Here is a 115,343-nt window from a genome sequence, read left to right as displayed (position 1 = left end):
AGCCTAGATTAGTTATGATTTGGAGAGGGAAAGAAATCGTGAACATTTCCAGAGCATTTTTGGATACGAATGGAGCTCATCAAGAAACATCTGTTAATGTAGATATTCCAAGAAAAGAAAATACTTATTTTAAATCAAAAAATATAGCAGATGTTAAGACCGCATGGTTACAAACGCTAGAAGATTTGAATGTATGTTCTCAAAAAGGGTTAGTGGAAATGTTTGACGGCTCTATCGGTGCAGGAAGTGTATATATGCCGTTCGGCGGAAAATATCAATTGACTGAAACCCAGAGTATGATAGCAAAACTGCCTGTCCTAAAGGGAAAGACAGATACCGTAACCATGATGAGTTATGGATTTGATCCATATCTCTCCAGCTGGAGCCCGTTTCATGGAGCCGTCTATGCAGTATTAGAGTCGGTAGCTAGAATTGTGGCAGCAGGTGGAGATTATAGAAAAATACGTTTTACGTTCCAAGAATATTTTAGACGTATGACAGAAGACCCATCACGCTGGAGCCAGCCATTTGCAGCGCTGCTCGGCGCTTATTCAGCTCAAATGGGATTTTGTCTTCCGTCTATTGGTGGAAAGGATAGTATGTCGGGTACCTTCCATGAAATAGACGTACCACCTACATTAGTTTCATTTGCTGTTGATATTGCGAAGCATCAGGACATTATTTCACCTGAATTGAAACAAGCTGGAAATAAAATAGTAAGATTTACAATTGAAAAGGATGAGTTTGATTTACCGGATTACAAACAAGTCATGAAGTTATATGAGTCCATTTTTGAACTGATTCAAAAAAAAGTTATTGTTTCTGCATATGCATTAGATGGAAAAGGGATAGTCGCTGCAATTAGTAAAATGTCATTTGGTAATAAAATGGGAATCCAAGTTATAGATTCAGTTGAGAAGGAATCCTTATTTGCACCAGCCATTGGAGATATTGTAGTGGAAGTGTCAGCAGACAAATTTGATGAATTGCAAATACCATACGAATTCATTGGTGAAGTGACTAATAATGCTAAATTTCTATATCAAAATGTAAGTATTACGATGGATGAAGCATTAAATGCATGGACAAACAAACTAGAAAAAATATTTCCTACCAGATCAAATGTAGAAGACGTAGAAATAAAAACAGATATTTATCGTACGGATAAAGTTTACGTTTGTAAAAATAAAGTTGCGAAACCAACCGTATTTATCCCTGTATTTCCGGGAACTAATTGTGAGTATGATAGTGCCAAAGCTTTTGAGCGGGCTGGTGCAGATGTTATAGTTAAGGTATTCAAGAATCTTAATCCTCAAGATATTCGTGATTCGGTAGGTGAATTTGAGAAGAGCATCAGACAGGCTCAGATATTAATGTTTCCTGGTGGATTTAGTGCTGGTGATGAGCCAGAAGGTTCTGCTAAATTTTTTGCAACAGCGTTTCGAAATCAAAAACTGAAAGAAACAGTGACAGATCTATTGGAAAAACGGGATGGATTGGCGTTGGGGATTTGTAATGGATTCCAGGCATTGATTAAGCTGGGCTTGGTACCTTTCGGTGAAATTACAGAACAAAAAGCAGATTCTCCAACTTTGACTTATAATACCATTGGACGCCATATATCTAAGATGGTCTATACCAAAGTCATAACGAATAAATCACCATGGCTGCAACAGGCAGAGTTAGGAAAAACCTATGTAAATCCGGCTTCTCATGGAGAAGGAAGATTTGTAGCTTCAAAAGAATGGTTGGACCAATTGTTTGCAAATGGACAAGTTGCTACTCAATATGTGGATGAAACGGGCAGCCCAACGATGGATGAAGAATGGAATGTCAATGGTTCTTATTGTGCGATCGAAGGTATTACAAGTCCAGATGGTAGGATTCTTGGAAAAATGGCACATTCCGAACGTACAGACATTGCAGTAGCAATTAATATTCATGGTCAACAGGATATGAAAATATTTGAATCAGGTGTTTCATATTTCAAGTAAATATGGGAAAAATGGAACGTTAAAGAATAAAGTAATATAATATAAAAAAAAGTAAAAAAAGGGTTGACAGTTTGTTAAAAATAATAGTATAATAGCTAAGCGGGTCAGCGGTAGATGACCCGCAAAACCCAGGGATCATAGCTCAGCTGGGAGAGCACCTGCCTTACAAGCAGGGGGTCACAGGTTCGAGCCCTGTTGGTCCCATATGGCGGAATAGCTCAGTTGGCGAGAGCACACGGTTCATACCCGTGGTGTCGGGGGTTCAAATCCCTCTTCCGCTATTATTATTTATATATAAGATTTAAGTGCCTATTACGACAGTACAGGAAACGTCGTGATAGGTATTGTTTTTTGCTATGAAAGTTTTAATATTCTGTATCAATGTATACAATAGAAACTTTTTTCTTTTTTAGGTTCAAGTATATACAAGTTTGACTTTGTACGAACCCCCCTTTCATATTTGGTTAATAAAAGGGGGTTTTTCATTTATATTTTTTTGATCGTCATATAAGAAGAATATCTGGCAATAATTACCCAACCGTTAGGAACAGGCGAAGATAAATCAACATTAATCGTGGTACCATAAGAAGCCCCATTTACATATTTAATAGTCATATAAGAAGAATATTTCGCAATAATCACCCAATCAGTAGGAATAGGAGAACTTAGATCGACATTAATCGTGGTACCATAAGAGGCTCCATTCGTATATTTAATCGTCATATAAGAAGTATATCTGGCAATGATTACCCAACCAGTAGGAATGGGAGAAGATAAATCAACATTAATCGTGGTACCATAAGAAGCCCCATTTACATTTTTAATTGTCATGTATGAAGAGTATTTCGCAATAATTACCCAGCCGTTAGGAACTGGAGAAGATAAGTCAACGTTAATCGTGGTACCATAAGAAGCCCCGTTTACATATTTTATCGTCATATAAGAAGAATATTTCGCAATAATTACCCAATCAGTAGGAATAGGAGAACTTAGATCAACATTTATTGTAGCGCCATAAGGTGCCCCATTTGCATTTTTAATCGTCATGTAAGAGGAGTATTTCGCAATAATTACCCAGCCAGTAGGAACAGGAGAATCTAAATCAATATTCATTGTAGCACCATAGGGTGCTCTAATGGTAAAAGAATTATTTCTTGTTAAATTATGATGGTTTTTCTCAGAATTGTAGGTATTTTTCATGGGTGCATCATTGGCAAATACCATACTTGAGGTCATCATAAAGATTAACGTAAATGTAGTTAAGAATTTAAAAATATTTTTCATTATTTCTCTCTCCTTTTTATATAATCACTTTACAAAAATTATTATATGATGTATAAAACATATGTAGACGAATAATTTACAGTAACATTTTTTTGAAAATTACAAAAGATAATAAAAATTAAAACACAAAGGACAAACTTGTTAAAAATTTAAACGCAATAGACAAAAGTGTCGAAATATGGTATGTTATCAAAGGAATTTTTGAAAAAAGGTGAAAATAAATTATGATAAAAATAAAACGATTAGATTTTTTAGATGTAGCTAAAGGGATAGGGATTTTAGTGGTAGTATACGCACATGTAATGCAACAGTATATACCGCCACATAATATACTTAATGTTTTTATTTATTCTTTTCATATGCCATTGTTTTTTGTATTGTCAGGTATTGTATCCCAAATAAAAGAGAATTCAGGAAAAACAAAGATTGACTCTCAATATATAAAGAAAAAATTCTTCCAGTTAATGATCCCATACTTTGTATTTAGTTTGATTTATATTATATTAAATATAATTCAAGTGAAATTAGGGGTCATACATTTTATGTTTCCGGATAAAAAAATACTTTTTGATATAGTAAAGGTATTTACGCTTCGGGGATTAGCACCATTATGGTTTTTGGCAAGTTTATTTGTAGCAGATATAATTTGGAAATGTTTTATAAATAAATTCGAATCTTTAAAGAGTCGATTTATTATTGTAATTATAATATTTTTTATTAATTATTGGGTAAATACATTACATTATTCTAAATTACCTAATACTGATTTAATCGAGTTTATGATTTATGTGTTCTTATTTCGTACCTCACTTGCGTTTGCATTTATGGTTATTGGTTCTATGTTGTCAAGATATTTTGTAAATACTATAAATCAAAATATCATCAATTACAAATTTAAATATATAGCAATATTTACAGGTTTTTTTATTTCCCTTAGTTTGATTAATTTAATTTTTAGAAATGGAGTGAATATGCATTTGTATGTTCTTGGAAACCCCATAATCTTTTATCTTACTTCAATACTGGGAAGTTTGACAGTAATAATGCTGTCAATAATTATATCAAATAATAAAATTTTACAAAGTTTAGGTAAAAATAGTTTATCGATTATGGTACTTCATTATCCGCCAATGCCATTTATTCAAATTTTGACATATGTAATTTTAGGGATACCTTTATTTTTAAATCATAGACAAATAAGAACGTTGTTTGTTACAGTATTAACTATAACTTTAACATATTTTTCAGGGATATTTCTTGTAAAATACTGTCCTATATTCTTTGGGAAAAAAAGGAAATAATTTCTGAACACGAATCTAAAATATTTTCATAATATAGAGCATAAATGATTTAGAAAGGAATTCATTATGCTTTCTTATTCGGAATTTGTTAAAATGTCATTAGAGATACATTTGTTTTTTGCCAGAATAATGAAGGAGCATTTAATTTTTCTGGAAATAAGTTTTACACCAAAAGATTATGGATTTAAACAAAAAGCAGCTGAGTTAAGAAAAGAATTTGATATATTATTAAATCAAGTAGTATCATTATCAAATGGGGTTATTAGTGAGAGCGCCTTACGATCTGAAGAAATTATTACTCCATATACGTTGAATGCTGAAATGGTTACTTCCTATTATACAGGAGTAAATATACCAACAGATATAACACGTACAGAGGAAAGACTAACCAGTGGAGAAAATACAACGCTCGGATATTGGTATGAGCAACAAATAAAACAAATAAATCAAAAAGCTATTCAATTAATCCGTTTAATAATTCAACTTAAATCTTCTATTTTATCTAATGTATTAGAATGTAAGATGTTCACAAATAATTATCCCTTATTAATCGATCATATTACAAGAGAAGCTGAATTCTATTTATTAACGACTCAAAAACTGCAAAATAGAGATAATTTCAAAAATCAGTATGATTTATTAAGTCAAGAAATATTTTGGAATCAAATTATGGCAGAACATTCAAAATTTATTCGTGGTTTACTTGACCCTACAGAAGAAGAATTGATTCAAATAGCAAATGATTTTGGAAAAGAGTTTGATAAATTGACGGAAGAGGCAAAAACTGCTATGGATTATTCTTTATATTTTAATAATGTAACTGATGAAAGTATACATGCAACAAAATCAATACGTGATTTTAAAGCTCAAGGTACTCAAGGTCTGATTGAATGTAAGATTAAATCTATTATTGTTCCATTATTAGCAGATCATACATTGCGTGAAGCAAATCATTATTTAAGGGTACTTAAAGACATGCGAAGTTAATATGGATTACTTGATAGTAGATATACATGGCCGACGTATAATAAGCGTTGGCTTTAAGTTTGAAAAAATTAAATTAGCAGATGTTTCAATTTTCAGGGAAATCTGTTATAATATTTTGAAATATGAATGGGAGAAAAGAGATGGAAGAAAGAAATAAAATAGATGCTGAGGATATTAAGACGAATCATCATGCTCATTATCATACACAATCAAAAGAGGTCATTAATAGATTAGCAAGGGCTATAGGGCATTTGCAGAAAGTAAAAGCTATGGTGGAAGAGGGAGAAGACTGCAGTGAAGTGTTAATACAACTAGCAGCAGTAAAATCTGCATTGAACGGAACAGGCAAGGTAATATTAAAAGATCATATAGAACATTGCATTGTACATGCAATAAAAGAGGGTGATCAAAAAGAACTCGAAGAATTAAATAAAGCAATTGATCTTTTTATTAAGTAGAATAGAATTTGAAAACAAAGGTTCAACAATTCTGATTATCGAATGTTGAACCTTTGGTTTTAGAGATTCTTTTAGCAGGCAGTGAAACAGCAAGTGAGAACAATGGTATAGAGATTATTAAAACTTAAATATAAAAAAGAAAATATTAAAAACGCAATCAAAAAAAGACATACAGTAAACTCCTTTTCTTTTAGTAATATGTTATATCCTATAAAAATGTGAAATTAAATAAAAAATAGACCTTATAAAATTTATAAAATAAAAAATATTTTTCCTTGATATTTAAAATCGAATTTGATAATATTATAACGATGATACCTAAAATCCATAATTATACAAAAGGAAACTAATTAATTAAGAAATTCAAAAGAAAGTAGGAATAGTATGAGCAGAAATGTTACATTTGACTATAAGAAGGCATTAGGATTTATTAAGGAAGAAGAATTAAAATTGATGGAGACTGCGGCTTTATCGGCGAAAAAGGAATTAATGGATAAAACCGGAGCAGGTAATGATTTTCTGGGATGGGTGGATTTGCCTGCAGAATATGATAAAGAAGAATTAAATAAAATCAGGGCAGCAGCAGACAGAATTAAAAGTGATTCAGAGGTTTTACTAGTTATAGGTATCGGTGGTTCTTATCTTGGAGCTAGAGCGACAATAGAGTTTCTAGGACATAATTTCTATAATGTTGTATCTAAAGATACTAGAAAGACACCTGAAATTTATTTTGTTGGCCATAATATCAGTAGTACTTATATACAACAACTAAAAGATGTATTAGAAGGAAAAGATTTTTCAATTAATGTAATCAGTAAATCAGGAACAACTACTGAACCTGCTATAGCTTTCCGTATTTTCAAGAAAATGATAGAAGAAAAATATGGAAAAGAAGAGGCGGCAAAAAGAATATATGTGACAACAGATAAAGAACGTGGGGCTTTAAAAGGTCTTGCGACACAGGAAGGCTATGAGACTTTTGTGGTGCCGGATGATATCGGTGGTCGCTTTTCTGTTTTGACACCAGTAGGTTTATTACCAATTGCAGTAAGCGGTATTGATATTCAACAGCTTATGGAAGGAGCGGCTTACGCAAGGGATTTGGCTGTTAAAAATGATTTGGAACAAAATCATGCTCTTCAATATGCAGTAGTTCGTAATATTATGTATAGAAAAGGTAAAAATGTTGAAGTATTAGCAAATTATGAACCTTGTTTACATTATATCGGTGAATGGTGGAAACAGCTATATGGAGAAAGTGAAGGGAAAGATCAAAAAGGAATTTTCCCTGCAGCAGTAGATTTTACTACAGATTTACATTCAATGGGACAGTATATTCAAGATGGCGGACGTATGTTATTTGAAACAGTACTGAATATAGAAGAAGACCCGGTTAGTCTTGTTATTGAAGAAGAGGAAGAAGATTTAGACGGTTTAAATTATCTGGCTGGTAAAACAGTGGACTATGTAAATAAAAATGCTATGTATGGAACTATGTTAGCTCATACCGATGGAAATGTACCTAATTTTATGATAACAATTCCAAAGCGTGATGCATTCAGTTTGGGCCAATTGTTCTATTTCTTTGAATTTGCTTGTGGAATCAGTGGATATCTGTTAGGTGTAAATCCGTTTGATCAACCAGGTGTAGAAAGTTATAAACGAAATATGTTTGCACTTCTTGGAAAACCCGGATTCGAAAAAGAAAGAGAATTGTTACTAAAAAGATTAAAGTAAGATTGATTTCATGAGATACAGCTCATATTTTATATTATTGTTTGCTAATAGAAGAAACTACTACTAAGATTTTTGCTTGGTTGTAGTTTCTTCTTATTTGTTCATACTATTATTCACTAGGAATTGTAGTAGAACCATGATGTCTGCGCCAATCACGTGGAGAAACGTTATAAGTATTTTTAAAAGCACGAGAAAAGTGAAGAGGGTTATCATATCCAACAATTTGAGCGATTGTATTAATTGGATAATTAGTATTGCATAAATAGTCGCAAGCTCGATTCATTCGGTACTTAATTAAAAAGTCTTGTGGAGTGACATGCATGGTATCTTTAAAAATTTTTCCAAAATAACTTCGATTAAGATTACAAAAATTCGCAATATCAGTAATTGAAATATTTTTGTTATAGTTTTGTTCTATAAAATTAATGGCTTCTCTTGTATAAAATTCCCGCAAATTGCCAACAGTAGTAACATTTCTTGAAGCAGAAGTCCGAATCAGAGCATCCATTATATGGTATAAAGTTCCTATTATTTGAACAGGAGATGCTTCAGGATGTTCGACCAGATAGGTGATATGGTTTTTCAAATCATTTGATTCTAATCCTTTTATGGGTTTGTAGATGGGAGAGTCCTCTGTTAAACCTGCATCATTAAGATATTCTTGAGCTTTTAGACCATCAAATTCAATCCACATATAACACCAAGGATGTTTTTCATCTGCATAATAAGTATTTACTGTATTTGGAGTAATTAGAAATGCTTGTCCTGGTTCAAGATAATAATGCTTATCTTTGAAACTATGGAATTTCCCGGAACCGGATAAAATGTAATGAAGTAAATAGTGATTTCGTATTGCTGGTCCAAAAGATTGCATGGAGCGGCACGATTCCATTCCATATTGATATAAAGTCAGATCAATATAATTAGTATTAGGAAAAATGTAATTCACATGATTAGGCATAGGAAATCCTTTCTTTTATAAATAAAATTAATAGGTTAATAATTATATACCATAATGCTATATTTTAATCAAGAAAATTTTGAGAAATATAGAATTATGGTATATTATGACGTCATAAATATATTACAGTTTTTGTATAAAAATGATAATATAATATATACAACCAAGGATAATATGTGCATTATTACAAAAATCTTATGGCTGCAGACAGAAGATTTTGGGAATAAATACATGAAATTATTTTAGTGTTGTATGAAAATAAAATAGGGTGTTTGGTAGAGTAGCATATCAAAAAGCAAGATGTAAAATTTAGGAGGATTTGTATGAAAAAGAAATGGGTAAGAATGATTGCAATTGCATTGGTTGGAGCAATCTCAATGTCACTTTCTGCTTGTGGAAATAGTACAACTAAGAATAATGGAACTTCCGCAGATGGTTCAAAAAAGGCAAAATTAACGTTTCAAATCTGGGATACTTTTCAACAAAAAGGAATGGAAGATTTAGCGAAAGCTTATAATGAAAAGCATCCGAATGTTACGATAGATGTACAGACTGTCAATTGGGATGAATATTGGACGAAGTTAGAAGCATCTGCCAATAGTAATTCACTTCCTGACATATTTTGGATGCATACCAATGAATTTTCCAGATATGCTGATGCAGGATTATTAGCTGACATGACAGATTTATATAAAGAAGACGAGGTAGATTATTACAATAAGCATTTTGCAAAAGGCTTAGTAGATAACGTGACTTATGATGGTAAACTATATGGTGTTCCTAAAGATTATGATACCATCGCTCTAATGTATAACAAAGATATTTTTGATCAAGCTGGCGTGAAATATCCTGATTCTACATGGACTTGGGAAACTTTAAAGACGGCAGCAGATACGATTCATAAAAAGACCGGCAATTTTGGATTTTTGGCTCCATTAGATGATCAACAAGGTTATTACAATTTGATTTATCAAGCAGGTGGTCATTTGATCAATGAGGATAAGACTGCATCAGGATTTAATGAGGAAGGTACCAAAAAAGGGCTTTCTGAGTGGATCAGCTGGCAGTTAGACCATGACTTTAGTCCAAAACAGGCAGCATTTGCTGAAAATGATTTTACAGAAATATTCATGTCAGGGAAAGCAGGAATGTGTTTTATCGGAAGCTGGATGATGTCTAACTTTTATAACAATTATAAAGACATAAATTGGGATTTTGCAATATTACCAAAATGTGATAATCCTGTAAAAGGAGAAGGCAGAGCAACCATATATAATGGTTTGAGTTATGCCACACCTGCAAAAGGTAAAAATGTAGAGGCTGCTAAAGACTTTATTAAATTTATGGGTTCAGAAGAAGGAATGAAAATTGCATCAAAATCCGGATGTGCTATTCCTGCATATGAAGGAACCGAAAATGCATGGTTTGAACAATACGCAGGAAAAAATGTTAAAGTTTTTGTTGAAATGATGGAGTATGGAGTGCAATTTCCTTATACCAAATCAAAAGCTGAATGGGGAGACAAAGTAACGGCATCTATTCTGGAAATTTATAAAGGAAACAAAACAGTAGAAGAAGTAAGTAAAGAATTGCAGACCCTTGTAGATGGTTGTATAGCAGAAGAGTAATATTGTGAATAAGAGGGTGTCTTGAACCCTAATAGGTAAACAAGGCACTCTCATTTTATAGGTAAAATTGCTCTGCAATTTTATTTAGGAGGTGATTCGGTGAATACAAAATTGAAAAAAAAGAAACAAAAGAAAAATTTAATTGCTTATATTATGATAGCACCGACAATGATAGGGCTGGTTATTTTAAATATCATACCGTTTTTTGAAACGATACGAATGAGTTTTTATAAATCAGGTTCGTTTGGGAAGTGGACGTTTTGCGGAATCGATAATTATATAAAAATGTTCTCGAGTTCAGGTTTTTGGAGATCTACTTGGAATACCACTTATTTTGTAATCCTTACTGTACCGATAGGAGTGTTTATTTCCTTAGTACTTGCAGTTTTTTTAAATGCAAAGATTAAAGGACGGACTATATTTAGAGCGATTTACTTTTTGCCAATGGTAGTTGCTCCTACAGCTGTAGCAATGGTTTGGAAGTGGATGTATAACTCAGAATATGGAATTATAAATAATTTTTTAAGAAGTATAGGTATTTCCAATACAATCAACTGGATTACCAACAGTAAAACAGCATTATTAGCATGTGCGATTGTAGCTATATGGAGTGCGATAGGATATGATGCTATTTTATTACTTTCCGGGATTCAAAGTATTTCTAAATCTTATTATGAAGCAGCTAAAATAGATGGAGCTTCCGGTATCAAACAATTTTTCCATATTACAATACCAATGGTGTCACCTACCTTGTTTTTTGTAATTATAATGCGTGCTATGACGTCTCTAAAAATGTTTGATATTATCTATATGATGATCGAGGAAAGGAATCCGGCGATACGAAGTACAGAGACAATATTAATGCTCTTTTATAAAGAATCGTTTGTCAATAATAACCAAGGATATGGTTCTGCAATTGTAATATGGGCATTTTTAATTATAGGTGTTGTAACTCTTGTTCAATTTATTGGACAAAAGAAATGGGTAAACTATGAAACGTAATAGGGGGCAGTCATGGATAAAAAAGCAAATTATAAAAGATATATAAATGCAAAAGTTCTAATATATTTGGTTTTAGGTCTTGGAAGTATCTTAATGATTTTTCCGTTTATATGGATGCTTATTACCAGTGTAAAGACGATAGCAGAAACGACTCGAATTCCTCCAACATTTTGGCCGGATGATATAAAAAATACTGCTGCTTATAGGAGTGTAACGAATAGTCTTCCATTCTTTAAGTTGTATTTAAATACTATTTTAATGATAATATTTAGAATCATTTGTGCATTAGTATTTTCTTCAACTGCTGCGTATGCATTAGCAAAATTAAACTTTAGAGGGAAGACACTCTTTTTTACAATTATTATAACGCAATTGATGTTACCCTCACAGATTTTTATTATTCCGCAGTTCAAAATGATTTCACAAATGGGAATGACAAATACCGTTTTTGCAATGGTATTCCCAGGAATTGTCAGTGCTTTTGGGACATTTTTTCTGCGTCAGGCTTATATGGGAATTCCAGATGATATTATGGAAGCAGCCCGAATTGATGGTTGCAATGAGTTTCAAATATTTTATAAAATTACTATGCCATTAACGAAAACAGCAATGTCGGCATTAGCAGTATTTACAGCATTAATTGCTTATAGTGATTTGATGTGGCCGTTAATTGTTAATACAAACTTAAATAAATTAACTCTTTCAGCGGGATTATCAACGTTGCGTGGACAATACGTTACTAATTATCCGGTTTTAATGGCGGGTTCTGTATTGGCTATGTTACCAATGATTGTATTGTATCTTATATTCCAAAAGCAATTTGTAGAAGGAATTGCGCTGACAGGGACAAAAGCATAAAGGAGTAGAAAAAGTGTCAATTATTTATAAGCCAGAATCAAAAGTTTTTACTTTACAGACAAAATCGACAATGTACCAGATGTGTGTAGATAAATTAGGTTATTTATTACATTTATATTATGGTTCAACTATAGAAAATGAAGATTTAGATTATTTAATTAGATATATAGACAGGGCATGTTCAGGACAGCCATATGATGCATTAGATGATAGAACTTATTCTTTAGATATTTTGCCTCAAGAATACTCTACTTTTGGTTCAGGTGATTATAGAACCAGTAGTATTTTAGTAGAAAATAGTGATGGAAGTCAGACAGTAGACTTACGATTTAAAGAATTTACTATTTATGAGGGAAAATATAAACTACAAGGCTTACCGTCAGTTTATGCAAAAGAAGAAGCTGATACATTAGAAATTATATTAGAAGACAAACATACGAATATGGAAGTAGTTTTATTATATGGAGTATTCAAAAATCTAGATGTTATAACGAGAGCAGTTCGAGTGAAAAACAATGGAGCTGAGTCTGTTTATTTGAATCGTGTATTATCTACGTGTCTTGATTTTTATGAGAATAAATATGATTTTATAAGCTTTTATGGAAAACATATGTTAGAAAGACAATTGGAGCGAAGACATTTAACGCATGGAAAAACTTCAGTGGAAAGTGTCAGAGGCGTATCGAGTCATCATCAGAATCCATTTGTAATTTTGTGTGATCGTAAGGCGGACGAAGATATTGGAGATTGTTATGGATTTTCATTTGTATACAGCGGTAATTTCTTAGCTGAAACAGAGGTTGATCAAATCAATCAGACCAGATTTGTCATGGGGATTAATCCGACAGGTTTCCGCTATTGTTTGAAATCGCAAGAGGAATTTATTGCACCAGAAGTAGTTATGGTATTTAGTCAGAATGGGTTAGGAGAACTTTCTAGAATATATCATGACGTATATCGTGATCATTTGTGCAGAGGAAACTATGCGAAAAAACAACGCCCTGTTCTAATCAATAATTGGGAAGCAACTTATTTTGATTTTGATGAACAAAAAATCTTAGATATTGCCAGTATGGCAGCCGACGTAGGGATAGAGATGCTGGTAATGGATGATGGATGGTTTGGCAAAAGAAACAACGATTTGGCAGGACTTGGTGATTGGGTAGTCAATCATGATAAAATACCATCGGGTATTAACGGCTTGTGTCAGAAAATCAATGATTTAGGTATAAAAATGGGCCTTTGGTTTGAGCCGGAAATGGTTAATGAGGATAGTGATTTGTATCGGGCACATCCAGACTGGTGCATCAAGGTGCCAGAACGTTCACCAGTAAGAGCCCGTTATCAACTTGTTCTTGATGTGTCAAGGAAAGAAGTAAGAGATTATATTTTTGATTTAATCACAAAAGTGCTGGATGGTACAAATATAGAGTACATAAAGTGGGATATGAATCGGAATCTTACGGATCTTTACTCTGCTGGTCTTTCAAAAGAATCTCAAGGTGAATTATTTCATCGCTATGTTTTAGGTGTATATGATTTAATGGAACGGTTAATTCAAAGATATCCTAATATCTTATTAGAGAACTGCTCTGGTGGAGGGGGCCGGTTTGATCCTGGAATGTTATATTATTCTCCACAGATTTGGTGCAGTGATAATACGGATGCGATAGATAGAATAAAAATTCAGTATGGAACATCATTCGGTTATCCTATCAGTTCTATGGGGGCTCATGTTTCAGTAACACCAAATCATGGTAATGGCAGATGCACAGATTTTAAGACGCGGGGAATTGTTGCCATGGCGGGTACTTTTGGTTATGAACTAGACATTACAAAGTTATCAGATGAAGAAAAAGATATGATTCAATCACAGATTGAAGAGTTTAAAAGAAATTATGATGTCATACAGTATGGTGATTATTATAGATTGACAGATGTCATGAATAATCATGATTTTGCAGCATGGCAGTTTGTAGATAAACAGAAAACAAAATCATTATGCAGCTATGTAAGTCTCACAGCAAAAGCAAATGCACCGACAGTACGACTCCGTCTGAAAGGATTGGATGCTTCTAAGAAGTATAGGATTAATAAGGAAGATAAAATTTATTCAGGAGATTTGTTAATGAAAGCTGGATTTGTTGTACCGGAAACATTTGGTGATTATAAGGCAATCAATTTTGAGATTTTAGAAGTTCAGTATTAAAAAATAAATAGAGATTATAAAAAACAAGGATGGAATGTCCTTGTTTTTTGTATGAAAGCAAGATAAAATATAAGGCAGATAAAAAATGACGAGGGGTGAAACTGGTGAAAATTGCAGTATGTGAAGATGAAAAGCTATTTCAAAATCAGATTATAAAATTAATAGACAAATATTATCATAATTTAGATACTCTGATTGATACCTTTGATTCTGGAGAAGAGTTCCTCAAAAGATATCAGTCGGGATATACATATGATCTTATATTATTGGATATTGAAATGAAAAAGCTGGATGGAATTACGACAGCGAAGAAATTACGAGCATTTGGTGGAAATGAATTCATTGTTTTTCTAACAAGTCATACAGAATTTGCAATGGAGGGGTATGAGGTCGAGGCAGTTCGTTTTTTGGCAAAACCAGTCAAGGAAGAAAAAATGTTTGAGACATTGAAAGAAATAGATAGAAGAATGGAACAAAGGGAAACGATGCTTCTTCATACTCAGAAAGAAGAGGTCATTGTTGAAATTAGAGATATTGTTTATATAGAATCTGTTCGGAATGATGTTTTCGTTTTTGTACGGAATAATAGTGAAGGGGATAAAGGGAAGTATTTTCTGAGTGAATATCGGGTCCGCAAGAGGATCAAAGATTTTGAGATGGAATTATCTAAGAAACAATTTTTTAGATGTCATCGGAGTTATATCATTAACCTGGATTATTTGACCTCTTATCATGCGCGAGAGGTTACGATTTTTTCTGATATATGTCTTCCTATTAGTCGTGGAAGGGATAAGGAGTTGAAAGAGAAGATCATTCATTGTATCAAAACCCAGTGAAATAGCAATTAAAAAGAGGTAAACATGGAATTACAATTATTATATTACCGAGTATCTACTTGTACTTTAATTTTTATTTTGTTCTTTGTTTATAGATATGTATATGGATTTTCGATTCAAAGAATTAAAAAGTGGATTATTGTGGCAGGTTTATTAGGGTTCGTCTTATCTTTTTTAGGAAAGACCGGTGAATCGTATGATGAATTACTTATTTTATATGCTGTAATAGTTAGTCATTTGCTATTGTTTCTGGTTGTTCCAAAAAAACGTTTTCGGCATATATTTTGGTTTTGGCCCCTTGTTTTTACGGTATTATTACCTTATGGTCTATTATCTATGCTTGTACAAGTGATTTTTGGTAATTTAGAGAATGATCTATATGAAAGTATAAAATCCTTTGTTGGTGATATTACTACGCTTGTAATCATGTTACTAGTATGGAAGTTAGATGGAAAGTATCATTTTACAAAGAGAATAAAAAAAATAGAACGGTATATTATTGGGATTACCTCGACGTTCTTGGGAATATTGACATTTGGGATAACGGATAATGGATTTTTATTACATATAGATATATATCCTAAAATTATATTATGGATTTTGATTGCTGCTTACATATTAATAGTATATATTATGATACGAATGCTGATTCAGGGAAACACGGCACAGTTTTATTTGGAAATAAGCAGATTAAATGAAAAATATATAGAGGAAGAGGTAAGGCATTTTGAGGCATATAAAAAAATGCAGGAAGAAACCAGAAAATTGCGGCATGATATGAAGAATCATTTGGCTTGTATTAAGATTTTAATGGATCAAGAAAAAAGTGAAGAACTTAAAAATTATATAGAGGAACTTAATCTGGAAGTGGCAAAACTTGATGTTGATGTACAGACGAATAACAGTATGGTAGATGCGATTATTAGTTCAAAAAAAGAACGGGCAAAGGAAAAAGGCATCATGTTCGCAATGGAGGGAAATTTATTAAATGCAGCTGATATCAAAGCAATTGATTGGTGTAAAATATTTGCAAATGCTTTAGATAATGCTATAGAAGCATTAGAAGAATTGCATGATAAATATGATAGGACGGTCTATATTTCTATAAAACAAAATACAAATTTTCTGCTTATCAGTTTTGAAAACGCTTGTAAATACGGAGTAATTCAAAAGAACGGAAAAATTGTCAGTCGCAAAATAGATCAGGATAATCATGGTTTTGGAATAGACAATATAAAATCTGCTGTTGGAAATTATGGTGGCGATGTTCATATTAACTGGATACAGAAAGAGGATATTTGGCAATTTACTTTAGAAATTCTTCTGCCTTTAAATTTAAATAAAATGTAAACAATTTCGCTTTAGGTTTGGTGCAATATTTAAATTATAAAAAAATTAGTTGAGAATAACTTACCATTTGTCACATAAATATTGCAATTGGTCACAAAAATCGTAATTTTTCTTCTCATTTGCTATATGATATAAAGGAACTAAATTGTGATAAAGGAGTAGTGTTAGTATGTATTCAGAAGAAAAAACATTAAAAAAGTTATTTAAAAAGGATATTAATAAAATTGCTATAACTTTAATTTTATATGATATTTTGTTGATGTCAGTCTATACGTTATATGTAATAGTCGAAGCAGCTTTTCAAATGATAAAGAATCCTAAATTTGATGTAGAAGCATTTACAGATTCTATTTCCAGAAATGGTAAAGATGGTGTGGCTTATCTCGTAGGGATAGGATTAGGTTTGTTTTTAATTTATGCGTTAAGAAAAAAAGAGCTATTTACCTATGATTTAAAAGTATCAAGACGTAAAATGCATTTAAAAGAATTCGTTATTTTTCTTTCCTGTTTTATGGCTCCACAAATTTTGTTCTTACTTTTGGGGAATGGATTAGAAAGTGTATTTAATCATTTTGGTTATACCATTATGAATGATATGAAAAATGCTTCTGCCGGAAGTAACGGTATTTTAATGTTTCTTTATGCTTCGTTTTTTGGACCTATTTCTGAGGAAATCATTTTTAGAGGGGCAATACTTAGAAAATTAGAGAAACATGGAAGAGTTTTTGCAATTATAGTTTCAGCAGCTTTATTTGGATTGTTTCATGGTAACTTGGTACAAGGAATTTTTGCAGCTTCTGTTGGACTTGTGTTAGGATATGTTGCAATGGAATATTCTATTAAATGGTCAATGGTATTACATATCATAAATAATTTCATATTTGGAGACTTATTTTTGTTTTTGACTAAGGGTATGAATGAAACGGTTACTAATGTAATATTTTATGCAATGCTTGTTGTGTTTACTCTAATTGCTATCTTTTTTATATTTAAATATCGAAAGCAAATAGCTCACTACTTAAACGTATATGCTACGAGAAATAAGAAGAAGTATAAATACATTTTTACTTCTGTATGGATGATTATTTTTATTTTAATTTGTTTATTCATGGCAATGGAAGGAATTGAAAAATTGACTTAATTTAATACCCCGTTTTTGGGGTATTTTTTTTTGTTTAGGAAATACTAAACAGGATAATTTATGAAAGAAACGAGGTATTGCTATGGAACAATCTATTTTAGAAAAAACAAAAGGACGTGTAAGCTATCATGATTCTGTAGAAGAAATGTTAAAGAGAATAAAAGAAGATGGACTTTCGAGTGTGTTTTCCAGATGGGAAGTACAGGAAAAAATACGTTGTAAGTTCTGTTTGCAGGGAGTCAGTTGCCAGTTGTGTACGCATGGTCCATGCAGGATCAGCAATGATCTGGAAGGAGCAGATAAGGGAGTGTGTGGTATTGATGCGGATGCAATGGCTATGAGAAATCTGCTTATGAGAAATATTATGGGAGCTGCGACTTATGGTCATCATGCATATGAAGCTTTTCGGACACTTAAAGCGACAGGAGAAGGGAAAACAACGTTTGAAATCAAGGACGTTGAAAAATTGAAGTGGATGTGTGAGAAAGTCGGTATTGATACCAATCAAGAAACAAATCAATTAGCAATAAAACTGGCTGAATTACTAGACGATGAATTGAAAGTTAACCCAGATCGGGAAAGTATTATGGTGGAAGCATTTGCGCCTAAGAAAAGAAAACCGCTATGGAGAGACCTTCATCTTTACCCTTCAGGTTTACAGCATGAGGTTGAAAATGCAATTGCCAGTTGTTTGACAAATGTAGATGGAGATTATGTTTCATTAGCCAAAAAAGCCCTCAGACTTGGCTTGTCTACAATTTATACGGCACAAATTGGATTAGAAATGACGCAGGATATTTTGTTCGGAACACCGATGCCTCATGAAGTAGATGTAGACTTGGGAATTATGGATCCAGACTATGTAAATATTGCGTTTAATGGACATCAACCTTGGATAGGTGTAGCTACACTTCAAAAAGCAAAACAGCAGGAATACCAGGAAAAAGCAAAAAAAGCAGGTGCAAAGGGAATCCGGATCGTCGGATCTATTGAGACAGGACAGGAGTTGCTTCAAAGATTTGAAGTGGATGATGTTTTTGTTGGACTTATGGGGAATTGGCTTTCGCTTGAACCATTTCTTGCGACAGGTACGGTAGATGCGCTTGTTATGGAAGAAAATTGTTCTCCTCCGGCAATGGATCAATATGCTGAAAAATATCAGGTAACACTAATTAGCGTCAGCACTATCATTGGTGTTCCGGGAACGCAGCATGAAATGCCTTATTACCCTTCCAAAGCAGATGAAATGGCAGAAAACTGTATTGATATTGCAATTGAGAATTTTAAGAAAAGGCATAATAATATAAAACCTATGGTTCCTAAAAATAAGACGAAGGCAATTGCAGGATTTTCCACAGAGGCTGTTTTAAAAGCAATAGGAAATGATTTAAATGCCTTAGTAGATGTGATTGCAAAAGGTCAAATAAAAGGAATCGTAGCTTTGGCCAATTGTTCAACGTTAAGAAACGGACCACAGGATTGGAATACAGTAAATCTAACAAAAGAATTGATTAAGAAAGATATTCTGGTTGTGGCAGCAGGATGTGGAAATCATGGTCTTGAAGTGGCAGGTATGTGTAATCTTGAAGCTGTAGAACAAGCGGGAGAAGGATTAAAGGCAGTCTGTAAGTCTTTAGGCATACCTCCGGTCTTAAGCTTTGGTACATGTACAGATACAGGAAGAATATCAATGCTTGTGACTGCGTTAGCAGATCATTTAGATGCAGATATATCAGAGCTTCCGATTGCGGTGACTGCACCAGAATGGATGGAGCAAAAAGCAACTATAGATGGTATTTTTGCGGTAGCATATGGAGCTTATACGCATCTTTCACCAACACCATTTATAACAGGTGCACCTAATCTGGTAAAGTTAGTAACGGAAGATGTAGAAGCATTGACTGGCGGTAAAATAGCCTTGGGAGATGATCCTGTACAAGTAGCAGATGATATAGAGGCTCACATTAACAGTAAAAGAAAAGCCATGGGGCTCAGTTAGGTATAACAAATCTATATATTTTGGTTATATTTTGATAAAAACAAATAAAAAATTATGGTTTTTTATTAGATTAAGTATTTACTCTTGGCTAATAATAATATATGATGTGATAAGGAAATATTATAGATAAAACAATTAAAGATTGTAAACCAACAGGGGGAAAAAATGGAAAAGAGTAAAATTACAAATCAAAACGAACATTATAGTTTAATTACGGCCACTACTATGATAATTGGTATTGTTATTGGTTCCGGTATATTTTTCAAATGTGATGATGTATTGAAATTTACAGGAGGAGATATTGGTCTTGGTGTGTTGGTATTTTGTATTGGTGCATTTGGTATTATCTTTGGTAGCTTGACATTAACAGAACTTTCCTTACGCTCGAAGAAAAGTGGTGGTGTTGTTGGATATTTTGAAGATTTTATTTCAAAAAAAGCAGCTTCCGGGTTTGGCTGGTTTCAGACTTTTGTGTACTTTCCGACATTAACAGCTATTGTTTCATGGGTTGCAGGAATTTATACTTGTATACTTTTTGGATTAGAGAACACATTGGAGCAACAAGTATTCATAGGTTTTGGATATATGATATTACTTTATTTAGTTAATATTTTGTCATTTAAATTAGGTGGTTATTTTCAAAATATTTCTACCGTAGTAAAGTTGATCCCTTTATTGGGAGTTGCATTATTAAGTATAATCTGGGGTGCTCAAAACCCTGCTTTACCAGAAGGAGTTGAATTGGTCTCTAAAAGCAACGTCGGATGGAGATGGCTTGCTGCATTGGCACCTATCGCATTTTCATTTGATGGGTGGGTTGTGTCAACTAGTATTACGAATGAAGTTAAGAATCCAAAAAGGAATATGCCACTTGCTCTTATCATAGGTCCAATAATAGTTTTAGGTGTATATCTTTTATATTTTCTTGGATTAAATAAAATGCTGGGTGCAGAATATATACTATCCACCGGGGATTCTGCTATAAATAAAGTAGGAGAATTATTATTAGGTACTCATGGAAGCAGGATTATTTTAACTATTATTCTGATATCAGTTTTAGGTGTAGTGAATGGAGTTATTTTGGGAGGGCTCAGAATGCCTCAAGCATTGGCAAGTAAGAATATGATTCCCAATTCTTCTAACATTGCAAAAATAAATCCTAAATTTAAGTTATCAATTTCTTCATGTATTATTTATTTTATCATTTCAACAATATGGATGATTGTTCATTATATTGTACAAAAGTATAAGCTGCTGGCCGGTGGTGATATTAGTGAAATATCCATAGTTTTTAGTTATGCTAGTTATATTATCCTTTATATAAAAGTATTGAAGATGAAAAAAGAGGATACGATTAAGAGTAATTTTAAAGGAATTATATGCCCAATATTTGGGATTATCGGAGCTTTAATTATATTTGTAGGCGGTTTTATATCAAATCCTTTATATGTAACATTTTTTATTCTATTTTGTACGCTGGTTTGTTTAATTGGGTATACTTATTATAAGAATAGTGAGTCTTGTTAAAATCTATAATTTATAAAGCAGTTCATCCATTATGATAAAACATATGGATGGACTGCTTTTTTATAAAAAAAATCCTAATTTGAACCGATCAAAATCAGGATTTTTTGTATTTAGATTAAGTGTTTTTCATTATAATAGATTCCATGACATCAGCTACGTTTTCACAAGCATCACAGCATTTTTCCAGATAATCAAACGTCTTTGTCCAAGCCATGATTTCAACAGGATCTTTGGAAGTAGTGTATAAATCTCTCATTCCTCTTGTATAGAGTCTGTCACCTTCTTCTTCCAGATTGTTAACGTTAATAATGTGTTTCATTACATTAGCAGATTTTTTGAAATGATGGAAATCTTCTGTTACTTTTCTTAAAGCATTACAGCAAGTCACAATTGTTTTGCTGAATTCTAAAGCTTCTTTACGAACGGATTGAATATTGTACATATAAAGCTGCATCAATACATCTTCTATCGCATCAGTAACATTGTCAATTTCTTGAGCTATTGTGGAGATATCTTCTCTATCGATTGGGGTAATGAATTCTTTTACAAGATAGCTCATCATTTCATGTTTTGCTAAATCGGCAGCATGTTCAATTGCATGCATTTCTTTCATTTGTGCTTCTAATTTAGCCGGTTCAAAGTTCGAAAGAATTGAGTTAAGTAACTCGGCTGCTTGACAAGAATAATCTGCAAAAGTAATGATAGCATCAAAATAATTGTAATTTTTTGCTTTCTTTTGTGATTTTTTCTTTTTATTATCATGCTTTGAGTCTTTACTACCTTTTACATTTTTCTTATCTTTTTCGTCTTTCATTTTTTCCTCCTAATTTTTGAGCAATTAAAATATACCTATAAAGAGTTTTGCCATTAAAAAACCTATCAAACCACAACCTGGAAAAGTTAAAATCCAAGTCAAGACCATTTCTTTAACAACTCCCCAATTAACATTGGAAAGACGTTTTGCGGAACCAACGCCCATGATTGCAGTTGTTTTCGTATGGGTTGTACTAACTGGAATTCCTGTTAACGATGAAATTAAAATACATCCGGCTCCGGCCAGGTCTGCCGAAAATCCTTGATAAGTTTCTAATTTTACCATGTCCATGCCTACAGCTTTAATGATTCTATAACCTCCGATTGAGGTACCCAGAGCCATTACTAATGAACATAAAAACATAAGCCAAACAGGAATACTGAATTCCTGAATAGTTGAGTTACCTTGGGATAGAAAAATACCAAGCATAAATACGCCCATAAATTTCTGTCCGTCCTGAGCACCATGCATAAATGCCATAGCAGCAGCTCCACCTATCTGTGCATTTTTAAAGAAAGGTCCTGTTTTTTGTCTGTCCATTTTCTTGCAAAGTAATTCGGTCAGTTTAACTGCAACCCATCCCATGGAAAAGCCAAGGAATGTAGATAGAGCCAAACCAATAAGTACTTTGACCCATTCGGAAGCATTTATTCCCGAAATACTATTTTGCAATGCAATAGCAGCACCAGAGATTCCTGCAATAAGTGCATGACTTTCACTTGTCGGAATACCAAATATCCAGGCAGCAGTAGCCCAGAGTACAATTGCTACCATAGCTGCACAAAGTGCAACTAATGCATTTCTGGAATCTCCTTCAAAGTTGACCATTTTATAAATGGTCTGTGCAACAGTTGCATTTACTATGGTCATGAAGAAAACACCAGCAAAGTTAAATACTGCTGCCATTATAATAGCAGGTTTAGGTGCAATCGCGCGTGTGGAAACGCAGGTTGCAATTGCATTTGGAGCATCTGTCCAGCCATTAACTAAGATAACGGCCATAGTTAAGATGACAGTAATACATAATGCAGGATTCGTTGTTAGTTCTGAAATAAACTGTGAAATCGTTATTGTCATTGTGCCTCCAATCCCTTTTCATTAGGAAATTATATTTTTCTCCGCATTTTTTTCAAAAGTTACTACATTTAGCATAATACTACAAAATCTTCAAACATGCAATAAGAATTATATGTTATTTTAAGCCTGTTTGACAAGCAAAATAACTACATTTATAATAAAATTTGTCTTAGAAAATATACAAATCTGATATGAATAATTTGACTGACTTTTTGTATAAATATTCTAATGAGTTTTTGTAGTTGCTTAAGAAAGGAGATACAAATATATGATACACACTTTTGAACCGATTTACAATCAAGAGTCTAAAATATTAATATTAGGAACCTTTCCTTCTGTAAAATCAAGAGAAGGAAATTTTTATTATCACCATCCCAGAAATCGATTTTGGAGAGTTCTTAGTTCTATTATTGGTGTTAAACAGCCGGAAACGATAGAGGATAAAAAGAATATGTTATTACAAAATTGTATTGCTATTTGGGATGTAATTTATTCCTGTGACATCAAAGCTTCCAGTGATAGTTCTATTCAAAATGTAGTTCCAAATGATATCGCTAATTTATTAAATAATTCTAATATAGAAACTATATATGCAAATGGGGGTAAATCATATGAATTATATAATCGATATTGTTATAAAAACACAAAAAAAGATATTATTAAATTACCCTCAACAAGTCCTGCTAATGCTTCGTATTCATTAGACAAATTAATAGAATCCTGGTCATCTGCAATACAATTGGAATTATTATAATAGAATTTTGCATAGAATGTAAAAACAAACCGTTATAAGAAGGGAAATCTAGATTGGAAAGTTGTCAAAAGCAATTTACCAAAGAAGAGTTGGCACAATATAATGGAAAGAATGGGAATCCACCTTATATAGCAGTTAATGGAATCGTTTATGATTTAAGTTCTATACCTATTTGGGAAGGTGGCTCACATTTTGGTCTGGAAGCCGGAAAAGATCTAACGGATGAATTCAATCAATGTCATTACGGCAGGCAGGATATTTTACAAAAGTTACCTCAAGTAGGAGTGCTTTCAAATTAATACAAGGAGGTAAACAAGTAGATGAATTGCCCAATGATACAATCAAAATCAAATACTGCCAAAAAATTGATTGATATAGCAATAAAAGAAGTAAAAGAAGATGAACGAAAAAAAATAAACTTAATTTGGTTAGAAGCAACCGGTTGTGCAGGGAATATTATATCGCTATTGAATGCAGAAAGACCAGATGTAACTTATCTATTAAAAGAAATGGTATCATTAAAGTATGATAATAGTATTATGGTATTAGAAGGTCAGGCTGCTTTTCAACAGTTTATAGATACGTTAGAAACGGAATATATTTTGGTCGTAGAAGGAGCTGTATCTATAAAAGATAATGGCAAATATAGTGTTATAGCCTATTATAATGGAAAGCCTGTAACAGCGATGGAAGCAGTGAGAATGGCAGGGGAAAAAGCGAAATATGTTATTGCTGTAGGGACTTGTGCTTCTTTCGGAGGTATATCAAGTGCTTACCCCAATCCTTCTCAAAGCATTTCGGTCGTAGATTTTTTAAATCGTGAAGTCATAAGAGTACCCGGCTGTCCCGGTCATCCGGATTGGGTTATTGGTACGATAGCACATCTATTAGCGTTTGGAAAACCTGTGTTAGATGAGAAAAACAGACCGGTTATGTTTTATGGAATTACAGTTCATGACAGATGTACTAGAAGGTCATATTTTGATCAGGGTATTTTTGCTAATAAATTAGGTGATCCGCAATGTATGTTTTTGCTGGGCTGTGATGGTCCTGTAACAAAAGCTGACTGTCCGGTAAGACAATGGAATGGTTATGTGAATTGGCCTATCGAAGATAATACTCCATGTATAGGATGTGCACAGGAAAACTTTCCTGATGGAATGGAACCTTTTGTAAAGTATTAGATTCACATTAAGGGGGAATCTATGGGCAATAAAATTATAATGAATCCTGTCACCAGAATTAGCGGTTTTCTTGAAATCCAAGTTGAAGTAGAAGAAAATAAGATTATTGATGCTAAATGTGGTGGAATGCTTTTTCGTGGATTTGAAAAAATGTTAAAGGGAAGACCTCCTTTAGATGCCGTTTATTTTACTCAAAGAATATGTGGAATCTGTTCTACAGCACACTCCATAGGTTCTACATCAGCATTAGAAGATGTACTTGATATAATACCAAATGATAATGATAAAATGATCCGGGATTTCATACATGGATGTGAAATAATTCAAAATCATTTACGGCATTATTATCAATATTCACTTCCTGATTATGTGAAAGGAGTTGAATTACAGCTTACTCAAATAGAGATGCATAATGATTATCGTTTGCCGGAAAATTTAAATAAGGAGTTGGCAAATCATTATCTGGATTCATTCAGATATGGTCGTTTAGCCCATGAAATGTTAACTGTATTAGGAGGGAAAGCACCTCACAATCATGGTGTTTTTGTAGGTGGAGTAACTGTAAATCTGGATGCATCCAAATGGATTAAGGTAAAATCAACTTTGGCAGAAATTAAGGACTTTGTTGAGAATGTAATGATTCCAGATGTATATGTAATTTCAGAATATTATTCGGACTATTTTGAAAATGGAGTGGGATATAGAAACCTCATGACGTATGGTTTATTTGATAATTATAAGGAAAAACAATTATTCTTTGTAGAACCGCAGGTTTTTATTGATGGAGAAGTATATGTCTTAGATTCTGATAAAATCACAGAAAATATTCAAAAAGCATGGTTTGAGGCTAATCAAATCGTACAAAAACCTACGGAGTTGACCGTAGAGGAGAATGCAAATAAAGAAGGTGCTTATAGTTGGATTAAAGCTCCGCGTTATGATGGATATGTAATGGAAGTTGGTCCGCTTGCTCGTATGATTTTAAGTGGAAATTATAAAAGAGGAATTTCAACAATGGATCGTCTAATTGCCAGAGTTTTGGAAACTAAAAAGATAATAGAAATTATGGAACAGTTTTTAGAAAGAATGAAGTTCGAGCCTGCAAATCAGAGAATATATGAATTTCCTTATAGTGTAAAAGGAAAAGGTCTGGCTGATACAAGCAGAGGAGCGTTGGGGCATTGGATTTATGTACAGGATCAGGAAATCTATAATTATGAGATTATTACTCCTTCAGCTTGGAATTTATCACCGGAAGATTCAAAAGGGTTAAAAGGAGCGGCCGAAAAAGCTCTAATTGGTACAACAATTAAAGATATGGCATATCCAGTAGAAATAGGACGTATTATCAGATCTTTTGATCCTTGTATCTCCTGTGCAACGCATGTAGAGAGTGATCGATTTGCCCCAATGGACATAAGGATTGTATAATGGCTGTTAAGTGTATTGCTATAGGAAATCGTATTATGGGCGACGATGGTATTGGAATTATAATTGTGGAGAATCTTTATGATAGATTAAGAAGAAAAAAGATAGAAATCATCTATGGAGAATCAGATATTGAGTATGTTTTGGATTTCATTGAAGATGGTGATTTTATATTTATATTAGATGCAGCTTATTATGGAAAAAGTCCGGGAACAGTAACTTTTGTTTCTATTAATGATAGGCCAATTTTTTATCAAGAAATTTTTTCTCAACACCAACCCAATTTACTTAGTTATCTAAGAAATCTAGGAAAGTACTATAATAAAGAAGTAGAAGGATATTTTATTGGAATTGAGATAGAGAAAATTGATTTTGGTTTTGATATAAGTAATAATTTAAATAAGCAGTTAATACATATATGTGAAAAAATATATCAATTTATTTGTGAAAAAGTAGAGCACTTAAATAGATAAGATTGAGAAATCTTTTATTCACTGTACATTCTGAATAGAAGGTTTCTTTTTTATAAATATTTGTAGGATGTTATTTTAAAGTATGGTAAAATTAGTTAATGTAGCAATACAAAAAATAAAAAACAAATAGTTCTATTCTAAAAACAGAGGGGTAAGGAGGTATTATGTGAATCACAAAGTATATTTTATTGCAGATACTCATTTTGGAGATCAAAAAATCATGAGATACGAAAACCGACCATTTGCTGATGTTGCTCAAATGGATGAAGTCATAATAGAAAATTGGAATAAAGAAGTAAGAGTAGAAGATGAAGTATTTGTTTTAGGAGATTTTTCATTTTATGAAATTGATAAAACAACAGAAATTTGTACAAAGCTGAATGGACGTAAGACATTAATCCTTGGAAATCATGATGAGAAAGATTCAGATTATTATAGAGTTTGTGGTTTTGAAGAGGTATATAAATATCCAGTTATTTTTGAAGGCTATTGGATTTTATCTCATGAACCGCTTTATGTAAGTCAAAATATGCCTTATGCGAATATCTTTGGACATGTTCATCAAAATAAAACATTTGTAGATTACTCAGAGCAGTCTTTTTGTGTCTGCATAGAACGGTTGGATTATAAACCGATTGAATTTAGTGAAATTAAGAAAAGAATGGAGTCAATAAGTGAAAAATACAAGCCATTGCGTGATACGTAAGATAGAGTTACAGGAAATAAATATATTAGAAGAGATGTTATATCAGGCTATTTTTCTGCCAGAGGGAGAAGTTCTACCTAGAGATGTGATATACAGACCTGAAATATATGTGTATATAAAGGACTGGGGAAAAGAAGATGATTTATGCCTTGTAGCAGAGATAGATCATAAAATTGTTGGTGCTGTATGGACAAGGATTCTAGACGGAAAAATCAAAGGATATGGGAATATTGATAGTGAAACTCCAGAGTTTGCAATTTCATTATTAGAAGAATATAGAAATCTTGGAATTGGTACACGATTAATGAACGAAATGATTGAACAATTAAAAAGGAGAGGGTATAAAAAAACATCTTTAAGTGTTGCAAAAGAGAACTATGCGTTGAAATTATATCAGAATGTAGGTTTTGAAGTAATAGATGAAAATGAAGAGGATTATTTAATGCTTCTTGTATTGAACGAATAAGGAGGAATTGAATTGGGAGATTTAGCAAAATTACATAATATCGGAAAAGTTATTGAAGAACAGTTGAATCAAGTTGGAGTAGAAACATATGAACAATTGAAGAACATAGGAAGTCAGCAGGCATGGTTAAAGATAAAAGCAATCGATGATTCTGCATGTTATAACAGACTATGTGCATTAGAAGGAGCAATACAGCAGATTAATAAAGCCAATTTATCAGAAAATAAGAAAAAGGAATTAAAAGAATTTTATAATAATTGGAAGTAATGAAAGAATAGTATAGTATGTATATTTTTATTTGTTATGAAACATAATAATTCCTATGATTCTTTTGGTGAGTACTTTATAATAACTCAAAAAGATATGAAGAACTAGGAGTTAATTATATGTTAAAAGAAGTAAATGATAAGCAAATAATGAAATTATTCCATTCAATAAATGGACATTTATTACAGGATGATAAACCTTCTGAATATTTAACAAAGTTAAGTAAAGATCCGGAATTTAATAAGTATCCTTACAATATGCTTTTAAAACTTAAGACTACAGAACAATCAAAAGTACATCATCCGGAAGGGAATGTTTGGAATCATACGTTAATGGTCGTAGATGAAGCCGCAAAACGTAAAACAGAAAGTAAAGATGAAGAAGTATTTATGTGGACAGCTTTGCTTCATGATATTGGAAAACCAGAAACTACCAAAATAAGAAAGGGTAGAATAACAGCTTATGATCATGATAAAGTAGGTGCCAAACGAACAAAAGAATTTTTATCTGCAATTTTGGAAGACAGAGATTTTATACAACGTGTATCAAATCTAGTAAAATATCACATGCAAGTATTATATGTTTTAAAGGATTTACCTTATAAGAATGTACAGGGAATGCAAAAAGATACAGATATTTCTGAAGTTGCTTTAATTGGTCTGTGTGACCGTTTGGGAAGAACAGGTTCTTCTGAAAAAGAAGAAGAGGAAAATATCAAATTATTTATAGAAAAGTGTAAAAAATATCAGATAGAAAGGGAATAATATGGCAAAAGCAGGTATGAGAAGGCCGGATCCAAAAGAACCTCATGGAACAGAGAGCAATCATAAAATGCACGTGGCTAAAAATAGTGTTGCTCCGGTACCCGAAATCCAAGGAAAGGCCAAAAGTGGAAAGAAGAAAGCAAACCCTATTTCACAAAAGGGGAATATTATTAGATAACTTATGGAAAGACTGACTAAAATTAGACAGTCTTTTTCTTTTTCACTTGACATTTAAGAAAAAATTAGTTAGAATTCTAACTAAGTAGGAGGAGTGATACATATGGAAAAAAATCAGAAAATATTAGATGCAATTACAAATTTTATGCCAAATTATTATGTCTATATTAATACAGCATTGCATAAATGTGAATATAATGGAGAACGGCTTCATGAAAATCAGATTAAAGTAATGATGACAATAAGTTTATTTGAAAAAATTTCACCAACAGAATTAAGTAATGGATTAAACATACAAAAAGGAAGTTTGACAACAATAATAAAATCGTTAGTTGATATGGGTTTTATCGAAAAAAATATGAGTCAAAAAGATGAACGAAAGTATTACCTTACACTTACTGTGAAAGGAGAGCAGTTCGTAGAGTTTAAAAATAAGGATAATCAAATGAAATTTAAAAAGCTGTTTGAGGATATTTCAGAGGAAGAATGTGAAAAAATTGTAGAGGGATTTATAACATTAAACAATTATTTGGATAAGAAAGGAAGGGGAGATCAGCATGGGTAAGTTTCAAATGACAGAAGAATATGCGTTTGGACCATGGATTCTTAAGATATCAGAAAAATATCCGATTCCAAAACTTTTTCAGCCTTATTTTCAAAATTCTCCAAGCCCATTGATATTTGTAAAAATTCCAAGAGATATTGATCGTCAGCAGATAAAAGGTGTTGTAGATTTATATGATTATGTGATTGCAATGTATCAAGATTTCATTCATATAGCGAAAAGGGAAGAAGAAAAAGAAGTAAGCGAGTTGAAAATATTATATTCGGATATAGAATGTGTTGAAAATTACATAGATCTTCTTGATGGAAGATTGAAGATATATCTTCATAATAGTCTGTTTGAAATTAAGTATAATGCAGTATCAGAAGATATCATTCAAGAAATGATCCAATTAATTAGAAGTAAATATACCCAAAGCACGTATCAATTATTTGAAAAATCCTATTGTTTAAATGAGAGCATGGATAATATTTATTTTACATTACTAAAACAGTTAAAAAGTGACGGGAGTAATGAAAAAATTTTTGCAATGCAGCCTGTCATTAGAACAAAGGAAATTGAGAATAGTAAAATAAAGAAATTATATCGTACTTTTTTTTATAAGAAATTATTATCATCTGTTTTTTTAAGTAATGAGCAAGAGCTTATTATTTTGAGTCGGGGGAAAACCTTTAAGCAATTTAGAGAAGTCATTTATAGTTATTCTTTTAAATTTATTCCTTTAGAGAATATCATAAATATTGAACAGGAAATTCTTTCTGAATATCAAAATATTGTCCGAATAGGAGTCAGAACACAGAACTATTTATTTCATAATCTTTTAGACAGTAAAAACACATATACAAAAAATTTTTTTGATATTCATAAGAGACCAGTTATTTAAAACTGGTCTCAAGATTTGTACTATGTTTCGTTATTATTTTTAAGCAAATCACGTATTTCTGTCAATAACTTTTCCTCGTTACTAGGTGTTGATACAGGGGGTTCTTCTATTTTAGGCTTTTTTATAGATGTAATCACTTTTACAAAAATAAATATGGAGAATGCAATAATGAAGAAATCTATCATTGATTGCAGAAAAGCGCCATATTTTAATGCGACTTCTGCTACACTACCATTGGCTGGAGTGATTACATATTTTAGATTTGTGAAATTAAGGCCGCCTAACAGAATACTTAATAATGGCATAATGATGTCATTTACTAAGGAAGTGACTATTTTACCAAAAGCCCCGCCTATAATAACACCTACTGCCAAATCGATTACGTTTCCTTTCAGTGCGAATTCTTTAAATTCTTTTAACATAAAAACCTCCTTTAGATGTCAGCTATTGTAATTTCAATCATTATACTTAACATAAATTATTTTAGCAAGTTTCAGTAAATGAAAGAAGATGCTTGATTTTATAATTTGATAATAGTATGATATAAATTGATAGAAAATAATGTACTAAATAAAAATAGGAGTGAAAATATGAGCCTGGCAAGTAATATTATTATTAATATTTATTCCATTATAATTTTAGGTATCATCTATTTTCAGTCCTCTAAGCAAGATGAAAAAGGAACACTTCAATATAATCTTTATATGAAAATGCTGCAGGTGACTGTTTTATTGCTAATACTTGACATACTTAGTAGATTTGATGGGAAGCCTGATACTATATATCCATTTATCAACCAAACAGGAAATTTCTTGATATTTTTATTCAATTTGATGTTACCGTCACTTTGGATATTATATGTTCATAATCAAGTGATACAAAAAGAAGAACAGACAAAGAAGTTGATGTGTTTTCTCGTAATATTAAATATATTAAATGCAATAATGCTAATTATATCTCAATTTTTTGGTTGGTTATATTATATTGATTCTAATAACATCTATCATAGAGGACCTTTCTTTACAGTTCCCGCAATTGTTATTATTAGTTTAATTGGTTTTGCTAGTATTATTTGTATTTGCAATATTAAAAGGCTTACCAAGTCCCATATTTTTGCATTGGTATTTTTTGCAGTTCCGCCTTTATGCGGTATGGCTATACAGGTTTTATTTTATGGAAATTCAATGATGCTTATTGGAGTTGTGATTTCATTATTAATTGTATTTTTAAATATTCAGAACCATACAATATATATTGATTACCTTACTAAGGTTAATAATAGAAAAAAATTGGATCTTTATTTGAAAGAGAAAATCAACATGAGTACTCCGAATAAGACATTTTCTGCTATTATGATCGATCTTGATAATTTTAAATTTATAAATGATACATACGGTCACGATAAGGGAGATAGAGCACTGCAGAATTTAGTTATATTGCTTGAACGGGTTTTAAAATCTAAAGATTTTATTGCTAGGTTTGGTGGAGATGAATTTTTTGTTGTATTAGATGTTATGGATTTAGAACAATTAAAAAGAATTGTATTTCGCATAAACCAAGCAGTAGAGAAGCAGAATGAATATAATAATGAGCCTTTTAAACTTTCTTTAAGCATGGGGTATATTGTTTATGACTATAATTCGCATATGGAATTGGAAGAATTTTTTAGAAAAATTGATGCACTTATGTATGAAAACAAACAGAAAAAGAAACATAAATGAATTTATTGTAAAAGATAAAAAGAAAGGAGTTTGGTCATGAAAGTAGGGATTATTGTATATTCAAAAACAGGAAATACTTTAAGCGTTGCAGAGAGATTGAAAGAAAAGCTTATAAAAAAGGGGTGTTCGGTAAATTTAGAACAAATCGAGACTGTTAATGAAAATCCGTCAGAAAGTAAAAACTTTGAGTTAAAGAACATTCCGAATATAAAAGATTACGATATTTTGTTTTTCGGTGCACCGGTATGGGCCTTTTCTTTATCAGGAGTCATGAATGCATATCTATCCCAGATTCCTTCACTAATGGGGAAAAAAGCTGGTGTATTTGTTACACAGCATTTTCCATATTCCTGGATGGGAGGCAATCATTCGGTTAAAAAGATGAAAACGACCTGTCAGCAGAAAGGCGCCGTTATTGTAGATACAGGTGTAATTAATTGGTCTCATAAAAAAAGAGAAGATCAGATTATAGAATTAATAAATAATTTCTCTAACGTCTGTTAGAAAACCAGATTAAAATTTAAAGGTAGCGTGTGAAAATTCACACGCTATTTTTGCTACTTTGTAAAAGTGTTATGTTTATATTTTTAAACTTTTTTGGGGATAATTAGGTTAAGATAGTTAAGAAAGGATTTATTATGTTTATTCCTAAGAGAATTATATTTGAGAAAGATGTATTTCAATATAGTATTGCTAATGAAATCAGAAAAATGTTTGAAACTAGAAATGATATAGAAATAATTTATTTATCATCAAACAGATACAAGCAGCATATACCTGGTGAAGATTTGTATACTCAATTTAGGGAAGGGAAAAGGACACTAGTAGTAGATACCAAAAAAAGTTTGAAATTTCAATCATGTAAACCTTCTGCTCATTATCAACTGCCTTTAGTGACCGGATGTATGGGGCAATGTGAATATTGCTATTTAAATACGAATTTGGGAGACAAACCGTTTGTTAGGGTTCATGTGAATTTAGAAGACATTTTAAATCAGACCCAAAAGTATATTTCAGAAAAGATTCCTGAGATTACAATATTTGAAGGTGCTGCCACATCAGACCCAGTACCGGTGGAACCATATACAAATCTCTTAAAAAGAACGATTGAATTTTTTGGGGAGCAAGAGTATGGCAGATTTCGATTTGTAACAAAATATAATGATGTAGATAATTTACTAAACATTCCGCATAATGAACATACTGAAGTTAGATTTAGTATAAATACTCCAAATATTATTCAACAATATGAAAAAGGAACTGCCTCATTTGAGAAGAGAATAGAAGCCAGTATAAAGATGATGGAAGCAGGCTATCCAATCGGTTATCTGATTGCTCCTGTTTTTATTTATCAAAATTGGAAAGACGAGTATCGCCAATTGCTACATTTGATGAGTGAAAAATTATCAACTTCTGTCAAATTTCCGATTACATTCGAAATTATTTCTCATCGTTATACGAGTATAGCAAAATCTAGAATATTGGAGGTGTTTCCGGAGAGTACACTTCCTATGGAAAATGAGGAACGTATGTACAAATATGGACAATTTGGATATGGAAAATATGTATACAAAAAGGAAGATATCAGTGAGATAAAGAGTTTTTTTACAGAAGAAATTGAAAAAATGCAGATTCATAGTGAGATTAAGTATATTATTTAAAATAAGATATCCACAAAGTTTAAGAAACAAAAGTAAGGAGATGGGGACGATTGGGTTAATACATTACTTATATTTGCTCTTGATTGGGATTATTATTCTATTTATGATTTTGAAAAAAGACATTGTTCTAATTTGTATAATTGGGTTGTTTTTGATGGGAGTTTGCTATAGTGGAAATTTATTAGATGGTATTCAGACAATTTATAAGGGGATCATTGTGTCAGGAAATGAGTTTTGGAGTATTATTGTAACAATATCTCTAATTGTTACAATGTCGAATGCTTTAAATGATATTGGGGCAGATGTGTTTATGGTAAAGCCTTTTAAACGGTTGGTAAAAAATCCTTCTATCGCTTTTTGGCTTATTGGGATTTTAATGATGTTATTTTCCTTTGTATTGTGGCCCTCCCCTGCTGTTGCATTGATTGGTGCTATTATATTACCGGTAGCTGTCAAAGCAGGACTTCCTCCAATATGGGCTGCAGCAGCAATGAATCTTTTTGGACATGGAGCAGCTTTGTCTGGGGACTTTTTTATACAAGGAGCACCAGCTATTACAGCAAAAGCAGCAAATATAGAAAATTCTTCTTTACTTATGAAAGCAGGATTACCTTTATGGTTCACTATGAGTGTTGTTACAGTAACTACGTCTTATCTCATGATGTTGAAAGATTTGAAAAAGTATGAGTCAACTTCCAATGATGTTTTTGAGGAAAAAGAATTAGAAAAAGATGATATTCGGGTAAAAATAATTGCTATTTTAACTCCTATCACATTTATTGTAGATATTTTTATTATGTATAGTTACAAATTAAAAGGTGGAGACGCTGCGGCACTTTTGACCGGAACGGCTATTTTTATAACTACTATATGTGTGATTATAAAAGATAATATAAAAAATGTATTAAGTGAGCTTGGGATATATATGAAGAATGGGTTTATTTTTGGAATTGAAACTTTTGCTCCAATATTAATAGTAGGAGCCTTCTTTTTTCTTGGCAGTCAAGAAACAGCAAGTCAAATATTAGGAGAAGGTGCCAGTGGCTATTTAGCAGATTTAGGAATGTATCTTTCTACAAAAATTACATTATCAAAGCCATTGGCCATAATTGTCCAAACAATTACCGCTGGAATTTCCGGGTTAGGAGGAGCAGGTTTTTCTGCATTACCATTAGTAGGGACAATTGCAGGTACACTTTCCAAGGTTGTAAAAATTGATACAGCAAGTCTAGCTTCACTCGGACAAATTTCTGCTATGTGGATTGGAGGAGGAACTTTGATACCATGGGGGGTAATTGCAGTAGCCGCGATATGTAAGGTAAACCCTATTGAATTAGTCAGAAAAAACTTTATTCCGGTTATAGCAGGTCTGTTTGTTACTATGGTGGTTGCCAATTTTCTCATGTAGTGCTAATTTATAGAGAAAATGGTAACAAATGTTACTGAAAATGTAAATATGTTATGTTACAATTTAAACATGAAAGAGATACCAGAACAATTTACCAATTTTATGTGTATAGGATTGAACTTAAGGGAACACTGATGTTAGAAAAATGAAAAGGAGGTTTTTAAAATGAAAGGATATGTTGATAAAGATACCTGTATTGGATGTGGACTATGTCCAAGTATCTGCCCGGAAGTTTTTGATATGGATGATGATGGGAAAGCAGTTGCAACAGAAGATGATGTTCCGGATGATGCAGAAGATTCTGCAAAAGATGCAGAGGAACAATGTCCGGTTGATGCTATTAAAGTAGAGTAAAATTATGTGACAATAGCTAAATAAGTAGAAAGACTGTTAAATCGGATGTATTTGACAGTTTTTTTCTGCTATACATAGAAATATGAGGATGATAAAAATGTATGAAAAGTGGATAGATCAATTATCAGAAGTAGAGTTGTTTCAAGATATGGAAAAAGAGGAGTTAAAGGACATCTTAGGTTGTCTACAGCCGAATATCAAAACATACAAGAAGAAAGATATTATTACGTTAGAGAAAGAGAAGATGAAAGCTTTTGGAATTGTTTTGGAGGGTGAGGTATTAGTCGGAAAAGAAACATTAGCAGGGGATAGGGTAATTATGTCTAGGCTGGAAGCTGGTGATTTATTTGGTGAAGTTGCGGCGTTTTCTTCAGATTACTGGTTAGCCACAGTGATTGCAGAAACGGATTGTACAATATTGTTTTTTCCTACCAATCAAATTATTGGAGTCTGTAGTAATGCGTGTGGCGGTCATAGAAAATTAATACAGAATATGTTACAAATTGTGGCCAAGAAAGCACTTGTTCTTAATCGAAAAGTAGAAATGCTTTCTTTAAAAAGTATCCGGAAAAAGATTGCGACATATCTTCTTCAACAGTATAAAATCAAACAAAATGCTACATTTGATATTCCGTTAAAACGTAATGAACTTGCGGAATTTCTACTAGTGTCCAGACCTTCCTTATCCAGAGAATTAATTAATATGCAAAAAGAAGGTCTTATAGATTTCTATCGAAATACTTTTAAAATTTTAGATTTAGAAAGATTAGAAGATTGTTTATAAATGGTAACATGGGATACCGATATATCATTAATTTTCCTATATGATAAGTGCATAAAGAATTTAAAAGTTATCAGATTAAAGGAGGATTTTTGTATGAGTATGTTTTGTTATCAATGTCAGGAAACTGCCCAAGGAAAGGGCTGTACTATGAGAGGGGTCTGTGGAAAGACGGATAAGGTTTCTAACTTACAAGATTTAATGATTTATACATTAAAGGGGATTGCATTGTTAGAAAAGAAAGGTTTGGAAGCCGGAATCAGGTTTCCAAAAACAAATCACTTTATTTTAAACGGTTTATTTATGACGATTACCAATGCTAATTTTGATGATACTGCTTTTATTGTGAAAATAAAAGAAGCAATTTCTTTGAGAGAAGAAATGAAAAAAGAGTTAGTTGAAAAGGGAATTAATTTGGGACAGTTGCATGATGCTGCAACTTTTACGGTTGATAATGAGAAAGATATTTTAGCAAAATCAAATGCGGTTGAAGTAGGAATTTTAGCAACTCAAAATGAAGATATACGTTCATTGAGAGAATTGATTACTTATGGTTTAAAAGGTATGGCAGCGTATGCAGAACATGCACTTGCATTAGGCAAAGAGGCGGATGATATTTATGATTTTATGGTAAAAGCATTAGCAGCAACGCTAGATGATAGTTTGAGCGCAGATGATTTAGTCGCACTTACGCTGGAAACCGGAAAATTTGGTGTAGATACAATGGCAATGCTTGACGCAGCCAATACAGGAGCTTATGGAAATCCGGAAGTAACAGAAGTAAATATTGGAGTAAGAAACAATCCTGCTATCTTAATATCAGGTCATGATTTGAAAGATTTAGAAGAACTACTAGAACAGACAAAGGATACCGGAGTGGATGTTTATACGCATGGAGAAATGTTACCGGCACATTACTATCCATTTTTCAAAAAGTATACAAACTTCATAGGAAACTATGGTAATGCATGGTGGAAACAGAACGAAGAGTTTGAATCTTTCCAAGGTCCAATTCTATTTACTACAAATTGTATTATACCACCTAAGGATAGTTACAAAGATAGAGTATATACGACAGGTGTTACCGGGTATCCTGGTTTTAAACATATTAAAAATCGTACAGACAATGGCACAAAAGACTTTAGTGAAATAATTGCACATGCAAAGAAATTACCTGCTCCAAAAGAGATTGAAACAGGAAAAATTGTTGGTGGTTTTGCACATGCTCAGGTTATGGCTTTGGCAGACAAAGTGGTAGATGCAGTGAAAACCGGTGCAATCAAGAAATTCTTTGTAATGGCAGGTTGTGATGGCAGAATGAAATCCAGAGATTATTATGCAGAATTTGCAGAGAAGTTACCAAAAGACACGGTTATATTAACAGCTGGCTGTGCGAAGTATCGTTATAATAAATTAAACTTAGGTGATATTGGAGGAATTCCAAGAGTGCTAGATGCTGGTCAATGTAATGATTCATACTCCTTGGCGGTTATCGCACTCAAATTGAAAGAGGTATTTGAACTCAATGATGTGAATGATCTTCCAATTGCTTATAATATTGCATGGTATGAACAAAAAGCAGTTATTGTTCTGTTAGCTTTATTATACTTAGGAGTAAAAAATATTCATTTAGGACCAACATTACCTGGATTTTTATCTCCGAATGTTGCAAAAGTATTAGTAGAGAACTTTGGTATTGCAGGTATTGGTTCAGTAGATGAAGATTTAAAAATGTTCTTAGGATAATAAAATACTTCCATTTGGAGAGTTCACTTAGGGATATTCAGAAAACTAATAAATTTTGAGTGACACCTTCGAACAGGTAGACAGAAAAACGACTATTAAAGAGTAGAAATGCTCCTGAGTGGTCGTTTTTGCAGTTGAATTCTGTCGTTTTGCGAATTGTTGCATAAGTTAATCTTAATCTTATATTAATTTGAAAGTATTATTTAATTCTGTAATATTTAGATAGCGGTTTGATTTGTCAGAACTAAGTCCTTTTTCTACAAAGGTTTTTAATTTTGTATCTTTTATTACAGATGTATTTGTTTTTCCTGTCATTACAAAGTATATTAGCCTAGTCAATGCATATGTTTCATGTAAAATTCCGTAACTATTAAATCCTTCAACTACAAGCTCCGGGTCATTAAAATAACCTTTAAATTCTGTATTAATGCTTGTAAGCTGACTATCAGGAAGTTTTACTAAACCAAAATCAGCAATTTTTACAACCACTACATCTTCATTTGAATACCTGTGCATATGAGCCTTCACCTATTAGTTTTAAACCCTCATATTTTTTTAAAGTATCTGACTTAATAGATATTGTGTTTTGTTGAAAAAAAATAGGAAGAGTGTAGTATATTTCAACTTTTTCCATATGCGATGGTATTTCACTACCAAAGTTGCCAGATAAAAATTTTTGAGATTTTTTAATTATTTCAGAGTAGTATTCATCTATATGAAAAGCATAACTACTATTTTTAAGAACACGTTGCAATCCTATAAATCAAGATATTCGATGTTTATGTCATTTGATAACTCTCGGTATTGAGATTCTATATAATTATTAATATTCATATGTAGTTCTCCAAATTGCAATGTCATTCTTTTGATTTTTTCTTTGCTTCCTTTTCAAGTGACTTTATTGTGTCATGATACGCTTCTTCAACAGGTGTAATTGAGAGTATCTGAAATTTTCGATATTCCTCGTTGCTTTCTCTATAGCTTTTACATGACTAATTGTTCCTGAACCCTCCAATACTTTTTCACCTGTGGAAGATAAAATTGAATCTAGATGTTTAATATAATCACTCATGTACATTGGATTGTGACGTATTGCCTGAATTTCTGCAAAGTCGAAATATCCAGATACGAGATTATTTAAGACTTTTAATTCTTCTTCGTTTAAATAATTTTTGGCAATACCGATATCCTTTCGTGTAGGCATATCACCAGGAAATGAGGTTAGTCCCATAAAAGGTTTCGTGGAATCTGCTCGTTCATAGATTACCTCTGCAGCGGTGTGTCCGTGTGCTGTATAATGCAATTTATTTTGAACAATTTTGAAAAATCGTACAGATTCCTCACTGTGTGGATTATAATCAATACTTGTTGCATATAGGTTTAGAACTTGTCTGTAAAGAACTTTTTCTGATGAACGGATATCTCTGATACGGTCTAAGAGTTCATGCCAGTAACTGCCACCGCCTAGATTTTTCAGACGTTCGTCATCCATTGTAAAACCTTTAATCATATATTCCTTTAAACGTTCTGTTGCCCATTTACGGAAATTTGTAGCAATCAATGATTTGACACGATATCCGAGTGAAATAATCATATCCAAATTGTAATGGATAGTATTATAGTTTTTTCCGTCAGCGGCAGTTGTTCGGAATTTCCGAACAACTGAATTCTTATTTAATTCGCCCTCTTCAAAGATATGTTTTATGTGTTCACTGATATTTGATTTGCTTGTCTGATACAGTTCACACAGTTGTGCCTGTGTCAACCATACAGTTTCATCCTCCATTCTGACATCAATATGGGTTTGTCCATCATCTGTTTGGTAGATGATTACTTCACCCTTAGCATCTGAAGGGGGTAAATTATTTTGATTTGTCATCTCATACCTCCATTATGTTTCTTAGTAATTATTTATCGTAATACTTTAGCATATCTAAAATCACTTTTAAATTACATGTATTTTGTAATGATTAATTGGCTGTAAATTCATTTCCTTTTTATCACGATTGAAGAAGTGGAATCACCAAATGTGATAATGATTGTCATCTACAAATGTTTTGAAGGGAATAGCATTTTCTTTTAACTGCAGCAAGAAATCTTCCTTCCATTTATTCATACATCATTATCATATTTTTTTTGATTGAGATAGTCAAGCAAAATTGTAACACCAATATTGACAATGTCATAGCCGGAATTTATCAAACATGCGGATTTTTTCAAGGGATAAAATTCACTTAGAAAACTGCCCATTATTAGTTATTTTTTTAAGAAAAATATACCAAAGATTGAATAATATGATAAAATAAAACCAGAGTAAAAAGACAGGAGGAATGAGTAGTATGACAAAAGAATTATTTGGGAAATTAAATGATGGTACGGAAACTTTTTTATACACCATCGAAAACAGCAAAAACATGAAGGCAGCGATTACAGATTATGGTGCAGCATTAGTTTCACTATGGGTACCGGATAAGAATGGGACGTTTCAAGATGTAGTGTTGGGGTATGATGATCCTATTTCTTACGAAGAAAATTCTGGATGTCTGGGTGGAACGATTGGAAGAAACAGTAATCGTATTAAGGATGCCAAGCTTACAATAGAAGGGATAGAATATCAACTGGATGCCAATGATAATGGTAACAACCTGCATTCTGGACTTAAGTATTATCATAAAAGAAAGTGGGAAGTAACTGCCTTTTTAGAAAATAAAATAACACTGACATATAACAGTCCTCATATGGATCAAGGTTATCCGGGAAATCTAATTGTCGATGTAACCTATGAGATTACAGAGAATAATGGATTATCCATTACATATGAAGGAATTTCTGACCGAACTACCATTTTTAATATGACAAATCATAGTTATTTTAATTTGTCAGGCCATGCTTCTGGAAGTATATTGGAACAAGAGCTTTGGGTAGATGCAGATATGTTTACAATTGCGGATGCTGAATCTATTCCGACCGGAGAGTTTGTACCGGTGAAAGGGACTCCGATGGACTTCACGCGAAAAAAGGCATTATCTGAGGAAATTGAATCAGATTATGAACCATTGAAAATGGCAGGAGGTTATGATCATAATTGGATTTTAAATACGGATGAGCTGTTCGGTGAGGCAGCACAGTTAGAGGATAAAAAGACAGGAATACAAATGGTAGTTTTCACAGATTGTCCAGGTGTGCAGATTTATACTGGTAATTACCTTGTTGAAGGTCTGAAAGGCAAAGAAGGAGTTGTTTACGGGCCGCGTCATGGAATCTGTCTTGAAACACAGTATTATCCGGATGCGATGAATCATGAGAATTTTCCGCAGCCAATCTTGCATGCTGGTGAGAAAAGACAGTCTAAGACGATTTACCAGTTTGAAGTTATTAAATAAATGCCTAATTAATATATTATTTGGAGGAAACTAATGAGAGTAGGAATAGGATATGATGTCCATAAATTGACAGAAGGCAGAGACTTAATCCTGGGAGGAGTGCTAATTCCTTATGAGAAAGGACTTTTAGGACATTCTGATGCAGATGTATTGGTCCATGCAATAATGGATGCACTGTTGGGAGCTGCAGCTATGGGAGATATCGGCCGGCATTTTCCGGATACGGACCCAAAATATGAAGGTGTATCCAGTATAGTTTTGCTTAGGAATGTTGGTAAATTATTAGAAGAAAATTATTATTTAATTGAAAATATTGATGCAACGATTATTGCTCAAAGACCAAAACTTTTGCCATTTATCAATGATATGATTCAGAATGTTACAGAAACTTTAAAGTTGTCTCCAAAACAGGTCAATATAAAAGCGACTACGGAAGAAGGGCTGGGTTTTACCGGAAGTGGAGAAGGAATTTCTGCACAAGCAATATGTTCTCTCGGAACCGTTGCAAATTATATATATGATGATAGCAGTCAAGCAGGAAGTGGTTGTTCCGGATGCCAAGGCTGTCACGAGAAGAGATAGGGAAGATTTATAGTAAAAATGACGAAAATATTGGATGCTATTGACAAAGTAGATATTTTTGAATAGTATAAATTAGTAAGTATTAAGAATTTTATAAAAAAGGCTTTGAACGGAAAGAGTAGAGATACTGAAATATCAGAGATAGACTGTCGGTGGCTGTGAGCAGTCTTTAGGGAAGTATTTTGAAAGTGCGTCCGGGAGCTGACTAGGTGAAAGAAGTAGCTTAGTACGAATTACACACGTTACGTGTATTGAGTGAAAGATAATTTTTCTTTTAATAGAGTGGAACCGCGGATATACTTCGTCTCTTAGTGTGTAGTACAATAAGAGACGAAGTTTTTATTTTGTAGGAATGCTTTACAGTTTCTAAGAATAAACCGCTCGGTCGCGTAAAAGTAATAATTGGAGGGAAAGATGGGAATTTTTTCTTATATTATGAATGAATTTAAAGTGATTCAAGAGAGAGATGCAGCGATTAAATCCCCATGGGAAGTATTGTTGTATCCAAGTTTCCGTGTAATGTTAAGTTATAGAAGAGCGCATAAACATTATAAGAAGGGGCATTATTTTAGAGCAAGGTGGATTTCGCAAAGAGCTGCACGGAAAACCGGAATTGAAATCCATCCCGGAGCTGTGATTGGTGAAGGTTTTTTTATAGACCATGGAAGTGGAGTAATTATTGGAGAAACTACTGTTATAGGGGATAATGTTACCTTATATCAAGGAGTTACACTGGGGGGGACAGGTAAAGAAAAAGGGAAACGACATCCTACTTTGGGGGATAATGTCATGGTAAGTGCAGGAGCCAAAATTTTAGGTTCCTTTACCATTGGAGAAAATTCAAAGATAGGAGCAGGTTCTGTAGTTTTAGAAGAAGTTCCGCCAAATTGTACCGTTGTAGGAGTACCTGGTAGAATTGTAAAACGAAATAATCAAAAGATACCAAGAAGCGATATGGATCAAATTGATTTACCTGATCCGGTCAAAAATGATATGCAGACGTTGCAGAAGGAAAATTCAGCATTTTGTAATAAATTAATTGATTTAGAGAATGAACTAAAAGAAATAAGAAAAGAACTTGAACGAAGTGGAAAGTGTGGAGAAAAATGAAAGTTTATAATACGCTAACGAAAGCAAAAGAAGAGTTTAAATCAATAGAACCAGGAAAAGTTCGGATGTATGTGTGTGGTCCGACTGTTTACAATTTAATTCATATTGGAAATGCCAGGCCAATGATTGTCTTCGATACTGTTCGCCGATATATGGAATATAAAGGATATGAAGTGAATTTTGTATCTAATTTTACGGATATTGATGACAAGATTATCAAAAAAGCAATTGAAGAAGGCGTAGAGGCATCAGAGATATCAGAACGTTATATTGCTGAGTGTAAAAAAGACATGGAAGCAATGAATGTAAGACCGGCAACGAAGCATCCATTAGCTACGGAAGAAATTAGTGATATGTTAGAAATGATTCAAACACTAATAGAAAAAGGATATGCTTATGCAGTTGAAGATGGGACAGTATATTTTAGAACCAAAAAGTTCGCTGAATATGGTAAATTATCTCATAAGAATCTAGAAGATCTACAAGCAGGACATAGAGAAATAAAAGTGACTGGTAATGAAAAGGAAGACGCTTTAGACTTTGTGCTTTGGAAACCCAAAAAAGATGGAGAACCTTATTGGGATTCTCCATGGTGCAAAGGACGTCCTGGATGGCATATTGAATGTTCGGTCATGTCTAAAAAATATTTAGGTGATGAAATTGATATACACGCCGGTGGTGAAGATTTGGTTTTTCCACATCATGAAAATGAAATAGCGCAAAGTGAAGCTGCGAATGGGAAAGAGTTTGCAAAATATTGGCTACACAATGCATTTTTAAACATTGATAATAGAAAAATGTCAAAATCATCAGGAAATTTCTTTACTGTGCGGGATATCAGTGAAAAGTATGATTTGCAAGTGCTTCGTTTCTTTATGTTGAGTGCACATTATAGAAGTCCTTTAAATTTTAGCGAAGAGCTTATGGAAGCATCCAAAAATGGATTAGAGAGAATTTTAACAGCGGTTGAGAACTTAAAACATTTAATAAGTGTAACGAAAGCGGAAGAATTAAGTGAAAAGGAACGAAATCAACTGGAAGAGAGTAAGGGATTTGTTCAGAAATTTGAAGCTTCTATGGAAGATGACTTTAATACAGCAGATGCTGTTTCAGCAGTTTTTGAACTTGTTAAGTATGCGAATACTACAGCTTCAGCAGAAAGTTCAAAGAAGTATTTAGAGGAATTACGTTCAACCATTCATATATTATGTGATATTTTGGGAATCATGGTAGAAAAGGAAGAAGAAATACTCGATACCGAAATAGAGAAATTAATCGAAGAGAGACAAAATGCAAGAAAAGAAAAAAATTTTGGCAGGGCAGACGAAATTCGTGATACACTATTAGAAAAGGGAATTATTTTAGAAGATACTCGAGAGGGCGTAAAATGGAAAAGGGCTTAAATCAGTACATTGTTGATTCCTTTGGCCTTGGACATGAAGACCCCAAAAATTATTCTCCATTAGTATTAGCTTATATAGGAGATGGGATTTATGATTTGGTCATTCGTTCGATTGTCGTGGCGAACGGAAATACTAGTGCCAATCGTTTACATCAAAAAACTAGTAAGATGGTAAAAGCGGCGGCACAGTCTGCTTTGATAGAGGCTGTTAAAGAGGAATTGACACAAGAGGAAACGATCATATTTAAAAGAGGTAGAAATGCAAAGTCTTCAACTATGGCAAAGAATGCCAGCATGTCTGATTATCGAAGGGCTACAGGGTTTGAAGCATTAGTAGGTTTCTTATATTTAAATAATCGGTTAGATAGAATTGTACAGTTGGTTAAGATAGGTTTGGAAAGAACGGGGCTGATACCCCAAGAATAGGAGTAGTGTATGAGATACGAAGAACTTACGATTGAAGGAAGAAATGCAATAATAGAGGCATTCCGAGCTGGAAAACCCATTGATAAGCTGTTTGTTTTAGATGGTTGTCACGATGGACCTGTACAATCAATTGTCCGGGCAGCCAAAAAAGGAGATACTATTATACAATATGTTTCCAAAGAACGTTTGGATCAAATTTCTGAGACGAAAAAACATCAAGGTGTTATAGCCTATGCAGCAGCTTATGAATATGCAGAGGTAGAAGATATACTTAAAATTGCCGAAGAGAAAGAAGAACCACCCTTTGTTTTCTTACTAGATAATATAGAGGATCCGCATAATCTGGGTGCTATCATTCGTACTGCCAACTTGGCAGGTGCTCATGGAGTCATTATTCCAAAAAGAAGGGCTGCAGGTCTGACCGCTACCGTTGCCAAGGCATCAGCAGGTGCTATCAATTATACACCTGTAGCCAAAGTTACGAATATATCCAAGACGATTAAAGAACTTAAAGAAAAAGGATTATGGTTTGTATGTGCAGATATGGATGGGGACGTCATGTACAAATTAAATTTAAAAGGTCCCATTGGTTTAGTTATTGGAAATGAAGGCAGTGGAGTAAGCCATTTGGTGAAAGAAAATTGTGATTATTCAGCCTCTATTCCAATGAAAGGGGATATTGAGTCCTTAAATGCATCCGTAGCAGCAGGTGTTCTCGCTTTCGAAATTGTCCGTCAGAGAATGCAATAATCATATATGTATAGGGGTAAGGTATGAATAGATATGAAAATATGACCGATGAACAGTTAATTGATATGCTTCGAGCAGGGCAAGAAGAAATTACAGATTATATTATGAATAAATATAAAAATCTGGTGCGTAAAAAAGCGAAAGCTATGTATCTGATCGGTGGAGAAAGTGATGATTTGATTCAAGAAGGAATGATAGGCTTATTTAAAGCCATCAGAGATTATAAGATTGAAAAAGAGGCATCTTTTTTCAGCTTCGCAGAGCTTTGTATTTCCAGACAATTATACAGTGCAGTCCAGGCCTCGAACCGATTGAAGCATATTCCATTAAACAGCTATGTATCTTTATATTTAGACGTCAATCATTCTACGGAAGAAGAAACTCCTTTATTAGAAGTGTTACAAAGTTTAACGGAGAAAAGTCCCGAAGAGAAATTTATTGACCAGGAGAATGTATCTAATATCGAGAAACAATTGGAAAAGAATTTAAGTAAATTTGAAAATGAAGTATTGAAATTATATATTACAGGATTAGGATACATTCAAATTGCAGAAATATTGGATAAGCCTGCCAAGTCAGTAGACAATGCATTACAGAGGATTAAAAATAAATTAAGTTCAATTTTATTATAGTTAGATAAATAGGGAGAGAAATGTAAGTTATGAGAACATGTATTGACTATACAATTAGTCCGACAACGTTAACCATAGTAAGAGGTTGTCTGGATACGGCACTTGAGTTGGACAAGGATGGATTCGGCCCTCATCAGGGAGAATCTATTGTAGAAATATTGCAGAGAGATATTATCACTTTTTGTGCATATCTGGCTAAGTGTGACGGAGAGGTCGATACGGAGGAAATTGACTTTATTAATAAATTTTTTCTCCAGGAGTTGGAGAAAGCACAAATAGAAGCCTTGGTAAGGAATCGTGAAATAGAAGATGAATCCTGGTTATTAAGGCCTGCAAAGTCTTTTGATTATTTTCTGAAACCTAAATTGCTCAATACTCCGGAAGCGAAAGGCAAATATTATAATATTATAAATGTATATTATAAAGCATTTGATAAAGTAGGACATGAAGTGATCTCCTGTAATCGGGATTTGAATGAAGTTCAACTAGTCAGAATCACAGATTATTTATGTATGCTACGAGAATTTATTAAAAATGGACAATTTGTTTATCAAGAAGAGAAAAAAGAAAGAATAGAAGAGAAGGTATCTATCAATACAGACACAGAAGTTGTTCAGCTTGAAAAAGGATCGTTAGATAAACTTTTAGAAGAAATGAATGGATTTATTGGAATGGATACTGTAAAGCAAGAAGTCCACAAGTTAATTTCATTTATAAAAATCAATAAGCTAAGAAAAGAAAATGGATTAAAAGTGCAGGAATTTTCTAACCACATGGTGTTTCTTGGCAACCCGGGTACCGGAAAAACTACATTTGCCAGGCTTTTGGCAAAGATTTATTATGCATTGGATATTGCTGAGACAGACAAATTTATTGAAATTGACCGCTCTGGGTTGATAGCAGGTTATGTAGGACAGACCAGTCAGAAGGTACAAGAAGTAATTGAAAATGCAAAGGGCGGTGTTCTCTTTATTGATGAAGCATATGCACTTTCAAACAATGGAGGAGAAGCTGATTTTGGCCGGGAGGCATTGATTTGCTTACAAAGGCGATGGAGGATTATAGAGACCAGCTTATTGTAATTGTCGCTGGCTATCCGGAACCAATGAATCAATTTTTAAATGTTAATCCCGGGTTCCGTTCACGGTTTAACAGAATTTTGACGTTTGAAGATTATACAGTGGATGAACTGATGCAGATTCTAGAAGGCATGGAAAAGAAACTTGATTATTATACTGACAGCGATGCAAGACATTTTGTAGAAAAAAAGGTTGAGGTAAAGCTGTGCTATAAAACGAAGGACTTTGCGAATGCAAGAGCAATGAGAAACTATTTGGAAGCAGCTATTTTAAAACAATCACAGCGTTTGATACAGCAGGAACAGATAAGAAAAGAAGATTTAACGACTTTAAAAATAGAAGATTTTGAAGGAATTACGTTTGCATAAAATGTAATCAAAAATAAAATACGTTATTGACAATTTATGTTCTCTATAGTATAGTATTACAGTCGAGATACAAGCTGGCGTGGCACAGTTGGTAGCGCGAAACATTGGTAGTTTAAATACTAATGGACTAAAACATTTAATACTAAGCTGATATGGCACAGTTGGTAGCGCGTCGCATTGGTAGTGCGGAGGTCACGGGTTCGACTCCCGTTATCAGCTCTCAAATATTGATTTTAAAGGCTTTCTAGAGAATAACTTTAGAGAGCCTTTATTTTAGGCTCTGTGTTCTCTTTTTCTTAATTAATTAGTACAATGTAATATTCTTGTTCTAAATCTTTCAAAATTCTTAATTCCATAAGATGTACGTTTCATTACTTTGATTTTATTATTAAAATTTTATTATTCGATCAATAGCCCAAGTGATTTGCTTAATAAAATGGTATTCATCTATTACAATTTTTGCATTAGGAAAATAGACTTGTCCAAACTCTATATATTGTTTTCACATATCACAACAAAGAATTCTACTTGATTACGTTCTTTCTTGGGAATCGTTCTAAAATATATTTTTTATAAAAATACCTTCAATATTTAATAATTTATTGATATAATTGGATATCATCTATACATTACCTCTGGTCTAAGTGGTTGGCGAACTAACAAAGAGGAAGTAATTGTATAGATGATATTTTATTACAAAAATAAAAATGTTGGAAGTGTAAGTTTATGATGTGCCCCCAATAAGTTAGACTTGCAGAAATTAAAAAAATACTATATAATAGTTGTACAAAATGAACAACTAGTGATGAGAGGAATTAAGATATAATGAGAATTCAAGAGAATTTAGAAAAGTTAAATTTTTCAAAGTTAGAAACACAGATATATTTAGCTTTATTAGGAACAGAACCTTTATCGGCATATCAATTAGCTAAAAAGATAGATATATCGAGAACATCAATATACAATGCTTTAGAACATATGTTAGAAAAGGGTATGGTTGAAATGGTACCTAATGATACTGCATTGTATATAGCACAAGAACCAGGAGTGATTTTAGGTAAAATGCGCTTTGAAATGATAAATGCTATGGAGGAATCAGAAAAACAATTAAAAAATTATCAAGAGTTACGACGAAAAAATATTAATCTTGTTTTCAGAGGGTTTGAAACTACTATCTTTAAAGCAAAGGCTATTTTGAAAAATGCTAAAAATGAGGTTTATATAAATGCAGATTTTGATTTGTCATGTTTTAAAGAAGAATTCCAGACATTAAAAGAAAACAAAGTTAGGGTAGTGGTGTTCTCATTTTATGATTTGGATTTAGAGTGTGGTGTGGAATTTTATTCTCACTATAGAAATATGAATAAAGGGCATTTGGCATCTAGATTTATGTTAGTTGTGGACAATGAAATATCATTAATAGCTGATAGGGGGACAGAGCTGAAGGAATGGAATGGAACAGTAAGCAATAATGTTCTGTTTACAAAGATACTATCTGAGCATATCCATAATGATATATATTTGTTGAAATTGAGAGATAGATATGGAAAAGAGATATATGATAATAATTTGTATTTAAAAACAGATTTTGAAACAAGGCAGAAAGATGAGGTAGAAAATGAGAGTAATAGTATCAGGCTTAATTAATATTGAAACAACACTAAAGGTTAGAGAATTTCCAATTAATTATTATCCTATTGATTATCCTTTTTTTGGTATAAAATCAGATGTTTCAGGTGTGGCTTATAATGTTGGAAAAGCTCTTTTGGCATTGGAAAATGATATACAAATAACATCTTTTATTGGTGAGGATGAAGAAGGAAAGAGAATTTTATCAAAGTTAGAAAACGAAAAAATAGGAAACCAGTTTATTTACCATGAATTAGAAGAGACGCCCGTTACAGTTGCATTGTATGATGAGGAAGGTAGAAGACAAATATATTGTGATTTGAAAGACATTCAGGAAAAAAATATGGATTTCACCAGATTAGAAGCAGCGATAAAAGATAGTGATTTGGTTGTTTTATGCAATATTAATTTCAATCGCTCATTATTAAAAAAAGTAAAAAAGATTGGAAAATTAATTGCTAGTGATGTTCACGTATTAAGTGATATTGATGATGAATATAATAAGGAATTTTTGGAATATGCAGATATTTTATTTTTGAGTGATGAGCAATTACCATGTAGTGCAGAACAATTTATTTTTGAAATGAAAGAAAAGTATTTATCAAAGATTATAGTAATCGGACTTGGTAAGAAGGGGGTACTGTTATATGAACGTTCTGATGATACAATATACAGATTGGAAGCTGCTCATGTAGGTGACGTTGTGAATACTATTGGGGCAGGAGACGCATTATTTTCATGCTTTATAAATTATTACATGAAAGGATATTCAGCAGTAGAAGCATTGACTCGGGCGGAGATATTTGCAGCGTTAAAAATTCGTTGTAATGGTGCAGCCAATGGATTTAGTAGTGAAGATATTGTGGAGAAATATTATAAAAATAGTGAGGTAGTTGTGAGAAAAGTAACCTGTATACATAAGGAAGGGTGAGAGTGTGGTTAGTTACCTATCAAAATATAGTGTTTTTGCTTTGAATGCTTTAAAGCAAAAGTATGCATATAGATTTAAAGCATTAATGTGGTCATTTTCAACTCTTTTTAATATGCTTGTGCAATATTATCTTTGGAAATCAGTATATTTAGAGTTAAATGGAAATTTTATGGGAGTGGCACAAAATAATTATCTTACATATATAAGTTTTGGAGTTGTGTTCTATAATATAACCTCATGTATGGAAAATATGAATATAGCAGAAGATATAAAAACAGGAAGCATATCCATGAATTTGAGTAAACCTTTAAATTATAAAATGATGGTTTTTTTTCGACATATTGGTTCCAAGATGGGTGAAGCCATTGGTTTAGTTCCTCTAATGGTAGTTGCTTTCGTTTTAACAGGTTGTAAGTCAATGTCCTTACTAGGTGTATTATTTTTTGGAGTTTCTACAGTATTGGCAATTATACTATTTTTTTTGTTTTCGTATTTGATGGGGATATTGACTTTCTGGACAACTAATTATTGGGGTCTTCAATTTTTTGCAAATTCTATTATGGGATTGTTTTCAGGTCAGCTAGTGGCAATTAGTTTCTATATAGAACTAGGAAAAGGCACAGAGTTCGTTACAAGTAGTTTATCATTTCTACATCATCCAGGTTTTATGATGTGTTTTAATATTTTGGGAAAGATAGCATATTGTTTACCATTTCAAAGTATGTATTATACTCCAATGTCTATTTTGTCAGGAATTATTGACAAACCATCTGATATATTGTTGCATATTTTTCTACAATTTTTTTGGATAATATGCTTAAATGCGTTGATTCATATTCTGTGGAATAAAGCACAGAAAAAAATAACAATATATGGAGGATAGAAATGCGGTATATACAGTTGTATTTTCAATTTTTAAATTTACAGTTAAAGACAATTTTACAATATAAGTCTGATTTCATAATTGGAGTGTTTTCAGTATTGATAGGACAGATTAATATGTTTTTATTAACTATATTAGTTTTTTCGCAAATGGATGTTCTTGCTGGCTTCAATCTTTATGAGATGTTTTTGATGTATGGTTTTTTTGTTATGGTAAAGGGAATGGATCATTTTTATAATGATAATATATGGAGCTTTGCATGGAATAAAATTAAGGATGGGCGATTTAGCGAAATTTTGTTAAGACCATTAAATCCAATCTTTTACATTGTCATGGAGAGAGTAGAAATCAGTGGATTGAGTGAAGTAATAATTGGTTTAGTTATAATCATATTATCGGGCAATGTTTTGCATTTGTCATTAGGCGTGCTGGATATTTTCTTATTGTGTATATTGTTTATATGTGGTTTGGTAGTTTTTTTTGCTATTAAACTTTTATTTTCTGCACCTGCCTTTTGGACTGTTTGTTGTGGAGAATTTATGACAGCAGGCATTGAAATAAGTAATACTTCAAAATATCCTCTTACAATTTATAAGAATGCCATTATACAAAAAATATTGTTATATTTGTTGCCATTTCCGATTGTGGCATATTTTCCTGCTATTTTTTGCTTAAAAAGAGATACAGGGACAATTCATATTTTAAATGGAAGTATTAGCGGTTATGAGATTGTTCTTTATTCGGTAGTTGTAGCATCTATTTTATTATTTGTTTCTATCAAGGTTTGGTATATAGGATTGAAAAGATTTGAACCAACAGGAACTTGATAGAACAATAAAAGTATTTGGTATCTGAAAGCGAAGTGGAGGAATAGTATATGATAACAGTAGAACATTTATGTAAGGAATTTAAGGTTAATAAAAAGTATGAAGGATTAGGAGGTACATTTAAATCTTTTTTTTCGAGAGAATATACAATAAAAAGAGCAATAGATGATTTGAGTTTTAATGTCGGGAGAGGAGAAATGGCTGGTTATATTGGATTGAATGGTGCAGGTAAATCTACAACGATAAAAATACTCTCTGGATTAATGGAACCTACACAGGGAATATGCACTGTAAATGGAATGATTCCATACAGAGAAAGAAAAAGGTATACTAAAAATATTGGAGTGGTTTTTGGAAATAGGAGTCAATTATGGTGGGACTTGCCAGTATCGGAGTCATTTTCTGTATTACAAAAAATATATGAGGTGCCAAAAGAAGAATTTAGTGAAAGATTAGATTTTTTGATAGAGATACTTGGAATCAAAGAGTTTTACTTAACCCCCGTAAGAAATTTAAGTCTTGGACAAAAAATGAGAGCAGATTTGGCTGCGTCTATGTTACATAATCCAGCAGTGTTATTTTTAGATGAGCCTACAATAGGGTTAGACATAATTGTTAAAGAAAAAATTAGGCAGGCTATAAAGAAAATTAATAAAGAAACAAATACCACAGTATTATTAACAACACATGATTTGGATGATATAGAAGAAATTTGTAATAAAATAATTGTTATAGATAAAGGAAAAAAAATTTTTGATGGCAGCTTAGACGAATTAAAAAATGTATATGCAATTACAAGAACAGTACATTTTGAATTTAAGGAAGAAACTACTTGTTTAATAGATATAAGAGAAAGAAACGGTATATTAAATGTAGAAAATGAAGAGAAAAATAGAATTTCTATTAAGTTTCTAAAAAAAGAGGTAGATTTTCCTGAATTAATGCAAGATATAGTTGGGAAATATGATGTAACGGATTTTATTGTTGAGGAACCAAAACTAGAGGAAATTGTAAAAGGAATTTATACGAAGGATTGTGTATATGAAAGAGGAAATAGTTATAAATAATTTGCCTGAATATTGGAAAAAAATTTTTTGTTGTGCAAAGGAAAAAATCGGATCTGCTTATGAAAAAGAAATGGAACATTCTAATTTGTTTTTCGCTCAATATTTGCTAAGAAGGCATATTTCGGATTATATGTTTCGTGATTTGTTAAAAATTTCAGACTTTGCAATCATTTATTTCTTTGCGAAATTATATGTGAAATATGGTTATAAAGGCGTAAGACCTAAGAGCATAATTTCGGATAAAGAGAATGAGTTGTGGTTACTAGAGAGAGATTTTTGCTTTTTCAATATAAGGGCAATAGGAAACGAAGTAGAGGAAACGGGAAATATTATTGATGCGGTTAAATTATTACCAGCATTAAGGGTTTCTGCAATACATCTTGCCCCCTTTTTTGAGTGTAGTGCAGGAATTATCTATTGTCAAAAATCATTTTTCCATATTAATCACGAAATAGTTAATGTGGAATATATGGACAAAGGTGTTTTGCCTAAAGAGCAGATATTTTTCTTTATTGACTGTTGTCATTTACTGAATATGGCAGTAGGGTTTGATGTCACTCCTCATACAAGTAATGATTCGGTACTCCGATTACAAAAACCGGAATTATTTAGATGGATTAAATTGGCACAAGATAAAACAACATTGTTTGATAATATGGATATTGATGTACAATATTCAGTAGAATTTCAAAATCAATGTCAAAAAGAGGTTGCGCTGGTAGTTGAGGAGGAAATAAAGAAAAATGGCATTGAACAATCTGATATTTGGGATATGGAATGTATTGATAAGATTAATAAAAGGTTGAGTGCGTTAGGATATTATACAGTTCCGCCTCATACATGGAATGGGTTATCTGTTCCAGGTTTTAAAAAATATGCTTATAATATACAAGCTCCTATTTGGGAATATAAAGATAAATATGGTCAAAATCAAGGACAGCATGCTATATGGCTACATGCAAATTTTTATATACATAAAGGGCTTAAAGCTAATAAAATTCCAGTATCATATATGTTAGATGATAAGGAAAAAGGTATAAATGTTGAATTTTTCAATTTTTTTATAGACTATTTAAACGACAAAGTTGAGCAATATTTATTTGATTTTCTTAGAATTGATTATGTGGATCATATCTTTGATAATGTTATGAAAGAAAATGGGATAGAAATACCTTTAAATGAAATGCTTACACCAGTTGAAATCAATGAAATAGTAAAAAAATTAAAGAATAGTTGGAAAGGTATTGGTGTTTTAGCGGACCATGTGGGGTGTGATGCAGATAAATATTATAAAGCCGGCTTTAATTTGATTATTAGTTCTCATGTAGCTTTTGAATACAACAAATGCAATTTAGAAAAAATTTTTTATGATTTATGTTCATCTAATAGTAATAATAGTAATTGTTTTAATACAGTTTGGGCAATAGATACTCATGATATGGCACATCCGCTTTTTTTAGGGAAAGAACTAGCACATAGAGAAGGGAAAGTTGGAATGGGGGTGCGTTTTTTTCTAAGTCGATTTGCAAATGTAGGAAGAAATAGACATCCCAAATACGAAGTGATAGGAAATCAAGATTTATCATCAGGAATACATAGAGCTAACAATAGACCAGAAAGTATTGCTTGGAACAGTGATAAAGAATTATTTGAATTGTATCACCAAATCGAGAATCAATATGAACTAATAAAAAATGATTTACAGCAAAGTAGCCTAATCCAATATATGGTAACTTCAAATATGGCTGTGTTCATTATTAAAAAAGATGATTCTGCAAAATATTGGATTGGCATGGTTCCTGTACCAGTTACTAATGATGTGGAATGGAAGGAGGAAATATTAAAAATTCCATTAGATATGGAGCTAAGTAAGAAAAATATTATTATGCATACTAAAATTAGTTTAGCTGTTTTTAAAATGGAATACTTAAATTTTACAGATATTGATAGGCTGTGTGATATTCAATTTTCTGTTAGGGAAAATGTAATTACAGTTAAGTTGAAGCAGATAGGAATAGCCTTATTAGAATTAGGATTCTAAAAAATAATTATTTGAAAGGAAGATACTATGAACAAATTGGAAATTTTTTTATTACGTGAAACATTAGGAGTTGTTTCAGAGAATTGGAATTTGCATCAATATGTGAATTTTCATTACAGTGATATAATGAAATCATTATATCTAACTGATTTTCCAGAAGCATGGGAGAATAAAGAATTAAGAAAAAGGATTGCAACAATAGGAGCAAATGATTATTTCAATAAATGGAATAGTGAAGAATTTATGATATTAGAAAGTGAAGAATTTGATGAAATATTTCAATTAACGGATAAGCATTTGGCAAACGGATCAATTATAAATGGTAAGAGAACAGGTATTCCTTTAGTGGGGGGGAATCATCAATTATTATTTTATAATAAAAATTATGTGAATGAAAAACCAGAAACAATGGAGGAATTAATATGTACGTCAGAGAAAATTAAGAAAGAATTTAATCTAGAATATGGTTTTGTTTTTCCAACAGGATTGAGTTATTTTATTTTGCCGTTTTTATATGGGTATGGTGCAGATTTATGGAGTAGTAATTCGGAAGCAATTCCAAGGCTGGCATTATATAAAACCATCTGTTTGTTAAAAGAACTTATATATGACAAGTCTATTTTACCAATTAAGTGGGAGCAGACAGAAAGTAATGAATGTTTTATACAGGGGAAAGCAGCATTTTGTATTGGTGGGGACTGGAATATTTCAGGGTTTGACAAAGCAACAGGACACAATTTAGGAATTTGTGAAATACCAAAACTTAACAGAGAATGCCGTTCTACTGCTAACGCTAGTTATTTATTTATATCAAAATTTATAACAAAAGATCTTTATTATAATATAAAAGAGTTCTGTAAGAAGTTTTTATCGGAGGAAATCCAGACGAAAGTTATTAATGAGCTATACAGAATGCCAGCAGCAAGAGAATATGTTTTTAATGAATATGATTTTGATGAATTATTGACTAGTAGCTATAAAGTTTATAAGAAAGCATTCATTTTGCCGCCTAAAAAGGAAATTACGCATATGTATCATGTATTAGCAGATTTATTGGAACCAAATGTCTTAATAAGTGATACGTCTGAAAACTTAACTGATAAAGTTTTATTACATTTAAAAGATGTAGATAGTTATTATACAAACAATTTGTTAAAATTATGAGATAAAAGTTAGAGGGTTGCATAAATGAAAATAGTTATTTTAGGAGGAACGGGATTACTTTCTTCAAGTATTACAAAAATGTGTGTAGCAGAAGGAAAGGAAGTAATTCATTTTAATCGTGGTAATAAGAAGCCAGAATATGAGGTACTGACAATACAAGGAAATCGCTATTGTAAAGAAGATTTAGAAAAGATATTGAATTATAAACCAGATGTTTTGATTGATATGCTTTGTTTTTCTGGAAAGGATGCAGAATTAGCAGTTAATACTTTTGCTGACAAAATTGAACACTATATTTATTGTTCGACATCATGTGTTTATACTCCAAGAATAAGTCAAGATTGGATTACTGAAGAAAGTGAAACAAGACCATTTACTGAGTATGGACAAGGGAAATTGCAGGCGGAAAAAGTGTTTTTAGAAGCTATGGATAAAAAGTTATTTAATGTCACTATATTTAGACCAGGGCATATTTTTGGAAAAGATTTTTTGGTTAATAATTTGTCATTTGAGGGAGGATATGTATTAAAAAGGTTACTAAATAATGAGTCGGTTGTATTAACAGAGGCTGGAAAAAGAAATTTTCAAGCATGTCATGCAGATAATGTAGGGTTAGCATTTGCAAAAGCTAGTGGATTGAAAAATACATATGGAAGGATATACAATCTTTCAGGAGAAGAAGAATATACTTGGAATGATATTTATTTAATAGAAAAAGAACTATTAAATAGCAAAAGTCAAATAATTTACAAAGAAACTAACCAGATAGTAGCTATAGATCCAGTATATTTTGATTTTTTAAAGACATATACTAGATTTGATTGGAAGCAATCTACGAAAAGGTTGAATTCTGAAATAATAGGTTATGTTTATAATACTGATTTTAAAACAGGACTATTAAAATTTATAAATGATAATGATGAAAAAATACATTCGTGCGAGACTGAAAAGTACCTATATGAAAAAATATTAAATCACAAGTAGGAGGAAAGAACATGTATTTATTTAATTCGACAGTGTTGGTAGAACCGACTAATATTTGTAACTTAAAGTGTGTTATGTGCGAGGCTAGATGTACTGTAGAAGCAGGAATAAATGATGCTGAATATATGTTACCAGAGCAATTGGATATTGCACTAAAAAAGCTAAAAACTTACATTAGTAATGTAGTATTTCAAGGCGACTGTGAACCTACGCTTAATCCATATTTACCAGAGATTGTAAAAGTTGCTAAAAAATATACAGAGCAGATTGCAATTGTAACGAATGGAGTAGCATTAACTCGTGAAAAAATTGATAGATTGGTTGAAAATGGAGTATCATGGTTTGCATTATCAATTGATGATTATAGGGAAGAAAAATATAATTCAATTAGAAAATATTCTGATTTTAAAAGAGTGATGGATAATTTGGACTACTTGTTAAAGATAAGGGATACAAAGAAGAAATATATATATGTCGTGACACATAAAATTGTTTTTCAGGAAGATAAAGCAGAAGATTTAGAAGAATATATTAATTATTTCTATTTGAATAAAGGGGTAAATAAAATTACTTTTGCGCCTATAGTAAAAGCGGGAAACATTGAGAATGAAAATTGGCTTCTTATGAGGAATAATCTTGAAAATAAACTAATTTGTCGGGGAATACAGATAAATTTAAAAGATTTTGCTAATTATCCTTATATGTCTAATCATAAATACTGTGGAACTAATTTATTTTTTATTAGTCATGAAGGAAATTTTGCACCTTGTGGTTTACATACAAGAGATAAGAAGATATTTGGTAATTTATTCTCTGATGAGCTGGACGATATAATAAAAAGAAAATCATTTATAGAGTATCATGAATATTGGTATAATCGAAGATTTGATAGTTGTGTACCGGAAATATGTAAAAATTGCTATTTGCTTAGAAGTCCTTATTTTAAGTATTGTTTGGATGACAGCTATAAATCAACAAATACTATATTTGAAAACGAACAAGTAAAATTACATACAAAATAATAAGTATCCTCAAAAACGGAGAGGTTGCAATAGAGAATAGACATGACAAAATTTAATGATGTTCAAAGAATAGTTTTACTGATGGAACTATTGATATTTATAATTTTAATTATTGAAGTTATACTAAAAAAATTATCCCAGCTTTAATTTTTAATCTGTTTAATATCATTAAAGATAATGTTTGAAATGTTCATATTCAGTCTCTTTTTGATGTCTTGCGATTATCTGTATTATTCGATTTATATTTTAATCCCCAATGCCACATTGCATCAAGAACCGGTTTTAAACTCATTCCTGTTTCTGTCAAAGTATATTCGACTTTTGGAGGGACTTGTGCATATACTTTTCGTGAAATCAGACCGCTTTCTTCCATTGCCCTAAGATGTTGAGTTAAAACTTTTTGAGATATACCGGTAATTGATTTTTTCAGCTCTCCAAAGCGCATGGTTCCGTTTAATAAATCACGGATAATTAGAACCTTCCATTTGTCACTTATTAAGAATAAAGTTGTTTCAACAGGACAATCAGGTAAATCTTTTAATTCAATCATTAAAATTCCTCCAATAGTTTCATATAGGTTACTATAGAACAAAAAAGTACCTACTTTACATTATGTGATTACAGTACTATTCTAAAGTCAGGGATGAAAAACGTCAAGCCCTTAAAAATAGGAGGTATGAAACATGATTGATTATGTAAGTATTTTAGAAAAAAATCCAAACGGAGTACTGGCTACTCAGGATGATGACAAATTAAGGACGAGGGTATTCCAATATCTTTTTGCGGATGGGAAAAAGATATATTTCTGCACAAGCAGTGAAAAAGCTGTTTTTGCACAAATAAATAGCAACCCTAATGTTTCATTCTGTACATATCCACAAAACTATACGCCGGTTTTGTCAATAAGTGGTAAAGCTGCATTTGTAGAAGATAAGGAACTTAAAGAACGAGCACTTGATGAAAACCCAAGCATAAAAAGCATGTATGGTTCTACAGAAAATCCTTTATTTAAAATCTTTTATATCAATATAGAAGAAATTAAAACATTTAGTATTGCTGAGGGATTAAAACAATTTAAGTTGTAATGAGAGGAAGCTTTTGCTTCCTTAATTACCGCCAGGCCCATCTCTTCGTTCACGGTCAATACCCGAATGAGTACTTGGCTTATGGGCTTCGCTATTTTGCACGCTGTTGTTGCAACTATTTTGGGTCTTAGTTTTGTTTGTAGATTTTGGTTTATTATTTCTGTTTTTCATGATGTATCACTCCTTTTAATGATAGTGTGTGTAAATAAAGGAAAAATATTCATCATAGTAGACTCTTCAAATAGAAAAAATGATTGACTTAAAGAAACATAATTGGTAACCTGTTATTGGCAGTAGTTTAGAGTTAATCTGTTGATAATCCAAAACAGGAGATACAAAAAATGAGAATATTTAATAAGATGAAAGTTCCAGAAGTATTATTATGGCTTTCGTTAATATTTTTTTATACAGGGATAGCATTAACATTCATATTATATAATTTAGAAAATAATAGTATTTATTGGTTGATTGCAATTGGTGGAGTTCTTCTGGGAATATTATTATCCTTATTTCCAGATTCCTATATTAATGTTGGATATTCATTGAAGATAAATAACGTTAGAGCCATAATTTTAATAAAAGTAATAGAATTACTTATAGTTTATATTTTAACAACATACTTAAATATAAAGATTGTTTTATCATTCTCTATAGCATTAGCTCTATTGGACATAATATTTTCTTATGTTTGTTGGGTAGAAATACATAGGGAAAATATAATATTTCATGAATTTATAAATAGAATAGAACAAAAAAGCAAGGGAAGAAAAGAGATATTTACTGCATTAACAAAAAATATTATATTTATGTATTTACTATCATCAATAAGTGATATGAATTTTATTATTAAATCATTTATTTTAATAGTTTCGTTGGTATTTGAACAGAATTTTTTATATTACCTGGTAAAAAAGATAAAGATATTATATAGAAATACAAATAATACAAAAATGTTATTATTGATGTTATGGGGGCTTTATAGTGTTATATGTTTATGTGTTTTTCTTACTTTAAATAAATTATTTCTTTTGATATTTTTAGGTTTATATTGGATGGTAGTATCAGATACTGTTCTTAAAAAGGATATAAGAAAAACGATTGAATTCTAATTGAATAGTTTAAAAATAGTAACAACGTTTGCGAATGATGTAGTTGTCAGAATAAAATTAATAAGGCAATGAATTTCTAGATTTATTATAGAAATTCATTGCCTGTTTTATAATTAGAAATTTTGATATAATAAGAGATGATAAAATAGGATGAATCTATATGAAAATATTAGTAAAGAATTAGGGGGAAATTATGGATAGATTAACTCAATTGTTACTATTAATACCTGACAATCAGTATGTTACACAGTCTCAATTATCAGAACAGTTAAACGTTACAAATAGAACGATTTACAATGATGTTTTAAAGCTTAATAAATTATTGATAAACTATGGAACTAAGATTATTTCAAAACCTCGTTTGGGTTTGAAATTAGAAATAAGCAACCTAAATAAATACCAAGAATTTGTTGAAAAAATGAAAACGGATGAGCTGTTGACAACTGATAATGCAGAAGTACGGATGTATAAAATTGTAGTATATCTTATTAACTCTTTACATTCCATTAAGATGGATGATTTGTGTGAAGAATTATATGTGAGTAGATCAACGTTAAAAAATGATTTGAAGAAAGTAAGATATTTTATCGGCCACTATGATTTGCATATAGATCATAAACCTTATGAAGGAATGAAAATTAATGGCGAAGAGAAAAATTTAAGGAGATGTTTAGCTAAAGTTGAACGTAGTCAGTTGATGCAAGATGATAATTTAATGAGCTATGATTTAGAAGATATTGGCGGAATCTTGAAGCATGTTTTTAAAAATCATAACTTTAAAATATCGGAATATGCATTTCATAATTTGGTTATACACTTATATATTGCTTTATCAAGAATTCAACTTGGAAATATACTGGAGGATAATTATAACTATATTGAGCATCACAATGAAAAAGACTACATAGTTGCGGAATCTATTATTACAGAATTAGAGGATAAGTATGAAGTTGTATTTCCAAAGAATGAATTGAATTACATTATGATTCATTTAAGCAGTAAAAAGATTATTACCGAGCAAAATAATACGGTTGTCAGTTCAGATATTTATGAAATTGTTATTTCTATGCTTAAAGAAATTAATAATACATTTCATTTTGATTTTAGACATGATTTTGACCTTATTACCTTATTATCATTACATCTAATGTTATTGAAAATCCGATTAATCTATGACTTGAGATTTGAAAATCCACTTAAGGATCAAATTAGAGAGAGTTATCCATTGGCTTATGAAATGGCTAGTATTTCCAGTGAGATTTTATATGAAAAATATAGAAAGAGAGTAACTAGTGATGAAATGGCTTATATAGCTTTACATTTTGGGGTTGCCATTGAAAGACAGAAAAAAACAAATAAAAAGAATGTACTCATTGTTTGTGGGACGGGCAGGGGAACTGCGGAACTGTTAGCTTATCAGCTCCAGGAAAAATATAGTAAATATATTAATGTCATAAAAACGCATGAATCCATTGATTTTTCAGATATAGATTTTAAAAATATTGATTATGTATTGACTACTGTACATATCAGTGAAACAATTCCTGTTCCGATTATTGAAATTAAACCATTTTTAATTGATGAGCAAGATATTATTTTAAAAGATTATTTTAAAGCAGATTATAAAAATCTTATATTGAACTATTTTGCACCAGAATTATTTATTCCTAATATTTCTTTAGATAAAAAAGAAGATATTCTAAATTTTATGTGTGAATTTGTGAAACAGAAAAAAAATATTCCTGATAATTTTCATGAACTTGTTTTAGAAAGAGAACGAATTGGTAGTACTTCATTTGGTAATTATATTGCGATTCCACATCCCTATAAACCAATTGGTGAAGAAAGTTTTGTCGCCATTGGAGTGTTAGAGAATCCCATTCTATGGGATAGTGAAATGGTTCAAATTATCTTTCTTTTATCAATGCAAGAAGGAGGCAATGAACATTTGCAGTTATTTTATAAAATTGTAAGTAGGCTTTTAAAGAATAAAAATCTTATCTCAATGTTGATTCGAAATCAATCATATGAACAATTATTATCTATTATAGAACTATTAAGCAATAATTGATTTCCACATTGATTGAAGAAAATCTTCAACTGGTCAATATATCTCGATCGTGATTAAATTAAGGTGTAAAGGGAAGGAGATGAATCATAATGTTTGAAAAGAATTTGACGATAATAACAGATAAAAAATTCAAAACTAAAAATGAAGTAATTTCATATTTAGCTAATTTGAATAATCAAAATGTTATTGTCCCATCAGATTATGAGAAAGATGTGCTAGAAAGAGAAAGTGTTGTCTCGACATATATTGGTTTTGGAGTAGCTATTCCTCATGCAAAATCATATTCTCTTAAATCACCTTTTGTTATTTATGCTAAATTTACAGAAGGGGTGAAATGGGATGAATCAGATGAAAAAGTGAATCAGGTATTTATGATAGGAGTGCCCAAAAGCGAAAATGGACAAGATGAAAATTCAAGATTACATCTAAAGATTTTATCTGAATTAAGTAAAAGCTTGATGCGTTCAGCATTTAGAGATGATTTAATTCAGGCAAAAAAAGAAGAAGAGGTTTTTAAACTATTAAAAACAATTGAAGAGGGGATGAATTTATGAAAATTGTAGCAGTATGTGCTTGTACAGCAGGAATTGCGCACACTTATATGGCGCAGGAAGTGATTGAACAAGAATGTCAGAGAAGAGGATATGTTATTAAAGTAGAAACCCAGGGCGGTATGGGGATTGATAATGAATTAGAACAGGAAGAAATTGATGAAGCTGACGTTGTTATTTTAGCAATAGCGGTTGGGATTGAAATGCAAGAAAGATTTGATGAAAAAATGGATCAGGGAAAAGTAATTGAAGTTGAACCTGGTGTAGCGATTAAAGATATAGAAGGTCTAATTGATAGAGCGGAGGGATTGGTTAAATGAAAGAATTAGGAAGAAGTTTATTTAAGTCATTTAATACAGGTATTTCTTATTTTTTACCAGTTATTATTGCTAGTGGTATGCTATTTTCCTTTACATTAGTGACAGGAAATATTGTTGATGGACAAATAATTCCAAGTAATCAATTCTTTACAAATTTATATGATTTAGCTATGGCAGGTTTTACAATGATGGTTCCTGTATTATGTGCATATATAGCATATTCAATTGGAAGTAAACCAGCTTTAGCTCCTGCGTTTATTTTAGGATATGTTGCTAATAAACCTATTGGAGAGAGTCAAATAGCAACAGGTTTTATTGGTGCAATTATTCTTGGATTTTTAGTAGGTTATGTAGTGAAATGGGTGAAGAAGTGGAAAGTACCGACCGTGATACAACCACTGATGCCAACTTTTTTAGTTCCATTATTTACGACTCTGATCATTGGTGTAGGATATATTTATTTGTTAGTTTACCCATTAAATGGATTTGTTCAATTGATGGTTCAGACATTAACTGGCTTATCAGGAGTAAATGCAGCATTATTAGGCATTGGAATAGGTATCTTAGCAGCAGCTGATATGGGTGGTCCATGTAGTAAAGCAGCAACAGCTTTTACCTTAGCATTAATGGCTGAAGGAATTTATGGACCTAATGGTGCATTTAGACTTTGCTGCGCTGTTCCTCCTTTAGGACTTGCATTAGCAACATTTATCATAAGAAATCGTTTTACACAAGAGGAGAAACAATTTGGGATTTCGGCTTTATTCTTATCAATGGCAGGAATTACTGAGGGCGCAATTCCTTTTGCTGGAAAAGATTTCAAACGAGTTTTTCCAGCCATCATTATTGGAACTTCGGTTTCTGGTTTATTAGGAATGATTCATGGGGTTGAATCAGTGGTTGCTTTTGGTGGTCTGGTCTCTATCAGTGGTGTGACCAAAGGTGCAGTCTGGTACGCTGTTGATATGTTTATTGGAGCACTAGTTATTGTAGGATATTTGTTTTTAACAAGACCTAAATTAGAAGTTGATGGAATAAAAGAGGAAAAAGGTGAGTAGAGAATTAGATAAATTATCTATTAATGCAATAAGAGTACTTTCAGCAGATGCTATTGAAAAATCAAAATCAGGACATCCTGGTTTACCACTGGGAGCAGCTACAATGGCATTTACATTATGGTCGAAAATGAATCATAATGGAAAAAATCCGAACTGGGAAAACAGAGACAGGTTTATATTATCAGCAGGACATGGTTCCATGCTTGAATATTCATTATTGCATTTATTTGGATATGGTATAACAATAGAAGATATTAAAAATTTCAGACAAGAGGGAAGTTTAACACCAGGCCATCCAGAATACGGTCACACGAAAGGTGTTGAAATTACAACAGGTCCACTTGGACAAGGGTTAAGTAATGCAGTAGGTTTTGCGATAGCAGAAGCTCATCTTGCTGAAAAATTCAATAGACCAGGTTACAATATAGTTGACCATTATACATATGCTATCGTTGGAGATGGATGTCTTATGGAAGGAATTTCAGGGGAAGCATCGTCTCTTGCAGGAACTTTAGGCCTTGGGAAATTAATTGTGTTATATGATTCAAACAATATTTCAATTGAAGGAAGTACGGACATAGCATTTAGAGAAGATGTAGCGAAGAGATATGAAGCTTATGACTGGCAAGTATTAAGAGTTGCGGATGGAAATGATATTGATGCAATTGAAAATGCAATGGAAACAGCGAAAGCAGAAACTTCAAAACCTTCAATTATTATAGTTAAAAATCAAATTGGTTATGGTTGTCCTGCAAAACAAGGAAAAGCTTCCGCTCATGGAGAACCTTTAGGTTCTGAAAATATATTTGCAATGAAAGAAAACTTAGGCTGGAAAACAGAACCTGCTTTCTATATACCAGATGAAGTATATTCAAATATGAATGAATACATAGAGAAGGGTGTTACGAAGGAAAAGTCCTGGAATGAACTGTTTAAAGCTTATAAAACAGCTTATTCAGAATTAGCAAAAGAATATGTCAAATGGATAAATGGTGAAGTTGATAAACAGTCACTATTAAATAATGAACAATTCTGGAGTTTTGATAAAGAAATGGCTACAAGAGAATCTTCTGGAATTGTGATAAATAGATTGACTCAAATTATTCCTAATTTGATGGGAGGTTCTGCAGATTTAGCCCCTTCAAATAAAACTTACATGGCTGGAAAGGGAGATTTCTCAGCAGAAGAAAGAATTGGTCAGAACCTACACTTTGGAGTGAGAGAACATGCTATGGCGGCAATCGTTAATGGGATCTATGCTCATGGCGGACTGAAAGTATTCTGTTCAACATTTTTCGTATTTAGTGATTACATGAAGGGCGCCATGAGATTATCTTCCTTAATGAACATTCCAATTACTTATGTATTAACTCATGATAGTATCGGAGTAGGAGAAGATGGTCCAACTCATCAACCAATAGAACATTTAGCAGCACTTAGAAGTATGCCAAACATGACAGTATTTAGACCTGCCGACTCGAAAGAAACTGCAGCAGCCTGGTACTATGCGGTCACGAATGGAACTACACCAACTTCATTAGTATTAACTAGACAAAAGTTACCACTATATGAGGGATGTGCTAAGAGAGCATTAAAGGGGGGCTATATCATTAAGGATTCTCAAAAGGAAATTCCGGATGTACTTCTTATGGGGTCAGGTTCAGAAGTTGAATTAATATTTAAAGCAGCAGAGCAGTTAGAAGCGAAAGGAATAGATGCAAGAGTCATAAGTTTACCATCTTTTGAGGTATTTGATGCGCAAGATAAGGCCTATAAAGAATTCGTTATGCCAAATAAAGTTCGTGCCAGAGTGGCAGTTGAAGCATTAACATCCTTTGGATGGCACAAATATGTAGGACTGGATGGTGATATTGTTTCATTAGATACTTTTGGAGCATCAGGAAATGCAAAAACATTATTTAAACAATTTGGTTTTACAATAGAAAATGTTATAGACAGAGTTATTAAGCTTGTTAATAAATAAGTAAATCGATACGATATAGATACATGTAAGGTGCAACTGATAAATTGAATGATTTTTACATATAATTAAGGTGTCAAAACAGTTTATTTTTAAGATAAAAGGTTTTGACACCATTATTATATATAAACAAAGGAGGGAAGAACATGGCAGTTGCACATAAAGGTTCCATCAGCATGGGATTAGTATTGATTCCGATTGGATTGTACAAAACAAGTACAGATAATGATATCCATTTCAATCAACTTGATAAAGAGAGCAAAGCCAGAATTAAGTACAAGAAATATTGTAGCCATTGTAATAAAGAGGTAACCAGCAAAGATATCATCAAAGGGTATGAGTATGAGCCTGATAAATACGTTATTATGTCCGATGATGATTTGGAAAAGATTAAAACGAAAAAAGATAAAACCATTCATATCATACAGTTTACGAAAATGGAAGAAGTAGATACCATTTATTATGAAAAAGATTATTATGCGGTTCCGGATGCTGGTGCTGAAAAGGCATATGAATTATTGAGACAGGCAATGTTAGAACAGCAGAAAGTTGCAATAGCAAAAACAGTTATGGGAACTAAGGAGAAATTAATTGTATTATATCCTGCAAAAGATGGGATGATAGTCAAGACATTATTTTACGCAGATGAAATAGTACCAGTTCCCAAGCAGATACCTCAAATGCAGTTGGAACAAAATGAGTTGGATATGGCCAAGATGTTAATTGAGAATATGACAAAATCATTTAATGCAGCTGAGTTTAAGGATGAATATCAAGAACGATTGCGAAATGCTATTATGGCAAAGATACAAGGAAATGAAATTGTTTCTGCTGATAGCGGAGAGCAGAATAATGTAATCAATCTTATGGATGCCTTACAGCGCAGTTTAGAGCTTTCAGGAAATAGCAAGATATCCGGTACTGCATAATGGATTTGTTTGAACAGAAAGATATAAAGCCAATGCTGATTAGCGAGATGATGAAACCGTTTAATTCTCCGGAATGGATTTATGAGCTGAAATTAGATGGACTCAGATGCATTGCGTATTTAGATCATGAAACTACAGAGTTGAGAAATAAAAGAAACATGAGATTGTTACCTAAATTTCCGGAATTACATGAACTTCATAAGCATGCAAAATCAAAGTGTATTTTAGATGGGGAATTAGTTGTAATGAAAGAGGGAGTTCCTGATTTTTATGAATTGCAGAGGAGGACTATGTTGACAGATACTTTTAAAATGCAGCTTTCTTTCAGTAAATATCCAGCAGGTTTTGTAGCATACGATATTCTTTATATGGATAACAGGGAAATTACAGATCTTCCTTTAATAGAAAGGAAATCTTATCTGGAGAGTGTTATTCAAGAGCATAGACAACTAGCTGTTTCCAGATATATAAAAGAAAAAGGAATTGAATTATTTCAATTGGCAGACGAACAAAAATTAGAGGGAGTTGTTGCAAAGCAGGCAAATAGTAAATATTATTTTGATAAACGAACGAAAGACTGGATAAAGTTTAAGAGAATGGCAGATGAAGAATTTGTTATCTGTGGTTATAAACCGGGAAATAATACGCTGGTATTAGGTCAATATAAAGGCGATATGCTGGTGTATAAAGGGAGTGTTTCCTTTGGTGTCAAATCGGACTTTATTAACCAATACAATTGTAAAAGGATCGGTGTATCCCCATTTAATTATGCGCCTGCTGAAAGTGATGAGGTCATATGGTTAGAACCGAACCTAGTATGCATTGTTGAGTATATGCCAAATACAAAAGATGCACTTAGACAGCCTGTTTTTAAAGGAATTAGAACAGATGTCATGCCAAAAGAATGTCAAGTGAGATAAAATGAGAAAAGTGCTATCGCATTTATGGTTGTAAATGCGATAGCACTTTTTTACAGCATACATTTTCTAAAATAAAAATAAGATGCCTTTTTAATGATGTCGATTATATGGTGTTGTAAAATGTCAAAATATGTTTTAGTATAAATATCATATCATTAAATTATTTCTGACAACTAATGTATACAAGAAAGGAGTTGGAGATGATACAATATTCACGCTTTAAGGGATATATTATGGCTTTGAGTGGAGCAGCATTATGGGGGATTTCTGGTAATGTTGCACAAGAACTTTTTCAGAATGAAGGTTTTCGACCAGGATGGTTAGTGACTATAAGAATGCTACTGGCAGGAGTTCTATTATTGTTATTTGCAAGTATTAAATCCAAAGAAAAACATAAGGTTTGGACTATTTGGTCTGACAGAAAAGAGAGAATAAGCTTAATTTTATTTGGAATATTTGGAATGTTAGGAGTTCAATATTCTTATTTTATGTCAATAAATTATGGGAATGCAGCAACCGCTACATTGTTGCAGTATTTAGCACCTATATTTATTATAGTTTATTTAGCAATTAAAATTAGAAAAATTCCAAGTAAAAAGGAGATGATTGCAGTTTTTTTAGCTATTTTGGGGACATTCTTCCTTGTTACAAATGGAACTGTTGATAAATTGACTATTTCATTTTCAGCAATATACTGGGGCTTAGGCTCTGCAATAGCTCTTGCATTTTATACAATATTTCCAAAAAGTTTACTTAAAAGATGGGGGTCTTTCATTGTTGTTGGATGGGGGATGATAATAGGGGGAATTGGATTAAGTTTTATAAATCCTCCATGGAAAATTGATGGGCAAAATTGGTCCTTGATTACTGCATTATATATAGGATTTGTGGTCATATTTGGTACATTAATAGCATTTTATTTATATATAGACAGTTTAAGATATATTTCACCAACTGAGGCAAGCTTATTAGGTAGTGCAGAACCACTATCAGCAACAATTGTAACTATTATTTGGATGCATGTAACACTAGGCAGTTTTGAAATAATTGGAGGAGTATGTATTATAGGAACAGTACTTATTTTGACATTAGGATCAAACAGAGAAAATAAAAAATTAAATTAGAAATTGTATGGAATCCAACAGAAAATATTGGGTTCCTATTTTTAATTATTATGAATCATGAGCAGTAATGAAAAGAGGGAATAAAATAATGAAGATGAAATAGTGTGACAGTGAAAGGGATGATGATAATAAGGGTTAAGGATAATATTGGTTTAAATCATAAGACGACATCAGGTTGTGAATTAAGTACGACAATGGACAAAACAACAACCATTTTAGGAAATTATAATTTAGACACCGGCCCGATAATATCGGAATTAAAATATCCAAAAACATCAGATTTTGGTGCAAGAGCCGGATACTTTAATTTATTAAATACACCCGACAATAGTTTCGAGACTCCCAGGCAATTCTGGGAAGAATATAATAGACCCTGGCTGGATCTGGTGATCCAAAGGAAAGACATAATAAAGCTGGCCACATTTCCAGAAAATAAATATTTAATTAGAATTAATGATTATGGAAAATATGAATTAAGTGGATTTGGAAAAGAGTATACTTATTTACGTAAAAACAATTATTATTATGATATTTCGACCAATAGTATGATTCCGAAGGGAGACGATATGAATGATAAAAGCCTGATCAATAATATTTTCAAAGAATTAGCAAGTGAATACTCATTTGATATTTTACTCGAAAATAATAATGTGTATCTCAAGAAAGATGATTTCAATATTGAACTTCTTGTTTCTATGGAAGATATTGATATCATATATGTAGAAAAAAGGGATAATTGTATTTATAGATATTTTATGACACAATTTATAAAAAGAAAATTTGATATGGAAGACCGAAATTTATTTGGAAAACCATGCAATAACCAAGAAAAACTCATAGCAAGGATGAAAGTGATAGAACATGGATTAAAGACAAAGTGGAAACGATTGCTAGAAGGTGATAAGCGATGGAAAGAATTATATGAGAAGGATGCGTTTGGAGGGGAACCAATTATAACAAACCTAGAAAATGAATAGATAATGTAGAAAGCTGCTCATATGGGGCAGCTTTTTGAATTGAATTTTATACTTGACATAGTGTTATAAATGTATATATAATATATACACAATATTCGTTAAATATTTGTATAGAAAGGTGGTCTTATGTGAATATCAATATCAGCAATTCTAGTGGAAAACCGATTTATGAGCAGATATATTCCCAGATGAAAGCGTTAATCGTTTCGGGAGAATTGAAAGAAGGTGACGCTCTGCCGTCAATGAGACTTCTTGCAAAAGAATTACGCATCAGTGTCATTACGACCAAGAGAGCCTATGAAGAGTTGGAAAGAGATGGGTTTATTGTGTCAGTGACCGGGAAAGGAAGTTTCGTAGCGAGTAAAAACATTGATTTTATCAAAGAAGAACATTTAAGAACCATAGAAAATCACATGCAGGAAATTCTTGAATCAGCAAAATTGTGTGGACTTACTTTGGAAGAATTAATAAAAATGTTAGAATTATTATATAAAGGAGAATGACAATGGATTATGCATTAGAAATCAGGAATTTAACAAAGAAGTATAATGGATTTACGTTAGATCATATCAATTTGGCATTGCCGTCAGGATGTATTATGGGTTTTATAGGAGAAAATGGTGCAGGCAAAACGACAACAATTAAGTTAATTCTGGATTTAATTAAAAAAGATTCAGGAGAGATTTATATATTAGGCGAAGAGATAAGTAAATCCCAGAGAATTCTAAAAGAAAAAATAGGAGTAGTAATGGATGAATGCTGTTTTCCTGAAAATTTAGATATCAAAGAAATCAATTTTATCATGAAAAAAATTTATAAGACATGGGACGAATCCTTATTCAGACAATATTACACACGATTTGGATTAAAAGAGAAACAGCCTGTGAAAGAATATTCAAGAGGTATGAAAATGAAACTTTCAATCACTTGTGCATTATCTCATGGTTCTCAGATTTTAATACTAGATGAAGCGACTAGTGGCTTGGATCCTATTGTAAGAGATGAAATATTAGATGTTTTTTTAGAGTTTATACAGGATGAACGTCATTCTATTTTTATTTCTTCTCATATTATTAGTGATTTAGAAAAAATATGTGATTATATTACATTTCTACATAAAGGAAAAATAATATTTAACGACTCTAAGGACTTACTGCTTGAAAAATATGGTGTATTAAAATGTTCTGAAAGTGAATTAAAAACAGTTGATTCATCAGCGATTATTGGTTATAGAAAAAGTGGTTTTGGAGTGGAAGCATTAGTAGAAAGGGAAAAAATTGCTGGAAGTTTATTAGTAGATCCCGCTTCTATTGAGGACATCATGTTATATTATATTAGGGAGGGAAAAAAATGATTGGATTAATCTTAAAGGATATTATGAACTTAAAAAAGCAAGCAAAAATATATATATTATTACTTGCGTTTTATGGATTTTTAGCATATTCCAATAAAGAAATGTCCATGGTAACTGTTATGATTTGTCTTTTGAATGTAATGCTTTCGGTTACAGCATTAGCTTATGATGAAAAGGCAAATTGGGAAAAATACGCATTGTCGATGCCAATCACTCGAAAGGATTTGATAATGAGTAAATATTGTTTAGGGTTGCTTGGATTAGGTTTTGGAGTATTAGTGTCAATTGCTTTTTCTCTTATTATCCCAGGGGTGAATACGAAAGTAAATAATCTTATGATTTTATATGCGAGTCTGGCAGGTTTGGGGGCGCTATCGATCCTTTTCCCACTTTTGTTTAAGTTTGGTGTTGAAAAAGGGAGACTGATGATGATGTTGATGTTTTTTTTACCGACTGTTGGCATTGTACTTTTTAGTAAGCTGAATTTGCCACCACCTAGTATTGAAACAATTGAAATAATAAAAATAGGAATACCGATTTTTGTAATACTTCTATTCGTAATTTCCATTATAGTTTCAAATATCATTTATAAGAAAAAAGAGTTTTAAATAAGTAAAAAGGCATGTGAAAATATGCCTTTTTTTTAATTGAAAATTACGTTGTTATTAAATGTAAAAGTCTTCAAAGTAGAAAATAGTTGAATTAATGACATAAATAAACATATCAACATTATAGTTTATATAGTTTAAAAAAAATTAAGATATAATTATACAAAAGTATTTGAATTTTATTGTAAAAAAATCTATAATGACTTTTAAATATAAGGGAAACAACAAAGAAAAGAGATGAGGAGTAGATGAAAATAATTACGAAAGATTTGGGGGCAAAGAAATGTTTAAGATAGCTATATGTGATGATGAACAAGGAGTTTGTTCTGAAATTGAAAAAATGGTTCAAGAGTATGGTCATAAGCATTTTCTTAAGATTGAAACAGAATTATTTTTTTCAGGTGATAACTTAAAAAGTCGTCTAGAGAATAATTCATTTGATATCATCTTTCTGGACATTGAATTAAGTGGTGCCAATGGAGTAGAGATTGGGCAATACATACGTCATGAATTAGAAGATGAAATTACAAAGATTGTGTTTGTTTCAGCAAAAGGGAAATATGCAATGGAGTTATTCAAAATACGTCCGTTAGATTTTCTGCTTAAACCAATTCCACAGAAGAGTTTAGAAGAAACATTAGGAGAAGCGATTTATTTAATAAGAAGGGGAAATCGTTTTTTTGAATATAGGATTGGGAAAACAGTATATCGGACACCATACAAAGACATTTTATATTTTAAAAGTGAAGGGAAAAAGATTAAAATTGTCTTTGTAAGAGAAGTAAAAGAATTCTACGGAAAACTTAAACAAGTTATGAAAGAGTTAGGGACTCAAGATTTTATGCAAATACACAAATCCTATTTAGTTAATCCAAATTATGTTGTAGAATATAAATATGAATGGGTTAAGATGACGAATAACGATATTTTGACAATTAGTCAGGCAAACAGAAAAAAGATAAGAGACAGAATAAGAAATAGAGAATGCAGAGGATTTAGTTATTAAATTGAATAAAAGAGTTCCATAGAAATCATCCTATTTTTAGGATGATTTTTTTTGTCCACCTTGAGATAATGTATGAATGAAAATGATAGAAAGGAGTATCCTATAAATGAATACTGGAAATAAAATCATCACTGATGGAGAACGATAGAAAAATAGTATTTTAGGAGGCTTGGATGTCAAAAATAGCAATCATAGATGATGCAATCAAAGAAGATTTTTTGACAAATAAGATTGTGAAGGAGCGCATTGTAATATATGATGATAAGCCGGATGGAAAAGAAATACAAACGATAAATCATTATACCCATGCAACCATATGCGCTATCGTCTTGGAATATTGTACAGAAAATTATGAACTAATCAGTGTTCAAATAATGAAAGATTGTAATACACCTGCAAACATTGATTCTCTTGTCAGAGCTTTGGAAGTATGTCTGGATTTAAAAGTTGATATTATTAGTATGAGTGTAGGAACGGTTCGGTTATCAGAGTCACTAAAACTGAACCGGATTATCCAAGAACTGGCCAATAGAAAGGTAATAATGGTTGCGGCTGGCAGCAACCAACAATTGATAACGTTACCAGCTTCTTATCCTGAAGTAATAGGTGTTCAATCTGATATTAACAGTTTTTTGAAACCTTTAGAAATTGCAGTACATTCAAAATGGTGGCTGGGACTGCAAGTAACTGCTAATTGTGATTTAGATTTTTTTAAGAAATTTTTTATTGATTCTACCAGTAATAGTTTTGCAGTACCTGTAGTGGTATCTTATATTAATTCTTATATTAATAAAAATAAAAATCCAAGTATAGAAACAGTTTTGAAGTATTTAGATAAAATAAGTTCAAAAGAAGTTGTTATTGAATTAGATAAAAAAGTATTAGAATCAAGTAAAATTAAAATTCCACATGTTTGTATGGTGATTCAGGAATTTAAAGATTTTGAACTTGGGAAAGAGATAATAAATTATTTATATAATAATTATAATATTGAGTGTGTTGGTTTTACAAAAAATAGAAGTATGGAAGATATACGTTTTTTAAACATAAAAAAGTGTGGGCTAGAGGCAGAAATTATAGAAATAATGATAGAAAAATTTTGTGAAGCTGAATTAATTTTTTCTATTTTATTAAAAAAGGATTTTATAAATCTGAGTTCCAAATTTAACATTGATTTGGTGATATCTTTAAACGTAGAACAGACAGTATTTGAGGTTGATGGAAGGAAATACGCTTTTTTAATTGGAGAAGAAAGCAGGAATGCCGGATATATAGGAGACTTAATCATAGAAATTCTTTCATAGGAGAGAAGATATTCTAGTAGATTAAAGAATGGAGAAACACTATGAGTGTATGGAGAAGGGCTGTGCTGCATGTAAAAAGAGAATGGAACAAGTCCTTATTTTTATTTTTACTTTTTTTAATATTATCTTCTTTTTTGTTGAGTGGATTAACGATTCGTAATGCAACCGTTTTTATAATAAAAAAACTTCGAGAAAATGTAGGAGCAGAATTTCGGGTGGAAGGGAGTTCTTCTAACAATTTAGGAGATGAACTAATTAAGAAAATTATGTCTGGCGGAGGTATTAGAGATTTCAATGGACAAAATACCTTTTATTTAGCTGCCAAAGATTTAGTGTTGGAACCTGGTCATTATGCAGGGACAGGAGAAATATGGGAGAAGGTACCTAAATTTATCAGTAATACAAAAAGTCAATTGAATCCTTATTTCTCAAACAAACAATTTGTAATGACACAAGGGCGTCATATTATGCCAGATGATGATGGAAAAATTGCTATTTCAGAAAATTTAGCCAATTATAATAATTTGTATATAGGGGATACGATTTCTGTAACAGTAGATGAGGAATTTGGAAAAGATAATAAGGATGCGATAGGTAAAACACTAAAATTAAAGATTACCGGTATTTTTAAAATTGCTGTGACCCAAGATAGGGTAGATGATACTGTTGAAAGTGAACTGCCTGAGAATTTTATCTTTACTGATAATAAGACAGGACATCGTATCTATGAGTTATTGTCGGGTAAGAAATCGATTCATTATCGTTCCGGAGTAAGTTTTTATGTAAAGGATCCTAAAGAACTTGATAAAATAATAAAGAAATTGCAGGCAAGAAAAGATATTAATTTGAATTCTTTTAAAGTGATTAAAAATAATAAGAAATATGAAGAGTTGGCAGCACCTTTGGAAAATTTAAATAATTTGGTTAAAATTATGGTTTCTTTTATTCTTATGATTGGTATTCTTTTATTAACATTTATTTTGACGTTGTGGATCCGTGAGCGGATTTACGAAGTTGGAATTTATCTCTCGATTGGAAGCAGTAAATTAGTTATATTTAGTCAGTTTTTACTAGAATTTTTATTAATTGCTTTGATTTCATTCGTATTCTCTTACACTATTTCTGTAATTATCTCTGAACAATTATGGAATTTTATTTTGAGAAACATTTCAGTTTTGAATCTTGAGAAGATGGCTGAAGAGATATGGTCTCAAAGTAAAGAAATTAATACGACAGTTGGAATTTTAGAGTTTTTAGCAGTTTTGACTATTGAAATTTTGGTTATCCTTCTTACTGTCAGTATTTCATTTTTTTCTGTCATACGCCTAAACCCCAGAGATATTTTAGCCAAAATGAATTGAAGATACATGGAAAGAAGGATTATATGAATTCATTTCAAAGAGCTGTCTTATATAACATAAGAAAAATAAGAAAAAATTTAATATTTTTTTGTATCCTTCTATTTATGACAATTACAGTATTAATCGGGTTATCGATATATCTGGCAACCAACCATGAAATAGAAACTCTGCGGGAAACTATTGGAGGAAGTTTCAAAATAGAAGCAGTTTATAACAAGGAGGATCCTTCCGTATGGGAAATTAGGCAGGAAGATGGAACAATGCAATATACAGGCCCGCAAGTGGATGACGAATTAATTGAAAAAGTAACAAAAATTGAAGGGATTAAATTTTATAATGCCGTTTTTACGTGGGAATTATATACGGATGATCTAGAGTTATTTCATGGTTTGTTTACTTATGTAAATCAAATTGAGGAGGAGAAAGAGCGTGGGGCTGAAATGCTGGAAAAAACTACGAGTTTTATTGGTAATACAAATACAGAAAATAGTAGTTATTTTAGGAATGGTTCTTTTGATTTAGTGGAAGGGACACATATTCGAGAAGGCGATTTATATAAAGTTTTGATCTCCAAAAATCTGGCAGAATATAATAATTTAAAGATAGGTGATGCTTTTACTGTTTCTTTACGTGAGAGTACAGGAAGTAAAGAGGATAACCCATATAAATTAAAATGTCCTCCCTTCGATATGGAAATAGCAGGAATTTTTGAAGTCAAGAGTGGTATTGCAGAATCAGAAATGGTACCGGAGACTAGTATATCTGACAATCTTATATTTACAACCATAGATTTTTCTAAAAAAGTACTTTTTTATTTAAATGAGAAAAAATGTCCCTATGATAACTGCACGTTTTTTGTGAAAGATCCAAAAGAATTAATAACTGTTATAGATGAGGTAAAATTAAAAAATATTGTAAAGATGAATTATTTTACGATTCAAGAGGATGATTCTATGTATAAGGAATCAGTAGCTCCTTTAAAAGTCATGAAAACGCTTCTTGCAATATTTGTAGGGATTATAATGGGAGCTTGCAGTCTATTATTATTTATAATTCTCAATATAAGAGTGAAAGGAAGGACCAGAGAAACAGGAATCATGCTATCGTTAGGAATATCCTTCAAAAGTATTACTTATCAATATATATTTGAATGCATCATAATTGCACTCTTTGCATTTTTATTATCTTTTGCAGTATCAAAAGGTATTGCTTCTCAGATTGGGAATTATGTTTTAGAAAAGGTTACGCCGAAACAAGAAGATACGTTAAAAAAAATCACCAAGGAGGATGCTATCCATAATCAGGCACAAGAGCTTACAGAAGATATGTTGAATGTAAAAGCTTCGGTAAAGACACCGGATTATTTATTGATTAAGGTGGGGGTTGGGGAATTTTTGATTGTAATATTAGTGGAAATAATAATAATCTGTTTAAGTGTAAGTTGGGAAATTCTAAAATTATTTAGAAAGAATCCTAAGGAGATTCTTTTGTATTATTGACAACTCTTATACGTTCATGTAAAGTTAAAATGTCTTTATAAAAAAGGCATACTTTAGAATCGAAAGAGAGCGGATGATATGGAGTTAAATAAAGATAATATGAAGAAGCTGATGGGCCTCATTGTATTTACGATATTAGTATTAGTAGGAATTCAAAGGATGGATATGGTTTTAGAAGGATTCTCCTTTGTCTGGCGGATTATTTTTCCTTTTGTTTTAGGGGGCGCAATCGCATTTGTTTTAAATGTGCCGATGCATTTTATTGAGATGAATCTAAATAAACTTATGAAGAAAAGTGTAATCGGAAAGAAAATATCACGCCCTATCAGTTTGATCCTTTCAATATTAATAGTCATTGGTGTGATTTCACTTGTTGCATTTGTAGTAATACCTGAGCTTAGTGTTACATTAATAGGGCTTGGCACTAATATAGAAAAATTTATACCAAAGGCAGAAGCCTGGGTAGAAGAGATGTTTCGAAATAATACACAGATTTCAAATTGGTTAAATGATGTTGAATTAAATTGGGATAAAATGTTGGAATCAGCAATGGAATTTTTTAGAAGTGGAGCAGGGAATGTATTGTCTTCTACCATGATAGTAGCGAAGACCATTGCTAATGCGGTAACAAATATCTGTATTGGATTTGTATTTGCCTGTTATATTTTATTACAAAAAGAAAAATTGCATGTTCAATCTAAGAAAGTATTATATGCATTGCTGCCGAAAAGAAAAGTACTTTCAGTTTTGTATATCAGCAAACTTAGTTATAAAACCTTTGCCAGTTTTGTGACAGGTCAATGCGTAGAAGCTGTAATTCTAGGTTTTATGTTTTTTATTACGATGTCACTCCTTGGATTTCCTTATGCATTACTTGTTGGTATTTTAATTGCGTTTACTGCATTAATTCCGATTTTTGGAGCGTTTATTGGATGTGCAGTCGGTGTTTTTTTAATACTTATGATAAGTCCTGTGAAAGCTTTGGCATTTATATTTTTATTCTTGATCTTACAACAGATTGAAGGAAATTTAATTTACCCACACGTGGTAGGAAACTCTGTTGGGCTTCCATCTATTTGGGTTTTAGTTGCAGTAACAATTGGTGGAAATTTGATGGGCGTGGTTGGAATGTTGATTTTTATTCCTATCTCGTCGGTTCTTTATACTCTATTTCGTGAATGGGTATATAAGAGATTGAAAAATAAACAAATAAAAGATATTGTTTAACCACTGCAATGATTTAAGGTCTTTCCTATATGTAAAAAAGCGTGATACAAACAATTGTTATCACGCTTTTTTACATATAAAATCAGGAAACTTTAAAATAGAATCGGGGTGACAGGATTCGAACCTGCGACCTCACGGCCCCCAGCCGTGCGCTCTAACCAAACTGAGCCACACCCCGTAAAAGCTATTATAACATAATATTAAAAAAATAAAAGTCAAAATTTGAAAAATTTTATACATAAGGAGAAAAAGTATGTTTCGTCTATTTAAGTATATAAAAAACTATAAAAAAGAAAGTATATTGGCTCCGTTATTTAAATTCCTTGAAGCTAGTTTTGAACTTTTAATTCCATTAGTCATGGTCAGAATTATAGATATTGGAATAAAAAATAGAGATATTGAATATGTGAAGAAAATGAGCATAATTATGGTCATACTTGGAATTATTGGTCTTTTATGCTCTTTGGTTGCACAATTTTTTGCAGCGAAGGCAGCAGTAGGATTTGGTTCTTCCATACGAAGAGATTTATTTCAGCATATTCAATCTTTATCCTATAATGAGATTGATAAGATAGGTAGTTCAACAATGATTACCCGTTTGACAAGTGATGTTAATCAGATTCAAACCGGATTTAATTTATTACTCAGACTTTTTTTGCGTTCACCCTGCATTGTATTTGGGGCCATGGTAATGGCATTTACAATTAATATGAAAGCAGCTTTTGTTTTTGTGGTTACAATTCCGGTCATATCTGTTTTTGTTTTGGCGCTTATGATTATTAGCATTCCAATCTACAAAAAAGTACAAAACAAATTAGATAAAGTCCTTTTACTCACGAAGGAGAATCTTGCGGGAGTCAGAGTGATCCGGGCATTTAACAGACAAAAGGATGAAAGTGAAGCATTTGAAAGTGCAAGTTCTGACTTAGTAAAGACACAATTGATGGGAGGAAATATCTCAGCATTACTGAATCCTTTTACGTATGTCATGATTAATCTGGCAATCGTTACACTTGTTTGGATAGGAGGAAAACAAGTGTACAAAGGAATTATCACTCAGGGTGAAGTGGTAGCTCTTGTGAATTATATGTCACAGATTTTAGTCGAGTTAGTAAAATTAGCATTTTTAATAATTATGCTTACCAAATCATTAGCCTGTGGTAATCGAGTGAATCAACTTTTACAAGAAGAAGCCAGTGTCGTTGATACAGCAGAGACCAAGATCATCCCTAAGGATGGTCCAAGTGTAGAGTTCAAAGATGTTGGATTTTTATATCAAGGGGCTAAGGAAGAGGCACTAAGTAATCTTACATTTGTTGCCAATAAGGGGCAGACGATAGGTGTAATTGGAGGTACTGGTTCTGGAAAGAGCTCTCTGGTAAATCTAATCCCACGATTTTATGACGTGATTTCAGGGGAAGTTTTGGTAAATGGAGTAAATGTAAAAGAATATTCTTTACAACAATTAAGAAGTAAGATAGGTATCGTTCCACAAAAAGCTGTTTTATTTCGTGGGACGATACGAGAGAATATGCGTTGGGGGAAAAAGGATGCAACAGATAAAGAAATTTGGGAAGCATTAGAGATTGCCCAAGCAAAAGAAATCGTTGAATTAAAAGATGGAGGATTAGATGCTTTAGTCTTACAAGAAGGAAAAAATCTTTCAGGAGGGCAAAGGCAGCGTCTGACGATAGCAAGAGCATTGGTTAAGAAACCGGAAATTTTGATTTTGGACGATAGTTCATCTGCTCTTGATTATGCAACGGATGCAAAACTTCGTAGAGCTATTCAGACAATTTCTTCCAATACTACAGTTTTTTTAGTATCTCAAAGAGCTGCTACAATAAAAAATGCAGATAAGATCTTAGTTCTGGATGATGGCAAAATAGTAGGATCGGGAACGCATGAACAGCTGATTTTGAATTGTGAAGTATATCAAGAAATCTGTTTATCTCAGCTTTCAAAAGAGGAGGTACAGTAGATGAGTAAAAATAAGATCATTATAAAACGGGTTATAAAATATATAAAAGGATATAAAATTTTTGTTTTTACATCCTTGTTATTTGCTGCGATCAGCGTAGCATTAACTCTATATGTACCAATATTAATTGGTAATGGAATCGACTATATCATAAAAAAAGACCAGGTGGATTTTGAACAGATATTTTTGATTCTTAGGAACATTGTAATATTAGTTGGATTTACATCAGTAAGTCAATGGATCATGAATCTTTGTAATAATAAAGTGACTTATGGTGTTGCAAAGAATGTAAGAGATGAAGCTTTCTTTCATTTAGAAAAGCTTCCGCTTAAATTTGTAGATTCACATGAGCACGGAGATATTGTAAGCCGTATTGTAGCAGATATCGATCAATTTTCAGATGGACTGCTTATGGGATTTACTCAATTATTTACTGGTGTTCTTACGATTTTGGGTACCTTGATCTTTATGTTATCGATTCAGGCAAATATTGCTTTAGTGGTAGTCTGCATAACGCCGATTTCATTAGTAGTTGCCAGTTTTATTGCCAAACATACATTTTCTATGTTTCAAAAGCAATCGGCAACAAGGGGAGAAATCACGTCACTTATTACAGAAATGATTGGGAATCAAAAAGTAGTACAGGCGTTTGGTTATGAAGAAGAAGTAATGAAACGTTTTGATGATGTTAATGAAAGATTAAAAGAGCATAGTTTAAAAGCTGTTTTTTATTCCTCTACCACAAATCCATCCACTCGTTTTATTAATGGCCTTGTGTATACAGGGGTAGGAATATTTGGAGCTATTTCTGCCATGAATGGAATGATTACAATTGGACAAATTACCAGCTTTTTAAGTTATGCGAATCAGTATACCAAACCATTTAATGAAATCTCAGGAGTAGTCACTGAGCTGCAAAATGCGATTGCCTGTGCAGGAAGAGTTTTTGAGTTTATTGATGAGCAGGAAGAAACAGCGGATTTCGCAGATGCAGTAAATCTGGAACATTCTAATGGAAAAGTGGAATTGAAGCATGTTGATTTTTCGTATAATCAAAAAATAGAGTTGATAAAAGATTTTAATTTAAGTGTTGAACCGGGGCAGAGAATAGCAATTGTAGGACCTACAGGCTGTGGTAAGAGTACAATAATCAATTTATTAATGCGTTTTTATGATGTGGATGAAGGTGAAATAAAAGTAAGTGGAAATGATATAAGAAATATTACTCGAAGGAGTTTGAGAGAAAATTATGGAATGGTGCTACAGGAAACTTGGTTAAAGTCAGGAACAATAGCAGAGAATATCGCATATGGAAATCCGAATGCTTCTATGAATGAAATTGTAGAAGCTGCAAAACAGGCTTACGCACATAATTTTATTAAAAAAATGCCTCAAGGTTATGAAACTGTGATTTCCGAAGACGGAGGTAATCTTTCTCAGGGGCAAAAACAACTTTTGTGTATTGCCAGAGTTATGTTGAGGCTTCCACCAATTTTAATTTTAGATGAAGCTACTTCATCTATTGATACAAGAACAGAAATTAAAATACAAAAAGCATTTCATAAAATGATGAAGGGAAGAACCAGTTTTGTGGTAGCGCATCGCTTATCAACAATTAAAGAAGCAGATATCATTTTGGTTATGAAAGATGGTAAGATTATTGAGCAGGGTAATCATGAATATTTATTGGAAAAGCAAGGGTTCTATTATGAATTGTATCATAGCCAATTTGCAATTTGAATTTTAAGTAATGGAATGGAATTTTCCATTCCCAAGGTTCGATATAAATTTGTAAAAAATGTTTTTATTGCATATAAAGGAGAATTTTAAATAGTGTTGTTATATAATAGCTAATTATTATTTATTGGAGGTTAGAAATGTGTATTTTAAAGGTAGATAATATCGAAAAAACATATGGAGATGGTTATAATGAAGTTAAAGCTTTGAAGGGGCTTAGTTTTGTAGTGGAGAAAGGAGAATTTGTTGCCATTTCAGGTAGTTCCGGAAGTGGAAAATCCACGCTGTTAAATATATTAGGCGGATTGGACAATCCTTCCAAGGGAAAGGTATGGATTGCAGGGAAAAATTTAGAGCGTATATATCGAGAAGAGAAAACCATTTTTAGGAGAAAAAATATTGGGTTTATTTTTCAGCAGTTTAATTTGATTCATATATTAAACGTTTATGAAAATATTGTACTGCCATTACAATTAGACGGTCAGAAGATAGACCATAAATATGTAAAGAATATTATAGAAGTCCTTGGATTACAAGATAAAACAGAAAGCATGCCATATGAGTTATCCGGCGGACAGCAGCAAAGGGTTGCAATAGCAAGAGCTATTGTAAATAAACCAGCAATTATTTTAGCGGATGAACCTACCGGTAATTTAGATTCGGAAAATACGAAAAATGTACTTGAATTATTGAAATTTACAATGAGGGAATTTAAACAGACAATGATTATGATAACACACAATGAAGAAGTAGCGAAAACGGCAGATAGAATATTGCGTATTGAGGATGGTATGATATTGAAATAAGCAGAATGGAAAGGAGGGGAAGGTTTATTTTGTACGAATAAGGGAGAATACAATGAACAAACATAAGGAAATTATACAATATTTAAATAAGCGTATTGCAATTAATGAAAGAAGTAAAAACAGAATGGCATCTGTTCTCATAATATCTACTGTTACTGTTATGATTATGCTAACAATTATGATTACGAGCATTGCAACGAATATAAAAGCATCGTATGCTGCAGAAGGGAAAGAATTGGTAGGTGTTGAGTATCAATTGGTGGGACTTGCACCATGGGTTGCCGTAAGTATTTCAGGGGTTTTGGGATTTCTTATGATATACAGTTATTTTTCCCTGAGCCGAGAAAAGGATACAAGGTTTTATACGAAGCTGCTTATGGTAGGAGCTACGAAAAAACAGTTGGTACATATGGTAATCAGGCAGTTCTTTAAAAAAATATTTTTAAATTTGTTTTTAGGAGTAGTTGCAGGCACCACTCTTTGTTTGGGTTTACGTTTTTTTATGAAAAATTTACTTAGAATGCATTTGGAAATCAGCTGGGATGTAAAATACTACTTGATAATAATCGGTTTTGCATTTGCATTTGTTTTTTTTAACATGATGTTATCGGTACTTACTTTGGATGAAACTACACCAAAAGCTACGATAGGGAGTACGGAGTCTACAAAGTGGTATCAGCGTAAAAGTAAATCAGGTGGGAAAATACCTGTAATGGCATTAAAACAGCTTTTTAGCAGATTACCTCAAACGATATTTTATGCTGTATGCATAGCTTGTTGCTTTGTTGGCATAAATCTTCTTATTAATATCTTTATTGAAATATCACCGGAAAAATGGGCTGAACTCTATATGAAATCAGATGTTATGATTGGAACAGAAGGTTATTTTGATGGAATAGTATATGCTCCTAGTGATATGGAAAAGTATAATCCATATGAAAATTTTGATTGTTCGGTCATCAGGAAAGTAAAAGAGAGTAAGTACTTTCAGGCTGGTGGGGCAGTCTATTTCAATTTTGATTATAATACCGTTTCCGATAAAGATGGTAAAAAAGTAATAAGTGATGCTGCGTTGAAAGAGGATAAAAACACTCTACGGTATACAGAAAAATATGAAGATAATGTGTTTGATTTTGCATTTGCAGAAAAAGATTGCAATGGGAATTATCAGATGGCCTTATATGGGGCGGATGATTATATTCTATCAAAGCTGGAAGTATTAGAAGGGGAAATTGATTTAGATAAGCTGGCAACCGGGAAGTATATCATATATTGTGCACAGTCATCATGGGGTCTGTATGATTTTGTGCCGGAAGATGCCAATACGCTGGATTTTTATCATGTGGGAGATACCGTTACCGTAGCATATGATAACAGTGCCACAGAAAAAGAATATACTGTTCTTGCTGTATGTAAAGCCAATTTAAATACAGAAATACGGTTTAGCGTTAAAAATATGTTTCGAAATGTGATATTTTATTTGCCAGCTTCAGAATATGGTGAACACATAATAAGTAAAAAATGTATTAATTTTTCAGCAGATGCAGTTCCTGGCTATGGGAATCGGTTTTTATCAGAGGTTAAATCCATACTTAAGAATTATAACGCAGGAATAAAAAAAGAAATTATAAAAGCTGAATTAACAACGGAAACAAAGGAATCAGTTAAAAATAAAGTTTACAATGATCAAACTATACAGAGTGTAATATTTTTAGGAATGTTTTTACTTCTGGTATTCGGTGCATTAGGTATTGCTGGAAGGGTTATCGCTAAAGTGTCAGACAGTTTAGTTAATGCACAAGAATATGCCGTACTAGAATGTATAGGGATGACGAGAAAGCAGTTTTATAAGAGGTTTTTAATGGAAGAACTTTATTTTATTTTGATTCTGACTGTTTTGACTTTTGGAGGAATATCTGTGGTGAATAGTATATTCAACCCCTTGTTAGAACAGTCTGGAATGCTAAAATACTGGAGTGGTTTTAAATCAGAAACAGTTGTTTTGATAGTTCTACTTATTGTATTATTTATATCAGAGGTTTTCATATCTATTGTTTTTTTTTAGAAAGTCATGAAAAAAAGTCTAGCTGAGAGGATATATATGGAATAATCTAGAGAATAAATAAAAACATAGCCAATTTGCAATTTGAAGATTTTAAAATTGCATTGGAAATAATTATTTGTTATAATGTAGTGATGTTCAAGGGAAATTAGGAGGGTCGAAATGCAATCATATAAAGAGTTGAGTAAGGAAGAGTTACTCCAGAAGAAAATACAATTAGAAGAAGAATATAAAAAAGTGATGTCAGAGAATATTAGTTTAGACATGTCGCGCGGAAAGCCGGGAGCAGATCAATTAGATATATCTATGGAAATGATGGATGTCTTAAAAAGTACTGACAATCTGGTATGTGAACAGGGTGTAGATTGTAGAAATTATGGTATTTTAGATGGAATAAAGGAAGCCAAAAAACTTTTAGCAGACATGTCGGAAGTACCAGTTGATAATATGATTATTTTCGGAAATTCCAGTTTAAATATTATGTTTGACACTGTTTCCCGATCAGTAACACATGGAGTTATGGGAAGTAAACCATGGTGTAAGCTGGATAAAGTGAAATTTTTATGTCCGGTTCCCGGTTATGACAGACATTTCTCTATTTCTGAATATTTTGGTATAGAAATGGTCAATGTTCCTATGACGGTTACTGGTCCTGATATGGATATGGTTGAAAAACTGGTAAAAGAAGATGATTCAATCAAAGGTATCTGGTGTGTACCCAAATATTCAAATCCTCAAGGTATTACATATTCAGATGAAACTGTTCGTAGGTTTGCCCGCTTACAGCCGGCAGCGAAAGACTTTAGAATATATTGGGATAATGCTTATGGAGTACACCACTTATATGAAGATGATCAGGATTATTTAATAGAAATCTTAGAAGAATGTAAAAAGGCCGGCAATCCGGATATGGTTTATAAATTCTGTTCTACTTCCAAAATCAGTTTTCCGGGTTCAGGTCTTGCTGCTATCGCTACATCCGAACCGAATTTAGAAGAAATTAGAAAGCATATGACGATACAAACAATTGGCCATGATAAATTAAACCAATTGAGACATGTTCTTTTTTATAAAGATTTTGATGGTATGATAGATCATATGAAAAAGCATGCAGAAATTTTAAGACCTAAATTTGAGATGGTTCTTACTATTTTGGAAAGAGAACTTGGAGGTACAGGACTTGGAGAATGGATTTCTCCCAAAGGTGGATATTTTATTTCCTTTGATTCTATGGAAGGGTGTGCAAAAGAGATTATTAAAAAATGTAAGGAAGCAGGAGTAGTAATGACTCCGGCTGGTGCTACTTATCCATATGGAAAAGACCCACATGATTCTAATATTAGAATTGCTCCTACGTTTCCAAATTTATCTGAATTAAAAAAAGCTACAGAATTATTTGCACTTTGTGTGAAACTGGTAGGAGTAAATCAATTACTTGAAAATAAATAACTATGAAAAGCTGATATCAAACGAATGTTTGTATCAGCTTAATTATTTATACAGAAATTTTCACTATTTATAGTTATAACTTTGCAAATATCATTCAAGACTTTATAAATTAGTACTGTTAAAGTATTTATCAATGGATAGGCGGGAGGTAAGTATGGAAGAAATTAGAAAAGTGTGTTATGACAATCAATTAAAAATAGAAGCATATCAATTCCAAGGAATAATGCAGAAGTTTCCCAATCATTTTCATGACTATTATGTTATTGGATTTGTAGAACATGGAAAAAGAAGCTTATCTTGTAAAAATAAAGATTATATTGTTGAAACGGGAGATTTGATATTGTTCAACCCAAGAGATAATCATTCCTGCGAACAGATAGATCAAAGAGCTTTGGATTATCGCTGTTTGAATATAAAAGAAGATATTATGTTTGAGCTTTTAGAATCGTTTATAGGCATGAGAGTTTTGCCTAATTTTTCAGAAGCTGTCATTTTTCATTCTGAATTAATTGCTCAATTACGTGATATGCATGAAATGATTATGCAGAAAAATAACTCATTTTTAAAAGAAGAACTATTTTTGTTTCTTATTGAACAGATAATATCAAAATATGCAAAAATGAAACCGGCTCAAGTAAATATGAATGAAAAACATGTGAAAAAGGTTGTTGAATATGTAGACATGCATTATCAGGAACCTATTACCTTGGGAGATTTATGTGCCGCTGCAGATATCAATAAGTATGCTTTGTTAAGAGCATTTACAAAAATAAAAGGAATTACCCCGTATCAATATCTGCAGAGTATTAGAATCAATAAGGCAAAAAAATTATTGGAACAAGGTATGTTACCTATTGATGCTGCAATGAAGACTGGTTTTTCAGATCAGAGTCATTTTTCAAATTTTTTTAAGAGATTTATTGGATTAACACCAGGACAATACAGAAATATTTTTAAGGAGTGATGTAAAGTGAAAGAGAATAAAAACTTACAAGGGCATTTAATGGCTATAATAACGATTCTTATATGGGGTACGACTTTTATTTCAACGAAGATACTTTTACGTGATTTTACGCCTGTTACGATTTTGTTTATACGTTTTATCATTGGATATATAGCACTCTTTTTGTTTTATCCAAGAGCTTTAAAGCTTAATGATAAAAAGCAGGAAATAATTTTTGCATTGGCTGGGTTATGTGGTGTTACGTTATATTTTTTGTTGGAAAACATAGCTTTAACCTATTCCTTTGCTTCTAATATTGGAGTGATAATTTCAGTTGCACCGTTTTTTACTTATTTATTTGCAAATAAGCTACTTCGCAAGGAAGGACTTCAAAAGAGTTTTTTTATTGGATTTTTACTTGCAATGATAGGAATTGCTTTTATTAGTTTTAATGGAAGTAGTGTATTTAAGTTAAATCCGATGGGAGATTTTTTGGGAATACTAGCTGCCTTGGTATGGGCTGTTTACTCGATACTTACTAAGAAACTTGGAGAATATGGATACAATATTGTTCAGACTACCAGAAGGATTTTTTTCTACGGATTAGTATTTATGATACCGGCAGTTATATTGTTGCCTTTTAACATAGAGGTGGGAACACTTATAAAACCAATTAATTTACTAAACTTATTTTATTTAGGATTTGGGGCGTCCGCAATATGCTTTGTTTCATGGAATTGGTCTATTAAAGTATTGGGAGCAGTGAAAACTAGTGTTTATATTTACTTAGTTCCAGTCATTACAGTGATTACATCCGCATTTATTCTAAAGGAACAGATAACATGGCTGTCTGCGTTAGGGACCTTACTGACATTAATGGGATTGATTTTATCGGAAAGAAAGCAAAAGAAACCAAAAGACGAGACCAATTTAATCCTATTTAAACAGAGTAAGAATTCTGTGAGCTGATACGATTGATTTACAATGATTTGTATGGTAGAATCTGGGTGTAAATAAAATAAAAGGAATAAAATTAAGAATATGAAAAAACCACAAATTCCAAAAGAACTTAATTTAATACAAGACTTTTATACCTATACGAGAGAATATTTGCAGGAAGAGATTCCGATTATAGGGATTAAAAGTTATGACCAGAGATTGGAAGACAAGGATTTATATAAAGTAGAGATACGGAAAAGTATTTTTAAGAATTGTATGTTTTTGAATTGCAACTTTGAAAAAGCCGGTTTTGTCGATGTAGAATTTCAGTCTTGTGATTTGTCAAACTGTATTTTCGCAGGTTCTTATTTTGAACGCTGCCGGTTTATATCCTGTAAATGCTTGGGCATAGATATGAATGAATCATTAATGAAACAAACAGTGTTTGAACAATCAAATTTTAGATATTCAAATTTTAATAAAACGAAAATTTCAGATGTTTTCTTTGACAATGTAGATTTTACAGAAGCTTCATTATCTGAAGCAAAACTGAAAAAATTTTCTGCAATAAATTCTCGTTTTATAAAAAATAACTTTTTCAAAACGATGTTAGCGACGGTTGATTTTACTAAAAATGAGTTTGCCGCTCCTACGGTATCAACTCCGCCTGTAGAACTTAAAGGAGCCATCATCAATATGTTTCAAGCAGCTAATTTAATTGGACTTTGGGGAGTTATTGTTAATTGAACAGATAGTTATTAGGGGTGTTGCACAAAATTATGTGACGCTCTTTTTTTATTATTAAAATTAGTGTGTGGCTAAAAGTTCAAGTGAAATATTTTGTAGAATTAAGTATTGACAAATATATCGGTTTACGATATATTTTATTACGGAAGACGATATAACGGTTTGCGATATGATAAAGAAGGGAGAGATAAAAATGGCCGAAAAAATGGACCGGGGTGCATTAACAGAAGCAGTGTATTACATAATGCTTTCACTTTTTGAACCAATGCATGGTTACGGAATAATGCAGAATGTTACTAATTTAAGTAAGGGAAGAGTAACGTTAGGTCCTGGAACTCTCTATGGTGCAATTAATACTTTGCTTGAAAAGAAATGGATTCAGGCGGTTGAAGGAGAAAAAAAGTCAAGGAAAAAAGAATACATTATTACCCAAGAAGGAGAAAATATGATAGATGCTGAATTAGAGCGTTTACAGGAATTGCTTGATAATGGTCACCGGGTAGTTGGGAGGAAAGAGAAGTGAAAAAAACTGTTTTTAAACCTTTTTATAATTATGAGAAAGAAGAAAAATGGTTGAATCAAATGTCTTTAAATGGACTTCAATTAGTAGGATATTATTGGGCGGTCTATGTTTTTGAAGAAGGAAAACCTGATGAGTATGAATATCGTATAGAATTTATGAGACATTTTGGAAAACATCCTGAAAATCTTGAATACATTGAGTTTTTAAAAGAATTAAAAGTAGAGTGTGTTGGTACATATATGTATTGGTCAATATTACGAAAGAAAAAAGAAGATGGACCATTTGAAATATTTTCAGGTATGGAAGATAAAATGAAACAATACAAAAAGATAAGAAATTGGTGGTTTTCATTGGCAGCTCTAGAATATTTTATTGCACTTTATGAAATGATTTTAGGAATTTACTTAAAAAATTCCAACGAAAGTGTTACATGGTTTCCTTTTTTTTGCGGATTTCTTCTTATTGTTGTTGCAACCTGTTTGTTTAGTGTAGGAATACCATTACATAAAAAGATTAAATGTTTAGAAAAAAACAAAGAATTATTTGATAATTAACAATTATAAAATAAATATTTCCAGAAGGGAGAAACAGATGGTTTTTGAAGTAAAGAATATAAGAAAAAGTTTCGGAGAAACAGAAGTACTGCATGGAATATCTTTTCAAGTAGAAAGTGGAAAAGCGTTAGGATTATTAGGTAGGAATGGTGCAGGAAAAACAACTACCATTCGAATTTTGATGGATGTATTCCGTGCAAATTCAGGAGAAATTTTAATGGATGGGAAGCCTTTTGACAGAAGTAAATATCAAATAGGATATCTGCCTGAAGAAAGAGGACTTTATCCAAAAAAGACAGTGATCGAGCAAATGATTTATCTGGCTTGTTTAAGAGGTATTTCCAAAAAAGAAGCAAGTGATAATTCTAAAAAGTGGCTCAAGCGCTTGGAAGTATCTGAGTATGAAAATAAAAAACTGGAAACTTTATCGAAAGGGAATCAACAGAAAGTGCAGTTGGCTTCTACATTGGTATGTAATCCTGAAATCGTTATTTTAGACGAGCCTTTCAGTGGTTTAGATCCTGTAAATTCTCAGATATTAAAAGATGTAGTAAAAGAATTAATACAGCAGGGTAAACTTGTTATTTTTTCAAGTCATCAGATGGCATATGTGGAAGATTTTTGTGAAAATATAGCAGTAATTAATCGTGGAAATATTGTTTTAAATGGAGAATTAAAGGAAATTAAAAAGGATTTTGGTAAGGGAAGAGTTATTATAAGTTCTGAAAATTATTCTTTAGAAGAGTTAAAACAGAAATGTGAGAGTATTTTTTCCCAAATGGTAATAGTGAAAGATATAAAAAAAGATTATCTTATTTTAGAACTAAAGGAAAATTACAAAAAGAACAATCTTTTAGAAGAAGTTTTAAAAACGGATATTGAATTAGAGCATTTTGGAAATTATGAACCATCATTAAATGATATTTTTGTTGCAAAGGCAGGTGAATAAGAATGAAAAAATTTATTACGGTGTTACAATTTGAATTGACGAATTATTTTAAAAATAAAACATATATAACAACAACGCTTATTATAGCGTTTATTATCGGTATATTTTTTACTCTTCCTCGTTTTATTGATATGTCAGATTTTTTTGGTGTTCCCATGAAATCACTTGAAAAAGAGAAGGAAGAAGTGCCAGAGGAAGAATATCAAAAGTTTGCCTTATTAGATCAGAATGGATATTTTAAAGAACAGACGGTATTGAAAGCCGCATTTCCCGAGACAAAGTGGATTATAGCAAAAAATATTGAAGAAATAAAGTCATTAGTGGAAAAAGAAGACGTTGATTGTGGTTTTGTAGTAAAATCAACAACAGAACTTGAATATTATGTTATAAATAAAGGAATGATGGATAGTAATACGGAAACTTTTAAAGAAGTTCTAAATACGATAGGCCGGCAAATATATTGTCAGAAAAACGGACTTGATTATGAATCCATTCAAAAAGCATTCAATCAACCTGTTAATGTAAAAGAGCAAGTTCTTGGTAAAGATACGATGAAAAACTATTGGTATTGTTATTTTTTAATTATTATTATTTTTATGATGATTATATTTTATTCTAATATGATAGCTACTTCTATTACAGCAGAAAAGAGTAATCGCTCTATAGAGGTTCTTGTAACCAGCGTCAATTCTAATTTTCTGATTTTTGGTAAAGTCATAGCAGGAGCTTTAGCAGGAGTGGTTCAGACTGGAATTATTATATGTGAAATTTTAGTATTATATAAAGTGAATCGGGAATATTGGAATGGTGTATTAGATATGTTCATGAAAATACCTGCAGAGTCTTTAATTACTTTTGCATTTTTCGGGCTTGGTGGTTTCTTGTTCTATGCCTTCTGTTATGGAGCTGTAGGGGCATTGGTTTCAAAGACAGAAGATTTGAATAAGAGTACCGGAGGTATTCAGATGATTATTATGTTTGTTTACTTTGGGGTTTTGATGCAGTTGCAAAATGTAGACGGAATCTTTATAAAAGTTGCTTCCTTTTTACCATTCAGTTCTTATAGTGCAATGTTTGCAAGAGTTGCATTAGGTAAGGTAGAACCTTGGGAAGTAATCGTATCGTTTCTCATTTTATTGATATCAGTAATAGGTGTAGGGATTTTAGGTGCAAAAATTTATCGTATGGGTACATTACGTTATGGAAATCCAATTAAAATTTCTCAGGCTTTAAAGACGTTAAGACAGAAATAAATTAATCTACTTCCATAAGGATAGAAAATATGTTAAAATGTTTGAATATTAAGAGCTACACAGGAGGAACACTATGGAAAATGAAGTGGTATCAAAAAATTTCATTGAGCAAATAATTGAGAAGGATTTGGAAGAAGGATGTTGTGATTCAGTTCATACCCGTTTTCCCCCGGAACCTAATGGTTATCTGCATATAGGACATGCTAAGTCTATTCTTTTAAATTATGGTCTGGCTAAGAAATATAATGGCAAATTTAATATGCGATTTGATGATACAAATCCAACAAAAGAGAAGATTGAATATGTAGAGTCTATTAAGCAGGACATAGAATGGTTAGGAGCTGATTGGGAAGAACGCTTGTTTTTTGCTTCTGATTATTTTCAGCAAATGTATGAAGCGGCAGTTTTACTGATTAAAAAAGGAAAAGCGTATGTTTGTGATTTGACCGCAGAGCAGATACGTGAATATAGAGGCACATTAAAAGAACCCGGGAAAGACAGCCCATATCGTGAACGAAGCATAGATGAAAATCTTATATTGTTTGAGCAGATGAGACAAGGGAAATATCAAGACGGAGAAAAAGTTTTAAGAGCTAAAATTGATATGGCCTCCCCGAATATGAATATGCGCGATCCTGTTATTTATCGTGTCGCACATATGTCACATCATAGAACGAAAGATTTATGGTGTATTTATCCAATGTATGATTTTGCACATCCGATTGAAGATGCGATTGAAGGGATTTCCCACTCAATATGTACCTTAGAGTTTGAGGATCACCGACCATTATATGACTGGGTTGTAAGAGAGTTGGAATATGAACATCCGCCAAAGCAGATAGAATTTGCGAAGCTTTATTTAACAAATGTCGTGACAGGAAAACGATATATTAAGAAACTGGTAGATGACGGAATTGTAGATGGCTGGGATGATCCAAGACTTGTCTCTATTGCAGCATTAAGAAGACGTGGGTTTACTCCGGAGTCTATAAAGACGTTTGTAGAGTTATGTGGCGTTTCAAAGAGTAATAGTTCCGTTGACTATGCTATGTTAGAATATTGTATCCGAGAAGATTTAAAATTGAAGAAATCCAGAGTAATGGCGGTATTAGATCCGATTAAGTTAGTAATTGATAACTATCCGGAAGGTGAAGTGGAATATTTAGATGTTGCTAATAATATGGAAAATGAAAATTTAGGAATGAGGAAAATACCATTTAGCCGTGAACTTTATATTGACAGAGAAGATTTTATGGAAGAACCTCCTAAAAAATATTTCCGTTTATATCCTGGGAATGAAGTCCGGTTAATGCATGCATATTTTGTTAAATGTGAAAGCTTTGTAAAAGATGAAAATGGTAAAGTGATAGAAGTCCATTGTACCTATGATAAAGATACCAAAAGCGGAAGCGGATTTACGGGTAGAAAAGTAAAAGGTACCATTCACTGGGTACCGGCAGCAGAAGCTGTTAAAGCTGAGATTCGGCTATATGAGAATATTATTGATGAAGAAAAAGGTATTTATAATGAAGATGGAAGTCTAAATCTAAATCCGAATTCATTAACTGTTTTAAAAGAATGTTTCGTAGAACCTATTTTGAGGGATGCTAAGGTATATGATAGTTTTCAGTTTGTTAGAAATGGTTACTTCTGTGTAGATGCAAAAGATTCTACAACAGATCATTTAGTATTTAATCGAATTGTACCATTAAAGAGTTCTTTTAAGTTACCACAATAAAAAGTAAACGGAGGTAAAAAAATGAGTAGTTTATTCGATGGATTAGAAAAATTTGGGATGAAAAATGATGGGGCTATAGATTTATTTGAACAAAAAAAAGAGGAAGTAGAGACGAAAGAAGAAGTGTCAAAAGATGCATCTTTACAAGAAGAGGATTTTTTGTTACACAAAAAAGTGATGTGCCCTGTTTGTGATAAAGAAATCGTTATCAAAACTGTAAAAAATTCTAAAATCCGTCGTTTGGAGGCTGACAAAGATTTACGTCCTCGTTTTGAAGTGGTCGATGTGCTGAAATATGATGTAGTCGCATGTCCCCACTGTGGTTTTGCAATTTTAGGAATGTATTTAAAAGATATTACATCAATACAGATCCGGCTGATACGTGAAAATATTTCGAGTAAGTTTAAAGCCAGTGCCCGTGTAAAGGAAGAAATGGAAGATTATACTTATGAGAAAGCTATGGAAAGGTATAAATTAGCTTTACTTAATGCTGTAGTAAGGAAAGCTAGAGATAGCGAAAAAGCATATATTTGTTTAAAGGCTGCGTGGACAATACGTGGACAAATGGAAGAAATGCAAAAAAATCCTCAAGAATGGGAAAAGAATAAAGAACGTCTTCAAAAAGAAGAAGAGGAGTTCATGAAAAATGCTTATGAAGGCTTTTTAATAGCAATAAGTAAAGAACAATTTCCGATGTGTGGGATGCAACAAGATACTGTTGATTATATTTTATCGGTTTTGGCAATGCGTTTTGAAAAGTATGATACTGCATCAAAGCTTATTTCAGGAATTCTATCATCAAAAACAACTTCCAGAAGAATGAAAGATAAAACTTTAGACATAAAAACCGAACTTCTCGAAAAAATCAGAAGCTCAAAATCTTAAAGGATGTTTAGTAATGAATGAATTAACGATTAATTTACAAAACGAATCTAAGAAAAAATTATATGAACAGATTTATGAGTATGTTAAGAGAGAGATTCAGTTAGGTAAAATAAAATATAATGACAAATTACCTTCAACCCGAGTTTTAGCGAAACACCTTCAAGTAAGCAGAAGTACTGTAGATTTGGCATATGAGCAGTTAGTTTCAGAAGGATATATTGAAGCTGTTGCCTGTAAAGGATATTTTGTTTGTCAATTAGAAGGTATTTACCAGTTTAAAGAATCAATAATAAGAAATGAAAAAAACTCCCCAAAGGAAAAGTCAAAATATGATTATGATTTTTCCTTAAAAGGAATTGATTTAGAAAATTTTCCGGATAACATCTGGAGAAAATTAATGCGAAATATTTTATTAGAAGATAAAAAGGAATTATTTCAATTAGGTTCTCCTAAAGGAGAATCTTCTTTGCGTTCAAGTATATGTGATTATTTATATCAGGCACGTGGAGTACAATGTTATAAAGAACAAATTATTGTAGGCGCTGGAAATGATTATCTATTAACAGTTTTAAGTCAGTTATTGGGAAAGAACAGGACAATTGCAATAGAAGATCCAACCTATAAAAAGGCATACCTGACTTTTCGAAATTTAGATTATAAAGTTTTAACAATACCTTTGGATAAAAATGGGATTCAGGTTGATTTTTTGGAAAAGACCCAAGCCGATACAGCATATGTAATGCCGTCTCATCAGTTCCCTTTAGGTATTGTCATGCCTATTAGCAGGCGTTTAGAGTTATTGAATTGGGCTTCTAAGAGCGAAGGAAGATATGTTATAGAAGATGACCATGATAGTGAATTTCGTTATGTAGGAAAGCCTATTCCTGCGTTACAAGGTTATGACCATGAACAAAGAGTGATTTATTTGGGAACTTTTTCTAACTCTATAGCCCCGGCGATTCGTGTTAGTTACATGGTACTGCCCGAAAAATTATTGAAAGTATATGAAGATAGGGAACATTTATATACTTCAACTGTTTCACGTATTGACCAAACAATGATTTTTGAATTTATTAATCAGGGTTACTTTCAACGGCATTTAAATCGAATGAGAGCGGTCTACAAATCGAAACATGATATTATTGTGAATGAATTTAAAAAAATGAAAGATATTTGTATCATAGAGGGCGAGAATGCGGGCCTTCATCTTTTAGTAAGATTTATTAATGGTATGTCAGAAGAAATGATAGTGAATAAATTTAGAGAAGCAAGGATTAAAGTATATCCTTTATCTCAGTATTATATTGAACAAATGAGAAATGATTCCGCTACAATTTTGCTTGGATTTGGTTCTTTATCCGAGGATGAGGTGAAAAATGCTGTTAAATTTATAGGAGATATATTTTCTACTAAAACTATATGAAAAGTATTGTTATTATATATAAAATATACCGTTTGTAACAAAATCATACCGTTCACATCATTTTTCTTGTCAAGTAAACATTTTCTTGGTATTACTTTATAGGAAGGGAAGTGTAAGTATGATTTTTTTTATGTGCAGAGGAGTAGTAGAAATTTTGTGCCATCTATTGCAATCGTTTTTATTTATGAGAATCATATTACAGTGCAGGCTAAGAGAGAAAAGAAAGTATTTTGGTATTATTCTGGCACTAATAATTATTATTTTAATGATTGGAATGCAGACAGAGAATCGAATCCTATATTTAACACTGCTCTTAACAATTAATTTTTTAATCGTAGCATTTTGCTTTCAGGGAAATAATTTAAAAAATGGAATGATTTATCTGAGTTCAGAATTTGCTTGGTTTTTAGTAGATTTATTTTTTTCAGCGCTTTTAATTTTTTTGGAGAAAACAAAGGTAAATCTTGATTGGGAATGGAGCTTAGGAAGTATATGTACTGAGGCATTAAAAGTTTTTTTTATTCTATTTATTGGGTATCATTTAAAGATATCCAAGAAAGAAAAAGTTTGGCCGAGATTCGTAAAAAAGTTACCGATTTATTATTATTTTATTTTTGTCAGCTTCCTTTTCTTTACATATGTAGCAGTTCTTACTGTGAAAATCAGTTATGGATTAAAAGACAATCCTACTCTTAGCCAACTATTGCTTGTTTCTGTGGGAGTATTATGTCTTTTGTTCGTAATAAATGGAGGTGCAATGCTTATGCTTAATTCTTCCAGTAACTTCTTCCAAGCACAAAATCAATTAAAAGATGAGTATATTTATGCGCAAAATCAATTTTATAGTGAAATTTATAAAGGAGATTTGGAGATTCAAAAGTTTCGTCATGATACATATAATCAGATCAACAGTATGAAAGTCTTATTAAGGGATAAGAAGTATAATGAGTTAGAAGAATATATGTTATCTTTTTATAATCGTGTTCAGAAGGCTATGAAACAAAAAATTGAGAGTAATAATGAAATGGTAGATGCGATCCTTAATCATTTGATTCTGGAAGGAAAAGAAGAAGGGGTTCCTATTTATCTTTTGGGGAGCTTTCCAGAAGAGATTTCGGTAAATTCATATGATTTGTGTGCTATTCTATCAAATGCAGTTTCCAATGCTATAAAGTTGTGTAAGGAGATTCCGGAGAGTAATAAACGACATATTGAAATAAGTGTAAAGAATTTTCGTAATACACTTTCTATTTCAGTCGCAAATACAGTAGGAAAAATAATTGATAGTGCCTTCTTTGAAAACAAAGTCTGGAAAGAAGATATTAGTAATTTTGGAATAGGGATTCGTACGATAATAGAAGCCGTGGAGCGTAATGGTGGTGAAATTGAATTTAAAAGTCATGAGAACAGAATTGCAATAGAAATTTTATTTTACGATGTAATTATGGAATAAAGATGGTACAAGTTCTAAGCTGCAAGTAATCCACTCTGGTAAATAAGAAGTTTATAATCAAGAAGAAAGGCGGCGATCTCTATAGATGAATATTCATCTATAGAACATCGCTTCTTTTTGTGTCTTTTAAAACAGAAAAGGAGCATCGCTCTACAACTAAAAATAGTTATTTTGCGACACTCACTTTGTTATTCTTCCAATCCAGTTGCTCCATCTGACTCTTGTGTATCTGCTTCAGATACATTGTTTTCTGGAGCAGAAGTGTCAGTGTTTTCCTTTTTCGGTGCTTCTAAGGTAATGGGGACATATTCTCTGGATTTAATGTTTTCCATTTCTAAATCTTCATCCTCGAAATCATCATCAAAATCATCAAAATCATCATCCCAGGAATCTTTTTCAGTATATTTCTTATAAAGAGCAATGCCAACTGCAACTGCAGCGCTGACCATTGCTGCAAATGCTAAGAATTTTAAAAACTTTTTTGCCATAAAATGACTCCTTTCTATAGCTCGTTGTAAATATTGTAATACTTTTTCTGGAAAAAGAAAAGAGGTCAGGTGTAAAAAATTATATAATTTTTTTAGTTGATTTGCCTAACATTTTTCAGGTTCAGGATAGTCTGCACCCAATGTATCAACTGTAACCTTTTTCATTACTTGAGGGGTATCAGGTCTGTCGTTATAGTCTGTATCAGTTTCAGCTATTTTATTCACGATCTCCATTCCTTCCGTGATTTTGCCAAAAGCAGCGTAGGCGCCATTTAAATGAGGTGAATTCTTATGCATAATAAAAAACTGAGAACCTGCAGAATCAGGATTCATTGCTCTGGCCATTGATAAAACACCAGGTTCATGATTCAATTGATTCGAAAAACCATTTTGAGTGAATTCGCCCTTAATACTGTAGCCGGGACCACCCATTCCGTTTCCGTCAGGGCATCCCCCTTGAATCATAAATCCTTTAATAACTCTGTGAAAAATCAAACCATCGTAATAACCTTTTTTAATAAGTGATATGAAATTATTCACTGTATTTGGAGCGATATCCGGGTAAAGTTCTGCTTTCAGAATATCTCCATTTTCCATTTCAATCGTAACGATTGGATTTTGTGCCATAATAAACTCTTCCTTTCTAGTCTGATTGTTGTATAAGCATTGTATCCTAAAACAAGAAGAGAGTCAATCGCCTATAGACAAAGCGAGAAGCCTTGTGATATAATATGCCACAGTAAAGTAGGAAGTTACATGGAGGAAAACATGGGAAACATAGATCAAAGTAAAATTCGGAATTTTTGTATTATTGCGCATATTGACCATGGAAAATCTACATTGGCAGATCGTATTATAGAAAAAACAGGATTGCTTACAAATAGAGAAATGCAAGAACAAATATTAGATAATATGGATCTTGAAAGAGAACGTGGAATCACCATTAAAGCGCAGGCAGTCCGTATTGTATACAAAGCACAGGATGGAAATGAATATATTTTTAATTTAATAGATACTCCCGGACACGTTGATTTTAATTATGAAGTATCACGCAGCCTTGCAGCATGCGATGGTGCTCTTTTAGTTGTGGATGCTGCTCAAGGTATTGAAGCTCAGACATTGGCGAATGTATACTTGGCATTAGATCATGATTTAGACGTTATGCCGGTTATTAATAAGATAGATTTGCCAAGCGCTGATCCGGACAGAGTCGTTGAAGAAATTGAAGATGTTATTGGTATTGAGGCACAGGATGCGCCAAGGATTTCCGCAAAGACCGGGCTTAACGTTGAAGAAGTATTAGAACAGATCGTGAAAAAAATCCCGGCACCTAAAGGAGATAAGGAAGCTCCTTTAAGAGCTCTTATTTTTGATTCTTTATATGATTCTTATAGGGGAGTCATAGTATTTTGCAGGATCGTGGAGGGGAAAGTGAAACCTGGAACTTCTATCAAAATGATGGCTTCAGGAGCGGTGTCTGAGGTAGTGGAAGTTGGATACTTTGGTGCTGGCAGATTCATTCCATGTGATGAATTAAGTGCCGGAATGGTAGGCTATATTACTGCCAGTCTAAAAAATGTGAAAGATACAACAGTAGGAGATACGATTACTGAAGCTAAGAATCCTTGTGCAGAGCCGTTGCCGGGTTATAAAAAAGTAAATCCTATGGTTTATTGTGGTATGTATCCGGTCGATGGTGCAAAGTATCCTGATTTGAGAGATGCATTAGAAAAACTACAGCTAAATGATGCATCGTTACAATTTGAACCTGAGACTTCCGTTGCATTAGGTTTTGGGTTTCGGTGCGGTTTTTTAGGACTGCTTCATTTAGAGATCATCCAGGAACGTTTAGAACGAGAATATAATTTAGATTTAGTTACTACAGCGCCAAGTGTTATTTATAAAGTACACAAAACAGATGGAGAAGTCATTGAATTGACGAATCCTTCTAATATGCCGGAACCTACTGCAATCGCATATATGGAAGAACCGATAGTGAGTGCAGAGATCATGGTAACAACAGAGTTTATTGGTGCTATTATGGACTTGTGTCAGGAACGTCGTGGAACATATATTAGTATGGAATATATGGAGGAGACGAGAGCTTTATTGAAGTATGACTTACCTTTAAATGAAATAATATATGATTTCTTTGATGCGCTCAAATCACGTTCCCGCGGTTATGCATCCTTTGATTATGAGATGAAAGGGTATGAGCGTTCAGAATTAGTGAAATTAGATATATTAATTAATAAAGAAGAAGTAGATGCACTTTCTTTTATTGTTCACAGCGAAACTTCTTATGAACGTGGAAGAAAAATGTGTGAGAAATTGAAAGATGAAATACCAAGGCATTTATTTGAAGTGCCTATTCAGGCTGCAGTTGGAAGCAAAGTAATAGCAAGAGAAACTGTGAAAGCGATGCGTAAAGATGTATTAGCAAAATGTTACGGTGGAGATATTTCACGTAAACGTAAACTACTCGAGAAGCAAAAAGAAGGGAAAAAGCGTATGCGGCAAATTGGTAATGTAGAGATACCGCAGAAGGCGTTTATGAGTGTGTTGAAACTAGATGATAAATAAAGAATTAGAACTTTATCTTCATATTCCGTTTTGCAAAAGCAAATGTAAGTATTGTGACTTTTTATCTGCACCGGCACAAGAAGACGTCAAAATATTTTATGTAGAAACATTGTTGAAAGAGATCAGGCAAAAATCATATATTTATAAAGATTATAAAGTGACTTCAATTTTCTTTGGTGGTGGGACTCCTTCTATTTTGGAACGAAATGAAATAAAAAAAATAATGAAAGTTATGTATCAAGAATTTACAATTGAAAAAGATGCAGAAATTACAATAGAAGCAAATCCGGGGACACTTACTTATGAAAAATTGAACGAATATGTAATGTCAGGAATTAACCGATTAAGTTTGGGACTCCAATCTACTTATAACGAAGAACTTGTACTTCTGGGTAGAATTCATACGTTTGAAGAGTTTGAAGAGAACTATGATTTAGCAAGAGCATGTGGGTTTCGAAATATAAATATTGATTTAATGAGTGCATTGCCAAGACAGACGCTGGAAACATGGAAGCATACATTAAAACGGATCATAAATTTGAATCCAGAGCATATTTCTGCGTATAGTTTAATAATAGAAGAAGGGACTCCTTTTTTTATACAATATCAAGAAGATTGTAAGCGAAGAGAAAAAGGAGAAAAACCCATAATCTTACCAAGTGAAGAGACAGAAAGAAATATGTATTATTTAACAAAGAAATTATTGAGCCAAGCAGGTTTTCAGCGCTATGAAATTTCAAATTATTCGAAGCCGGGAAAAGAGTGCCGCCATAATATCGGTTACTGGACAGATAAATTTTATCTGGGATTGGGACTGGGGGCTGCTTCTTATATAGAGGGAACACGCTTTTCTAATACTTCTATATTGTCAAATTATTTAGAAACAGATTTTAAAGCATATGATGTGGTTGAATTGACATCAAAGGAATCGATGGAAGAATTTATGTTTTTGGGACTTAGAATGATTTGTGGAGTTTCAATGAATAAATTTTATAATAAGTTTCACAGATCTATGGAGGAGATATACGGAGATGTGATTCAAGAATTGCAAAAAGATGGACTCATTCAATTGCTTTTAAAACAAGGGGAGAAAATAATAAAATTAACCGAAATAGGACTGGATGTAAGTAATTATGTATTATCCAGATTTATAATTGAATAGGGAGATATAATAATGATGAAAAAAGTAGTAGTTGCTTTTTGTATTTTATTAAATTTTTTTTTGATAATTGCATCAATAATAAAATATTGCTTGGATAAAAATATAAGTGTGTCTTTGCCAATTTCTACGGAAGGCGGACCGACTAGTATATTTATTGCAGGGCATATTGGAAATGATAATTGGTTATACTTTATAACGGTCGTATTATTAATTATGTCATTAACGGCTTTTTTGGTGGGCCTAAGAAAAAAATAAACTAAGCGTTAATATTAAATTTTCTGAACGGTAGTATTTGGTAAAGTATCTTTTGATATTTTAAAATACTACCGTTGTTTTAATATTTATCTTAAATATGTTTCTTTGCAAAATAAAATTCTTCAAATAAATATTTAATAAAAGTATCAAAATATAAATTAAGTATAAATTTAAAAAATTCTATTGACAAAGAATATTGGGAGTGATATTTTAGATACATAGATATTAGCACTCTAATAGAGTGAGTGCTAACAACTATTAATCTCACATTCAAAAGAATGAAGGAGTGAGTAGCCATGCAGTCATTAGACGATAGAAAAATGAAAATATTGAAAGCGATTATTCAAACATATTTAGAAACAGGAGAACCGGTAGGTTCGAGAACTATTTCTAAATATACAGATTTAAATTTGAGCTCAGCTACCATTCGAAATGAGATGTCAGATTTAGAAGACTTAGGGTATATTGTTCAGCCACATACTTCTGCAGGGAGAATTCCTTCTGATCAGGGATACCGTTTGTATGTAGATGATCTGATGAAGGAAAAAGAAAAAGAAGTCACAGAAATGAAAGAATTGATGATTGAAAAGGCAGATAAGATGGAGAGGGTGTTGAAACAAGTAGCAAAAGTTTTAGCAAATAATACGAATTATACTACTTTGGTCTCATCTCCACGTGGTAATCAAGGTAAGATAAAGTTCACTCAGCTTTCTCCGGTTGATTCCAGACAGGTTCTTGCAGTTATTGTATTAGAAGGAAACATAGTAAGAAATCGGATCATACAGATTAAGAATGAGTTGGATACAGAAACGATTTTAAAATTAAATATCTTACTTAATACAAATTTGAATGGTTTGACATTAGAACAGATTAATTTAGGTCTAATTGCTAATATAAAAGAACAGGCAGGTATTCATTGTAATGTAATCAATGAAGTGTTAGATGCGGTTGTTGAGGCGGTACAGGAAGATTCTGAATTAGAAATATATACAAGTGGTGCTACAAATATTTTTAAATATCCGGAATTGAGTGACTCTGCAAAGGCGAGTGAATTGATATCAGCGTTTGAAGAAAAACAGCAGTTAATTGATTTGGTCTCTGATACCTTTTCTGAAGAAGAAAATACAGGTATTCAAGTATATATAGGTAGTGAAACACCAGTGCAGACGATGAAAGATTGTAGTGTAGTTACCGCTACTTATGAACTGGGAGAAGGAATGAAAGGTACGATAGGAATCATAGGCCCCAAACGTATGGATTATGAAAATGTAATGAATAATTTAAAAACATTAAAGAATCAATTAGATGAAATATTTAAGAAAGAATAAGTTGGAAGGAAAGAAAGGTGAAGCAAGTGGAAGAACAAAAAAGGGAAACCCTTGAGGATGTAATCAATGAAGTTGTAGCTGATGAATTAAAGAATGATCAAGAGGGAGATACAGAAGAAACAGTAGATCTGAAAGAAGATAATGTTCAAGATGCTTCTCAGGAAGAAACAATTGATGAAGAACCTTCGGAAGAAAATGCGTCAGAAGAAGTTGTAGAAGAGAAAAAAAGTATTTTTAAAAAGAAAGAAAAGAAAAATAAAAAAGATGAGCAAATAGAAGAATTAACGGATCGTCTTAAGCGTCAAATGGCTGAGTTTGATAATTTTAGAAAACGTACTGAAAAAGAAAAAGCTCAAATGTATGAAATTGGTGCCAGAAATGTGGTAGAGAAAATATTACCAATAGTCGACAATTTTGAAAGAGGCTTATCAGCAGTTCCGGAAGAAGAAAAAGAAAATTCTTTTTTCGAAGGAATTGATATGATATATAAACAATTGATAACAACATTAGAGGAACTTGATGTAAAACCGATTGAATCTGTTGGTGTTGAATTTAACCCCAATTATCATAATGCAGTTATGCACATAGAAGATGAAGAGGTTGGAGAAAATATTGTAGTTGAAGAATTTCAAAAAGGATACACATATAGGGATAATGTAGTTAGACATAGCATGGTTAAAGTTGCAAATTAGATGAAACTGAAACAAAGATTATAAATTTTAGAAATTAGGAGGAAATAAAAATGGGAAAAATTATTGGAATCGATTTAGGAACAACAAATAGTTGTGTAGCAGTAATGGAAGGTGGAAAACCTGTAGTTATTGCAAATACAGAAGGTGCCAGAACTACACCATCAGTGGTAGCCTTTACAAAAACAGGTGAAAGATTAGTAGGTGAGCCTGCGAAACGTCAGGCAGTAACCAATGCGGAGAAGACAATATCATCTATTAAAAGAGATATGGGAACAGACAGAAAGAAAACAATTGATGACAAAAAATATTCTCCACAAGAAATCTCAGCTATGATTCTTCAAAAATTAAAATCAGATGCCGAAGGATATTTGGGAGAGAAAGTAACAGAAGCAGTTATTACAGTACCGGCTTACTTTAATGATGCACAAAGACAGGCAACAAAAGACGCAGGTAAGATTGCTGGTTTAGATGTAAAACGTATTATTAATGAACCAACAGCAGCAGCTTTAGCTTATGGTCTTGATAATGAAAAAGAACAAAAAATCATGGTATATGATTTAGGTGGTGGTACTTTTGATGTATCCATTATTGAAATTGGTGAAGGAGTTATTGAAGTATTAGCTACTTCAGGAGACAATAGACTTGGTGGAGATGATTTCGACCAAAAAATTACAGACTATATGTTAGCAGAATTTAAGAAACAAGAAGGTGTTGATTTATCAACCGATAAAATGGCACTTCAAAGATTAAAAGAAGCAGCAGAAAAAGCGAAAAAAGAATTATCCTCAGCTACTACAACAAATATTAACTTACCATTTATTACAGCAACATCAGAAGGACCAAAGCACTTTGACATGAACCTGACAAGAGCAAAATTTGATGAGTTGACACATGATTTGGTTGAAAGAACAGCAGCTCCTGTTCAAAATGCATTGAAAGATGCAGGAATTAGTGCAAGTGAATTAGGTCAGGTATTGTTGGTTGGAGGTTCTACCCGTATTCCAGCAGTACAAGATAAAGTAAAACAGTTAACAGGAAAAGAGCCAAGTAAATCATTAAATCCTGATGAATGTGTAGCTTTAGGTGCTTCTATTCAAGGTGGTAAATTAGCCGGGGATGCTGGAGCTGGTGAAATTTTATTACTTGATGTTACACCATTGTCATTATCTATTGAAACTATGGGTGGAGTTGCAACAAGATTAATTGAAAGAAATACAACAATTCCTACAAAGAAAAGTCAAATCTTTTCAACTGCAGCAGATAATCAGACAGCCGTTGATATTAATGTTGTTCAAGGGGAAAGACAATTTGCGAAAGATAATAAATCACTGGGACAGTTTAGACTTGATGGAATCCCACCAGCAAGACGCGGTGTTCCACAAATTGAAGTAACTTTTGATATTGATGCTAATGGTATCGTAAATGTTTCTGCTAAGGATTTAGGAACAGGGAAAGAACAACATATTACAATTACAGCTGGTTCCAATATGTCAGATGATGATATTGATAAAGCAGTGAAAGAAGCAGCAGAATTTGAATCACAGGATAAAAAACGTAAAGATATGATTGATACACGAAACGATGCAGATTCTTTTGTATTCCAAACAGAAAAAGCATTAGAAGAAGTTGGCGATAAGATCGATGCCAATGACAAAACAGCAGTAGAAGCTGATTTAGCAGCATTGAAAGATATTGTCAGCAAAACAGAAAATATCGAAGAAATGACAGATGCACAATTAGATGAAATGAAGGCAGCAAAAGAAAAGCTAATGGAAAGTGCTCAAAAATTATTTGCAAAAGTATATGAACAAACACAAGCTGCACAAGGTGCTGAACCAGATATGAATGCAAGTCAGGGTGAAACAGTTAATAATGATGATGTTGTAGATGCAGATTATAAAGAAGTGTAAAGAAATATAGATAAGAATTAAGTGTAATAGTGCTAATACTTAAGAGGGGGATTCTAAAACGAATCTCTCTCTATGAGTATTTTATGATACAGTATAATTTGAGAATAATGCCTCTGCTTGTATAGAGGAACTTTATTCGGGCAGAAGCAATGAAATAGAGTAACTGTAACTAAATCAGTAAGCAAGAATGGAAGGATAGTTATGGCAGAAAAAAGAGATTATTACGAAGTCCTGGGCGTCGACAGAGGTGCGGATGACGCAACGATAAAGAAAGCATATAGGCAATTGGCCAAAAAGTATCATCCGGATATGAACCCGGGAAATCAAGAAGCGGAAATAAAATTTAAAGAAGCTTCAGAAGCTTATGCTGTACTAAGTGATCCTGAAAAGAAAAGTCAATATGATCAATTTGGTCATGCTGCTTTTGAAGGTGGTGGTCCTGGTGCAGGTGGATTTGATTTTAGTGGAATGGATATGGGAGACATATTTGGAGATATTTTCGGAGATTTATTTGGTGGGGGTTCAAGAAGAAGAGCAAATAATGGTCCGATGAAAGGTGCTAATTTAAGAACCGGAATCAGAATTACTTTTGAAGAAGCGGTATTCGGCTGCCAAAAAGAAATTGAATTGACCTTAAAAGATGAATGTGCTACTTGTCATGGGACTGGAGCCAAACCCGGAACTACACCGGAGACATGTTCAAAGTGTGGTGGTAAGGGAAAGGTCATGTATACGCAGCAGTCTATTTTTGGTATGGTTCAAAATGTTCAGACTTGTCCTGAATGTAATGGTACAGGAAAAATTATAAGGGATAAATGTTCTGCTTGTTATGGAACCGGGTATATAGCGAATAAGAAAAAAATACAAGTTACAATTCCGGCAGGTATTGAAAATGGCCAGAGTGTTCGTATCAGGGATAAAGGTGAACCGGGTGTTAATGGTGGTCCAAGAGGAGATTTATTGGTTGAAGTGATCGTTTCCAGACATCCTATTTTCCAACGTCAGGATATGAATATTTTTTCGACTGCGCCAATTTCATTTGCGCAAGCAGCTTTAGGTGGAGAAGTAAAGATCAAAACAGTAGATGGAGAAGTTTTGTATGAAGTAAAACCAGGTACTCAGACAGATACTAAAATCCGCCTGAAAGGAAAGGGTGTTCCTTCACTAAGAAATAAAAATATCCGAGGTGACCACTATGTAACTTTAGTTGTTCAAGTTCCAACAAGGCTGAATGAGACTGCTAAAGAAGCATTAAGGCAGTTTGATGCAGAAACTGGTTCAAGTTTGACCCAAGAAGGTGAAGCAACAAAAGGAAAAACAAAGAAAAAAGGTTTTATGGATAAAATAAAAGAATCCTTTGAAGAAATTTAAAAAAATTTGGTCCAAGAAATATTGATTTTAATCCCTAGATATAGTATAATTTTTGGAAAAGGTACCATATATTGTCGAAATGTTATAATATGGTAGCAGTTTATTGGTTTTCTATGGGAGGGAGAAATAGTATGGGCCATTCAAATTATGCAATAGATGAACAACAGACGAAAATAAAACAATGGTTTTTTAAAGAAACTGTTAGAATTGAGCATGAGAAGCAACTGCTAGAAGATGAAAAAGTTAAGGTTGATAGAGAGAAAAGAGAACTGAATAATTTTAAGAGAGAATATGAAAGACAGAAAGCCTTAAATGAATCGCAATTAGAAAGAGAAAAACGTTTATTTGAAACGAAATGGAAAATATTAGAAAATGAACTTCGAGAAGTTGCGAATGAAAAGCAGAAATTAGAAAGAGAGAAAGCATTTTATAAAGAGGTGATTGCTTTTGAGCAAAAATCAGATATTGATGCTGGAATATTCTTTAAAGGTGTAAATAGTAGTATATCATTGAAAAAGCGTTATAAGGAATTAATGAAAATTTTTCATCCGGATAATGTAAATGGTGACACAGATACAATTCAATTAATTAACAGAGAATATGATTCTTTAAGACAAGCGTATGGTGTATAGACAATGAAGAGAAAGTTTTAAGAAATTTATTATTAATTAAAATTAAGGATGTGATTCGTAAGAATTGCATCCTTTTCATGTATTATACGATAAGAGCTATGGTGTTAAAAATCCTATAAAAGAAGAAAAATTTCTTGTAACCCTCATATTTTTATGATATGGTATTTAAGTCAATTAGAGTAAATAAAGAAGAAAAGGTGTTAAAATGAAGTGGGATAAATATACAATTAAAACGACGACTCAAGCCGAAGATTCTGTTTGTGGAATGTTAATGGAGTTAGGAATTAACAGTATTGAAATCGAAGATAATGTGCCTATTTCACAGGAAGATAAAGAGAAAATGTATATTGATATTCTGCCGGAGCTTCCTCCAGACGAAGGAGTTGGATATGTGAGCTTTTATTTAGAAGAAGGACAAGATTCAGCTTTGTTATTGAATCATATTTCTAATGGAATTGAAAGACTTAAAGAGTTTATAGAAATCGGAGAAGGAAGTATTCAATTAAGTCAGACGGAAGATTCTGATTGGATTAATAATTGGAAAGAATTTTTCAAACCTTTTGAGATAGATAATATAATAATTAAACCTACATGGGAAAATATAGAAAACCCTGAAAATAAATTACTGATAGAAATTGATCCTGGTACAGCATTTGGTACCGGAAAACATGAGACTACCCAGTTGTGTATTGAACAATTAAGAAAGTATATGAATGAACAAACCAGATTATTAGATGTGGGATGCGGAAGTGGAATTTTATCAATAATAAGTTTGAAATTAGGAGCTGATTTTGCAGTTGGAATAGATATCGATGAGAATGCTGTGTTAGCTTCTCAGGAAAATATGAAAGTGAATGATATTGAGAGTTCAAAATATTCAATACTATGCGGAGACTTGATAAAAGATGAAAATTTGCAGAAGAAAATAGGATTTGAAGAATTTGATGTCGTTGTCGCAAACATTCTAGCCGATATTATTATTCCTTTGACCCCTATAGTTCCGCGATATTTAAAGAAAAATGGGATTTATATTACCTCTGGTATTATTAAGTCGAAAGAAAACGATGTTGTGAATGCAATACAACAAGCTGGCTTAGAAGTGATAGAAGTTTTAAAACAAGGTGATTGGGTATCCATAGCTGCCCAAAAAAAGTAGTGATATAAAGGAAGAAAGCGTATGTATCATTTTTTTGTTGATAAGAATCAGTTAGAGAAAGAGAACATAATAATTCAAGGAATAGATGTGAATCATATAAAAAATGTACTCCGTATGAAACCAGGTATGTTGATTCGAATTAGTCTGCGTGAAGATACAAGCAGAGACTATATTTGCGAGTTGGAGCAACTACAAGAAGATTATATACGGACAAGGATTATAGAGATAGATGAAGATGGAACAGAACTGCCGTCTAAAATTTATTTGTTCCAGGGACTGCCTAAAGGGGACAAGATGGAATTGATTATTCAAAAAACTGTAGAATTAGGTGTATTTGAGATCATTCCAGTTGCTACAAAACGTTCTGTTATGAAATTAGATCATAAGAAAGAAGAAAATAAATTAAAACGTTGGCAGATGATTGCCGAGAGCGCTGCAAAACAATCTAAAAGGAGAAGAATCCCTTCAATTAAAAAAGTAATGACAATGAAAGAAGCAATAGAATATGCAGAGGATTTTGATGTAAAATTGATACCTTATGAGAATACAAAAGGAATGGACGAGACTAAGAGAATTTTAAATCAATTAAAACCAGAAACTAAAATTGGCATCTTCATTGGTCCGGAAGGCGGTTTTGAAGATACTGAAGTTGAATTAGCGGTTGCTCAAGATTTTATGCCAATTTCATTAGGAAAACGAATTTTACGAACGGAAACAGCTGGATTAGCTCTTATTGCAGCTATGATGTTTGAATTGGAACATTAGATTTAAGATTGTGAGGAAAGTAATGGAAGTATATTTTGATAATTCGGCAACAACAAGATGTTATGAAAGTGTAGCTAAGTTAGTTGTTCAATTAATGACTCAGGATTATGGGAATCCTTCATCAATGCATACAAAGGGCTTTGAAGCTGAAAAATATATTAGAGAAGCAAGAGAAATAATAAGTAAAAATCTTAAAGTAAATGAAAAAGAGATTTTTTTCACATCTGGTGGAACGGAATCCAATAATCTTGCTATTATAGGCACAGCTATGGCAAATCAAAGAAGTGGAAAACATTTGATAACTACTTCTATTGAACACCCATCCGTGCTAAATGCAATGAAGTATCTTGAAGAGCAAGGTTTTGAGGTTACATATCTTCCGGTTGATGAAAAAGGAGTCTTAAAATTAGAAGATTTGAAAGATGCATTGAGAAAAGATACGATTCTTGTATCCATAATGCATGTAAATAATGAAATTGGGTCTTTGCAGCCGATTGAACAAGCTGCTAAAATTGTTAAGGAAAACAATTCTAAGACCTTGATTCATGTAGATGCGATTCAAAGTTTTGGTAAATTCAGAATATTACCTACCAAATTAAAAATAGATCTATTATCTATAAGTGGTCATAAAATTCACGGTCCAAAAGGGATTGGAGTACTTTATGTTCATGCAAAAGTGAAGATAAGACCGATAAATTTTGGAGGAGAACAACAAAAAGGGATACGTTCAGGTACGGAGAATGTACCCGGTATTGCAGGGTTAGGAGTTGCAATAAAAGAGGTTTATACTGATTTTGAAGAAAAGCAGAAAAAAATATATGAGATAAAACAAAGTTTTATAAAACAAATAAAAGAAATAGAAGGAATCGTAATAAATGGAGCTGAAGAAGCCGGTGCGCCACATATTGTGAGTGTAAGTTTTGAAGGCGTAAGAAGTGAAGTTTTATTACATGCATTGGAAGAGAAAAATATTTATGTTTCAGCAGGTTCGGCCTGTGCATCGAATAAACCGGCGATTAGTTCAACTTTAAAAGGAATAAATGTAAAAAAAGAATTATTAGATGCAACAATAAGGTTTAGTTTTTCATTTGATACAACTTTTGAGGAAATCGATTATTGTATACAGTCCTTAAAAGAAATACTTCCAAGACTTCGAAAATATACGAGACATTAAAACGATACTAGGTTCATTTTGACTTGTTAAGATTGAATATAAGAAAGAGGAAAGATAATGTTTAAAGCTTTTTTGATAAAATATGGTGAAATTGGAATTAAAGGAAAAAACAGACATTTATTTGAAAATGCACTTGTAAGACAAATAAAGTACGCACTAAAGTCTGTAGATGGAGAATTTGAAGTAACCAAAGAACAAGGTAGAATTTACATTGAAGTTTTAAGTGAATATGATTATGATGAAGTTATCGAAAGTCTTCAGAGAGTTTTTGGGATTGTCGGTATTTGCCCGGTAGTACATGTGGAAGATAAGGGGTTCGATGAGCTGGCCAAAGATGTAGTGGCATATTTGGATTTAGTTCATCCGGATAAAAAGAAAACGTTTAAAGTCAATACAAGACGTGCGAAAAAAAGTTACCCAATGTCTTCCATGGAAGTAAGTGCAGGGCTGGGTGGAAAAATCTTAGAAGCATTTGAAGAAATGAAGGTTGATGTGCATACTCCTGATATTTTGTTAAATATCGAAATACGAAATAAAATTTATATTTATTCCAAAACGATACCGGGTCCGGGCGGAATGCCGGTAGGGACGAACGGAAAAGCAATGCTTCTTCTTTCAGGAGGAATTGATAGTCCGGTTGCAGGGTATATGATTGCGAAACGAGGAGTGAAAATTGATGCAACCTATTTTCATGCGCCACCTTATACGAGTGAGAGAGCAAAGCAGAAAGTAATTGATTTGGCAAAAAAAGTTGCTCGTTTTACAGGCCCTATTTATTTAAATGTCGTTAATTTTACAGATATTCAGTTGTACATTTATGAAAATTGTCCCCATGATGAGCTTACAATCATTATGCGGCGTTATATGATGAAGATTGCAGAACATTTTGCCAAGGAAAGCGGATCGTTAGGTTTAGTTACCGGGGAGAGTATTGGACAAGTAGCCAGTCAGACAATGCAAAGTTTAGCAGCTACGAATGAAGTATGTTCAATGCCTGTATATCGTCCTTTGATTGGATTTGATAAGCAGGAAATTATAGATGTCTCTAATAAAATTGATACCTTTGAAACATCGATTCTACCTTATGAAGATTGCTGTACCATATTTGTAGCAAAACATCCAGTGACAAAACCGAATATTAATGTTATAAAACGTTCCGAAAGGAAACTAGAACAAAATATAGAAGATATGTTAAGAATAGCGATTGAAAGCACAGAAAAAATAGTAGTAACAGCAGATTAGATAAAAGAAAAACGGGTTGTTGCAATGAAATGAGGCAATAACCCGTTTTAAGATAAAATCAATTGTTTTCAATTAAATATGGTTTTAAGCTTTCAAGAACTGCATCGAGTTCTTTGTCTGCGTGTATATTTAAGTCAATTGGCTTGGATAAATCCAAACTAAAGATTCCCATAATAGATTTTGCATCAATTACGTATCTTCCTGAAACAAGGTCAAAATCATAATCAAATTTTGTAATACAATTAACAAATGATTTGACTTTATCAATAGAATTTAAAGAAATTTGTACTGTTTTCATTTGGAAAACCTCCCTTATTTTGATGATAGAGGAAAAACATTCCTGCTAATATAATTGTGACAATATAATCTTAACTAGAAAAAAAGTAAAAGTCAATGGGGAAATTAGAACATAATACCATTCTTGATAAATATATGAATGAAAAGTGAAGAAGTGAAAATAAATTAGGATAAAGGAGGCCTGGTCCACAATATGAAAAAAGCAGCATTACACAATTTAGGATGTAAAGTTAATGCATATGAAACAGATGCTATGCAAAAATTATTAAAAGAAGGTGGATATGAGATTGTCCCATTTTCAGAGGTAGCAGATGTTTATATTATAAATACATGTTCTGTCACTAACATGGCAGACAGGAAATCCAGACAGATGATTCATAAGGCAAAGAAAAAGAACCCTGAAGGTATCGTAATTGCAACCGGGTGTTATGTCCAGACCTCTTTGGAAGATGCAAAAAAAGATTTGGCTATTGATATAATAATTGGGAATAATAAAAAATGTGAACTAATTTCTATAATTGAAGCTTATGAGAAGTCAAAAGAAGAACAGATAGAGTATATCGATATTAACTCAACAAATGAATATGAAGGGCTAAGTATTTCAAGCACTGCAGAGCATACAAGAGCTTATATCAAAGTTCAGGACGGGTGCAATCAGTTCTGCTCCTATTGTATCATACCATATGCCCGTGGCAGAGTAAGAAGCAGAAATTCTGAAGAAGTTTTAGAAGAAGTCAGAAAGCTTGTGGAGAATGGATATAAAGAAGTAGTCTTAACGGGGATTCATTTGAGTTCTTATGGAATAGATTTAGAAGAAGAAAATCTTTTAAAATTGATTATAAAAGTGAATGAAATAGAAGGTATAGAACGCATTCGTTTAGGTTCTTTAGAACCAAGGATCATAACAGAAGAGTTTGTAGAAAGTATTTCTAGCTTAGAGAAGATTTGTCCACATTTTCATTTGTCTTTACAGAGCGGATGTGATGAAACGCTAAAGAGAATGAATCGTCATTATACAACCGATGAATATTTGGAAGGCTGTAATATACTAAGAAAATATTTTGAGAATCCTGGAATTACTACAGACGTAATTGTTGGCTTTCCTGGAGAAACAGAAGAAGAATTCAACAGTACAAAAGAATTTCTTGAAAAGGTTCATTTTTCAGAAATGCATATTTTTAAATATTCCAAAAGAAAAGGTACGAAGGCAGCAGAAATGGTTAATCATATTGCTGAAGATATAAAAACCAGGAGAAGTAATGAACTAATACGGCTAGAAAAGAAATTAAACAAAGAATATATGGAATCATATATTGGAAAAGAAACCGAGATTCTAATAGAAGAAGAACTGAATCTTAATGGTATCGTTTATCAGACGGGTCATACCAAGGAGTATATTAAAGCAGCTGTAGAAGATTTTGAAAACGAAATGGACTCAAATCAGATTATTAAAGGGAAAATTAAGAAAATTTTAACAGATAAAATGATACTTCTTACAAAAATACATTGAATTTTATTTGTCTTTATATTAGAATGAATGTATTGAGATAGTTAAGGGCGTGATGATATGCAAGATTTAAA

The 115,343-nt window shown here is 32.3% G+C and carries 111 protein-coding genes, 4 tRNA genes, 2 pseudogenes and 1 other annotated feature (2 of these 118 only partly in view); of the genes and pseudogenes, 103 read left to right on the top strand and 14 right to left on the bottom strand.

Annotated features, from left to right (window positions below; translation table 11 throughout):
- From DWV06_RS14850 to DWV06_RS14840, 3 genes are all read left to right on the top strand, one after another.
- A protein-coding gene (locus DWV06_RS14850; RefSeq protein ID WP_115482964.1) for a phosphoribosylformylglycinamidine synthase crosses the window boundary here: on the top strand, positions 1-1,994 show its 3' portion. It extends 1,756 nt beyond the left edge of the window; only the last 1,994 of its 3,750 coding nucleotides appear in the window; the start codon falls outside the window, past its left edge; the stop codon is at positions 1,992-1,994.
- 131 nt (positions 1,995-2,125) lie between these two features.
- Positions 2,126-2,198, top strand: a tRNA-Val gene (locus tag DWV06_RS14845).
- A 3-nt stretch (positions 2,199-2,201) separates the two neighbouring features.
- Positions 2,202-2,275, top strand: a tRNA-Met gene (locus tag DWV06_RS14840).
- 205 nt (positions 2,276-2,480) lie between these two features.
- Here DWV06_RS14840 and DWV06_RS14835 read toward each other — a convergent pair.
- Positions 2,481-3,194 carry a hypothetical protein gene (locus DWV06_RS14835; RefSeq protein WP_147289871.1) on the bottom strand — a complete coding sequence of 238 codons (714 nt, stop codon included), beginning with the start codon at positions 3,192-3,194 and terminating at the stop codon, positions 2,481-2,483.
- 308 nt (positions 3,195-3,502) lie between these two features.
- Here DWV06_RS14835 and DWV06_RS14830 point away from each other — a divergent pair, with 308 nt between their 5' ends.
- The 4 genes from DWV06_RS14830 (at position 3,503) to DWV06_RS14815 (ending at position 7,761) form a co-directional block, all read left to right on the top strand.
- Positions 3,503-4,579, top strand: coding sequence for an acyltransferase family protein (locus DWV06_RS14830; RefSeq protein WP_115482962.1), 1,077 nt, complete (start codon positions 3,503-3,505; stop codon positions 4,577-4,579).
- Positions 4,580-4,672: 93 nt separating this feature from the next.
- A complete protein-coding gene (locus DWV06_RS14825) occupies positions 4,673-5,566 on the top strand; it encodes a DUF2935 domain-containing protein (RefSeq protein ID WP_331463333.1) in 894 nt (297 codons plus the stop codon).
- A 140-nt stretch (positions 5,567-5,706) separates the two neighbouring features.
- Positions 5,707-6,024, top strand: a complete 318-nt coding sequence (locus DWV06_RS14820; RefSeq protein WP_235828978.1) for a metal-sensing transcriptional repressor — start codon at positions 5,707-5,709, stop codon at positions 6,022-6,024.
- 384 nt (positions 6,025-6,408) lie between these two features.
- Positions 6,409-7,761, top strand: coding sequence for a glucose-6-phosphate isomerase (locus DWV06_RS14815; protein WP_115482959.1), 1,353 nt, complete (start codon positions 6,409-6,411; stop codon positions 7,759-7,761).
- A 109-nt stretch (positions 7,762-7,870) separates the two neighbouring features.
- On the opposite strand, the gene DWV06_RS14810 is transcribed toward DWV06_RS14815, so the two are convergent.
- Positions 7,871-8,722: an AraC family transcriptional regulator gene (locus tag DWV06_RS14810; RefSeq protein ID WP_115482958.1), complete on the bottom strand. Its 852-nt coding sequence runs from the start codon at positions 8,720-8,722 to the stop codon at positions 7,871-7,873.
- Positions 8,723-9,045: 323 nt separating this feature from the next.
- Here DWV06_RS14810 and DWV06_RS14805 point away from each other — a divergent pair, with 323 nt between their 5' ends.
- From DWV06_RS14805 to DWV06_RS14765, 9 genes are all read left to right on the top strand, one after another.
- Positions 9,046-10,350 carry an ABC transporter substrate-binding protein gene (locus tag DWV06_RS14805; RefSeq protein ID WP_115482957.1) on the top strand — a complete coding sequence of 435 codons (1,305 nt, stop codon included), beginning with the start codon at positions 9,046-9,048 and terminating at the stop codon, positions 10,348-10,350.
- A 153-nt stretch (positions 10,351-10,503) separates the two neighbouring features.
- Positions 10,504-11,352 carry a carbohydrate ABC transporter permease gene (locus DWV06_RS14800; protein ID WP_115483080.1) on the top strand — a complete coding sequence of 283 codons (849 nt, stop codon included), beginning with the start codon at positions 10,504-10,506 and terminating at the stop codon, positions 11,350-11,352.
- Between the two features lie 12 nt (positions 11,353-11,364).
- Complete coding sequence (locus DWV06_RS14795) at positions 11,365-12,210, top strand: carbohydrate ABC transporter permease (protein WP_115482956.1); 846 nt, start codon at positions 11,365-11,367, stop codon at positions 12,208-12,210.
- Positions 12,211-12,223: 13 nt separating this feature from the next.
- Positions 12,224-14,419, top strand: a complete 2,196-nt coding sequence (locus DWV06_RS14790) for an alpha-galactosidase (protein ID WP_235828977.1) — start codon at positions 12,224-12,226, stop codon at positions 14,417-14,419.
- 104 nt (positions 14,420-14,523) lie between these two features.
- Positions 14,524-15,255 carry a LytR/AlgR family response regulator transcription factor gene (locus tag DWV06_RS14785; RefSeq protein ID WP_162300654.1) on the top strand — a complete coding sequence of 244 codons (732 nt, stop codon included), beginning with the start codon at positions 14,524-14,526 and terminating at the stop codon, positions 15,253-15,255.
- A 24-nt stretch (positions 15,256-15,279) separates the two neighbouring features.
- Positions 15,280-16,605 carry a sensor histidine kinase gene (locus DWV06_RS14780; RefSeq protein WP_115482954.1) on the top strand — a complete coding sequence of 442 codons (1,326 nt, stop codon included), beginning with the start codon at positions 15,280-15,282 and terminating at the stop codon, positions 16,603-16,605.
- A 169-nt stretch (positions 16,606-16,774) separates the two neighbouring features.
- Positions 16,775-17,746 carry a CPBP family intramembrane glutamic endopeptidase gene (locus DWV06_RS14775; RefSeq protein ID WP_115482953.1) on the top strand — a complete coding sequence of 324 codons (972 nt, stop codon included), beginning with the start codon at positions 16,775-16,777 and terminating at the stop codon, positions 17,744-17,746.
- An 82-nt stretch (positions 17,747-17,828) separates the two neighbouring features.
- A complete protein-coding gene (gene cooS, locus DWV06_RS14770) occupies positions 17,829-19,745 on the top strand; it encodes an anaerobic carbon-monoxide dehydrogenase catalytic subunit (RefSeq protein WP_115482952.1) in 1,917 nt (638 codons plus the stop codon).
- A 165-nt stretch (positions 19,746-19,910) separates the two neighbouring features.
- A complete protein-coding gene (locus DWV06_RS14765) occupies positions 19,911-21,272 on the top strand; it encodes an APC family permease (protein WP_115482951.1) in 1,362 nt (453 codons plus the stop codon).
- Between the two features lie 115 nt (positions 21,273-21,387).
- Here the strand turns inward: DWV06_RS14765 and DWV06_RS14760 are convergent, their stop codons facing one another.
- Positions 21,388-22,086, bottom strand: a complete 699-nt coding sequence (locus tag DWV06_RS14760; protein ID WP_115482950.1) for a DUF47 domain-containing protein — start codon at positions 22,084-22,086, stop codon at positions 21,388-21,390.
- Between the two features lie 24 nt (positions 22,087-22,110).
- On the bottom strand, positions 22,111-23,163 hold the full coding sequence (locus DWV06_RS14755; RefSeq protein WP_115482949.1) for an inorganic phosphate transporter: 1,053 nt from the start codon (positions 23,161-23,163) through the stop codon (positions 22,111-22,113).
- Between the two features lie 268 nt (positions 23,164-23,431).
- Here DWV06_RS14755 and DWV06_RS14750 point away from each other — a divergent pair, with 268 nt between their 5' ends.
- The 12 genes from DWV06_RS14750 (at position 23,432) to DWV06_RS14700 (ending at position 30,830) form a co-directional block, all read left to right on the top strand.
- Positions 23,432-23,917: a DNA-deoxyinosine glycosylase gene (locus DWV06_RS14750; RefSeq protein WP_115482948.1), complete on the top strand. Its 486-nt coding sequence runs from the start codon at positions 23,432-23,434 to the stop codon at positions 23,915-23,917.
- A gap of 53 nt (positions 23,918-23,970) precedes the next feature.
- Positions 23,971-24,216, top strand: a complete 246-nt coding sequence (locus DWV06_RS14745) for a cytochrome b5 domain-containing protein (RefSeq protein ID WP_115482947.1) — start codon at positions 23,971-23,973, stop codon at positions 24,214-24,216.
- A gap of 21 nt (positions 24,217-24,237) precedes the next feature.
- Entirely contained in the window at positions 24,238-25,101 is an 864-nt protein-coding gene (locus tag DWV06_RS14740) for a hydrogenase small subunit (protein ID WP_115482946.1), read from the top strand.
- A gap of 21 nt (positions 25,102-25,122) precedes the next feature.
- Positions 25,123-26,532: a nickel-dependent hydrogenase large subunit gene (locus DWV06_RS14735; RefSeq protein WP_115482945.1), complete on the top strand. Its 1,410-nt coding sequence runs from the start codon at positions 25,123-25,125 to the stop codon at positions 26,530-26,532.
- On the top strand, positions 26,532-27,002 hold the full coding sequence (locus tag DWV06_RS14730; protein WP_115482944.1) for a hydrogenase maturation protease: 471 nt from the start codon (positions 26,532-26,534) through the stop codon (positions 27,000-27,002). The genes DWV06_RS14735 and DWV06_RS14730 overlap by 1 nt, the downstream gene beginning before the upstream one ends.
- 166 nt (positions 27,003-27,168) lie before the next feature.
- Positions 27,169-27,708, top strand: coding sequence for a metallophosphoesterase (locus tag DWV06_RS14725; RefSeq protein ID WP_115482943.1), 540 nt, complete (start codon positions 27,169-27,171; stop codon positions 27,706-27,708).
- A gap of 34 nt (positions 27,709-27,742) precedes the next feature.
- Positions 27,743-28,174 (top strand): GNAT family N-acetyltransferase, encoded by a 432-nt coding sequence (locus DWV06_RS14720; RefSeq protein ID WP_115483078.1) that lies wholly within the window; start codon positions 27,743-27,745, stop codon positions 28,172-28,174.
- Positions 28,175-28,186: 12 nt separating this feature from the next.
- The gene (locus DWV06_RS14715; RefSeq protein ID WP_115482942.1) at positions 28,187-28,441 is read left to right on the top strand and encodes a TfoX/Sxy family protein; all 255 of its coding nucleotides are present in this window, start codon (positions 28,187-28,189) and stop codon (positions 28,439-28,441) included.
- Between the two features lie 119 nt (positions 28,442-28,560).
- Positions 28,561-29,205 (top strand): HDIG domain-containing metalloprotein, encoded by a 645-nt coding sequence (locus tag DWV06_RS14710; protein ID WP_115482941.1) that lies wholly within the window; start codon positions 28,561-28,563, stop codon positions 29,203-29,205.
- A 1-nt stretch (position 29,206) separates the two neighbouring features.
- On the top strand, positions 29,207-29,383 hold the full coding sequence (locus DWV06_RS18645) for a hypothetical protein (protein WP_193726030.1): 177 nt from the start codon (positions 29,207-29,209) through the stop codon (positions 29,381-29,383).
- A gap of 102 nt (positions 29,384-29,485) precedes the next feature.
- Complete coding sequence (locus DWV06_RS14705; RefSeq protein ID WP_115482940.1) at positions 29,486-29,947, top strand: MarR family winged helix-turn-helix transcriptional regulator; 462 nt, start codon at positions 29,486-29,488, stop codon at positions 29,945-29,947.
- The gene (locus tag DWV06_RS14700; protein WP_115482939.1) at positions 29,940-30,830 is read left to right on the top strand and encodes a hypothetical protein; all 891 of its coding nucleotides are present in this window, start codon (positions 29,940-29,942) and stop codon (positions 30,828-30,830) included. The genes DWV06_RS14705 and DWV06_RS14700 overlap by 8 nt, the downstream gene beginning before the upstream one ends.
- Positions 30,831-30,850: 20 nt before the next feature.
- Here DWV06_RS14700 and mscL read toward each other — a convergent pair whose 3' ends face one another.
- Positions 30,851-31,252, bottom strand: coding sequence for a large-conductance mechanosensitive channel protein MscL (gene mscL, locus DWV06_RS14695; protein WP_115482938.1), 402 nt, complete (start codon positions 31,250-31,252; stop codon positions 30,851-30,853).
- A 168-nt stretch (positions 31,253-31,420) separates the two neighbouring features.
- Between mscL and DWV06_RS14690 the strand changes: the two genes are divergently transcribed.
- The 7 genes from DWV06_RS14690 to hcp all read left to right on the top strand — a co-directional run bounded on the left by DWV06_RS14690 (position 31,421) and on the right by hcp (position 38,501).
- The gene (locus tag DWV06_RS14690; RefSeq protein WP_115482937.1) at positions 31,421-32,551 is read left to right on the top strand and encodes a GGDEF domain-containing protein; all 1,131 of its coding nucleotides are present in this window, start codon (positions 31,421-31,423) and stop codon (positions 32,549-32,551) included.
- A 36-nt stretch (positions 32,552-32,587) separates the two neighbouring features.
- Positions 32,588-33,055, top strand: a complete 468-nt coding sequence (locus DWV06_RS14685) for a flavodoxin family protein (protein ID WP_115482936.1) — start codon at positions 32,588-32,590, stop codon at positions 33,053-33,055.
- Positions 33,056-33,189: 134 nt separating this feature from the next.
- The gene (gene splB / locus DWV06_RS14680; protein WP_115482935.1) at positions 33,190-34,212 is read left to right on the top strand and encodes a spore photoproduct lyase; all 1,023 of its coding nucleotides are present in this window, start codon (positions 33,190-33,192) and stop codon (positions 34,210-34,212) included.
- Between the two features lie 103 nt (positions 34,213-34,315).
- On the top strand, positions 34,316-35,620 hold the full coding sequence (locus DWV06_RS14675; RefSeq protein WP_235828976.1) for a hypothetical protein: 1,305 nt from the start codon (positions 34,316-34,318) through the stop codon (positions 35,618-35,620).
- Between the two features lie 165 nt (positions 35,621-35,785).
- Positions 35,786-35,974, top strand: a complete 189-nt coding sequence (locus DWV06_RS14670; RefSeq protein ID WP_115482934.1) for a ferredoxin — start codon at positions 35,786-35,788, stop codon at positions 35,972-35,974.
- A gap of 97 nt (positions 35,975-36,071) precedes the next feature.
- Positions 36,072-36,758 carry a Crp/Fnr family transcriptional regulator gene (locus tag DWV06_RS14665; RefSeq protein WP_115482933.1) on the top strand — a complete coding sequence of 229 codons (687 nt, stop codon included), beginning with the start codon at positions 36,072-36,074 and terminating at the stop codon, positions 36,756-36,758.
- A gap of 93 nt (positions 36,759-36,851) precedes the next feature.
- On the top strand, positions 36,852-38,501 hold the full coding sequence (gene hcp, locus DWV06_RS14660) for a hydroxylamine reductase (RefSeq protein ID WP_115482932.1): 1,650 nt from the start codon (positions 36,852-36,854) through the stop codon (positions 38,499-38,501).
- A gap of 180 nt (positions 38,502-38,681) precedes the next feature.
- Here hcp and DWV06_RS18865 read toward each other — a convergent pair whose 3' ends face one another.
- Together DWV06_RS18865 and DWV06_RS14650 are read right to left on the bottom strand one after the other, a co-directional pair.
- A complete protein-coding gene (locus tag DWV06_RS18865) occupies positions 38,682-39,017 on the bottom strand; it encodes a hypothetical protein (protein WP_235828975.1) in 336 nt (111 codons plus the stop codon).
- 341 nt (positions 39,018-39,358) lie between these two features.
- Positions 39,359-40,380 (bottom strand): annotated as a pseudogene (locus DWV06_RS14650) (virulence RhuM family protein).
- Positions 40,381-40,840: 460 nt separating this feature from the next.
- On the opposite strand from DWV06_RS14650, the gene DWV06_RS14645 reads away from it, so the two are divergent.
- The 10 genes from DWV06_RS14645 (at position 40,841) to DWV06_RS14600 (ending at position 48,452) form a co-directional block, all read left to right on the top strand.
- Positions 40,841-41,884 (top strand): aldose epimerase family protein, encoded by a 1,044-nt coding sequence (locus DWV06_RS14645; RefSeq protein ID WP_115482931.1) that lies wholly within the window; start codon positions 40,841-40,843, stop codon positions 41,882-41,884.
- Between the two features lie 33 nt (positions 41,885-41,917).
- The gene (gene ispF / locus DWV06_RS14640; protein ID WP_115482930.1) at positions 41,918-42,466 is read left to right on the top strand and encodes a 2-C-methyl-D-erythritol 2,4-cyclodiphosphate synthase; all 549 of its coding nucleotides are present in this window, start codon (positions 41,918-41,920) and stop codon (positions 42,464-42,466) included.
- Between the two features lie 96 nt (positions 42,467-42,562).
- Positions 42,563-42,778: a binding site (T-box leader), on the top strand.
- Between the two features lie 102 nt (positions 42,779-42,880).
- Complete coding sequence (epsC, locus tag DWV06_RS14635; protein WP_115482929.1) at positions 42,881-43,576, top strand: serine O-acetyltransferase EpsC; 696 nt, start codon at positions 42,881-42,883, stop codon at positions 43,574-43,576.
- Positions 43,573-44,979, top strand: coding sequence for a cysteine--tRNA ligase (gene cysS, locus DWV06_RS14630; protein WP_115482928.1), 1,407 nt, complete (start codon positions 43,573-43,575; stop codon positions 44,977-44,979). The genes epsC and cysS overlap by 4 nt, the downstream gene beginning before the upstream one ends.
- Positions 44,964-45,404, top strand: a complete 441-nt coding sequence (locus DWV06_RS14625) for a Mini-ribonuclease 3 (protein WP_115482927.1) — start codon at positions 44,964-44,966, stop codon at positions 45,402-45,404. The genes cysS and DWV06_RS14625 overlap by 16 nt, the downstream gene beginning before the upstream one ends.
- 9 nt (positions 45,405-45,413) lie before the next feature.
- Positions 45,414-46,154, top strand: a complete 741-nt coding sequence (rlmB, locus tag DWV06_RS14620) for a 23S rRNA (guanosine(2251)-2'-O)-methyltransferase RlmB (protein ID WP_115482926.1) — start codon at positions 45,414-45,416, stop codon at positions 46,152-46,154.
- 23 nt (positions 46,155-46,177) lie between these two features.
- A complete protein-coding gene (gene sigH / locus DWV06_RS14615) occupies positions 46,178-46,786 on the top strand; it encodes an RNA polymerase sporulation sigma factor SigH (protein ID WP_115482925.1) in 609 nt (202 codons plus the stop codon).
- A gap of 29 nt (positions 46,787-46,815) precedes the next feature.
- Positions 46,816-47,868, top strand: a complete 1,053-nt coding sequence (locus tag DWV06_RS14610; protein ID WP_115482924.1) for an AAA family ATPase — start codon at positions 46,816-46,818, stop codon at positions 47,866-47,868.
- Positions 47,823-48,233 (top strand): P-loop NTPase family protein, encoded by a 411-nt coding sequence (locus DWV06_RS14605; protein WP_147289870.1) that lies wholly within the window; start codon positions 47,823-47,825, stop codon positions 48,231-48,233. Before DWV06_RS14610 ends, DWV06_RS14605 begins: the two co-directional genes overlap by 46 nt.
- Positions 48,234-48,379: 146 nt before the next feature.
- Positions 48,380-48,452 (top strand) — tRNA-Thr (locus DWV06_RS14600).
- Positions 48,453-48,533: 81 nt separating this feature from the next.
- Here DWV06_RS14600 and DWV06_RS19120 read toward each other — a convergent pair.
- A pseudogene (locus tag DWV06_RS19120) lies at positions 48,534-48,797 on the bottom strand (transposase); the annotation flags it as partial.
- A gap of 261 nt (positions 48,798-49,058) precedes the next feature.
- On the opposite strand from DWV06_RS19120, the gene DWV06_RS14585 reads away from it, so the two are divergent.
- Genes DWV06_RS14585 through DWV06_RS14545 form a run of 9 tightly spaced genes read left to right on the top strand, consistent with a single transcriptional unit; the run spans position 49,059 to position 58,781 of the window.
- The gene (locus tag DWV06_RS14585) at positions 49,059-49,880 is read left to right on the top strand and encodes a TrmB family transcriptional regulator (RefSeq protein ID WP_115482922.1); all 822 of its coding nucleotides are present in this window, start codon (positions 49,059-49,061) and stop codon (positions 49,878-49,880) included.
- Positions 49,852-50,793, top strand: coding sequence for a carbohydrate kinase family protein (locus DWV06_RS14580; RefSeq protein ID WP_115482921.1), 942 nt, complete (start codon positions 49,852-49,854; stop codon positions 50,791-50,793). Before DWV06_RS14585 ends, DWV06_RS14580 begins: the two co-directional genes overlap by 29 nt.
- A gap of 4 nt (positions 50,794-50,797) precedes the next feature.
- Positions 50,798-51,676: an ABC transporter permease gene (locus DWV06_RS14575; RefSeq protein ID WP_115482920.1), complete on the top strand. Its 879-nt coding sequence runs from the start codon at positions 50,798-50,800 to the stop codon at positions 51,674-51,676.
- A 2-nt stretch (positions 51,677-51,678) separates the two neighbouring features.
- Positions 51,679-52,503, top strand: coding sequence for an ABC transporter permease (locus tag DWV06_RS14570; protein ID WP_115482919.1), 825 nt, complete (start codon positions 51,679-51,681; stop codon positions 52,501-52,503).
- A gap of 50 nt (positions 52,504-52,553) precedes the next feature.
- A complete protein-coding gene (locus DWV06_RS14565) occupies positions 52,554-53,570 on the top strand; it encodes an ABC transporter ATP-binding protein (RefSeq protein WP_115482918.1) in 1,017 nt (338 codons plus the stop codon).
- Positions 53,545-55,611: a hypothetical protein gene (locus tag DWV06_RS14560; protein WP_115482917.1), complete on the top strand. Its 2,067-nt coding sequence runs from the start codon at positions 53,545-53,547 to the stop codon at positions 55,609-55,611. Before DWV06_RS14565 ends, DWV06_RS14560 begins: the two co-directional genes overlap by 26 nt.
- Positions 55,612-55,638: 27 nt before the next feature.
- Positions 55,639-56,775 (top strand): extracellular solute-binding protein, encoded by a 1,137-nt coding sequence (locus DWV06_RS14555; protein WP_115482916.1) that lies wholly within the window; start codon positions 55,639-55,641, stop codon positions 56,773-56,775.
- 24 nt (positions 56,776-56,799) lie between these two features.
- Positions 56,800-57,759, top strand: coding sequence for an NAD-dependent epimerase/dehydratase family protein (locus DWV06_RS14550; RefSeq protein ID WP_115482915.1), 960 nt, complete (start codon positions 56,800-56,802; stop codon positions 57,757-57,759).
- An 11-nt stretch (positions 57,760-57,770) separates the two neighbouring features.
- Positions 57,771-58,781, top strand: coding sequence for a radical SAM protein (locus DWV06_RS14545; RefSeq protein ID WP_115482914.1), 1,011 nt, complete (start codon positions 57,771-57,773; stop codon positions 58,779-58,781).
- A gap of 196 nt (positions 58,782-58,977) precedes the next feature.
- Here DWV06_RS14545 and DWV06_RS14540 read toward each other — a convergent pair whose 3' ends face one another.
- Positions 58,978-59,331 (bottom strand): winged helix-turn-helix transcriptional regulator, encoded by a 354-nt coding sequence (locus DWV06_RS14540; protein ID WP_115482913.1) that lies wholly within the window; start codon positions 59,329-59,331, stop codon positions 58,978-58,980.
- A 133-nt stretch (positions 59,332-59,464) separates the two neighbouring features.
- On the opposite strand from DWV06_RS14540, the gene DWV06_RS14535 reads away from it, so the two are divergent.
- Positions 59,465-59,866, top strand: coding sequence for a pyridoxamine 5'-phosphate oxidase family protein (locus DWV06_RS14535; protein ID WP_115482912.1), 402 nt, complete (start codon positions 59,465-59,467; stop codon positions 59,864-59,866).
- A 21-nt stretch (positions 59,867-59,887) separates the two neighbouring features.
- Here DWV06_RS14535 and DWV06_RS18435 read toward each other — a convergent pair whose 3' ends face one another.
- Positions 59,888-60,037, bottom strand: coding sequence for a hypothetical protein (locus DWV06_RS18435; protein ID WP_155522639.1), 150 nt, complete (start codon positions 60,035-60,037; stop codon positions 59,888-59,890).
- A gap of 170 nt (positions 60,038-60,207) precedes the next feature.
- Between DWV06_RS18435 and DWV06_RS14530 the strand changes: the two genes are divergently transcribed.
- The 18 genes from DWV06_RS14530 to DWV06_RS14445 all read left to right on the top strand — a co-directional run bounded on the left by DWV06_RS14530 (position 60,208) and on the right by DWV06_RS14445 (position 79,265).
- Positions 60,208-60,975 (top strand): hypothetical protein, encoded by a 768-nt coding sequence (locus DWV06_RS14530; RefSeq protein ID WP_115482911.1) that lies wholly within the window; start codon positions 60,208-60,210, stop codon positions 60,973-60,975.
- Positions 60,976-61,168: 193 nt separating this feature from the next.
- Complete coding sequence (locus DWV06_RS14525) at positions 61,169-63,046, top strand: BglG family transcription antiterminator (protein WP_115482910.1); 1,878 nt, start codon at positions 61,169-61,171, stop codon at positions 63,044-63,046.
- An 89-nt stretch (positions 63,047-63,135) separates the two neighbouring features.
- Positions 63,136-63,600 (top strand): PTS sugar transporter subunit IIA, encoded by a 465-nt coding sequence (locus tag DWV06_RS14520; protein ID WP_115482909.1) that lies wholly within the window; start codon positions 63,136-63,138, stop codon positions 63,598-63,600.
- The gene (locus DWV06_RS14515; protein WP_115482908.1) at positions 63,597-63,917 is read left to right on the top strand and encodes a PTS fructose transporter subunit IIB; all 321 of its coding nucleotides are present in this window, start codon (positions 63,597-63,599) and stop codon (positions 63,915-63,917) included. The genes DWV06_RS14520 and DWV06_RS14515 overlap by 4 nt, the downstream gene beginning before the upstream one ends.
- The gene (locus tag DWV06_RS14510) at positions 63,914-64,975 is read left to right on the top strand and encodes a PTS fructose transporter subunit IIC (RefSeq protein ID WP_115482907.1); all 1,062 of its coding nucleotides are present in this window, start codon (positions 63,914-63,916) and stop codon (positions 64,973-64,975) included. Before DWV06_RS14515 ends, DWV06_RS14510 begins: the two co-directional genes overlap by 4 nt.
- The gene (gene tkt, locus DWV06_RS14505; protein ID WP_115482906.1) at positions 64,968-66,959 is read left to right on the top strand and encodes a transketolase; all 1,992 of its coding nucleotides are present in this window, start codon (positions 64,968-64,970) and stop codon (positions 66,957-66,959) included. The genes DWV06_RS14510 and tkt overlap by 8 nt, the downstream gene beginning before the upstream one ends.
- A gap of 143 nt (positions 66,960-67,102) precedes the next feature.
- On the top strand, positions 67,103-67,885 hold the full coding sequence (ku, locus tag DWV06_RS14500) for a non-homologous end joining protein Ku (RefSeq protein ID WP_115482905.1): 783 nt from the start codon (positions 67,103-67,105) through the stop codon (positions 67,883-67,885).
- Positions 67,885-68,805 carry an ATP-dependent DNA ligase gene (locus DWV06_RS14495; protein ID WP_115482904.1) on the top strand — a complete coding sequence of 307 codons (921 nt, stop codon included), beginning with the start codon at positions 67,885-67,887 and terminating at the stop codon, positions 68,803-68,805. Before ku ends, DWV06_RS14495 begins: the two co-directional genes overlap by 1 nt.
- A 200-nt stretch (positions 68,806-69,005) precedes the next feature.
- Complete coding sequence (locus DWV06_RS14490) at positions 69,006-69,929, top strand: DMT family transporter (protein ID WP_115482903.1); 924 nt, start codon at positions 69,006-69,008, stop codon at positions 69,927-69,929.
- Between the two features lie 104 nt (positions 69,930-70,033).
- Positions 70,034-70,906, top strand: a complete 873-nt coding sequence (locus tag DWV06_RS18695; RefSeq protein WP_205027770.1) for a hypothetical protein — start codon at positions 70,034-70,036, stop codon at positions 70,904-70,906.
- 128 nt (positions 70,907-71,034) lie between these two features.
- Positions 71,035-71,409, top strand: coding sequence for a GntR family transcriptional regulator (locus tag DWV06_RS14480; RefSeq protein ID WP_115482902.1), 375 nt, complete (start codon positions 71,035-71,037; stop codon positions 71,407-71,409).
- Between the two features lie 2 nt (positions 71,410-71,411).
- Entirely contained in the window at positions 71,412-72,260 is an 849-nt protein-coding gene (locus tag DWV06_RS14475; protein ID WP_115482901.1) for an ABC transporter ATP-binding protein, read from the top strand.
- Positions 72,257-72,868 (top strand): ABC-2 transporter permease, encoded by a 612-nt coding sequence (locus DWV06_RS14470; RefSeq protein ID WP_115482900.1) that lies wholly within the window; start codon positions 72,257-72,259, stop codon positions 72,866-72,868. Before DWV06_RS14475 ends, DWV06_RS14470 begins: the two co-directional genes overlap by 4 nt.
- 283 nt (positions 72,869-73,151) lie before the next feature.
- Complete coding sequence (locus DWV06_RS14465) at positions 73,152-73,874, top strand: LytR/AlgR family response regulator transcription factor (RefSeq protein ID WP_115482899.1); 723 nt, start codon at positions 73,152-73,154, stop codon at positions 73,872-73,874.
- Between the two features lie 173 nt (positions 73,875-74,047).
- Positions 74,048-75,178 carry a S8 family serine peptidase gene (locus tag DWV06_RS14460; RefSeq protein ID WP_115482898.1) on the top strand — a complete coding sequence of 377 codons (1,131 nt, stop codon included), beginning with the start codon at positions 74,048-74,050 and terminating at the stop codon, positions 75,176-75,178.
- 41 nt (positions 75,179-75,219) lie between these two features.
- Complete coding sequence (locus tag DWV06_RS14455; RefSeq protein ID WP_115482897.1) at positions 75,220-76,539, top strand: ABC transporter permease; 1,320 nt, start codon at positions 75,220-75,222, stop codon at positions 76,537-76,539.
- 23 nt (positions 76,540-76,562) lie between these two features.
- Positions 76,563-78,038 (top strand): ABC transporter permease, encoded by a 1,476-nt coding sequence (locus DWV06_RS14450; RefSeq protein ID WP_115482896.1) that lies wholly within the window; start codon positions 76,563-76,565, stop codon positions 78,036-78,038.
- A gap of 78 nt (positions 78,039-78,116) precedes the next feature.
- The gene (locus DWV06_RS14445; protein ID WP_115482895.1) at positions 78,117-79,265 is read left to right on the top strand and encodes an AI-2E family transporter; all 1,149 of its coding nucleotides are present in this window, start codon (positions 78,117-78,119) and stop codon (positions 79,263-79,265) included.
- A gap of 103 nt (positions 79,266-79,368) precedes the next feature.
- On the opposite strand, the gene DWV06_RS14440 is transcribed toward DWV06_RS14445, so the two are convergent.
- Positions 79,369-79,443 (bottom strand) — tRNA-Pro (locus DWV06_RS14440).
- Positions 79,444-79,518: 75 nt separating this feature from the next.
- Between DWV06_RS14440 and DWV06_RS14435 the strand changes: the two genes are divergently transcribed.
- From DWV06_RS14435 to DWV06_RS14360, 16 genes are all read left to right on the top strand, one after another.
- The gene (locus tag DWV06_RS14435) at positions 79,519-81,246 is read left to right on the top strand and encodes an ABC transporter ATP-binding protein (RefSeq protein ID WP_115482894.1); all 1,728 of its coding nucleotides are present in this window, start codon (positions 79,519-79,521) and stop codon (positions 81,244-81,246) included.
- Entirely contained in the window at positions 81,247-82,986 is a 1,740-nt protein-coding gene (locus DWV06_RS14430) for an ABC transporter ATP-binding protein (protein ID WP_115482893.1), read from the top strand.
- A 137-nt stretch (positions 82,987-83,123) separates the two neighbouring features.
- Positions 83,124-83,789 (top strand): ABC transporter ATP-binding protein, encoded by a 666-nt coding sequence (locus DWV06_RS14425; protein ID WP_115482892.1) that lies wholly within the window; start codon positions 83,124-83,126, stop codon positions 83,787-83,789.
- A 52-nt stretch (positions 83,790-83,841) separates the two neighbouring features.
- Positions 83,842-85,854 carry an ABC transporter permease family protein gene (locus DWV06_RS14420; RefSeq protein WP_115482891.1) on the top strand — a complete coding sequence of 671 codons (2,013 nt, stop codon included), beginning with the start codon at positions 83,842-83,844 and terminating at the stop codon, positions 85,852-85,854.
- A gap of 159 nt (positions 85,855-86,013) precedes the next feature.
- Complete coding sequence (locus DWV06_RS14415) at positions 86,014-87,300, top strand: PLP-dependent aminotransferase family protein (protein WP_115482890.1); 1,287 nt, start codon at positions 86,014-86,016, stop codon at positions 87,298-87,300.
- 154 nt (positions 87,301-87,454) lie between these two features.
- Positions 87,455-88,264, top strand: coding sequence for a helix-turn-helix domain-containing protein (locus DWV06_RS14410; RefSeq protein ID WP_115482889.1), 810 nt, complete (start codon positions 87,455-87,457; stop codon positions 88,262-88,264).
- Positions 88,265-88,270: 6 nt separating this feature from the next.
- Positions 88,271-89,212, top strand: coding sequence for a DMT family transporter (locus DWV06_RS14405; protein ID WP_115482888.1), 942 nt, complete (start codon positions 88,271-88,273; stop codon positions 89,210-89,212).
- A 72-nt stretch (positions 89,213-89,284) separates the two neighbouring features.
- Positions 89,285-89,929: a pentapeptide repeat-containing protein gene (locus DWV06_RS14400; RefSeq protein WP_115482887.1), complete on the top strand. Its 645-nt coding sequence runs from the start codon at positions 89,285-89,287 to the stop codon at positions 89,927-89,929.
- A 193-nt stretch (positions 89,930-90,122) separates the two neighbouring features.
- Complete coding sequence (locus tag DWV06_RS14395; protein WP_115482886.1) at positions 90,123-90,452, top strand: PadR family transcriptional regulator; 330 nt, start codon at positions 90,123-90,125, stop codon at positions 90,450-90,452.
- A complete protein-coding gene (locus DWV06_RS14390; RefSeq protein WP_115482885.1) occupies positions 90,449-91,006 on the top strand; it encodes a DUF2812 domain-containing protein in 558 nt (185 codons plus the stop codon). Before DWV06_RS14395 ends, DWV06_RS14390 begins: the two co-directional genes overlap by 4 nt.
- A 37-nt stretch (positions 91,007-91,043) precedes the next feature.
- Entirely contained in the window at positions 91,044-91,955 is a 912-nt protein-coding gene (locus DWV06_RS14385) for an ABC transporter ATP-binding protein (RefSeq protein WP_115482884.1), read from the top strand.
- Between the two features lie 2 nt (positions 91,956-91,957).
- The gene (locus DWV06_RS14380; protein WP_115482883.1) at positions 91,958-93,208 is read left to right on the top strand and encodes an ABC transporter permease; all 1,251 of its coding nucleotides are present in this window, start codon (positions 91,958-91,960) and stop codon (positions 93,206-93,208) included.
- Between the two features lie 73 nt (positions 93,209-93,281).
- Positions 93,282-94,946: a glutamine--tRNA ligase/YqeY domain fusion protein gene (locus DWV06_RS14375; RefSeq protein ID WP_115482882.1), complete on the top strand. Its 1,665-nt coding sequence runs from the start codon at positions 93,282-93,284 to the stop codon at positions 94,944-94,946.
- Between the two features lie 21 nt (positions 94,947-94,967).
- Positions 94,968-95,831 (top strand): DUF2225 domain-containing protein, encoded by an 864-nt coding sequence (locus tag DWV06_RS14370; RefSeq protein ID WP_115482881.1) that lies wholly within the window; start codon positions 94,968-94,970, stop codon positions 95,829-95,831.
- Positions 95,832-95,844: 13 nt separating this feature from the next.
- Positions 95,845-97,254: a MocR-like pyridoxine biosynthesis transcription factor PdxR gene (gene pdxR, locus DWV06_RS14365; protein WP_115482880.1), complete on the top strand. Its 1,410-nt coding sequence runs from the start codon at positions 95,845-95,847 to the stop codon at positions 97,252-97,254.
- A gap of 118 nt (positions 97,255-97,372) precedes the next feature.
- Positions 97,373-98,707 (top strand): sensor histidine kinase, encoded by a 1,335-nt coding sequence (locus tag DWV06_RS14360; RefSeq protein ID WP_115482879.1) that lies wholly within the window; start codon positions 97,373-97,375, stop codon positions 98,705-98,707.
- Between the two features lie 188 nt (positions 98,708-98,895).
- Here DWV06_RS14360 and DWV06_RS14355 read toward each other — a convergent pair whose 3' ends face one another.
- Both DWV06_RS14355 and DWV06_RS14350 read right to left on the bottom strand, forming a co-directional pair.
- Positions 98,896-99,195: a hypothetical protein gene (locus tag DWV06_RS14355; protein ID WP_115482878.1), complete on the bottom strand. Its 300-nt coding sequence runs from the start codon at positions 99,193-99,195 to the stop codon at positions 98,896-98,898.
- 105 nt (positions 99,196-99,300) lie between these two features.
- Complete coding sequence (locus tag DWV06_RS14350; protein ID WP_115482877.1) at positions 99,301-99,822, bottom strand: peptidylprolyl isomerase; 522 nt, start codon at positions 99,820-99,822, stop codon at positions 99,301-99,303.
- A 141-nt stretch (positions 99,823-99,963) separates the two neighbouring features.
- Between DWV06_RS14350 and lepA the strand changes: the two genes are divergently transcribed.
- The 12 genes from lepA (at position 99,964) to thiI (ending at position 113,465) form a co-directional block, all read left to right on the top strand.
- The gene (lepA, locus tag DWV06_RS14345; protein WP_115482876.1) at positions 99,964-101,778 is read left to right on the top strand and encodes a translation elongation factor 4; all 1,815 of its coding nucleotides are present in this window, start codon (positions 99,964-99,966) and stop codon (positions 101,776-101,778) included.
- A complete protein-coding gene (gene hemW / locus DWV06_RS14340) occupies positions 101,768-102,940 on the top strand; it encodes a radical SAM family heme chaperone HemW (protein ID WP_235828974.1) in 1,173 nt (390 codons plus the stop codon). Before lepA ends, hemW begins: the two co-directional genes overlap by 11 nt.
- A gap of 12 nt (positions 102,941-102,952) precedes the next feature.
- On the top strand, positions 102,953-103,195 hold the full coding sequence (locus tag DWV06_RS14335) for a hypothetical protein (RefSeq protein WP_115482875.1): 243 nt from the start codon (positions 102,953-102,955) through the stop codon (positions 103,193-103,195).
- 296 nt (positions 103,196-103,491) lie between these two features.
- Positions 103,492-104,523, top strand: coding sequence for a heat-inducible transcriptional repressor HrcA (gene hrcA, locus DWV06_RS14330; RefSeq protein ID WP_115482874.1), 1,032 nt, complete (start codon positions 103,492-103,494; stop codon positions 104,521-104,523).
- A 26-nt stretch (positions 104,524-104,549) separates the two neighbouring features.
- Positions 104,550-105,215 carry a nucleotide exchange factor GrpE gene (gene grpE, locus DWV06_RS14325; protein ID WP_408608166.1) on the top strand — a complete coding sequence of 222 codons (666 nt, stop codon included), beginning with the start codon at positions 104,550-104,552 and terminating at the stop codon, positions 105,213-105,215.
- A 50-nt stretch (positions 105,216-105,265) separates the two neighbouring features.
- Positions 105,266-107,125 (top strand): molecular chaperone DnaK, encoded by a 1,860-nt coding sequence (gene dnaK / locus DWV06_RS14320; RefSeq protein WP_115482873.1) that lies wholly within the window; start codon positions 105,266-105,268, stop codon positions 107,123-107,125.
- 201 nt (positions 107,126-107,326) lie between these two features.
- The gene (gene dnaJ / locus DWV06_RS14315; protein WP_115482872.1) at positions 107,327-108,496 is read left to right on the top strand and encodes a molecular chaperone DnaJ; all 1,170 of its coding nucleotides are present in this window, start codon (positions 107,327-107,329) and stop codon (positions 108,494-108,496) included.
- A gap of 131 nt (positions 108,497-108,627) precedes the next feature.
- Positions 108,628-109,128 (top strand): molecular chaperone DnaJ, encoded by a 501-nt coding sequence (locus DWV06_RS14310; protein WP_115482871.1) that lies wholly within the window; start codon positions 108,628-108,630, stop codon positions 109,126-109,128.
- Positions 109,129-109,333: 205 nt separating this feature from the next.
- A complete protein-coding gene (gene prmA / locus DWV06_RS14305; protein ID WP_115482870.1) occupies positions 109,334-110,284 on the top strand; it encodes a 50S ribosomal protein L11 methyltransferase in 951 nt (316 codons plus the stop codon).
- Positions 110,285-110,305: 21 nt separating this feature from the next.
- A complete protein-coding gene (locus tag DWV06_RS14300; RefSeq protein ID WP_115482869.1) occupies positions 110,306-111,049 on the top strand; it encodes a 16S rRNA (uracil(1498)-N(3))-methyltransferase in 744 nt (247 codons plus the stop codon).
- Positions 111,050-111,071: 22 nt separating this feature from the next.
- Entirely contained in the window at positions 111,072-112,223 is a 1,152-nt protein-coding gene (locus DWV06_RS14295) for a cysteine desulfurase family protein (RefSeq protein ID WP_115482868.1), read from the top strand.
- 54 nt (positions 112,224-112,277) lie between these two features.
- Complete coding sequence (thiI, locus tag DWV06_RS14290; RefSeq protein WP_115482867.1) at positions 112,278-113,465, top strand: tRNA uracil 4-sulfurtransferase ThiI; 1,188 nt, start codon at positions 112,278-112,280, stop codon at positions 113,463-113,465.
- A gap of 58 nt (positions 113,466-113,523) precedes the next feature.
- On the opposite strand, the gene DWV06_RS14285 is transcribed toward thiI, so the two are convergent.
- Entirely contained in the window at positions 113,524-113,763 is a 240-nt protein-coding gene (locus DWV06_RS14285; protein ID WP_115482866.1) for an HPr family phosphocarrier protein, read from the bottom strand.
- Between the two features lie 192 nt (positions 113,764-113,955).
- Between DWV06_RS14285 and mtaB the strand changes: the two genes are divergently transcribed.
- Positions 113,956-115,272, top strand: coding sequence for a tRNA (N(6)-L-threonylcarbamoyladenosine(37)-C(2))-methylthiotransferase MtaB (mtaB, locus tag DWV06_RS14280; protein ID WP_115482865.1), 1,317 nt, complete (start codon positions 113,956-113,958; stop codon positions 115,270-115,272).
- Positions 115,273-115,329: 57 nt separating this feature from the next.
- Positions 115,330-115,343, top strand: the 5' end (the start) of a protein-coding gene (locus DWV06_RS14275; protein ID WP_115482864.1) for an IreB family regulatory phosphoprotein. It continues 250 nt past the right edge of the window; the window shows 14 of its 264 coding nt (coding positions 1-14); its start codon is at positions 115,330-115,332; its stop codon lies beyond the right edge, outside the window.

Origin of the sequence: Anaerosacchariphilus polymeriproducens (assembly GCF_003363435.1) — a bacterium.
Classification (GTDB): domain Bacteria; phylum Bacillota; class Clostridia; order Lachnospirales; family Lachnospiraceae; genus Anaerosacchariphilus; species Anaerosacchariphilus polymeriproducens.
The sequence above is the reverse complement of the archived record's forward strand: the minus strand, read 5'-3'. Positions and strand labels throughout refer to the sequence as shown.

Bases quoted from the DNA above. Each gene is read 5' to 3' on its own strand.
- DWV06_RS14835 (WP_147289871.1), bottom strand. From the start codon at position 3,194: ATGAAAAATACCTACAATTCTGAGAAAAACCATCATAATTTAACAAGA.
- DWV06_RS14830 (WP_115482962.1), top strand. From the start codon at position 3,503: ATGATAAAAATAAAACGATTAGATTTTTTAGATGTAGCTAAAGGGATA.
- DWV06_RS14825 (WP_331463333.1), top strand. From the start codon at position 4,673: ATGTCATTAGAGATACATTTGTTTTTTGCCAGAATAATGAAGGAGCAT.
- DWV06_RS14820 (WP_235828978.1), top strand. From the start codon at position 5,707: ATGGAAGAAAGAAATAAAATAGATGCTGAGGATATTAAGACGAATCAT.
- DWV06_RS14815 (WP_115482959.1), top strand. From the start codon at position 6,409: ATGAGCAGAAATGTTACATTTGACTATAAGAAGGCATTAGGATTTATT.
- DWV06_RS14810 (WP_115482958.1), bottom strand. From the start codon at position 8,722: ATGCCTAATCATGTGAATTACATTTTTCCTAATACTAATTATATTGAT.
- DWV06_RS14805 (WP_115482957.1), top strand. From the start codon at position 9,046: ATGAAAAAGAAATGGGTAAGAATGATTGCAATTGCATTGGTTGGAGCA.
- DWV06_RS14800 (WP_115483080.1), top strand. From the start codon at position 10,504: ATGATAGCACCGACAATGATAGGGCTGGTTATTTTAAATATCATACCG.
- DWV06_RS14795 (WP_115482956.1), top strand. From the start codon at position 11,365: ATGGATAAAAAAGCAAATTATAAAAGATATATAAATGCAAAAGTTCTA.
- DWV06_RS14780 (WP_115482954.1), top strand. From the start codon at position 15,280: ATGGAATTACAATTATTATATTACCGAGTATCTACTTGTACTTTAATT.
- DWV06_RS14775 (WP_115482953.1), top strand. From the start codon at position 16,775: ATGTATTCAGAAGAAAAAACATTAAAAAAGTTATTTAAAAAGGATATT.
- cooS (WP_115482952.1), top strand. From the start codon at position 17,829: ATGGAACAATCTATTTTAGAAAAAACAAAAGGACGTGTAAGCTATCAT.
- DWV06_RS14765 (WP_115482951.1), top strand. From the start codon at position 19,911: ATGGAAAAGAGTAAAATTACAAATCAAAACGAACATTATAGTTTAATT.
- DWV06_RS14760 (WP_115482950.1), bottom strand. From the start codon at position 22,086: ATGAAAGACGAAAAAGATAAGAAAAATGTAAAAGGTAGTAAAGACTCA.
- DWV06_RS14755 (WP_115482949.1), bottom strand. From the start codon at position 23,163: ATGACAATAACGATTTCACAGTTTATTTCAGAACTAACAACGAATCCT.
- DWV06_RS14750 (WP_115482948.1), top strand. From the start codon at position 23,432: ATGATACACACTTTTGAACCGATTTACAATCAAGAGTCTAAAATATTA.
- DWV06_RS14740 (WP_115482946.1), top strand. From the start codon at position 24,238: ATGAATTGCCCAATGATACAATCAAAATCAAATACTGCCAAAAAATTG.
- DWV06_RS14735 (WP_115482945.1), top strand. From the start codon at position 25,123: ATGGGCAATAAAATTATAATGAATCCTGTCACCAGAATTAGCGGTTTT.
- DWV06_RS14730 (WP_115482944.1), top strand. From the start codon at position 26,532: ATGGCTGTTAAGTGTATTGCTATAGGAAATCGTATTATGGGCGACGAT.
- DWV06_RS14720 (WP_115483078.1), top strand. From the start codon at position 27,743: ATGTTATATCAGGCTATTTTTCTGCCAGAGGGAGAAGTTCTACCTAGA.
- DWV06_RS14710 (WP_115482941.1), top strand. From the start codon at position 28,561: ATGTTAAAAGAAGTAAATGATAAGCAAATAATGAAATTATTCCATTCA.
- DWV06_RS18645 (WP_193726030.1), top strand. From the start codon at position 29,207: ATGGCAAAAGCAGGTATGAGAAGGCCGGATCCAAAAGAACCTCATGGA.
- DWV06_RS14705 (WP_115482940.1), top strand. From the start codon at position 29,486: ATGGAAAAAAATCAGAAAATATTAGATGCAATTACAAATTTTATGCCA.
- DWV06_RS14700 (WP_115482939.1), top strand. From the start codon at position 29,940: ATGGGTAAGTTTCAAATGACAGAAGAATATGCGTTTGGACCATGGATT.
- mscL (WP_115482938.1), bottom strand. From the start codon at position 31,252: ATGTTAAAAGAATTTAAAGAATTCGCACTGAAAGGAAACGTAATCGAT.
- DWV06_RS14690 (WP_115482937.1), top strand. From the start codon at position 31,421: ATGAGCCTGGCAAGTAATATTATTATTAATATTTATTCCATTATAATT.
- DWV06_RS14685 (WP_115482936.1), top strand. From the start codon at position 32,588: ATGAAAGTAGGGATTATTGTATATTCAAAAACAGGAAATACTTTAAGC.
- splB (WP_115482935.1), top strand. From the start codon at position 33,190: ATGTTTATTCCTAAGAGAATTATATTTGAGAAAGATGTATTTCAATAT.
- DWV06_RS14675 (WP_235828976.1), top strand. From the start codon at position 34,316: ATGATTTTGAAAAAAGACATTGTTCTAATTTGTATAATTGGGTTGTTT.
- DWV06_RS14670 (WP_115482934.1), top strand. From the start codon at position 35,786: ATGAAAGGATATGTTGATAAAGATACCTGTATTGGATGTGGACTATGT.
- DWV06_RS14665 (WP_115482933.1), top strand. From the start codon at position 36,072: ATGTATGAAAAGTGGATAGATCAATTATCAGAAGTAGAGTTGTTTCAA.
- hcp (WP_115482932.1), top strand. From the start codon at position 36,852: ATGAGTATGTTTTGTTATCAATGTCAGGAAACTGCCCAAGGAAAGGGC.
- DWV06_RS18865 (WP_235828975.1), bottom strand. From the start codon at position 39,017: ATGCACAGGTATTCAAATGAAGATGTAGTGGTTGTAAAAATTGCTGAT.
- DWV06_RS14645 (WP_115482931.1), top strand. From the start codon at position 40,841: ATGACAAAAGAATTATTTGGGAAATTAAATGATGGTACGGAAACTTTT.
- ispF (WP_115482930.1), top strand. From the start codon at position 41,918: ATGAGAGTAGGAATAGGATATGATGTCCATAAATTGACAGAAGGCAGA.
- epsC (WP_115482929.1), top strand. From the start codon at position 42,881: ATGGGAATTTTTTCTTATATTATGAATGAATTTAAAGTGATTCAAGAG.
- cysS (WP_115482928.1), top strand. From the start codon at position 43,573: ATGAAAGTTTATAATACGCTAACGAAAGCAAAAGAAGAGTTTAAATCA.
- DWV06_RS14625 (WP_115482927.1), top strand. From the start codon at position 44,964: ATGGAAAAGGGCTTAAATCAGTACATTGTTGATTCCTTTGGCCTTGGA.
- rlmB (WP_115482926.1), top strand. From the start codon at position 45,414: ATGAGATACGAAGAACTTACGATTGAAGGAAGAAATGCAATAATAGAG.
- sigH (WP_115482925.1), top strand. From the start codon at position 46,178: ATGAATAGATATGAAAATATGACCGATGAACAGTTAATTGATATGCTT.
- DWV06_RS14610 (WP_115482924.1), top strand. From the start codon at position 46,816: ATGAGAACATGTATTGACTATACAATTAGTCCGACAACGTTAACCATA.
- DWV06_RS14585 (WP_115482922.1), top strand. From the start codon at position 49,059: ATGAGAATTCAAGAGAATTTAGAAAAGTTAAATTTTTCAAAGTTAGAA.
- DWV06_RS14580 (WP_115482921.1), top strand. From the start codon at position 49,852: ATGAGAGTAATAGTATCAGGCTTAATTAATATTGAAACAACACTAAAG.
- DWV06_RS14570 (WP_115482919.1), top strand. From the start codon at position 51,679: ATGCGGTATATACAGTTGTATTTTCAATTTTTAAATTTACAGTTAAAG.
- DWV06_RS14565 (WP_115482918.1), top strand. From the start codon at position 52,554: ATGATAACAGTAGAACATTTATGTAAGGAATTTAAGGTTAATAAAAAG.
- DWV06_RS14560 (WP_115482917.1), top strand. From the start codon at position 53,545: ATGAAAGAGGAAATAGTTATAAATAATTTGCCTGAATATTGGAAAAAA.
- DWV06_RS14555 (WP_115482916.1), top strand. From the start codon at position 55,639: ATGAACAAATTGGAAATTTTTTTATTACGTGAAACATTAGGAGTTGTT.
- DWV06_RS14550 (WP_115482915.1), top strand. From the start codon at position 56,800: ATGAAAATAGTTATTTTAGGAGGAACGGGATTACTTTCTTCAAGTATT.
- DWV06_RS14545 (WP_115482914.1), top strand. From the start codon at position 57,771: ATGTATTTATTTAATTCGACAGTGTTGGTAGAACCGACTAATATTTGT.
- DWV06_RS14540 (WP_115482913.1), bottom strand. From the start codon at position 59,331: ATGATTGAATTAAAAGATTTACCTGATTGTCCTGTTGAAACAACTTTA.
- DWV06_RS14535 (WP_115482912.1), top strand. From the start codon at position 59,465: ATGATTGATTATGTAAGTATTTTAGAAAAAAATCCAAACGGAGTACTG.
- DWV06_RS18435 (WP_155522639.1), bottom strand. From the start codon at position 60,037: ATGAAAAACAGAAATAATAAACCAAAATCTACAAACAAAACTAAGACC.
- DWV06_RS14530 (WP_115482911.1), top strand. From the start codon at position 60,208: ATGAGAATATTTAATAAGATGAAAGTTCCAGAAGTATTATTATGGCTT.
- DWV06_RS14525 (WP_115482910.1), top strand. From the start codon at position 61,169: ATGGATAGATTAACTCAATTGTTACTATTAATACCTGACAATCAGTAT.
- DWV06_RS14520 (WP_115482909.1), top strand. From the start codon at position 63,136: ATGTTTGAAAAGAATTTGACGATAATAACAGATAAAAAATTCAAAACT.
- DWV06_RS14515 (WP_115482908.1), top strand. From the start codon at position 63,597: ATGAAAATTGTAGCAGTATGTGCTTGTACAGCAGGAATTGCGCACACT.
- DWV06_RS14510 (WP_115482907.1), top strand. From the start codon at position 63,914: ATGAAAGAATTAGGAAGAAGTTTATTTAAGTCATTTAATACAGGTATT.
- ku (WP_115482905.1), top strand. From the start codon at position 67,103: ATGGCAGTTGCACATAAAGGTTCCATCAGCATGGGATTAGTATTGATT.
- DWV06_RS14495 (WP_115482904.1), top strand. From the start codon at position 67,885: ATGGATTTGTTTGAACAGAAAGATATAAAGCCAATGCTGATTAGCGAG.
- DWV06_RS14490 (WP_115482903.1), top strand. From the start codon at position 69,006: ATGATACAATATTCACGCTTTAAGGGATATATTATGGCTTTGAGTGGA.
- DWV06_RS14475 (WP_115482901.1), top strand. From the start codon at position 71,412: ATGGATTATGCATTAGAAATCAGGAATTTAACAAAGAAGTATAATGGA.
- DWV06_RS14470 (WP_115482900.1), top strand. From the start codon at position 72,257: ATGATTGGATTAATCTTAAAGGATATTATGAACTTAAAAAAGCAAGCA.
- DWV06_RS14465 (WP_115482899.1), top strand. From the start codon at position 73,152: ATGTTTAAGATAGCTATATGTGATGATGAACAAGGAGTTTGTTCTGAA.
- DWV06_RS14460 (WP_115482898.1), top strand. From the start codon at position 74,048: ATGTCAAAAATAGCAATCATAGATGATGCAATCAAAGAAGATTTTTTG.
- DWV06_RS14455 (WP_115482897.1), top strand. From the start codon at position 75,220: ATGAGTGTATGGAGAAGGGCTGTGCTGCATGTAAAAAGAGAATGGAAC.
- DWV06_RS14450 (WP_115482896.1), top strand. From the start codon at position 76,563: ATGAATTCATTTCAAAGAGCTGTCTTATATAACATAAGAAAAATAAGA.
- DWV06_RS14445 (WP_115482895.1), top strand. From the start codon at position 78,117: ATGGAGTTAAATAAAGATAATATGAAGAAGCTGATGGGCCTCATTGTA.
- DWV06_RS14435 (WP_115482894.1), top strand. From the start codon at position 79,519: ATGTTTCGTCTATTTAAGTATATAAAAAACTATAAAAAAGAAAGTATA.
- DWV06_RS14430 (WP_115482893.1), top strand. From the start codon at position 81,247: ATGAGTAAAAATAAGATCATTATAAAACGGGTTATAAAATATATAAAA.
- DWV06_RS14425 (WP_115482892.1), top strand. From the start codon at position 83,124: ATGTGTATTTTAAAGGTAGATAATATCGAAAAAACATATGGAGATGGT.
- DWV06_RS14420 (WP_115482891.1), top strand. From the start codon at position 83,842: ATGAACAAACATAAGGAAATTATACAATATTTAAATAAGCGTATTGCA.
- DWV06_RS14415 (WP_115482890.1), top strand. From the start codon at position 86,014: ATGCAATCATATAAAGAGTTGAGTAAGGAAGAGTTACTCCAGAAGAAA.
- DWV06_RS14410 (WP_115482889.1), top strand. From the start codon at position 87,455: ATGGAAGAAATTAGAAAAGTGTGTTATGACAATCAATTAAAAATAGAA.
- DWV06_RS14400 (WP_115482887.1), top strand. From the start codon at position 89,285: ATGAAAAAACCACAAATTCCAAAAGAACTTAATTTAATACAAGACTTT.
- DWV06_RS14395 (WP_115482886.1), top strand. From the start codon at position 90,123: ATGGCCGAAAAAATGGACCGGGGTGCATTAACAGAAGCAGTGTATTAC.
- DWV06_RS14385 (WP_115482884.1), top strand. From the start codon at position 91,044: ATGGTTTTTGAAGTAAAGAATATAAGAAAAAGTTTCGGAGAAACAGAA.
- DWV06_RS14380 (WP_115482883.1), top strand. From the start codon at position 91,958: ATGAAAAAATTTATTACGGTGTTACAATTTGAATTGACGAATTATTTT.
- DWV06_RS14375 (WP_115482882.1), top strand. From the start codon at position 93,282: ATGGAAAATGAAGTGGTATCAAAAAATTTCATTGAGCAAATAATTGAG.
- DWV06_RS14370 (WP_115482881.1), top strand. From the start codon at position 94,968: ATGAGTAGTTTATTCGATGGATTAGAAAAATTTGGGATGAAAAATGAT.
- pdxR (WP_115482880.1), top strand. From the start codon at position 95,845: ATGAATGAATTAACGATTAATTTACAAAACGAATCTAAGAAAAAATTA.
- DWV06_RS14360 (WP_115482879.1), top strand. From the start codon at position 97,373: ATGATTTTTTTTATGTGCAGAGGAGTAGTAGAAATTTTGTGCCATCTA.
- DWV06_RS14355 (WP_115482878.1), bottom strand. From the start codon at position 99,195: ATGGCAAAAAAGTTTTTAAAATTCTTAGCATTTGCAGCAATGGTCAGC.
- DWV06_RS14350 (WP_115482877.1), bottom strand. From the start codon at position 99,822: ATGGCACAAAATCCAATCGTTACGATTGAAATGGAAAATGGAGATATT.
- lepA (WP_115482876.1), top strand. From the start codon at position 99,964: ATGGGAAACATAGATCAAAGTAAAATTCGGAATTTTTGTATTATTGCG.
- hemW (WP_235828974.1), top strand. From the start codon at position 101,768: ATGATAAATAAAGAATTAGAACTTTATCTTCATATTCCGTTTTGCAAA.
- DWV06_RS14335 (WP_115482875.1), top strand. From the start codon at position 102,953: ATGATGAAAAAAGTAGTAGTTGCTTTTTGTATTTTATTAAATTTTTTT.
- hrcA (WP_115482874.1), top strand. From the start codon at position 103,492: ATGCAGTCATTAGACGATAGAAAAATGAAAATATTGAAAGCGATTATT.
- dnaK (WP_115482873.1), top strand. From the start codon at position 105,266: ATGGGAAAAATTATTGGAATCGATTTAGGAACAACAAATAGTTGTGTA.
- dnaJ (WP_115482872.1), top strand. From the start codon at position 107,327: ATGGCAGAAAAAAGAGATTATTACGAAGTCCTGGGCGTCGACAGAGGT.
- DWV06_RS14310 (WP_115482871.1), top strand. From the start codon at position 108,628: ATGGGCCATTCAAATTATGCAATAGATGAACAACAGACGAAAATAAAA.
- prmA (WP_115482870.1), top strand. From the start codon at position 109,334: ATGAAGTGGGATAAATATACAATTAAAACGACGACTCAAGCCGAAGAT.
- DWV06_RS14300 (WP_115482869.1), top strand. From the start codon at position 110,306: ATGTATCATTTTTTTGTTGATAAGAATCAGTTAGAGAAAGAGAACATA.
- DWV06_RS14295 (WP_115482868.1), top strand. From the start codon at position 111,072: ATGGAAGTATATTTTGATAATTCGGCAACAACAAGATGTTATGAAAGT.
- DWV06_RS14285 (WP_115482866.1), bottom strand. From the start codon at position 113,763: ATGAAAACAGTACAAATTTCTTTAAATTCTATTGATAAAGTCAAATCA.
- mtaB (WP_115482865.1), top strand. From the start codon at position 113,956: ATGAAAAAAGCAGCATTACACAATTTAGGATGTAAAGTTAATGCATAT.